Genomic DNA, 115343 nt, shown 5'->3' with positions numbered 1-115343 from the left:
CGTGGCGCGTTTTCTTGATCAGTCGCTGTTTGCCGAATTGGCCGAGAAAGCCGCCGCCAACCCCCGTGGCCGGCAGAACGTCAACTTCCACCAGATGGAAGAGCCGTGCCATCGCATGGCTGTCGGTTTGCAGCCACACACCTATGTGCAGCCCCATCGTCATCTCACCGCTGACAAGGCCGAGACCCTGCTGGTACTCAAGGGGCGCCTGGGTATTTTGATTTTCAGCGAGTCTGGCGCGGTTCTGGAGCGGCGCATCTTGCAGGCCGGTGGCGATTGCCAGGGCGTTGATCTGTCGCCAGGGGTTTTCCACGGTCTGGTGGTGCTTGAGCCAGACACGGTGATGTTCGAGTGCAAGGCAGGCCCTTATCGCCCGGTGGGCGAGGGCGAACTGGCGACCTGGGCACCCCGGGAAGGCGAAGCCGGCATGGCTGAGTATCATCGCTGGATGCTGGCCCAGTTCGATTGAACCTGGCAGCGGAAAAAAGGTGGGTGGGGTTTGTGTGGGAGCGGGCTTGCCCGCGATGGCGGAGTGGCAGGTTAGATATATTCGACTGACCCACCGCCATCGCGGGCAAGCCCGCTCCCACATTAGAGCTTCGTGGCTTCCGAACCTTGTGTCCCGCAGGTAGACTTCTACCCCCGTGTACATGTCTGCAGGCTGGAGTCGGCAATGCGTAAAGATAAGAAACAAGTGATTGGTGACGAGATCGGCGACGATCAGATCAAGCTGTTCCTGGATTTTGAACCGGTCGACGCCACTTCACCGTCCCTGCACAAGCTGATCAAAGCCTATCGCGGCCTGCGCATCGACGATTTCGAGCGGTTCCTGGGCTTTTTCAAGGAAGCCGGGCTGGACCTCGACGGTAAGGACGAGCATGGCCAGACCTTCGTCGATCTGATCAAGGACCAGCGCAACGCTGACGAGTACATCGAGCTGATCAAAATCGCTCGCGGCTGAATAGCCAGGACATAAAAAAACGCCCCGTTCTCAGCACGAGAGCGGGGCGATCGTTCCCACGCTCTGCGTGGGAATGCATCCGGTGACGCTACGCGTCACGACCTCAAGCGTAGCTTTCGGCCTCGCTTCCTTGCTCAACCAACTCCAGGCTGATGTTGTTCTGCACGCTGATCTTGCGATACAGCTCGGCATCGGTTTCCAGGACTTTTTCCCGGGCCGGGAAGATTTCCTGCAACTTGGCCGCCCATTCACCGGCCGCCTGGGCCGGGAAGCAGCGTTCGATCAGTTCCAGCATGATCGAAACAGTCACCGAAGCCCCTGGGGACGCACCTAGCAGCGCCGCCAGCGAACCGTCTTTGGCCGCGACCAACTCGGTACCGAATTGCAGCACGCCGCCTTTCTTCGGATCCTTCTTGATGATCTGCACCCGTTGACCAGCCACTTCCAGGCGCCAGTCCTCGGCTTTGGCTTCGGGATAGAAGCGGCGCAGGGACTCCAGGCGCTGCTCCATGGACTGCATCACTTCGCTGACCAGGTACTTGGTCAGGTCCATGTTGTCCCGGGCCACGGCCAGCATCGGGCCGATATTGCCGAGGCGAATCGACATGGGCAGGTCAAGGAACGAGCCGAACTTGAGGAACTTGGTGGTGAAGCCAGCGTATGGCCCGAACAGCAGGGATTTCTTGCCATCCACCACGCGGGTGTCCAGGTGCGGCACCGACATCGGCGGCGAACCCACGGCGGCCTGGCTGTAGACCTTGGCCTGGTGCAGCTTGACCACTTCCGGGTTGTCGCAACGCAGCCATTGGCCGCTGACCGGGAAGCCGCCGAAACCTTTGCTTTCTTCAATACCCGAGGCTTGCAGCAGCGGCAGGGCCGCGCCGCCGGCGCCGAGGAACACGAACTTGGCGTCGACATTGCGCGTGTTGCCGCTGTTGACGTCCTTGATGCTCACGGTCCAGCCGGCGCCATTGCGCTTGAGGCCGGTAACGCGCTTGCTGTACTTGACGTGGGCATCTGCCGAGCTGCTCAGGTGCGCGAGCAATTGGTTGGTCAGGGCGCCGAAGTTGACGTCGGTACCGTTCATCACGCGGGTCGCGGCGATTTTCTCGTCGGCCGGGCGGCCCGGCATCATCAGCGGCATCCACTCGGCCATTTCTGCACGGTCTTCGGTGTAGTGCATATCCGAGAACGCGTGGTGCTGGCTGAGGGTTTCAAAGCGTTTCTTGAGGAACGACACGCCTTTTTCGCCCTGCACGAAGCTCAGGTGCGGCACGGGGCTGATAAAGGACTTGGACGAGCCAAAGGTGCCTTTTTTGGTCAGATACGCCCAGAACTGCTTCGACACTTCAAACTGGGTGTTGATGTGCACGGCTTTCTTGATGTCGATGGAGCCGTCACCCGCCTGCGGGGTGTAGTTCAGCTCGCACAGCCCGGCGTGACCGGTACCGGCATTGTTCCACGGGTTGGAACTCTCCGCGGCACCCGAATCCATCAGCTCAACGACTTCCAGCTTGAGGCCGGGGTCGAGCTCCTTGAGCAGTACGGCGAGGGTGGCACTCATGATGCCCGCACCTACCAGTACTACGTCGACTGCTTCGTTATGCGCCATTTAACGCGTCTCCAAAATCTGCAGCACCAAATTGACGGCATGGCTGCCAGGAGTGACGGGGCGGTTCACGTAATGCCCCAGGTTACCCATGGCCAGGATCGCCATGTCCGATTCTTCGCAATTTTTTTGCAACTTCAGCGGACGCTGCCGACCAGGCCTTATCTGCATATGAACGCATTTAAGGGCCCCTGTGGCAATTCGACTTATGGTCAAGTACGTCCGATCGTGCAACCAAATCCGTAGCGGACAGGCTTCAAGCTCCGGTTTTTGAGGAGTACTCGGTCCTGTGTGGTTGGGCAGTGCCAGACGTTGATGGTGCTTGTACAAACGCAAAACTATTCATTTGCTCGCCACACTCTTGTGAAGTTGTGAAAACCCGTTTTTTTCACGCTCTTTTGAAGACGTGAACCTCAAAAAAGGGCTGCCCCAGCCTGGCACCTGGCCCGAAATCATTGCCGACAAGCGGCATAACGGGCAAACAACTCAAGTGGCCGAGCGCAATGGCAGCTCTGGCAGATTCGGTAAAGGCGCAGGTTTGCAGACAAAACAGCCAGCTCGCCAGCTTCACTCGATCTGTGTGGGCGGCTCTCTGTGGGCGGTGCGGGGGAGCTAATACCGGAGCATTAGCGATGCTGCGAGGCCCGATCAGGAGACGTCCTTATAATCGGGGGGAGATTGTAGCGAAGAACTGCAGGGAAATGGACGTGTTTTATGACTTTTATTAGCGCTTCGGTCAGGCGGTCAACGGCAGGCGGTGTGATGACCGTGCGCGGCGCGGGCTGATGCGGGCGCGGGCGGGCAGTGGCTGGTGCATCCAGCTCAAGCGGATCTCCTCGACTTCGACCCAGCCTTCACCCACCGGTGGCTGGCTGCAGTGCTTGAATGCCTGGCAACGACCTTGCGCGTCGAGCAGGGCAAAGTGTCGAAAGGCGGGCTTGCGTGCGAATAAGCGCCAGAGAAAGTCGAACATGGTGGGCCTCCTGATAATGGGGCCAAGCATGCCAGCCCAGCATGACATATCGGTGACACTGAACCGCCGCCGGCGGGCCTGTGTCTTAGGTTGTAACTGACGCTAGTTCCCGGCAGCGGCGCACCGCTATACTGCTCGGCTGTCGGTACCTGATTTCTGGAGAGAAAAGCATGTTGCAACGCCTGTTGTTCGGTTTGATCACTGTGACCAGCTTGACCCTGGTTGGCTGCGCCCACAGCCCGCAGCAACTCAGCCCGCAACCCAAGCTCACCACCCAGCTGGCGCCTGTAGGCCATGGCCAGCCGGTCTCGGTGCGGGTGGTTGACGGTCGTCCGTCGCCGACCCTGGGCACCCGCGGTGGCCTGTACCCGGAAACCAGCGCCATCACGGTGACTGGCGCCGACGTGCTGCCCAAGCTGCAAGCCCAGGCCGAAGCGGCTGTGCGCCTGCTGGGCTTCACCCCGACCAGCAACTCGCCTGGTGCGCCGCAACTGACCGTGACCCTGGCGGAGCTGAAGTATCAGTCGCCCAAGGAAGGCCTGTACGTGACCGAAGCCACCATCGGTGCGACCTTCCGCTCTGATGTGTCCGCCGGCAACCGTCGCTACAGCGGCCGTTACGGTGCGTCCCTGGACCAGCGCTTCGGCATGGCGCCGAACCAGGAAACCAACACCAAGCTGGTCAGCGACGTGTTGAGTGACGCCCTGACGCGTCTGTTCAAGGATCCAAGCATCGGCCAGATCCTTAGCTCGCAATAATCAGCTGTAAAAAAGCCGGGCCCCGTTACGGGCCCGGCTTTTTTGTGTCTGCGCTCTTCATGCCGCCGTTTCGACATAAAAGTCCAGCACACTCACGCCTGTCAGCAGGTCCAGCTCCGGCAGGTCGGCATGTTGGTGCCCGCCGAGGGCGCAATACACCAGCCAGTGCCGGTCCTGGACATTGAACGCCAGGCCGCCGACCAGCGCCTCTTGCTCATCGCTGGGGGCGATCAGATACAGCCGATCCTGGTTCTGCGCGTGCAACATGACAAGCTCCCTTGTGTGCGAAGGGCAACAGAGTGGCTTGTTAAGGTGACGTTCAGGTGACGCTGTAAATTACTCGATACATTAGTCGTCAATGGGGGAGGGAGCTGTGATGCGCAGGAGGGCGCAGTTCGTTCAGGTTTGTATCTGGATGGATACCCGGTCACTGTTACACCGAGGTTTTTGATGTCGCTGCCGGCATTACTGCTAAATACCGCTGCATTGTTGATTGCCTGCCCCGGCGCCGGGCTGCTGTTTGTGACCCGCCTGCGGGAGCAGCGGGCGATGGCCCAACTTGCCGCGCAAAGTGAAGAGCGGGCGATCGACCAGCCGATGCTGTTTCTGGATGTGCGTACCGAGCGCAGTCATCGCCTGGGCTACCGCCTCGGGTTTGCCTGTGTCGGGCTGGCGCTAGTGATCTCCTGGCTCAGCACTCAATTGTAAAAATACCCCAAAACCACTGTGGGAGCGGGCTTGCTCGCGATAGCGGTGTGTCAGTCAAATAGTTATCAACTGACCCACCACTATCGCGGGCAAGCCCGCTCCCACATTGTGTTGCGTGTTGTTCACGCTATTGGGTTACAGGACAATCCCTGCTTTAACCCGATACTGATTACGCACCGGCATCGCATATTGCAGCACCAGATACGGTCGGTGCTCCGCCGGGCAGGCATTCAAGCGTCGCTCCCACTCTGCTTTCGCCTTGGCCAACTCGTCCGCCGGGAACACCTCGGCAGCCGTCGGCACCTGCAATTGCGGGTCGGCGTCGCTCCATTGTGCGTAGGCCAGGTAATGCACGGGAAATAACCGGTAGCCCCCCAGAATCTGTCGGTCCATCTCGATGGCCAACTGTTTGGTGTCTTCAAAACGCTCGACAATCGGCGGCGCGAAGTTGACGTGGACCCGGCCCTTGTAGCCCGTGATGCCCAGGGCAATGCTCACGTCATCTTCACCTGGCGCTTTGGCGTAGGTGCCGGTGGTGGCGCGGATATACAGTTCGCGCGCCTTGGCCGCGTCGCACGGGTCGTATTCGTAGCTGATGGACACCGGCGTCAGGTTCAGCGACAGGATGACGTCAGCAAACGGCTCATCCTTGCGGCTCATATGGAACATCTTGAGGATCGCCGACTCAGTGCGATCATCCCCATCCTTGGCGCGGCCTTCGGCCTGGGCAATCCAGATCGACTGGCAGTCGTTGCGGATCGAATGGTTGATGTAGGCCGACAGCAGTTGGTACGCCGCCATCTTCTCGCGTCGCCCGGTAATGGAACGATGTACGATAAAACTCTTGTTCAGGCGCATCAGATCGCTGACGAACGGCTTCTGCAGCAGGTTGTCACCGATGGCAATGCGTGGTGTTGGCAGGCCGGCGTGGTACACCGCATAGTTGACGAAGGCCGGGTCCATCACGATATCGCGGTGGTTGGCCAGGAAAACATAGGCCGTACCGGACTTGAGCTGTTCGACCCCGGTGTAGGTGACGCCGTCGGTCGCCCGGTCGATGGTGTGGTCGACGTAAAACTCGACTTTGTCCTGCAAGGTGGCGACGGTGGTCACACCGGCGAACTCACGGCGCAGCTTCTGGGCGATCAGCGGCTTGAGCAGCCAGCCGAAGGCGCCGGCAAAGCGCGGGAAGCGAAAGTGGGTCAGGATGTCCAGAAAGGCCTTGTCACTGAACAGCCGGGCCAGTACTGCCGGGACTTCGCTGTCGTTGTAAGGTCGGATGGTATCGAATTCGCCCATCATGCTCTCTTGTTAGAAACGGCTAGGGTAAGTAAAGGTTTGGATCGATAAGTGACAGGGCAGGTCTGAACAAATGGCATCAAACGAAAAAGCCCTGCAAATAGACCGGCGATTATACGCACAAGTCACCTGGGAGAGACCGCGATGCTAGAACCTGCGCTGTACGATTGTCCTTATTGTGGTGAAGAGGTCGAGACATCTGTGGATTTGTCCGGCGGTGACCAGAACTATATAGAGGACTGCCAGGTGTGCTGTCGGCCGATCAATTTCTACCTGCAGGTCCACGGCGAGGAATGGATGCTCGAAGTGCGCAGCGAGAATGAATAAGGGGGGCGGCCATGCAACGAATCTACGAACCGGAAAACCTGATGGAGGGCGAGTTGCTGCAGCAAATGCTCGCCAGCGAAGGTATCGACGCCCATCTGGTGGGGCGCCATCTGCTGGGTGGTACGGGTGAACTGCCGATCTTCGGCCTGTTGGGCCTGGAAGTGGAGAACGACCAGGCTGGCGAAGCCCGCGAGTTGATTACCGCCTATATCGGCGCCCAACCGCTACCCGGCGATGAACCCGACAGCTACCCCGACGTGCTGGTCTGTTAGGCTGTCGTTCGGTTTACCCAAGAGTCGTGTTGCCCAATGTGTGGACGTTATGCCCTGTTTCGCTGGAACCCCGCCTTCGCTGCCTTGCCGGGGTTCCCGGCGGATCAACAGGCCCAGTGGAATATTTCTCCCAATGATTCGGTGCTGATCCAGCGCGCTACCGACGGCCAGCGCACCCTGGCGCGGGCCCGCTGGGGGCTGACACCACCCTGGTTGACTGACCTGTCCCGCACCCCGGCCCATGCCCGCGCCGAAACCCTGGCCGAACAACCGATGTTTCGCGAGGCCTTTCGCCTGCGCCGTTGCCTGCTGCCAGCCAATGGCTTTTATGAATGGCGTGGCACCCAGCGCAAGCGGCCGTACTGGCTTACGCCGGGGGAGGGCTCGACGCTGTTCTTTGCGGCGATCTGGGAGGCTTATCCGGTGCAGGAGCAGGTGTGGTTGAGCGCGGCAGTGGTGACCCAGGCCGCGCAGAGCCAGCGCCGGCCGCTGATTCTGGATGCGGCGGGGCAGGAAGCCTGGCTCGATCCCGAGACGCCGTTGCATGTGTTGCAGGGGTTGCTGGCCGGTGAGCCGGCGGCGTTGCGTGAGCGGGTGCTGGCTAACATGGTCAATGATCCGAAGCTCAATGGGCCGGAGTGTTTGACCCCGGGTTGAGGCTGGGGGCTGTGTGGGGGATTCGCTGGCGTCATCGCAGGCAAGCCAGCTCCCACATTTTGATGTGTGAATACCTTCAACTGTGGGCGCTGGCTTGCCTGCGATACGGCCCTGAAGGCCGCTGAAACCTTTATACCTTGAACTGATTGATCAACCGCCGCTGCTGCTCCGCCAACTGGGTCAGCCCCGCACTGGCAGCACTGGACTCATCGGCACCGCCCGCCACCTCATTGGCCACCTGGCCGATATTGATCACATTGCGGTTGATGTCCTCGGCCACCGCACTCTGTTCCTCTGCCGCACTGGCAATCTGCGTGTTCATGTCATTGATCACCGACACGGCCTGAGTGATGGTCTCCAGGGCCTGGGCCGCCTTGGCGGCGTGCTGCACGCTTTCATCGGTACGCTGCTGGCTGTCTTCCATGACCCGTACCACGTCCCGCGTGCCTTGCTGCAATTGCTGGATCATGGCCTGGATTTCTTCGGTGGCCTTCTGGGTTTTCTGCGCCAGGTTGCGCACTTCGTCGGCCACTACCGCAAAGCCCCGGCCCTGTTCGCCCGCGCGCGCGGCTTCGATGGCGGCGTTGAGGGCCAGCAGGTTGGTCTGCTCGGCAATGCCGCGGATGGCAATCAGGATGGCATTGATGTTCTCGCTGTCCTTGGCCAGGGTCTGGACCACGCCCACTGCCTTGCCGATCTCCAGGGCCAGGGCGCCGATGGATGTGGAGGTATCGCGCACAATCTGCATGCCCTGGCTCGCAGCCTGGTCGGCATGGGTGGCGGCTTGTGCGGCCTGGGTGGCATTGCGGGCCACGTCCTGGGCGGTGGCGGTCATCTCGTGCACGGCGGTGGCGACCTGGTCGATCTCGACCATTTGCTTGTGCACCCCGAGGTTGGTGCGGATGGCGATGTCGGCGGTGTGTTCCGACGAATCGCTGACTTTCTGCACCGAACTGACCACCTGGGTAATCATGCCCTGCAGCTTGATCAGAAAGGTATTGAAGCCGGCGGCAATCGCGCCCAGTTCGTCGGCGCGGTCACTGGTCAGGCGGCGTGTCAGATCGCCTTCGCCCTGGGCGATGTCATTGAGCATCGCCACCATCTGCTTGAGCGGCCGGGCAATGCCATGCCCCACCAGCCAGATCACCAGCAGGCCAATGCCGGCAATCACCAGACCAACCATGGTCATGCCGAAGATATCGGTTTTGCGCTGGGCGTCCAGGTCGCCCTGCAGTGCTTGCAAGTCGGCCATCACCGTGCCCAACGGCAGTTGCAGCATCAAGGTCCAGCGCGCATCGGTCTGGCCGATGTTGAAGGGCAGGAACAACTCGATCAGCCCCTGGGCCTGGTCGACGTCGTAGCGGACTTCGCCGACGTTCGGCTGGTTGAGGTGATCGATTGTATTTTTGTCGAAGAGGTCGCTGGCTTTCTCTCCCAGCTTGCTGGCGTCCTTGGTATAGGCGACCAGGCGGCCGTTGTTGGAAATCAGCGCCATTTCGCCGGCACCGTTGTAAAGCTTCTGGTCGGCAGCGGTCAGCATTTCCTGGATGAAGTTAACCGACAGATCGGCGCCGACGATGCCCTGGAACTTTGCGTCGATCATGATCGGCTCGATAAACGAGGCCAGCATCACCGTGGTATTGCCTACGCGATAGGGCGCGGGGTCGATGACACAGGGTTTTTGGGTTTCCTTGGAGCAGAGGTAGTACTCACTGGCGCGGATGCCGGTGGAGAGAATTTTCTGGTCGGTCAGGTCGGCGAGTTTTTCCAGGCCCAGGTTGCCGTCCTGGTTGCGGAACCACCAGGGCATAAAGCGCCCGTTTGTGGGCTCTATGCCAACCACGGCGGTGTTCAGGTAGTTGGCATCGTTGTGGTCGATGGCATTGGGTTCCCAGGCGATATAGGAGCCGAGTACTTTCGGGTTGCGCACCACGGTTTCGTGCAGCAGGTTGATCAGTTGTTCGCGGCTGACCTGCAATGGGGCGCCGCCGTTTGCGTCTTTCATGCCCATCAGTGCGTTGGTGGTGGCCAGGCCTTTGGCGGTCACCAGTGGCGCTTCCAGTTCGCGCTGGATCAGTGTGGCTTGGGTGTGGGCGAGTGCCGTGAGCCGTTGCTCGATGATCTGCTCGAATTGCGCCTGGGTGCGTGCCTGCACCATGTCCTGGGTCCGTGCACCGGCGAACAGCGCGTACAGCACCAGGGCCGCCACGACGCTCAGCACAATGGCCCCGGCCAATGCCGCAACAGAAAACTGAATCGACTTGAATTTCATGGAAGCTCCGGGCGCTTAGGGCATCATCTGTTTTCTTATATCGGCTACAGGCGCTGCAGACATGAGGTGCTGCCCTGTAAAAGAATCAGGGGTGTCGTTTATAGGATGGTTGTGGGCGTGGGGGATGTCTGAAATCAGCGGTTATGCGTCAGGTGTATCTGGCGCAGATACAAGGGAGGGCCTAGGATATGCGCCATAATTTCAGGGAGAAGGCGCATGAAAAAATATTTGGCGGTAACGGCATTGAGCGCAGCCTTGCTGCTCGCCGGTTGCCAGTCGGTCAACACCACCAGTGGCGGCGCCGTGGGTGTGGAGCGCAAGCAGTACATGTTCAGCATGCTGTCGAGCCAGGAAGTCGACCAGATGTACGCGCAGTCGTACCAGCAGACCCTCGGCGAAGCCAGTGGCAAGGGCCTGCTGGACAAGACCAGCACCAACGCCAAGCGTGTGCAGGCTATCGCCCAGCGCCTGATCGCCCAGGCTCCCACCTTCCGTCCGGATGCGGCGCAGTGGAAGTGGGAAGTGAACCTGATCAAAAGCGACGAGATGAACGCCAACTGCGGGCCTGGCGGCAAGATTTTTGTCTACAGCGGGCTGATCGACACCCTCAAGTTGACCGATGACGAGCTGGCGGCGGTCATGGGCCATGAAATTGCCCACGCCCTGCGTGAGCATGGCCGCGAAGCCATGTCCAAGGCCTACGGCATCGAGATGGCCAAGCAGGGCGCCGGCGCATTGTTGGGCCTGGGCCAGGACAGCATGGCGCTGGCCGATACCGTGGCCAACTACGGCATGACCTTGCCCAACAGCCGCAGCAACGAGAACGAAGCCGACCTGATCGGCCTGGAACTCTCGGCCCGCGCCGGTTACAACCCGAACGCGGCCATCACGCTCTGGAACAAAATGGCCAAGGCCTCCGAAGGCGCACCGCCTGAGTTCATGAGCACCCACCCGGCCTCCAGCAGCCGGATCGCCTCGTTGCAGGCGGCGATTCCCAAGGTGATGCCGTTGTACCAGCAGGCCAAGAAGTCCTGATAATCCAGGCCTTGTGAAGGTCCAAAGGTGGGAGCGGGCTTGCTCGCGTTAGCGGTGGTTCAGTTAATTAATCCGTGACTGATACAGCGCTATCGCAGGCAAGCCAGCTCCCACATTTGCAAAGGGTTACAACCAGCCGCTGCTTTGCATGGCCTTGTACACCGCCACCAGCGCCAGGATAAAGAACGCCGAGGCCGCCAGGCGCCGAATCAGGGTCAGCGGTAGTTTTTCCGCGGCGAAATTCCCCGCCAGAACCACCGGCACGTTGGCAATCAGCATGCCCAGGGTGGTACCGATAATCACCAGCCACAACTCCGGGTATTGCGCCGCCAGCATCACCGTGGCGATCTGCGTCTTGTCACCGATTTCTGCGATGAAGAACGCAATCAGCGTGGTCAGGAACGGCCCGAACTTGCGTGAAGTACTGGCCTCGTCATCGTCGAGCTTGTCCGGCACCAGGGTCCACAGGGCCGTGGCGCAGAAGCTCGCAGCGAGTATCCAGTGCAACACCGCATCCGAGAAGAAACTGCCAAACCAGGCACCCACGGCACCGGCGGCGGCGTGGTTGGCCAGGGTCGCGGCGATGATGCCGGCGATGATCGGCCAGGGTTTGCGAAAGCGTGCGGCGAGGATGAGCGCGAGCAATTGCGTCTTGTCGCCGATTTCGGCCAAGGCAACGATTGCGGTAGGAACGAGAAGTGAATCCAGCATCAGGTAGGTTTCCAGGGGCGGGTCGACACGGCTATGACACGTACAGCCTTCCCGCCCCGGGTAAGGTGTGCGTGTCATAGGTCTTGTCAAACCCCGGTCCGTCTGTGCGGACTCCTGGGTCGCATACGCCATGGTCTGCTGACCAAGTATGTTGACGTATGCCGGACGAGCATGTTGCTCGTGGGAGACTACTCCCCTAGGACGGAGCGGATTCTGCCTTGGCAAAATCCATTCGGCAAGCGTTCTTTTTCAAACGCCCGTCAGCCGCGCTTGGCGCGGTAGATGCGAAAACCCTGGCCCTCGGCCTTGACTGCGCACACGCCCAGATGCTCTTCGATCAGTGGTTGGTACTTCAGGAAGCTGTTGGCAACTAGCCGAAGTTCGCCACCGTTTTTCAGATGTTGGCGTGCTTTTCGCAGCAGGTTTTCCGTAGCGAAATAATCCGTATGCACCCCGACATGGAACGGCGGGTTGCTCAGAATCGCATCCAGGCCCATGGGCGCGGCGTCGATGCCATCACCGGTCAGCACTTCGCCTTCCAGGCCATTGGCCTCCAGGGTCAGGCGACTGCTGGCGGTGGCGAAGGCGTCCACGTCGAGCAGCGTCACGGTGTTGTGCGGATAGCGCCGCTTGACCGCCGCGCCGAGCACGCCGGCGCCACAGCCGAAGTCCAGCAGATGACCGCTGGGCAGCTTGTCCAGGTGTTCGAGCAAAAGCGCGGTGCCGCGATCCAGGCGGCCATGGCTGAACACGCCGGGCAAGCTGACGACCTTGAGCGGCCCGTCGGCCAGTGGCACTTCAAAGACCTCGGCCAGGCTTGCCAGGTCGGGGGCTGCCGGGGCGTCGGCCACGGTGGCCAGCCACAGCTGGCAGTGCCGCGCATTGTCGAGCTTGCGTGGTTTGCCGAAGGCGTTCAGTTGCTTGGCGGCGCTTTCGATGCCGCCGCGTTTTTCGCCCACCAGGTACAACTCGGCGCCCGGCAGCCGTGCCGCCACGGCCTTGAGGATGTAGTCGGCGAGGTCCTTGGACTTGGGCAGAAACACCACGGCTGTGTCGAATGCACGCTGCGGTACATTCACCCCGAAATGGCTGCGCTCGGCAAACCGCGCATCCAGCGCCGCCTGATCGCCCGCATGCCAGCACCAGCCATGGGCATTGGGCAGGCGGCCCAGCAGGTCGTCGGCGGGCAGGCCGGCCAGTAACACATTGCCTTGAAAAAGTTCGGCCTGACGAAGCAGTACTTCACTGCGCGGATCCATGGTCTGCTCCCTGAAAAAGGAGCGCAGTTTATCAACTGACGACGCGCTGCGGTGCTCCGCTGAAAAAGCCCCGGGCGTTTTCGGTCAATTGGCCGACGATCCGTTGCCGCGCTTCGCGACTGCCCCACGCACTGTGTGGGGTGATGATCAGCCGTGGGATGTCGCTCGCCAGCAGCGGGTTGCCGGCGGTCGGCGGTTCGACGCTCAGCACATCGGTGGCCGCGCCCCCCAGATGACCGCCACGCAGGGCGTCTGCCAAGGCCTGTTCATCAATCAGGCCACCGCGTGCGGTGTTGACCACGAACGCGCCCGGCTTGAGCAGTGCCAGTTCGCGGGCGCCGATAAAGTGCCGCGTATGTTCGTTGAGCGGGCAATGCAGGGTCAGGGCGTCGACCTGCGGCAGCAGTTCGTCCAGTGGCACCCGATCTGCGCGGGGCGGGCGACCGGGAATGGCGCCCAGCACTACGCGCATGCCAAAGGCTTCGGCCAGACGCGCGACGGCGCCGCCCAGTTCGCCATGGCCCAGCAAACCCAGGGTTTTGCCTTCCAGCTCGACAATCGGGTAGTCCAGCAGGCAGAACTGCTTGGCTTGCTGCCACAGCCCGGCATCGACGTCTTTTTGATAGTCCTTCAGGCGCGTGGCAAGGTTGAGCAGCAGCATGATCGTGTGTTGCGCCACTGACGGCGTGCCGTAACCCTGGCAGTTACTCACGGTAATGCCCTGGGCGCGGGCGGCGGCCAGGTCGACGTTGTTGGTGCCGGTGGCGGCGATCAGGATCAGTTTCAGGTCAGGGCAGGCGGCCATCGTCTGGGCGTTGATCAGGATCTTGTTACTGATCGCTACCTGGGCGCCTTGCAGGCGCTCGACCACTTGATCGGCCGAGGTCTGCTCGCACAGCTGCAAGTCGCTGAAGGTCTCCCGCAACCCGCTGAGGTCAAGGTCCCCCTGGTCCAGGGAAGGGTGATCAAGGAAGACGGCGCGGCGATTGTTCGTCATCAACTGTACCTTTTGCGACAGGGTTCGAAGGCGTAATCTGCCGAGCCTACCAGATGAAATAATCAGTTACTTCTTGGAGTGTGCATGTACCTCACCGAGTTTTTGACCGTGGCGTTGATTCACCTGCTGGCCGTGGCCAGCCCCGGGCCGGACTTTGCCGTGGTGGTACGCGAGAGCGTGACCCATGGCCGGCGTGCCGGCACTTGGACGGCGTTGGGCGTCGGTTCGGCGATTTTCCTTCACGTTGGCTACTCGTTGCTCGGTATCGGTTTGATCGTGTCCCAGTCCATCGTGCTGTTCAACGCCTTGAAATGGGCGGCGGCGGCCTACCTGTTGTATATCGGCTTCAAAGCCCTGCGGGCGCAGCCGGCCAAGCCTGCCAGTGAAGAAGACTTGCACCGCGAAGTGGGCGAGCGCAGTGCCCGCGGCGCCTTTACCTCGGGTTTTGTGACCAATGGCCTGAACCCCAAGGCCACGCTGTTTTTCCTGTCGCTGTTCACCGTGGTGATCAACCCCCACACGCCGCTGGCAATCCAGGCCGGTTATGGCCTGTACCTGGCCGTGGCTACCGCCCTGTGGTTCTGCATGGTGGCCATGTTGTTCAGCCAACAGCGCGTGCGCGCCGGGTTTGCGCGCATGGGCCATTGGTTTGATCGGAGCATGGGTGCGGTGCTGATTGCCATTGGTGTGAAAGTGGCCCTCACCGAGCGCTAAAGGCGCCGCTGGCTGAATGAATGCTGGCGCAAAGCTAGCATTCATCCGGCTCTGCAAATCATTCCTTCGGCTGATTTGGCCGGCGTGCAAGGTCTCTACAGTGCAAATCCTTTAGCCAAGACCGTGCAGTCATAAAAAGGGATTCGTATGTTGCAGACTCGTGTTATCCCGCCCGCCGAAGGCGCCTACCAATACCCGTTGTTGATCAAGCGCCTGTTGATGTCGGGTGCGCGCTACGAGAAAACCCGGGAAATCGTCTACCGCGACAAGCTGCGCTACACCTACCCCACCCTGATCGAACGCGTCGCCCGCCTGGCCAATGTGCTGACCGCAGCCGGGGTCAAGGCCGGTGATACCGTGGCCGTGATGGACTGGGACAGCCACCGTTACCTGGAATGCATGTTCGCCATTCCGATGATTGGTGCGGTGATTCACACCATTAACGTGCGCCTGTCGCCAGAGCAGATCCTCTACACGATGAACCACGCCGAGGACCGCTTTGTGCTGGTCAACAGCGAGTTCGTCGGCCTGTACCAGGCCATTGCCGGTCAATTGACCACCGTCGACAAGACCCTGCTGTTGACCGATGGCGACGAGAAAACCGCCGATCTGCCCAACCTGGTAGGCGAGTACGAAACGCTATTGGCCGCTGCCAGCACGCACTACACCTTCGAGGACTTCGACGAGCATTCGGTGGCCACCACCTTCTACACCACCGGTACCACCGGTAACCCCAAGGGTGTGTATTTCACCCACCGCCAACTGGTGCTGCACACCATCGGCGTGGCGACCATAATGGGCAGCGTCGACAGCGTGCGCCTGCTGGGCACCAACGATGTGTACATGCCCATCACGCCGATGTTCCACGTCCACGCCTGGGGCTTGCCGTATGTGGCGACCATGCTCGGTCTCAAGCAGGTCTACCCCGGCCGCTACGACCCGGAATACCTGGTGGAGTTGTGGCGCAAAGAGAAGGTCACGTTCTCCCACTGTGTGCCGACCATCCTGCAGATGCTGCTCAACGCCAAGGCCGCCCAGGGCGTGGATTTTGGCGGGTGGAAAATCGTGATTGGCGGCAGCGCCCTCAACCGCTCGCTGTATGAAGCAGCCAAGGCCCGTGGCATCCAGCTGACAGCGGCCTATGGGATGTCCGAGACCGGCCCGCTGGTGTCCTGTGCCCACCTCAACGAAGAACTGATGGCCGGCAGCGAAGACGAGCGCACCACCTACCGGATCAAGGCCGGTGTGCCGGGGCCGTTGGTGGAAGCCGCGATCATCGACGGGGACGGCAACTTCCTCCCGGCCGATGGCGAGTCCCAGGGCGAACTGGTGCTGCGCGCGCCATGGCTCAGCGAGGGGTATTTCAACGAGCCGCAGAAGGGCGCCGAACTCTGGGAAGGCGGCTGGATGCACACCGGCGACGTGGCCACCCTCGATGCCTTCGGTGTGATCGACATTCGCGACCGTATCAAGGACGTGATCAAGACCGGCGGCGAGTGGATTTCATCCCTGGCCCTTGAAGACCTGGTCAGCCGTCACCCGGCGGTACGCGAAGTAGCGGTGGTCGGGATTGCCGACCCGCAGTGGGGCGAGCGCCCGTTTGCCCTGTTGGTGGTCCGTGAAGGCCACGGGATTGGCGCCCGCGAACTCAAGGAACACCTCAAGCCGTATGTCGAGCAGGGCCACCTGAGCAAGTGGGCAATTCCAAGTCAGATTGCCATTGTTACGGAAATTCCCAAGACCAGCGTCGGTAAGCTGGACAAGAAACGTATCCGTATCGACATCATTGAATGGCAGGCCAATAACAGCACCTTCCTGTCCACGCTCTGACCCCTCGTGCCGTGCCCGTTCGGGCACGGCAATGCTCTATTACAAGCCTTCGCCTTGTCATTTGCCGAATTTCAGCCATCCTCTTTTGCGTCAGCCCTCGCTGACATGGCGAAAGGGCTGTCGCAGACGGGTTGGTGATGCAAATCACACTTTAGAGGGATCAAGCGATACCCCCTGCTGGCTATAGTCCCTCCCAGAGTTTTTCAAGGATGCGGCGCTGCGGTCCTGGGTGGTCCGGTGGCTGTCTGGCATTGGAATCGTTGTATTCCGGCCGTTACAAGCGTGTTTGAAAAGGCTCACTGCCATAACAATAAAATGCACATGGAGTAGCGTCGATGACCTCAGTAAATCAGTTCTGGCGCCGGGCGAGATTACCCCTGGCGGTCAGTCTTGCCTCGACCCTCGCCGGGCCCGCATTCGGCGTCAGTTTCAACATTGGTGAGGTCGAAGGCAGCTTCGACTCGTCCCTGTCGGTGGGGGCCAGCTGGAGCACGGCCAAGCCCGATCGCGACCTGATTGGTGTCAACAACGGTGGCAAGGGGCTGTCGCAAACCTCCGATGACGGTCACTTGAACTTCAAGCGTGGGGAGACGTTCTCGAAGATCTTCAAGGGCATCCATGACCTGGAACTGAAATACGGCGACACCGGCGTATTCGTGCGTGGCAAATACTGGTACGACTTCGAACTCAAGGATGAAGGCCGCGAGTTCAAGGACATCAGCGACCACAATCGCAAAGAGGGCGCCAAGTCTTCCGGCGGGCAGATTCTCGATGCGTTCATCTACCACAACTACTCCATTGCCGATGCGCCGGGTTCGGTGCGTTTTGGTAAGCAAGTAGTGAGCTGGGGTGAAAGTACTTTCATTGGCGGTGGTATCAACTCCGTCAACCCGATCGACGTGTCTGCGTTCCGTCGTCCGGGTGCCGAGATCAAGGAAGGCCTGATCCCGGTCAACATGTTCTACGTGTCGCAATCCTTGACCGATAACCTGTCGGCAGAAGCGTTCTACCAGTTGGAGTGGGATCAGACGATCACCGACAACTGCGGGACATTCTTCTCGCAGCCTGATGTGATTGCTGACGGCTGCAGCGATAACTTGCGCTTGCTCAGCAAGCGTTCAGTGATCGCGGCGGGCGGTGGTTTACCATTGATGAACGCGTTTGGCGTGAACATCAATGAGGAGGGTGTGCTGGTCAAGCGTGGCCCTGATCGCGACGCACGCGATAGCGGTCAGTTTGGCGTGGCGATGCACTACAACTTTGAGCCGTTGGACACTGAGTTCGGCGCTTATTTCATGAACTATCACAGCCGTGCGCCGATTTTCAGCGCCAGGGGCGCCTCCGCTGCGACCTACGCAGCAGCTAACGCATTGACGTTTACACCCGGCGCCAGCCAGTTGCGTCCTCTCATTGTGGCCGGTAACTCCAGCTACTTTGTCGAGTACCCGGAGGATATTCGGCTGTATGGCTTGAGCTTCTCCACCACGCTGGCGACAGGGACCGCATGGAGTGGTGAATTGAGCTATCGGCCGAATGCGCCAGTGCAACTCAATACCACCGATATTTTGTATGCGGGCGTAACGCCGCTGTTGGGCCTGGGGGCGGCTTCGCCACTTAAAGGCTCTGCTGACCAGGATCTGAACGGCTACCGGCGTAAGGAAGTTACCCAGTTCCAGACGACGTTTACGCACTTCTTCGATCAAGTGATGGGAGCAAGTCGCTTGACGTTGGTCGGTGAAGTGGGCGTGACCCACGTTGGTGGCCTGGAAAGCAGTAACAAAGCACGTTACGGGCGTGATCCGGTGTATGGCCCTGGGCGAGGCGCTCTTTGTGCAACGCTTAACGGCGGCACAATTGCCGGTGCCGGACCTGGCACCGATGCCAGCAACCTTACTGCCAATTGCAACAATGATGGCTTCACTACCGCCACTTCCTGGGGCTACCGTGGCCGGGCAATCTGGGAGTACCCGGATGTCTTCGCCGGCGTGAACCTCAAGCCTAACGTGGCGTGGTCCCATGATGTGAACGGTTACTCGCCAGGTCCTGGCGGCAACTTCGAAGAAGGTCGCAAAGCGGTGAGCCTGGGGCTGGACGCGGAATACCAGAACACCTACACGGCGAGCCTGGCCTACACCAACTTCTTTGGTGGCGACTACAACACCTCGGTTGACCGCGATTTCGTGGCCCTGAGTTTCGGCGCGAACTTCTAAGCACACTGCATTTCAGGAAGACCAGAACATGAAAATAACCAAAAGTCTGTTGCACGTGGGTGTGCTGGGACTGTCGATCATGGCCAGCAGCGTCATGGCGGCGGTCTCGGCGGATGAAGCCGCCAAGCTGGGCACCACGTTGACTCCGATGGGCGCGGAAATGGCCGGCAACGCTGCCGGCACCATTCCGGCCTGGAAAGCCCTGCCAACCAACGCCGGTGCTGTGGATGCCAAGGGCTTCCTGGCCAACCCGTATGCCAGCGAGCAGCCGCAGTTCACCATCACCGCGCAGAACGTCGAGCAGTACAAAGACAAGCTGGCGCCGGGGCAGTACGCGATGTTCAAGCGCTACCCTGAAACCTTCAAGATGCCGGTGTACACCACCCATCGCGGTGCCACCGTGCCGGCGCAAGTGTTCGCCTCCATCAAGAAAAACGCCACCAGCACCAACCTGGTAGGCGGTGGTAACGGCCTGGAAAACTTCGAAACCGCGATTCCGTTCCCAATCCCGAAAAGCGGGGTCGAGGTGATCTGGAACCACATCACCCGCTATCGCGGCGGCAGCGTGACACGCCTGGTGACCCAGGCCACGCCACAGGCCAACGGCTCGTACAGCCTGGTGTACTTCCAGGACCAGTTCGTGTTCCGCGACAAGATGAAGGATTACGATCCGGCAAATCCGGGCAATATCCTGTTCTACTTCAAGCAGAAAGTGACTGCACCTGCGCGTCTGGCCGGTGGTGTGTTGCTGGTGCACGAAACCCTGGACCAGGTAAAGGAACCGCGCGCCGCGTGGGTCTACAACGCCGGCCAGCGCCGTGTGCGCCGCGCGCCGCAAGTGTCCTACGACGGGCCGGGGACTGCCGCCGATGGCCTGCGGACTTCCGACAACCTCGACATGTACAACGGCGCCCCGGATCGCTACGACTGGAAGCTGGAAGGCAAGAAGGAAATGTACATCGCCTCCAACAGCTACAAGCTCGACGATCCGAAGCTCAAGTACGCCGACATCATCAAGGCCGGCCACATCAACCAGGACCTGGCGCGTTATGAACTGCGCCGCGTCTGGCACGTGGTCGCCACCTTGAAGGAAGGCCAGCGCCATATCTATGCCAAGCGTGACTTCTACATCGACGAAGACACCTGGCAAGCAGCGGTGATCGACCATTACGACGGTCGTGGCCAACTGTGGCGCGTAGCCGAAGCCCATGGCGAGAACTACTACGACAAGCAAGTGCCGTGGTACGCCCTCGAAACCCTCTACGACCTGCAGTCCGGCCGCTACCTGGCCCTGGGCATGAAGAACGAAGAGAAACAGGCCTATGACTTCGGCTTCACTGCCACCACCAGCGACTTCACCCCGGCGGCTCTGCGTCAGGATGGTGTTCGCTAAACCGCGGTAAACAAGTCCGCACCAGTGGGGGTGGGCTTGTGTGGGGGCGGGCAAGTCCGCTCCCACACAAGCCCATCCCCACATTTGTTTTGGGCATCCGGAAAATAGTTGGTTATTTCTTGTTGTAGTCTTTTTCAGACAAATGTTGCAAAGATCTACAAAGCGACGGCTTTTAACGCTAGTCTGCGGACATCTGCAATGCCGACCACAGCCTACTACAAGAGCCCGGCGATGACTGATCTGTCCCCAATCCAAGGGCCTGCCAGTGCGATAATCCCCACGCTGGAAGGGCGCTTCTACCGACCCCCGCTGCCCGATGGCTATGTGCTGCGCCCGCGTTTGTGCGAGCGCTTGAGCGCCGGCCTGGACGGGCGTCTATTACTGGTCAGCGCGCCGGCCGGGTTTGGCAAGAGCTCGCTGGCGGTGGAGTTCTGCCAAAGCCTGCCTGATCACTGGCAAAGCCTGTGGCTGGGTCTCAGTTCGCGGGACAGTGATCCGGGGCGCTTCCTGGAGCGCCTGCTGGAAGGTTTGCAGCAGTATTTCCCGCAAGTCGGCGCCCAGGCCCTGGGTTTGTTGAAAATGCGCCAGCGCCATCAGCCGTTTGCCTTTGAAGAGTGGCTCGATGGCCTGCTCGATGAATTGACCGTCCATCTGTCCACACGCACCCCGTTATTACTGGTACTGGATGACTACCACCTGGCCCAGGGTCCGGTGCTGGATCGTTGCCTGCAATTTTTTCTCAACCATTTGCCCGATGGCCTGTTGGTGCTGGTCACCAGCCGCCAGCGTCCCGACTGGCATTTGGCACGGTTGCGTTTGTCCCGGCATCTGCTGGAGTTGCATGAACAGGACCTGCGCCTGACCAACGACGAATCCCTGGCCTTGCTCGACCGGCATAGCAGTTCATTGCGCGGTGAAGCCCTGGACAACCTGATCCGTCGCAGCGAAGGCTGGGTGGCCGGCCTGCGCTTCTGGTTGTTGGCGGCCGCCGAAGCCGGCAACGAGGCCGACTTGCCCCAAGGCCTGCATGGTGGGGAAGGGCTGATACGTGACTATCTGCTGGAAGAGGTGATCGACTGCCTGCCGCCGGAAGTCCAGGCCTTCCTTTACGACACGGCCTCCCAGGAGCGTTTTTGCAGCGAGTTGTGCGACGCCGTGCGCGAGGCCCATGACAGCGCGGAAATCCTGCGCTACCTGCAAGCCCATCAGGTGTTCCTGGTGCCGCTGGACGAGCAGGGCCACTGGTACCGTTATCACCACCTGTTTTCCGATTTGCTGCGCACCCGGCGTTCGCCAAATGCGATGTTGCCGGCCGCCAGCCTGCACCTGCGCGCGTGCCGCTGGTTCAACGCCCAGGGCTTGCTCGATGAGGCCGTGGAGCAGGCCCTGCGTGCCGGGCATCCGGATGTGGCGGCGAATCTGGTGCAGAACCTGTCCGAAGAACAACTGCTGGCCGAGCAGAACGTCGGCATGCTCCTGCGCTGGAAGATGGACTTGCCCGACAGCCTGTTGATCAGTACGCCGCGCTTGATCGTGCTCTATAGCTGGGCGCTGGGGCTGGCCTGCCAGTTGGATGCGGCGGAAGAATTGTCCAGCCATCTCAGCCGCTTCCTGCCTGCACCGTCGGCCACTGCGCAGAAGTCGATGCTCGCCCAGTGGCTGGCCCTCAGCGGCATCATCGCCCGTGGGCGCGGCGACCGGGAACTGACCCACTTGTATTGCACAGAAGCCCTGGAAAGCCTGCCGCACAAGCGTTACGGCCAGCGCTTGATGTGCCTGTCGACCTTGTCGAACCTGGCCATCGTCGACGCCGACCTGTGGCGTGCGCGGGGCTTGAATCGAGAATCCCTGGAACTGGCGCAACGCGTCGGCAACCCGCTGTTCGAGGCCCTGGCCCATTACGACCGGGCACGGGTGCTGCAGGCGCGTGGGGAAATCCTGCGCTCCCTGGACGAGGTGCGCGAGGGCCTGCAACGCTTGCAGGGCCTGGCATCCCAGCGGCTGTATGCGGTGCGCGCACGCCTGTCGTTGTATGAAGGGTTCCTGCTGCTGATGCGTTGCCAGCCGGAGGCCGGCCTGTTGCGTTTGCGTACAGGGCTTGCCGAAGCCCGCGCCTGCCGGGATATCAGCGTGTTGATCGGCCACTGTGTCATCGCCAACCTTGAGGGGCGCCGTGGCGACTTTCCCAAGGCCTTTGCCGAGCTGGCCGAGGCCGAGCGGTTGATGCATATCTGGGACGTGCCGCCGATCTACTACCTGGCCATGATCACCCTGATCAAATGCGAGCTGTGGCTGGCCCAGGGCCGTACCGACCTGGCCGATGCCTGGCTGGTGCGCCTGGGGCAAACCTATAACGGCGAGCAGGCCGCCGCCGCCCCGGAGTTTCATCCGCACCTGGCGCAACATATCGAACTGCAACAGGCGGCCCTGGATGCTATTCGTGGCCAGTGCGAAAGCGCCCGGCGTCGACTCGATGGGTTGGCGCGGCAAGCCGAAGGCAAAGGCCAGCAGATGATCGCGGTGATGGCCCTGAACCAGCACGTGCTGTTGTTGCTGGATGACGGCCAGGCAATGTCAGCCCGGCCGCTGTTTGCCCGGGCCTTGCAAATGGCCAGCGGTGGCGCGTTGCAACCCTTCCAGCGTCTGTTGGAACGTTATCCCGACTGGGTACGCGAGCAACTGGGCCAGGCGCCGAACGATTTGATGCGGCAAAGCCTCTGGGCCCTGCTGCCGGCGGTTGCCCCGCGCGAGCCGGTCGAAACCAGCCATTCCAGCGAAACCTTGAGCGCCCGTGAGCTGGCAGTGCTGCAGTTGATCGCCCAAGGGTGCTCCAACCAGGAAATCAGCAACCAGTTGTTTATCTCGCTGCACACCGTCAAGACCCACGCCAGTCATATCAACAGCAAACTGGGGGTCGAGCGCCGCACCCAGGCAGTCGCGCGGGCGCAGGAGATGGGGTTATTGGGGTAAGGGGGAGACTTGCGCCGCAAAAGCCGGATAATGGCGGCCAATTCGTTTGCTCCGCTATTCTGGTAATCCCGCATGGAAATCAAGGTCAATTTTCTCGACAATCTCCGGCTTGAAGCCAAGTTCGATGACTTCACCGTGGTGGCCGACCAGCCGATTCGCTACAAGGGCGATGGCTCGGCCCCCGGTCCGTTCGACTACTTCCTGGCTTCGTCGGCGTTGTGTGCGGCTTACTTTGTGAAGTTGTACTGCAGCACGCGCAATATCCCCACGGACAATATCCGCCTGTCGCAGAACAATATTGTCGACCCGGAAAACCGCTACAACCAGATCTTCAAGATTCAGGTCGAGTTGCCGGCGGATATTTCCGACAAGGATCGCCAGGGCATCCTGCGCTCCATTGACCGCTGCACGGTCAAGAAAGTGGTACAGGCCGGGCCCGAGTTTGTTATCGAAGAGGTGGAAAACCTCGACGCCGACGCCCAGGCGTTGCTGATGCCGGCGGCTGCGTCAGACGCGGGCACCTTCATCGCGGGCAAGGACCTGCCGCTGGAGCAGACCATCGCCAACATGTCGGCCATTCTCGCGGGCCTGGGCATGAAGATTGAAATCGCCTCGTGGCGCAATATCGTGCCCAATGTCTGGTCGTTGCATATCCGCGATGCCCATTCGCCGATGTGCTTTACCAACGGCAAGGGCGCGACCAAGGAAGGCGCACTGGCGTCGGCCCTGGGCGAGTTTATCGAGCGCCTGAACTGCAACTTCTTCTACAACGACCAGTTCTGGGGCGAAGACATTGCCAACGCGGCGTTTGTGCATTACCCGGAGGAGCGCTGGTTCAAGCCCGGCCGTAAAGACGCGCTGCCGACGGAAATCCTCGACGAGTACTGCCTGAAGATCTACAACCGCGATGGCGAGTTGCGCGGCTCACACCTGATCGATACCAACTCCGGCAATGAAGAACGTGGCATCGTCTCACTGCCGTTTGTGCGCCAGTCTGACGGCGAGGTGGTGTATTTCCCCTCCAACCTCATCGAAAACCTCTACCTGAGCAACGGCATGAGTGCCGGTAACACCTTGGCTGAGGCCCAGGTGCAGTGTCTGTCGGAGATTTTCGAGCGTGCGGTGAAGCGCGAAATCATCGAAGGTGAATTCGCCTTGCCGGATGTCCCGGCCGAAGTGCTGGCCAAATACCCAAGCATCCTCGCCGGTATCCAGGCCCTGGAAGAGCAGGGTTTCCCGGTGCTGGTCAAGGATGCGTCCCTGGGCGGCGAGTTCCCGGTGATGTGCGTGACCCTGATGAACCCGCGCACCGGCGGCGTATTTGCCTCGTTTGGCGCCCACCCAAGCCTGGAAGTGGCGCTGGAGCGCAGCCTTACCGAGTTGCTTCAGGGCCGTAGCTTCGAAGGCCTGAACGACTTGCCGCAGCCGACCTTTGAAGGGCATGCGGTGACCGAGCCGAACAACTTTGTCGAGCACTTCATCGACTCCAGCGGCGTGGTGTCGTGGCGCTTCTTCAGTGCCAAGTCCGATTACGCGTTCGTGGAGTGGGACTTTTCCGGCCAGGGTGAGGATTCCAACGCCGAAGAGGCCGCGACTTTGTTCGGCATTCTCGAAGGCATGGGCAAGCAGGTCTACATGGCGGTGTACGAGCATATCGGCGCCAAGGCCTGCCGCATCCTGGTGCCGGACTATTCGGAAATCTATCCGGTTGACGACCTGATCTGGGATAACACCAACAAGGCGTTGTTCTTCCGCGCCGATATCCTCAACTTGCACAGCCTGGATGAAGACGGCCTGCAAGCGCTGGTCGAGCGCCTGGTGGAAAGTGAACTGGATGACTACACCGATATCACCACCCTGATCGGCATTGAATTTGACGACAACACGGCCTGGGGCCAGTTGACGATCCTTGAGTTGAAGCTGCTGATCTATCTCGCCTTGCAGCAGTATGAAGAGGCGAAGGAAGCGGTGGAGATGTTCCTGCAATACAACGACAACACCGTCGAACGCGGCCTGTTCTACCAGGCAGTGAATGCGGTGCTGGAGATGCAGTTGGACGAGGATTTGGAGCTGGAAGACTACGAGGCCAACTTCCGCCGGATGTTTGGCAACGAGCGCATGGACGCCGCCATCGGTTCGGTGGAGGGCAGCGTGCGGTTCCATGGTTTGACCCCGACCAGCATGAAGCTCGAAGGCCTGGATCGACACCTGCGGCTGATCGACAGCTACAAAAAACTGCACGCCGCACGGGCCAACAGCTAGAAGGGAGTCCTTATGCACGCCACAACCCCCCGACTGATCCGCGAAACCTTCCCCGTCGGCCCGTTGCAGTGCAACTGCACAATCATCGGCGACCCGGTCAGCAAGAAGGCCATCGTGGTCGATCCAGGTGGCAACCATGAGCTGATCCTGGCGCGGCTCGATGCGCTGGGCCTGAAGGTGGTGAGCATCATCCACACCCATGCGCACCTGGACCACTTCCTGGCTTCCGGCCAGTTGAAAGAGAAGACCGGCGCCACGCTGCACCTGCACAAGGAAGATCAGTTCCTGTGGGATAACCTGGAAATGCAGTGCCAGATGTTCGGTGTGCCCTACACCCCTGTGCCGTCACCGGATCGCTGGTTGGCCGATGATGAAGAGCTGGCCTGTGGCTGCGGGGTGGCCCTGCATACCCCTGGGCATACGCCGGGGTCGATGAGTTTCTGGTTTGCCGATGCCAAGTTGCTGATCGCCGGGGATACCTTGTTCCGGCGTGGGGTAGGGCGCACGGATTTGTGGGGTGGCGACCAGGCGACCATCGTGCGCTCGATCCAGCAGCGTCTGTACACCCTGGACGAAGAGGCGACCGTGGTGACAGGGCATGGCCCGGATACGCGCCTGGGGGATGAAATGCGCGAAAATCCGTTTGTCAGGGCCTGACAGGGCGAGGCTCTGCTAGGGTTGAGGTGAGCGTGCCGGTGTTTATCTTTTGTCACAGGTGCGCGGCGGAGCACGGAATTTTTGCCGTTTGTCGCGTTCCAAACTCGGCACAGGTCCATTGCCAATGTCCTCTGCATCACAGAATGCAAAAGTAGGAGCTTCCCTCATGTTCACTTCGCGTCGTCTGCTTGTTGTTGCTACCGCGGTAGCCCTATTGTCGGGCTGTGCTTCCCCTAACCCTTACGATGGCAGCCAGGGACAGGCGGACAACGGTTCACAAGGCATGAGCAAAACCGCCAAGTACGGCGGCCTCGGCGCGCTGGCGGGGGCCTTGGCCGGTGCAGCCATTGACCACAACAACCGTGGCAAGGGCGCGCTGATCGGCGCTGCCGTGGCCGGTATCGGCGCTGCCGGTTACGGCTATTACGCTGACCAGCAGGAAAAGAAACTGCGGGAAAGCATGGCCAACACCGGCGTCGAGGTGCAGCGCCAGGGTGACCAGATCAAGTTGATCATGCCGGGTAACATCACGTTTGCCACCAACTCCGATGCTATCGCCAGCAGCTTCTACACCCCCTTGAACAACCTGGCCGGGTCGCTCAAGCAGTTCAACCAGAACACCATCCAGATTGTCGGCTATACCGACAGCACCGGCAGCCGCCAGCTCAACATGGACCTGTCCCAACGGCGTGCGCAAAGCGTGGCCAACTACCTGACCTCCCAAGGTGTGAGCCCGACCAACCTGACCACCCGTGGTGCCGGCCCGGATAACCCGATTGCCAGCAACGCTGACGTCAACGGTCGTGCGCAGAACCGTCGTGTCGAGGTCAACCTCGGCCCGATCCCGGGTCAGCAGTACGGCCAGCCTGCGCAGCAACAGCAGCAGCAGAACAACCAGTTCCAGGGCAATCCGTACCAGCAGTACCAGTAACCGCCAGCCAATAAAAAGGGCGCCGTGCAGTCAATGCACGGCGCCCTTTTTTGTGGCTGGCGATTACATCAGTCGATGTATTCGAACAGCTTCACAATTTTCTGTACCCCGGACACACCCTGTACCAGGTTGGTGGCGCGGGTGGCTTCCTGCTGGGTCAGCAGGCCCATCAGGTAGACGATGCCGTTGTCAGTCACCACCTTGATCCGCGAGCCGGGGATCGCGCTGTCGGTGAGCATCTGCGCCTTGATCTTGGTGGTCAGCACAGCATCATTGCTGATTGCCAGCAGGGTGATGGGTTGTGCGACCTGCAATTCGTTATGGACTTTCTTGACCCGTTGCACGGTCGAAGCGGCTTGTTCGGCCTGGGTCTTGAGGTCGGCGCGCGGAGTTTGCCCGGCGAGGAGCACGATGCCGTTGAAGCTGGTCACGACGATGCGCGATGCGCCGTTGCCCAGGTCGGTGGCGGCCTTGGCGACGTTGACGCCGACCTTGGTCTCGATCAGCGAGTCATCGATCTTGCTGCCAAAGGTGCGCGTGCCGCGGTCGTCCTGGATAGGGGAGTCGCGGGTCGCGGTGATGGCCGAGGTGCAGCCGCTGATAGCGAGGCACAGCGTGATGGCCATAAGGCTGAGGCGGTTAACGGTCATTCTTCACTCCCGAACAGTTGGCTGTCGATCAGATCGCACAGGCAGTGGATCGTCAGCAGATGGACTTCCTGAATACGTGCAGTGACATGGGCCGGGACGCGGATCTCCACGTCTTCGGGCAGCAGCAGTGAGGCCATGCCGCCACCGTCGCGCCCGGTCAATGCTACGACAATCATTTCGCGATCATGTGCGGCCTGGATCGCTTGAATAATGTTTGCCGAGTTGCCGCTGGTGGAAATCGCCAGCAGCACATCGCCCGGTTGGCCGAGGGCACGGATTTGTTTGGAAAAGATTTCGTTGTAGCTGTAGTCGTTGGCGATCGAGGTAATCGTCGACGAATCGGTGGTCAAGGCGATAGCCGGCAGGCTCGGCCGCTCGCGCTCAAAGCGGTTGAGCAGCTCGGAGGAAAAGTGCTGGGCGTCGCCGGCCGAACCGCCGTTGCCGCACGAAAGCATTTTGCCTTCGTTGAGCAGGGCGTTGACCATGACCTGGCTGGCTTGCTCGATGTGCGGTGCAAGTACGTCCATCGCCTGTTGCTTGGTATCGATACTGGCCTGGAAAAGCTGGCGAATTCGGGATTGCATGTCCATCTGTGTGACCTTAAGTAGCGCGGCTGTATGGCACACGAATGTGCAGCCCGCAAAGCAAAGAGCAAAAGTGTGCGGTGAAGATGTCCGATCTGTGCCGGTGGCGCTCAGCCGTCGAAGGCGTTGCGCAGCCAGTTCAGACCAGCGGTTCCGTGGGGGCTGCTTTCTATGGCAACCACATCGAAACGGCAGGGGGAGTCGGCCCAGCGATGTTCACTGAGCAGGAAAAACTGCGCGGCGAGTATCAGCTTTTGACGTTTGCGCTCGTCGATACTGGCGAGCGCACCACCCCATTGTGCGTATTTTCTGTAGCGGACTTCGACAAATACTACTGTATCGCCGTCAAGCATGACCAGATCAAGCTCGCCGCGTTTACACAACCAGTTCTGCGCCAGCAGGCGCAGACCTTGTCGCTGCAAGTGTTCAAGTGCTTGTTGTTCGGCATCCTTGCCGGTTTCTGCGCTGGAGCGTGGGGGCATCAGCGCGGGGTATCGGGCAAGCGTTCGATCTGGCCACTGACAAACTTGGCCCACGGCATCTGGCGTTCGATCCGTTGGCTCGGGCTCATGCCCAGGTTGCCGGAAAGGCCGTCGATGCGCGTGTCGGGCAGCGCCTTGAGTTGACCCAGGCGTGGCGCCAGGCGGTAGGCGTCCACACCCATCGCATAGAGGCGGCCCAAGCTGCCATTGGCTTGTGGCCATTGTGTAGCAACCTGATTGCGCAGCGGGTCGGTGGTATTGAGCAGCCACGGCGTTTCGCAGAACATAATGCCGTTCATGTCGTTGTACTGGTTCTTGTCGCCACTGGCACTGAACACGTGGGAGGTGGCATATACCGGCACATCGCCCGCGTATTGGAAGTTCAGCGTCGGCTTGATCTGTTGAGCCTGTTGCGGCGTCACGGCGAGGAAGATGAACTCGATATCCTGGCGACGCGATGGCTGTGCCGCGATGTCAGTGCCGACTGTGCTTTGCAGGCTCTTGGCGCGGCCTTCGCTCTGGCGCAGCTTGAACAGATCGGCGATCTGCTGGGCCAGGGCCACAGGCTGGTCGACATGTTCGACACCGATCAGGGTGCCGCCGTTGGCTTCCCAGTCCTGGCGGAAGGCCTTGAGTACACGGTCGCCCCACTCGCCTTTCGGCACCATGGCGGCTGCGCGGTGCAGGCCGTCGGCGCGGGCACGGCGCGACACTTCACGGGCTTCGTCCTCGGCAGCCAGGCCGAACTGGAACAGTTGCGCAGGGGCTTGGTCGCCCTCGCTGTAGTTCAGGGCCAGGGTGGTGATGGGCAGTTGCGGGCGGGCGCTGAGTTGTTTGACCAGCGGCTTTTCCAGCGGGCCGATCACCAGTTGCACGCCATCAGCCTGGGCTTTTTTGTAGAACTCATCGATGGAGCTGACGCGCGAGCTGTCATAGAACTCGATGACAGGTGGCTTCTGCCCGGCCTGTTGCGCCTGGTAGTGCGCGGCCATGAAGCCTTCGCGCAGGGCCTTGGCTACGCTGGCCAGCGGGCCTTGCTGCGGCAATAGCAGGGCGATTTTATTCAGCGGTTGGCTGGCCAGTTCCTTGAGCTTGGTCAGCGGCGTCGGCAGTTGCACTGCCGCCGGGTGCGCAGGGTTCTGCACGCGCCAGGTATCGATGGCGGCTTGCTGCTGCTCCAGGGTGCCGGCGTTTTTCACGGCCTGGGCCAGGCTGATCCAGCCGTCGAGGACCGGATTGCCGCTGGCCTGCAACTGCTCGCCAGGTACGGCGGCAATCAGGCTCCAGATGGCTTCGTGGTTGCTGGCGGCAGCATCGCCTGTCAGCAACGGAGCCATGGCCACGCGTTCGCGGGCGGCGGCCAGGGTCTGACCGTCGGCTTCATAGGCGCGGGCATGCACGCTGCCAGTGCGGATCTGTTGTTCCGGCGGCAACTCCTTGAGGTTTTGCAGGCTCGGATGGCTCAGCGCGGTCAACGCAGCCTTGGGCTGGTTGCGGCCCATGGCCAGTTCTGCCGTCAAAGTGCTGGCGAAGACCTGGGCGGCCGGCTTGAGGCTGTCCAGCGGCACTTGCGCGAGGATCTGCGCGGAGCGCCCAGGATTGTTCTGGTGGAAGGCCATGTCCGCCGCGCTCAGGCGCAGCAGTGCAGCTTTTTCTGGAGTCTTGGCCGAAGTCGCCTGTTCGAGCAGTTGCTCGATGGTGGCATCCGGGGTCCGTGGGAGTTCGCCAAGGCTTGACGAGGGCGAGCTTGCGCAAGCCGCCAACAGGGCAGCCAGGCAAAGGGCAGAGAACAGCCGCAGGCAAGCGATCATGTAAGTGTTCCTGATACCGATCAAATTAGCGTGGAATTGTACCCAAGCACTGGCCCGGGCGCGATGTTAGTGGCGTGAAACCGTCTATTTAGATCGTTTAAATGTTGCAGGGCGTCAGTAACCGCCGCAAACAGACCCGATGGACACGACCCCGTTGGCGCATTTTCTTGACGTCTACGCGCTACAATATGGCTTTTGCCAATCTTTGAGGTGTGCGCTTTGACTGCTCCAGGTCCTTTGAATTCCACTGCTGGCTCGCTTTTTGTGGTGGCGACGCCCATTGGCAACCTGGACGACATCAGCGCGCGGGCGCTGAAAGTGTTGCGCGAAGCCAAGTTGATTGCGGCGGAAGACACCCGGCACTCGCTGCGCCTGATGCAGCACTTTGGTATCACCACGCCCCTGGCGGCCTGTCATGAGCATAATGAGCGTGACGAGGGCAGTCGTTTTATTACCCGTCTGCTTGCGGGCGATGACGTGGCGTTGATTTCCGATGCCGGTACGCCATTGATCTCCGACCCCGGTTACCACCTGGTCCGTCAGGCGCGGGCGGCGGGCATCAATGTAGTTCCGGTTCCCGGGGCGTGTGCGTTGATTGCCGCCTTGTCGGCGGCGGGCTTGCCGTCCGACCGCTTTATCTTCGAAGGTTTCCTGCCGGCCAAGGCCGTGGGGCGCCGGGCGCGCCTGGAACTGTTAAAGGAAGAGCCGCGCACCCTGATTTTCTACGAGGCGCCGCACCGTATCCTCGAGTGCCTGCAAGATATGGAGCTGGTCTTCGGTGGCGAACGCCTGGCCTTGCTGGCACGGGAGCTGACCAAGACCTTTGAAACCCTCAAGGGCCTGCCGCTGGAAGAGCTGCGCGCGTTTGTCGAGGGTGACAGCAATCAGCAGCGTGGCGAATGCGTCGTGCTGGTCGCGGGCTGGGCCGCGCCAGAGACTGAAGATGCCGTGGGCAGCGAAGCCATGCGCGTGCTGGACCTGCTGCTCAAGGAAATGCCACTCAAGCGCGCCGCAGCCCTGGCCGCCGAAATCACCGGTGTGCGCAAGAACGTGCTGTATCAGGCCGCGCTCGATAAGCAAAAGAGCGAATAGTTCCAGGGTTTAACGTGCACGGCGTCGGAACGTGATGGCAATGCTGTCTTTTAATACTTGTTCTAAGGCCGCCGTGCCGTTAACCTTCGCGGCGGAGAGTCGATTGGACAGTCGCTGCCCTCTATGAAAATTAGGGGGGGGAGGAAAGTCCGGGCTCCATAGGGCGAAGTGCCAGGTAATGCCTGGGGGGCGTGAGCCTACGGAAAGTGCCACAGAAAATAACCGCCTAAGCACTTCGGTGCCGGTAAGGGTGAAAAGGTGCGGTAAGAGCGCACCGCGCGACTGGCAACAGTTCGTGGCTAGGTAAACCCCACTTGGAGCAAGACCAAATAGGGTTCCAAGGCGTGGCCCGCGCTGGAACCGGGTAGGTTGCTAAAGATGTCCAGTGATGGCCATCGTAGACGAATGACTGTTCAAGACAGAACCCGGCTTATAGATCGACTCTCCACCTTTTTCCTTCTGCACGAGTCTCGGGCAGAAACCAGGTAGTAACGCAAGAATCCCTCCCTGCCAAATCATTGGCAGATGCGTCTTCGTAATACCGAAAAAATCTTACTCTTAATAAATTACTTTAAGTTCAAGCTCTAGCTCTTTGAGCTATTTGCGTTTGTTGAGTCAAAAACATCGCCGAACTCTCGTTTCTCCTCCTTTTACGCTCCTAAATCTCCGTTCTGTAAGGCTTTTCCTTTAATCCGCGCCTTGACGGTGTGGTGGGCGCATTCCTATAGTGTGCGCAAGTGGCGGAAAGTGGCACAAAGTGGGTTTTTTGAACGTAAAACGCTAAAATTTGGAGAAACGCACCTGTGTTTCGCGGAGCTAACGCTATCAGTCTCGATGCAAAAGGCCGTCTCGCCATGCCGAGCCGGTATCGTGACGAGCTCATTTCGCGAAGTTCCGGGCAGTTAATCATCACGATTGATGCCGTTGATCCTTGTTTGTGCGTTTACCCCCTCGATGAGTGGGAGTTGATTGAGACCAAGTTGCGCGCTCTGCCTTCGTTGCGTGAAGAAAACCGCCGTTTGCAGCGCCTGCTGATTGGTAATGCCGTCGACCTCGAACTCGATGGCAGTGGTCGTTTCCTGGTTCCACCGCGTCTGCGCGAATACGCCAAGCTTGATAAGCGCGCGATGCTGGTAGGCCAACTGAACAAGTTCCAATTGTGGGACGAAGATGCCTGGGATGCTGTGTCTGCAGCTGACCTGGCTGCTATTCAACAACCGGGCGCCATGCCTGATGAACTGCGTGATTTGATCCTGTGACTATTGATAGCGGCTTTAACCACATCACCGTGCTGCTTGACGAAGCCGTCGAGGCTCTCGCCGTGCGCCCTGATGGCTGCTATCTGGATGGCACGTTCGGGCGCGGCGGGCATAGCCGTTTGATCCTCAGCCAGCTCGGCCCGGAGGGCAAACTCCTCGGATTCGACAAGGATCCCCAGGCGATTGCCACCGGGCAAGCGCTAGCGGCCGAAGACGGCCGCTTTGTCGTTGTGCAGCGCAGCTTTGCCGAGCTGGGCGCGGAAGTCGCCGAGCGGGGCATGGCGGGCAAGGTGGCCGGGGTTTTGCTGGACCTGGGCGTGTCGTCGCCGCAGTTGGACGACCCTGAACGCGGTTTCAGTTTCATGAATGATGGTCCGCTGGACATGCGCATGGACCCGAGCCGTGGCATCAGCGCCGCGCAGTTCATCGCCACCGCGCCCCACGAAGAAATCACCCGCGTATTCAAGGAATACGGCGAAGAGCGTTTCGCCGGCCGCATGGCCCGTGCCGTGGTCGAGCGCCGGGAAATCCAGCCGTTCGAACGCACCGCCGACCTGGCCGAAGTACTGAAAGTCGCCAACCCGGCATGGGAAAAGGGCAAGAACCCGGCGACCCGTGCATTCCAGGGCCTGCGCATTCACGTCAACAACGAACTGGGCGACCTGGAGGCTGGCCTTGAGGCTGCCCTGGAGTCCCTGGAAGTGGGCGGTCGCCTGGTGGTGATCAGCTTCCACTCCCTGGAAGATCGCATCGTCAAATTGTTCATGCGTCGCCTGGTCAAGGGCGAAACCGACAACCTGCCGCGCAACCTGCCGGTACGTTTCGAAGCCTTTGTGCCGAAAATCAAAATTCATGGCAAAGCGCAGTTCGCTTCCGAAGCCGAACTCAAGGCCAACCCACGTGCTCGCAGCGCCGTCATGCGTGTTGCGGAGAAGTTGCGGTGAGCAAGCTCTTCGCCAAGCCCCTGCCGGGCGGCAGCTTCTTTATGATGCTGCTGTACGTCGGCGTACTGGTGTCTGCAATTGCGGTGTCCTACAGCGCCCACTGGAACCGTCAACTGCTCAATAGCCTGTACGGCGAATTGAGTGTGCGCGACAAGGCCCAGGCGGAGTGGGGCCGGCTGATTCTTGAACAAAGCACCTGGACGGCCCATAGCCGCATCGAAGTGCTGGCCTCCGAACAGCTGAAGATGCACATTCCTGGCGCGGCGGAAGTCCGCATGGTGGCGCCATGATGAAACTCGAAGGCGCACTCTACCCGTGGCGCTTCCGCGTCGTGCTGGGCTTGCTCGCGTTGATGGTGGGCGCGATTGCCTGGCGCATCGTCGACCTGCAAGTGGTGGATCGCGACTTCCTGATCGGCCAGGGCGATGCCCGCAGCCTGCGTCATATCCCGATTCCTGCGCACCGCGGGCTGATCACCGACCGTAACGGTGAACCCCTGGCTGTCAGTACCCCGGTGACCACGCTGTGGGCCAACGCCAAGGAACTGCAAGCGGTCAAGGACAAATGGACCGAGCTGGCCCACGCCCTCGGCCAGGATCCCAAGGCCCTTAAAGAGCGTCTTGAAGCCCAGGCCAACAAAGAATTCATCTATCTGGTTCGCGGCCTGACCCCGGAACAGGGCCAAGGCGTGCTCGACCTGAAAATCCCCGGTGTCTACGGCATCGAGGAATTCCGGCGTTTCTACCCGGCCGGCGAGACCACTGCCCACATGGTCGGCTTCACCGACATTGATGACCATGGCCGCGAAGGGGTGGAACTGGCCTACGACGAGTGGCTGGCCGGGGTTCCCGGCAAGCGGCAGGTCATCAAGGATCGGCGCGGCAGACTGATCAAGGATGTCCAAGTCACCAAAAACGCCAAGGCCGGTAAGCCCTTGGCGTTGTCGATTGACTTGCGCCTGCAGTACCTGGCCAACCGCGAGCTGCGCAACGCGATCATCGAGAACGGCGCAAAAGCCGGCAGCCTGGTGATCATGGACGTGAAGACCGGCGAGATCCTCGCCATGGTCAACCAGCCGACCTACAACCCGAACAACCGTCGCAACCTGCAACCGGCGATGATGCGCAACCGCGCGATGATCGACGTGTTCGAGCCGGGTTCGACCATGAAAGCCATCTCCATGAGTGCGGCCCTGGAATCCGGGCGCTGGAAGCCGACCGACAAAGTCGAGGTCTATCCGGGCACCCTGCAACTGGGCAAGTACACCATTCGCGACGTGTCCCGCAGCGAAGGCCCGGTGCTGGACCTGACCGGCATCCTGATCAACTCCAGTAACGTCGGCATGAGTAAAGTCGCCTTCGATATCGGCGGCGAAAACATCTACCACCTGGCGCAGAGGATCGGCCTGGGCCAGCCTACCGGCCTGGACTTCCCGGGCGAGCGCGTCGGCAACCTGCCCAACTACCGTGAGTGGCGCAAGGCCGAGACCGCGACCCTGTCCTATGGCTATGGCCTGTCGGTGACCGCGATCCAGCTGGCCCACGCCTTTTCCGTGCTGGCCAACAATGGCCGCATGACGCCGTTGAGCCTGATCCACCTGGACGAAGCGCCGAAATCCGAACAGGTCATCCCGGAAAACGTCGCCAAGACCATGCAGACCATGCTGCAACAAGTGATCGAGGCACCACGCGGCGTGTTCCGTGCCCAGGTCCCGGCCTATCACGTGGCCGGCAAGTCCGGTACCGCACGGAAGACGTCGGTGGGCACCAAAGGCTATGCCGAAAACTCCTACCGCTCGCTGTTCGCTGGCTTCGGCCCGATGAGCGATCCGCGTTACGCCATCGTCGTGGTCATTGATGAACCGAGCAAGGCCGGCTACTTCGGTGGCCTGGTCTCGGCACCCGTATTCAGCAAAGTCATGTCCGGCACCCTGCGTTTGATGAACATCACGCCGGACAACCTGCCGCCGACCCAACAAGCCAACGCCGGACCACCGGCCGCTGCTGTAAAAGCCAATGGAGGGCGCGGCTGATGTCTCTTAGCCTGAACAAGATTTTCGCCCACGCTGGCCGCGATCTGTTGATTCGCGAACTGAGTCTGGACAGCCGTAACGTACGTGCTGGCGACCTGTTCCTGGCTGTGCCAGGCGGCAAGTTCGACGGTCGTGCCCATATCGCCGACGCCCTGCAGCGCGGCGCGGCGGCGGTGGCCTACGAAGTCGAAGGTGCCACTGTATTACCGATTACCGATGTGCCGTTGATTCCGGTCAAGGGCCTGGCGGCGCAGTTGTCGGATATCGCCGGGCGTTTTTATGGCGACCCGAGCCGCCAGCTCAACCTGATTGGCGTCACCGGCACCAACGGCAAGACCAGTGTCACCCAGTTGGTGGCCCAGGCGCTGGACCTGCTGGGCCAGCACTGCGGCATCGTTGGCACCCTGGGCACCGGTTTCTATGGCGCGCTGCAAAGCGGCCTGCATACCACGCCGAACCCGATTGCCGTGCAGGCGACCCTGGCCGACTTGAAAAAGGCCGGGGCCAAGGCCGTGGCCATGGAAGTGTCGTCCCATGGCCTGGATCAGGGCCGGGTCACCGCCCTGGCATTCGACGTGGCAGTGATGACCAACCTGTCCCGTGACCACCTGGACTACCACGGCAGCATGGAGGCGTATGCCGCCGCCAAGGCCAAGCTGTTCGGCTGGACCGATCTGAAGTGCCGCGTCGTGAACCTCGATGATGCATTCGGGCGCCAACTGGCCGCAGAAAAAAGCGAAGCACGCCTGATCAGCTACAGCCTGGAAGACTCCAGCGCCTACCTGTATTGCCGCGAAGCCCAGTTCAATGACGAAGGTGTACTCGCGACGCTGGTCACGCCCCAGGGCGAGCACCACTTGCGCAGTGCCTTGCTCGGTCGCTTTAACCTGAGCAACGTCCTCGCGGCCATCGGCGCCTTGCTGGGCCTGGATTACGCCCTGGACGAAATCCTGCGTGTATTGCCCAGGCTTGAAGGCCCGGCCGGGCGTATGCAGCGCCTGGGTGGCGGGACGCAGCCGCTGGTGGTGGTCGATTATGCCCACACCCCGGATGCCCTGGAAAAAGTTCTCGAAGCCCTGCGCCCTCACGCCAAGGGCAAGTTGCTGTGCCTGTTCGGCTGCGGCGGCGACCGCGATCGCGGCAAACGCCCGCTGATGGCCGAGATCGTCGAGCGCCTGGCCGATGGTGTACTGGTGACTGACGACAACCCGCGTAGCGAAGCGCCAAGCCAGATTTTCGATGATATCCGCGCAGGCTTCCAGGACGCCTCTCGGGTGAGCTTCGTCGCCGGTCGCGGCGCAGCCATTGCCCAATTGATCGCCAGCGCCAGCGCTGACGATGTGGTGGTTCTGGCCGGTAAAGGCCATGAGGACTACCAGGAAATCAACGGCGAACGCCATGCCTTCTCCGATCTGGTCGAGGCCGATCGCGCCTTGACCGCGTGGGAGGTGGCCCATGCTTAAGGCCATGCAGTTCAGCGAACTGACCCAGGCCTTGTCGGCCCGTGTGTTGTCGAGCGATTGCAGCTTCGACGGCGTCAGTATCGACAGTCGCAACATCAAGCCGGGGCAACTGTTTGTCGCCCTGGCCGGCCCGCGCTTCGACGGGCATGACTATTTGAATGAGGTGGCCGCCAAAGGCGCGGTCGGTGCCTTGGTGCAGCGTGAAGTCACTGACTCGACACTGCCGCAGTTGCTGGTGGCCGACACCCGTCTGGCCCTGGGTCAATTGGGCGCGCTGAACCGCGCGGCGTTCACCAATCCGGTGGCGGCGATCACCGGCTCCAGTGGCAAAACCACGGTCAAGGAACTGCTTGCCGGTATCCTGCGCACGCGCGGGCCAGTGCTGGCGACCCGTGGCAACCTGAACAACGATTTCGGCGCACCGCTGACCCTGCTTGAACTGGCGCCGGAACACACCGCCGCCGTGATCGAGCTGGGCGCGTCGCGCATTGGCGAAATTGCCTACACCGTGGCCATGACCCGGCCGCACGTCGCCATTATCAATAACGCGGGCACTGCCCACGTTGGCGAGTTTGGTGGCCCCGAGAAGATCGTCCAGGCCAAGGGTGAAATCCTTGAGGGGCTGGACGCTTCCGGTACCGCAGTCCTGAACCTCGATGACAAGGCCTTCGAAACCTGGCGTGTACGTGCCGCCGGGCGCAAGGTCTTGAGCTTCGCCGTGCACAACGCCGCGGCGGACTTCCATGCCTCGAACATCACGCTCGATGCCCGTGGCTGCCCGGCTTTCACCCTGCACAGTCCGCAAGGTGATGAGCACGTGCAACTGAACCTGCTGGGCAACCACAACGTTGCCAACGCCCTGGCCGCCGCCGCCGCTGCCTACGCCCTGGGCGTGTCGCTGTTCGGCATTGCCACCGGCCTGGGCGCAGTGCAACCGGTCAAGGGTCGCACCGTGGCGCAACTGGCGAGCAACGGTATGCGCGTGATTGATGACACTTACAACGCCAACCAATCCTCGATCTGCGCGGCCATTGACCTGCTCAAAGGCTTTGACGGTCGCAAGGTGCTGGTGCTGGGTGATATCGCCGAACTGGGCGACTGGGCCGAACAGTCCCACCGCGAAGTGGGTGCCTACGCCAGTGGCAAAGTCGACGCCTTCTATGCCGTCGGCCCGAACATGGCCCACGCCGCCGCCGCGTTTGGTTTGGGCGCGCGGCACTTCGCGAGCCAGGCCGAGTTGATCCAGGCGCTGGGCGTAGCCGAACAAGACAAACACACAACCATTTTGATCAAGGGATCGCGCAGCGCGGTGATGGAAAACGTCGTCGCGGCCTTGTGTGGCTCAAGTACGGAGAAACATTAATGCTGCTGCTGCTGGCTGAGTATCTGCAACAGTTCCACAAAGGCTTCGCGGTCTTTCAGTACCTGACCCTGCGCGGGATCCTGGGTGTGCTGACCGCGCTGTGTTTGTCGCTGTTTCTGGGGCCATGGATGATCCGTACTCTGCAAAACCTGCAGATCGGCCAGTCCGTGCGCAATGACGGCCCGCAGTCGCACTTGTCCAAGTCCGGCACACCGACCATGGGCGGCGCGTTGATCCTGTCGTCCATCGGCATCAGCACCTTGCTCTGGGCCGACCTGGCCAACCGCTATGTCTGGGTGGTGTTGCTGGTGACCCTGCTGTTCGGCGCCATCGGCTGGGTCGATGACTACCGCAAGGTAATCGAGAAGAATTCCAAGGGGCTGCCAAGCCGCTGGAAGTACTTCTGGCAATCAGTGTTCGGCCTGGGCGCGGCGATCTTCCTTTATATGACTGCGCCGAGCGCGGTGGAAACCACGCTGATTTTCCCGATGCTCAAGGATGCCAGCATCCCGTTGGGCATTGGCTTCGTGGTGTTGACCTATTTCGTGATTGTCGGCTCCAGCAACGCGGTCAACCTGACCGATGGCCTCGACGGCCTGGCGATCATGCCGACGGTGATGGTGGGCGGCGCCCTGGGCATCTTCTGCTACCTGTCGGGTAACGTGAAATTCGCTGAATACCTGCTGATCCCGTATGTACCGGGCGCGGGTGAATTGATTGTGTTCTGCGGCGCGCTGATCGGTGCCGGACTGGGCTTCCTGTGGTTCAACACCTATCCGGCCCAAGTGTTCATGGGCGACGTCGGCGCCCTGGCGCTGGGCGCGGCCCTGGGCACCATTGCCGTGATCGTGCGCCAGGAAATCGTCCTGTTCATCATGGGCGGCGTGTTCGTGATGGAGACCCTGTCGGTGGTGATCCAGGTTGCGTCCTTCAAGTTGACCGGTCGCCGCGTGTTTCGCATGGCGCCGATTCATCACCACTTTGAACTCAAGGGCTGGCCGGAGCCACGGGTGATTGTCCGTTTCTGGATCATCACCGTGATTCTTGTGCTGGTTGGCCTTGCCACCCTGAAACTGAGGTAGAAACGAGTGTCCCTGATCGCTTCAGACCACTTCCGCATCGTTGTCGGCCTCGGCAAGAGCGGCATGTCCCTGGTTCGCTTCCTGGCGAACCGGGGCAAGTCGTTTGCCGTGGCCGATACGCGGGAAAATCCACCGGAGCTGGTCACGCTGCGCCGTGACTACCCGCACGTGGAAGTGCGTTGTGGCGAGTTGGATGTCGAGTTTCTGTGCCGTGCCGACGAGCTCTATGTGAGCCCCGGCCTGGCCCTGGCGACTCCGGCCCTGCAAGCGGCGGCGGCGCGTGGCGTGAAGTTGTCCGGCGATATCGAGCTGTTTGCGCGTAACGCCAAGGCGCCCATCGTTGCGATCAGCGGTTCCAACGCCAAGAGCACCGTCACCACCCTGGTCGGCGAAATGGCGGCTGCGGCCGGCAAGCGCGTGGCCGTGGGCGGTAACCTCGGTACGCCGGCGCTGGATTTGCTCAGCGACGATATCGAGCTGTATGTCATGGAGCTGTCGAGCTTCCAGCTGGAGACCACCGATCAACTCGGCGCTGAAGTGGCCACTGTGTTGAACGTCAGCGAAGACCATATGGACCGCTACAGCGGCCTGCCGGCTTATCACCTGGCCAAGCACCGGATCTTCCGTGGTGCGCGGCAAGTGGTGGTCAATCGCCAGGATGCCCTGAGCCGTCCGCTGATGGGTGAGGGCCTGCCATGCTGGACCTTCGGCCTGAGCAAACCCGATTTCAAGGCCTTTGGTATCCGTGAAGAGAATGGCGAGAAATACCTGGCCTTCGAATTCCAGAACCTGATGCCGGTTCGTGAACTGAAAATCCGTGGCGCCCACAACCAGTCCAATGCCCTGGCGGCCCTGGCGTTGGGGCATGCGGTCGGCTTGCCGTTCGACGCGATGCTGTCGAGCCTGCGCACCTTTGCCGGCCTGGAGCACCGCTGCCAGTGGGTGCGCGACCTGGATGGCGTGAGCTACTACAACGATTCCAAGGCCACCAATGTCGGCGCCGCGCTGGCCGCCATCGAAGGCCTGGGAGCCGATATCGACGGCAAACTCCTGCTGATCGCCGGTGGCGATGGCAAGGGTGCCGACTTCAAGGACCTCAAGGGCCCGGTGGCTGCTCATTGCCGTGCCGTGGTGCTGATGGGCCGTGACAGCGACTTGATCGCCGCCGCCCTGGGCAACGCGGTGCCGCAAGTGCGTGCCACCTCCCTGGACGATGCCATCGCTCAATGCCGCGCCCTGGCCCAGCCCGGCGATGCCGTGCTGCTGTCGCCGGCGTGCGCCAGTTTCGACATGTTCAAGAACTACGAAGAGCGCGGCCAGTTGTTCGCCCGTGCCGTGGAGGGCTTGGCATGAGTCTGGACCTGAAGAACATTATCAAGCCGTACCCGTCGCCGATCATTACCGGGCGCGGGATCGACCTCGACTTCCCGATGCTCGCCGGTTGCCTGGCGCTGCTGGGCCTGGGCCTGGTGATGATCACCTCGGCCTCCTCGGAAGTGGCTGCCGTACAGTCGGGTAACACCCTGTACCACATGATCCGCCACCTGATTTACCTGGTGATCGGCCTCGGTGCGTGCATCGTCACTATGATGATTCCTATCGCCACCTGGCAGCGCCTGGGTTGGCTGATGCTGCTCGGTGCCTTCGGCCTGCTGGTGATGGTAATCGTCCCCGGCATCGGCCGTGAGGTGAACGGTTCGATGCGCTGGATTGGCTTCGGTGCTTTCAACGTGCAGCCTTCGGAGATCGCCAAGGTGTTCGTGGTGATTTACCTCGCGGGCTACCTGGTGCGTCGTCAGAAAGAAGTGCGGGAAAGTTGGATGGGCTTCTTCAAGCCATTCATCGTGCTGCTGCCCATGGCCGGTCTGTTGCTGATGGAGCCGGACTTCGGCGCCACCGTGGTGATGATGGGCGCCGCCGCTGCGATGCTGTTCCTCGGCGGGGTGGGCTTGTTCCGCTTTGCCCTGATGGTTGGGCTCGCCGTGGCGGCCGTGACGATCCTGGTGCAGGCGCAACCCTATCGGATGGCGCGCCTGATCACCTTTACCGACCCCTGGTCCGACCAGTTCGGCTCCGGCTACCAACTGACCCAGGCGCTGATCGCCTTCGGTCGCGGCGAGTGGCTGGGCGTGGGCCTGGGCAACAGCGTGCAGAAGCAGTTCTACCTGCCGGAAGCCCATACCGACTTCGTGTTCTCGGTACTCGCCGAAGAGCTGGGCGTGGTCGGCTCCCTGGCCACCGTCGGGCTGTTCGTGTTCGTCTGCGTGCGGGCCATGTACATCGGCTTGTGGGCCGAAAAAGCCAAACAATTCTTTGCCGCCTATGTGGCTTACGGCCTGGCCTTCCTGTGGATCGGCCAGTTCCTGATCAACATCGGTGTGAACGTCGGCCTGCTGCCGACCAAGGGCCTGACCCTGCCGTTCCTCAGTTATGGCGGCAGCTCGTTGGTGATCTGCTGTGCCTGTCTCGGCTTGTTGCTGCGTATCGAGTGGGAGAGTCGAACCCATTTGGGCAGCGAAGAGATGGAATTCAGCGAGAGCGATTTTGCCGAGGAGCCGACCCATGGGCGCTAACGTGCTGATCATGGCGGGCGGCACCGGCGGCCACGTGTTCCCGGCGCTGGCCTGTGCCCGTGAGTTCCAGGCCCGCGGCTACACCGTGCATTGGCTGGGTACGCCCCGTGGCATCGAAAATGAATTGGTTCCGGCGGCCGGCTTGCCCCTGCACCTGATCAACGTCAGCGGCCTGCGCGGCAAAAGCAAATTGTCCCTGCTCAAGGCGCCGTTCGTGTTGCTAAAGGCGGTGTGGCAGGCGCGCAAGGTTATCCGTGAGTTGAAGCCGGTGTGTGTGCTGGGCTTTGGTGGCTATGTCACCGGTCCTGGCGGTGTGGCCGCGCGATTGGCCGGTGTGCCGGTGATCGTCCACGAGCAAAACGCTGTGGCCGGTACTGCCAACCGCCTGTTGGCGCCATTGGCGGCGCGGGTCTGCGAGGCATTCCCGAATACGTTTGCAGCCATGGACAAGCGCCGCACCACCGGTAACCCGGTGCGTACCGAACTGTTTATGGACATTGCCCGTCAGGCCCTGACCGGGCGCAAGGCGCACCTGCTGATCCTCGGCGGAAGCCTGGGCGCCGAACCGCTGAACAAGCTGCTGCCGGAGGCGCTGGCGCAACTGCCTGTGGAACTGCGTCCCGAGATTTTCCATCAGGCAGGCAAGAACCACGATGAAGTGACTGCCGCCCGCTATCGCGAGGCCGGTGTCGAGGCGACTGTAGAGCCTTTTATCAAAGACATGGCCCATGCCTATGGCTGGGCCGACCTGGTGGTCTGTCGCGCAGGTGCGTTGACCGTCAGTGAACTGGCTGCTGCCGGTCTGCCGTCCTTGCTGGTGCCTTTGCCCCATGCGATCGACGATCACCAGACCCGCAACGCCGAATATTTGGCCGGGGAGGGCGCTGCCTTCCTGCTGCCGCAAAGAACGACTGGCGCCGCCGATCTGGCCGCATGCCTGACTGAGGTTTTGATGCAACCCGAACGACTGAACAGCATGGCGAGCACCGCAAGCCGCCTGGCCAAACCCGACGCCACCCGTAGCGTGGTCGATATCTGCCTGGAGGTGGCCCATGGTTGAGAATCAAAAAGCCATGCCGCAACCGGAAATGCGCCGCATCCGTCGCATCCACTTCGTCGGTATCGGCGGCGTGGGCATGTGCGGGATCGCCGAAGTGTTGCTGAACCTGGGTTACCAGGTCTCCGGCTCCGACCTCAAGACCTCGCCGGTCACCGAGCGCCTGGAATCGTTTGGCGCGCAAATCTTTATCGGTCACCGTGCCGAGAACGCCGCGCAGGCCGATGTACTGGTGGTCTCCAGTGCCGTGAACACCTCCAACCCGGAAGTGGCCACCGCCCTTGAGCGCCGTATTCCCGTGGTGCCCCGCGCCGAGATGCTGGCCGAGCTGATGCGTTACCGCCATGGCATCGCCGTCGCCGGTACCCACGGCAAGACCACCACCACCAGCCTGATCGCCTCGGTATTTGCCGCCGGCGGCCTGGACCCGACCTTCGTGATCGGTGGCCGGCTGAATGCAGCAGGTACCAATGCACAACTGGGTACCAGCCGTTATCTGATTGCCGAAGCCGATGAAAGCGATGCCAGCTTCCTGCACCTGCAGCCGCTGGTGGCCGTGGTCACCAACATCGACGCCGACCATATGGCGACCTACGACGGCGACTTCAACAAGTTGAAGAAAACCTTCGTCGAGTTCCTGCATAACCTGCCGTTCTACGGTTTGGCTGTGGTGTGCCTGGACGATCCGGTAGTGCGCGAAATCCTGCCGCTGGTCAAGCGTCCGACCGTGACCTATGGCTTCAGCGAAGACGCCGACGTGCGTGCGATCAATGTACGTCAGCAAGGCATGCAGACCTTCTTTACCGTGTTGCGCCCTGATCGCGAGCCGCTGGACGTCTCGGTGAACATGCCGGGCAACCACAATGTGCTCAATTCCCTGGCGACCATCTGCATCGCCACCGATGAGGGCGTCAGCGATGAAGCCATCGTCGAAGGCCTGTCGGGTTTTGCCGGTGTGGGCCGGCGCTTCCAGGTCTACGGCCACCTGCCGGTAGACGGCGGCGACGTGATGCTGGTGGATGACTACGGTCACCACCCGACCGAAGTCGCGGCCGTGATCAAGGCCGTGCGTGGTGGCTGGCCGGAGCGTCGCCTGGTGATGGTCTACCAGCCGCACCGCTACAGCCGCACCCGTGACCTGTACGACGATTTCGTAAATGTATTGGCCGATGCCAACGTGCTGCTGTTGATGGAAGTCTACCCGGCCGGTGAAGAACCGATCCCCGGCGCCGACAGCCGCAAGCTGTGCAACAGCATCCGTCAGCGCGGGCAACTGGACCCGATCTATATCGAGCGTGGTGTGGACCTGGCGCCGATCGTCAAGCCGCTGCTGCGTGCCGGCGACATCCTGCTGTGCCAGGGTGCCGGTGATATCGGCGGCCTTGCCCCTAAATTGCTCGCGAGCCCGCTGTTTGCTGCCGCGCCTGCCCAGGGGAAGTCGAAATGACCACCAACTACGGCTCCCTGTTCTCCACCATCGCGCCTGCCGACTTCGGCCGCGTGGCGGTACTGTTCGGCGGCAAGAGCGCTGAGCGCGAAGTGTCGCTCAAGTCCGGCAATGCTGTGCTCCAAGCGCTGCAAAGTGCCGGTGTGAACGCCTTTGGTATCGACGTGGGCGATGACTTCCTCGCTCGCCTGCAGGCCGAGAAGATCGACCGCGCCTTCATCATTCTTCACGGCCGTGGCGGTGAAGACGGCAGCATGCAGGGCCTGCTGGAGTGCGCCGGGATCCCTTACACCGGCAGCGGCATCCTTGCCTCGGCACTGGCCATGGACAAGTTGCGCACCAAGCAGGTGTGGCACAGCCTGGGCATTCCGACGCCGCGTCACAGCGTTTTGTGCAGCGAAGACGATTGTATTTCTGCGGCCAAGGAACTGGGCCTGCCTTTGATCGTCAAACCAGCCCATGAAGGCTCCAGTATCGGCATGGCCAAAGTGAACTCGGCCGCCGAATTGATCGACGCATGGAAAGCGGCAAGTACCTACGATTCGCAAGTGTTGGTGGAACAGTGGATCTCCGGTCCCGAATTCACCATCGCGACCCTCCGTGACCAGGTATTGCCGCCTATCGCGCTGGGCACCCCCCATACCTTTTACGACTACGACGCCAAGTACCTGGCCTCCGATACCCAGTACCGGATCCCATGCGGCCTCGATGCAACCAAAGAGCAGGAATTGATGGACCTCACGGCGAAAGCCTGTGAGGCGTTGGGTATCGCCGGTTGGGCGCGGGCAGACGTGATGCAGGATGACCAGGGGAACTTCTGGTTCCTTGAAGTCAACACCGCACCGGGCATGACCGACCACAGCCTGGTGCCCATGGCTGCACGCGCAGCCGGCCTGGACTTCCAGCAGTTGGTGCTGGCGATCCTGGCCGCCAGTTATGTGGCCGGTAATGTGGCCGGTAATGAAGAGGCACGAGGTTAAGACCATGCAAGGCGCATCGCTTCGCCATCAGCCACCCGCTCCCGGCCGCAAGCCGGTGCCGCGTGGTGCCAGTCGAATGGTGGCTAAAGAGCCGATGTCGGCGCGCCTGCCGAAAGCCAACTTTGGTTTTCTCAAGGCCCTGTTCTGGCCGGTGCTGTTGGTGGCGTTGGGCTTTGGCACCTATGAAGGTGCGCAGCGCCTGTTGCCGTATGCCGACCGCCCGATCACCAAGATCAGCGTGCAGGGCGACTTGAGCTACATCAGCCAGCAAGCGGTGCAGCAGCGGATCGCGCCTTTTGTCGCGGCGAGCTTCTTCACCATCGACCTGGCAGGCATGCGTGCCGAACTGGAGCAGATGCCGTGGATTGCCCACGCCGAAGTACGGCGCGTGTGGCCGGATCAAGTGACGATCCGCCTGGAAGAACAACTGCCCGTGGCCCGTTGGGGTGACGAAGCGCTGTTGAACAACCAGGGCCAGGCATTCAACCCGCGTGAGCTGGCCAACTACGAGCATTTGCCGCAGTTGTTCGGGCCGCAACGGGCGCAACAACAAGTGATGCAGCAGTACCAGGCGTTGAGCCAGATGCTGCGGCCACTGGGCTTCTCCATTGCGCGCCTGGAATTGCGCGAGCGGGGCAGCTGGTTCCTGACCACCGGGGCAGGCAGTTCCGGCCCGGGCATCGAGTTGTTGCTGGGACGCGACCACTTGGTGGAGAAGATGCGCCGCTTTATCGCCATCTACGACAAAACCCTGAAAGAACAGATTACGAACATCGCGAGCATCGACCTGCGTTACGCCAACGGCCTGGCCGTTAGCTGGCGCGAACCGGCTGCGCCCACGGCAGCGCAACCCGCTGTCGCGAAGAATTAAGAAGAGGCAGGACCCATGGCAAACGTGCAAAGCGGCAAAATGATCGTCGGTCTCGATATCGGCACCTCCAAGGTGGTGGCGCTGGTAGGCGAGGTCGCGGACGACGGCACGCTGGAAATCGTCGGAATCGGCACGCATCCGTCCCGGGGCCTGAAGAAGGGCGTGGTGGTCAACATCGAATCCACCGTGCAGTCGATCCAGCGCGCTATCGAAGAAGCGCAACTGATGGCGGGCTGCCGGATTCACTCGGCATTCGTCGGCGTGGCGGGCAATCACATCCGCAGCCTGAACTCCCACGGCATCGTGGCGATCCGCGACCGTGAAGTCAGCTCGGCCGACCTTGAGCGCGTCCTCGACGCTGCCCAGGCCGTGGCGATCCCTGCTGACCAGCGTGTGCTGCACACCCTGCCGCAGGACTACGTGATTGATAACCAGGAAGGCGTACGTGAGCCCCTGGGCATGTCGGGCGTCCGCCTGGAAGCCAAGGTCCACGTGGTGACCTGCGCCGTGAATGCCGCACAGAACATTGAAAAATGCGTGCGTCGTTGCGGCCTGGAAATCGACGACATCATTCTTGAGCAGTTGGCCTCGGCCTACTCGGTCCTGACCGACGACGAAAAAGAACTGGGCGTATGCCTGGTGGACATCGGCGGCGGCACCACCGATATCGCGATCTTTACCGAAGGTGCGATCCGTCACACCGCGGTGATCCCGATTGCCGGCGACCAGGTGACCAACGACATTGCAATGGCCCTGCGGACACCGACCCAGTACGCCGAAGAAATCAAGATCCGCTACGCCTGCGCCCTGGCCAAGCTGGCCGGTGCCGGCGAGACCATCAAGGTACCGAGCGTGGGCGACCGTCCACCGCGTGAACTGTCGCGTCAGGCCCTGGCCGAAGTGGTCGAGCCGCGCTACGACGAACTGTTCACCCTGATCCAGGCTGAACTGCGTCGCAGCGGCTACGAAGATTTGATCCCGGCCGGCATCGTGCTGACCGGTGGCACCTCGAAGATGGAAGGCGCGGTCGAACTGGCCGAGGAAATCTTCCACATGCCGGTCCGCCTGGGCGTGCCCCATGGCGTCAAGGGCCTGGGCGACGTGGTGCGCAACCCGATTTATTCCACCGGTGTGGGCTTGCTGTTGTACGGCCTGCAAAAGCAGACCGACGGCATTTCCCTGTCGGGCATTGGCAGCCGCGAAAGCTATAGCAGTGACGAGCCCAAAGCGCCGTTGCTGGAGCGCCTGCAGGCTTGGGTGAAAGGCAATTTCTAAAGATTTACCGCAACACCGTTTCAAAGTAGTAGGCGAAAAAACTAGAGAAATGAAAGGAGAGGGAAAATGTTCGAACTCGTAGACAACATCCCCGCAAGCCCGGTTATTAAAGTAATCGGTGTCGGCGGTGGCGGCGGCAACGCTGTCAATCATATGGTCAAGAGCAACATTGAAGGCGTTGAATTCATCTGCGCCAACACTGATGCCCAGGCGCTGAAGAGCATCGGCGCGCGGACCATCCTGCAATTGGGCACAGCCGTGACCAAGGGCCTGGGCGCTGGCGCCAATCCGGAAGTCGGCCGTCAAGCCGCCCTGGAAGACCGCGAGCGTATTGCCGAAGTGCTGCAAGGCACCAACATGGTGTTCATCACCACTGGCATGGGCGGCGGTACCGGTACCGGTGCGGCGCCAATCATTGCTGAAGTAGCCAAGGAAATGGGGATCCTGACGGTCGCTGTCGTGACCCGTCCGTTCCCGTTCGAAGGCCGCAAGCGCATGCAGATCGCCGACGAAGGTATCCGTCTGCTGTCTGAAAGCGTTGACTCGTTGATCACCATCCCCAACGAGAAACTGCTGACCATCCTCGGTAAAGACGCCAGCCTGCTGTCGGCTTTCGCCAAGGCCGATGACGTACTGGCCGGTGCCGTTCGCGGTATCTCCGACATCATCAAGCGTCCGGGCATGATCAACGTCGACTTTGCCGACGTACGCACGGTCATGAGCGAAATGGGCATGGCAATGATGGGCACTGGCTGCGCCAGCGGTCCTAACCGTGCACGTGAAGCGACCGAAGCGGCCATCCGCAACCCGTTGCTCGAAGACGTGAACCTGCAAGGTGCACGCGGCATCCTGGTGAACATCACCGCCGGTCCTGACCTGTCCCTGGGTGAGTACTCCGACGTGGGTAGCATCATCGAAGCCTTCGCTTCCGAGCACGCGATGGTCAAGGTCGGTACCGTTATCGATCCAGATATGCGCGACGAGCTGCATGTGACCGTGGTTGCCACGGGTCTGGGCGCTAAAATCGAGAAACCGGTGAAGGTTATCGACAATACCGTGCACACCAGCCAGGCCTCGGCCGCCGCTCCAGCACCTGCTCGTCAGGAACTGCCGTCGGTGAACTACCGTGATCTGGATCGTCCGACCGTGATGCGCAACCAGGCCCAGGCTGGTGCTGCGGCGTCCCGTAGCCCGAATCCGCAAGATGATCTGGACTATCTGGACATCCCGGCTTTCCTGCGTCGTCAGGCCGATTAATGGAATGTATCAGGGCTATGAAGGTGATTGGTGTTCAGCAAAGATCTGGTCTGCTATTATCGCCAGCCTTTGTTGATACCAGTTCGCAATTTGCGCTGAAGCGGTCCAAGCCATGATTAAACAACGCACCCTGAAGAATATTATCCGTGCCACAGGTGTAGGTCTGCACTCCGGGGAGAAGGTATACCTGACTCTCAAGCCCGCACCTGTCGACACCGGCATCGTGTTTGTTCGTGCCGACCTGGACCCTGTGGTGCAGATTCCTGCTCGCGCGGAAAACGTTGGCGAAACCACCATGTCGACCACATTGGTCAACGGTGACGTCAAAGTGGACACGGTGGAGCACTTGCTCTCGGCCATGGCTGGCCTGGGCATCGATAACGCCTACGTCGAGCTCTCCGCGTCTGAAGTCCCGATCATGGATGGTAGCGCTGGACCTTTCGTATTCCTGATTCAATCTGCCGGCCTGGAAGAACAGGACGCAGCCAAGAAGTTCATTCGCATTCTGCGGGAAGTGACAGTAGAAGACGGCGACAAGCGCGCCACCTTCGTCCCGTTCGAAGGCTTTAAAGTGAGCTTTGAGATCGATTTCGATCACCCGGTATTCCGTGACCGCACCCAAAGTGCAAGCGTGGATTTTTCCAGCACTTCGTTCGTAAAAGAAGTCAGCCGCGCCCGTACCTTTGGTTTCATGAGTGACATCGAGTACCTGCGCAAGCACAACCTCGCACTCGGCGGCAGCGTTGAAAACGCCATCGTGGTCGACGCGGATGGTGTACTGAACGAAGACGGCCTTCGCTATGAAGACGAATTCGTGAAGCACAAGATCCTCGATGCAATTGGTGACCTCTACCTGCTGGGCAATAGCCTTATAGGCGAGTTCAAAGGCTTCAAGTCGGGCCATGCACTGAACAACCAGCTCCTGCGCAAGTTGATTGAGCAGAAAGATGCTTGGGAAGTCGTGACCTTCGAAGATGCCAGCACCGCACCGATCTCTTACATGCGTCCCGTTGCGGCGGTGTAAGTAACAACTCTCTTTCTTTAGTTTTTAAAGGCTGCCTTCGGGTGGCCTTTTTTTATGGCGGCGGTTTGTGGCTCCGCCAATGTTCAATCAAGGCGCGAGGCAGATCTGTGGTGACAAGCTCCCTCGCCACAATAGGTACGCAACCACTACCTCAACAGGGCCGCATCGACGACGCGGTTACGCCCGCTATTTTTCGCCTCATACAACGCCCGGTCAGCACTGAGCAGCAACTCCTCCAATGACGCGCTGCTGCGTTTGTCCCAGGCGCTCAGGCCGATACTCACCGTAATAGGCTCGCTATCACCCGCAACCGGCGGCAAGTGCTGGATCCCCTGGCGGATATGCTCGGCAATCGTCCTGGCACCGTTGGCATCGGTATGCGGCAGGATCACCGCAAACTCTTCGCCGCCGTAACGTGCCGCCAGATCGGCCGGGCGGCGGATTTGGCGGCCGATCACCTGCGCCACGCTGCGCAAGGCTTCATCACCCCCCTGATGGCCATGGCGGTCGTTGAAGGCCTTGAAGTGGTCGACGTCGATCATCAGCACAGACAAGGGCTCGGTCGAGCGGCGGGCGCGCTCCCATTCCAGAGCCAAGCGCTGGTCGAGGGTCCGGCGGTTGGCCAGGCCGGTCAGGCCGTCCGTGGCTGCCAGTTCTGACAGCACCTTCTCGGCGCGATAGCGGCGCCGCAGTTCCAGGCGCAACATCCAGCTCAGCCACAGCAGGCCCACACACAACACCCCGGTGGCCCCTGCCGTCAGCCACGCGGCGCGCTGCCAGGCGGCGAACACATCGTCGCTGGCCAACGCCACCACCACGATCAATGGCAACCGCCCCACATTGGTAAAGGTATACAGCCGGGGCGTACCGCTGATCGCAGAGATGGCCCGGAAGCTGCCGCTGCCTTCTTTCAGCATGCGCTTGAAGTTGGGGAGTGAACTCAGGTCCTTGTCGATCATGTCCTGTTCGAGCACGGGGTGCTGGGCCAGCAGGATGCCCTGGTTGTTCAGCAGGTTGATGGTGTTACCGTTGCCGATGGTCAGGCTGCTGAACAGTTGGTCGAAATACGCCAGGCGCATGGTCGCCACGGCCACCCCGGCAAACTCGCCGTCGGGCCCGGTCACGCGGCGGCTGAAGGCGATACGCCAGACCTGCTCGCACTGACAATGGATCTTGAACGGGCGGCTGATAAACAGTCCGGCCTCGGGGTTCTGTTGATGGACCTGGAAGTAGTCGCGGTTGGCGAAGTTACGTCGGGTTGGGGTCAGCGTCGACGAGTCGGCAAGCACCGCGCCCTGGGCGTCCAGCAGCAGGACTTCACCTTTATAGGGGGCTGCGGTGGACTGGTCGAATTGCAGTTGATGCCGCACATCCGCCGGCAGTCCCGACAAGTCCTTGCCGGCCGCCTCAATCAGGCCGTGCAGTGCCAAGTCATAGAGCTCGACGTTGCGCAGCACATCGGCATTGATCAGTTGGGTGATATTGCTGGTAGACCGTTGGGCGGTCTGCAGCGTGCTGGCATGTTCGCGGATCAGCAGCACGGCGACGATGATCAGGATCAGGGTGACGGTGAGGCCACTGCCCAGAATCAGCAAAAGCTCCGGGCGTGCAGGCAGGTTAAGGGCGCGGCGTTGACTCATCGGACGGACTTCGGCGGTGACGATGAGGGCAGTTTAGTTCCGCGCGCCTGAAATTAGCTCATCGGCAAAAAAGATAATTGGCCGTCAGAACACATTGATCGGGTAGTCGACGATCACCCGGTACTCATCCACATCGCGGTCCACCGCCGAGTAGCCATTGCTGCCCCGGTTGGTCGCCCATTGCAGGCGCACCGCCAGGTCCTTGGCCTTGCCGCCCTGCACCACGTACTTGAGGTCGATATCCCGCTCCCAGTGCTTGGCGTTCTTGCCGTCGGCGCTGTACCAGGCCGAGTAGCCGCGGCTGTTGGGGTCGACTTTGGTCAGGTCGGTCTTGCCGCTGATGTACGACACCGCTGACGTCAGGCCAGGGACGCCGAGCCCGGCGAAGTCATAGGCGTACTTGAGCTTCCACGAGCGCTCGTTGGGGCCGTTGAAGTCCGAGTATTGCTGGGAGTTGTCCAGGTACACGCTGTCGCCCTGGGCGATGTAGTCGAACGGCGTGTTGCCGTTGACCCGCTGGTAGGCGGCCATGACGCTGTGATTGCCCACGCCCACGGTGAAATGCAGGCTGTAGGTGTTGTTGTCGATATCCCCCAGCAAGGCATTGCCGGTGTCCTGGGTATGGTAGAAGTGCAGGCCCGGGTTGAGGCTGACCAGGTCATTGACCGCGTAGGTGTAGTCCAGGTCGTAGTAGTACTGGTTCCACACGTCCTTGAGTTCGGAGGCGTACAGGTTGCTGGTCAGCCCTGGCAGACCGCTCCAGGCCACGCCTGCCCAGTTCATATGCTGGCTGTCCTGGCCCTTGGGCAGCGCGCCATAGCTGGTGCCGATGCGCCCGTGGCCGCTCTGGTTGTAGAGCTTGGCAAAGCTGGCCTGGCCGCCTTCGAACATCCAGCCGTCGAGGCTGTGGTTGGTCAGGCTGACGCCACGAAAGGTCTCGGGCAGCATGCGGGTCATGCCGCCGGCAATTACCGGGTTGTTGAGGAACAGATCGCCGGCTTTGAATTCGGTATCCAGGGCGCGGATTTTCAGGGTGCCGCCACCGGTGGAAAACGAGCCCGGCGCTTTGCCGTTGCCGCTGCCGTACGGCAGGATGCTGGAGCCGTCGGTACCGCCGCCGCCGTCCAGTTTCAGGCCGAGCATGCCATGCACATCCAGGCCGAAACCCACGGTGCCCTGGGTGTAACCGGACTCGAAGACCCCGAGGAAGCCTTGGCCCCACTCTTTGCTGTCGTCGGTGTGAATGTCGCGGCGGTCGCGATTCATGTAGTAGTTGCGGGTGTTGATATTGAGGCTGGAGCCTTCGACGAATCCGTCGGTGGGAGGGGTGTCTGCGGCATGGGCGATAGGGGAGATAGTTGCTGCAATCGCGAGGAATAACGGGGTGAATGTCAGCGCGGTTTTCACCGGGGGAGCTCCTTTGGGTCAGTCTGAACGGCCAATGTTGTGGGGTGTTCCTGGCCTTTTTTACGGCAAAAAAAAGCCGCTGAAGTCAGCGGCTTTAAGACAGATTCCCAGTGTAGAGCCCTGGAAATAAGTCGAGGGAAATGGCAGGGCGGGTCGGCTGTCTTTGCCGTCTCGCTCGTCGATGCGACATATTGGCGCAGGCGAGCGGTACGGTACAGAGTGTAACAAGATAATGACTGTTGCCCAAATCGCAACAGTCAAGACGATGAAGACCCTCTATGGGAATGGGCTTATGTCGGAGTGGTTTTGAAAATCAGATCGGCAGGGTGATACCAAAGGTGTTGCCACCGTGTTCACTGCGCACAAACACGTCCCCACCATGCATCAAGGCAATCGCCTTGACGATGGCCAACCCCAAACCATGATTGGCCCCGCTGTTGCTGCGTGAGGCGTCGACGCGGTAGAAACGCTCGAACAACCGAGGCAAATGCTCGCTGGCGATCCGTTCTCCAGGGTTGGTCACGCCAATCAGCACCTGCTGCTCGTGCGCTTCAATCCGCACCTCGATCACCTGCCCCGGCGAGGTGTGCTGCACGGCATTGTTCAGCAGGTTGATCAGGGCCCGGCGCAAATGGGCCTTTTCGATCTTCACCTGGGCATCGCCGGCCACCGTGACCTGCACCTGGGCGTCTTCAAGGATAAAGTCCAGATAGTCGAGGGTGGTCGCCACCTCATCGGCCAGGGAGCTTTCAACCAGCTTGGTGGCTTTGCTGCCTTGGTCGGCGCTGGCCAGGAACAGCATGTCATTGATGATCGAACGCAGGCGCTCCAACTCCTCCAGGTTCGATTGCAGCACTTCAAAGTAATGCTCGGCCGAGCGGCCACGGGTCAGCGCCACCTGGGTCTGGCCGATCAGGTTGGTCAGTGGCGAGCGCAGTTCGTGGGCCACGTCGGCGTTGAACGACTCCAGGCGCGAGTAGGCGGTTTCCACCCGCTCCAGGGTGGAGTTGAAGGCATTGGCGAATTGCTTGAGCTCTGGGGGCAGCGGCGACAATTGCAAGCGCCCGGACAGTTTCGGCGGGGCCAGTTTTTGCGCTTCATCCGAGAGCCTGATCAGCGGCTTGAGGCCGATGCGCGCGACCCAGAAGCCCAGCAGCGAAGCCAGCACCACGCCGATAAACGCCAGGCTGATCAACGCCATCAGCAAATGATGCTGGGTGGCGCGGAAGTTGGCGGTGTCGATGGCGATCATAAAGCGCAGCGGCGGGCGCAGGTCCTTGGCCGGGAACTGGCTGACCAGCACCTTGAACGGATACGCATGCCCCGGCAGGTATAAATCACGCTTGCCCGTGGGGCCGGCGGCAAACTCGCGAAGGTGCGCGTCCGGGTTGCCGTACTCATAGGCCGGGTTGCTGCTCACTACCCAGAAGCGAATACGTGCATCCTCTTCGCCCAGCAGCTTGAGTTTGTTGGTCATTTTCACCCAGTGATCCGGCGTGCCGAAACGCGTGATCGACGACTCCAGCACACTGTAGCGCGCATCCAGTTCGGCCTCCGGCAACAGGCCCAGGCCACGGTCCACCTGCTGGTAGAGCGCGCCGCCGATCAGCAGGAAAATCACCAGCGCGACCAGGGTGAACATGCCGCTCAGGCGCAGGGCAATCGAGTTACTCGACACTGCGGTTCTCCAATACATAGCCCATGCCACGGATGGTGTGCAGCAGCTTGTGCTCGAAGGGCCCGTCGAGCTTGGCCCGCAGGCGCTTGATCGCCACTTCGACCACATTGGCGTCGCTGTCGAAATTGATGTCCCAGACCATTTCCGCAATCGCCGTCTTGGACAGGATCTCGCCCTGGCGCCGCGCCAGGACGCTGAGCAGCGAGAACTCCTTGGCCGTCAGGTCTAGGCGCAGGCCGGCGCGGCTGGCCTTGCGGCTGATCAGGTCGATCCACAGGTCGGCAACGGTCACCTGCACCGGTTCATGCCCGCCGCTACGGCGGGTCAGGGCTTGCAGGCGGGCGACCAGTTCGAGAAAGGAAAACGGCTTGCCCAGGTAATCGTCGGCGCCTTCGCGCAGGCCGCGAATGCGGTCTTCCACGCGCTCGCGGGCAGTCAGCATGATCACCGGGGTTTGTTTACGCGCCCGCAGTGCGCGCAGCACGCCAAACCCGTCGAGGCCGGGCAGCATTACATCGAGCACGATTACTGCGTAGTCGCTTTCCAGGGCCAGGTGCAGGCCCTCGATGCCGTCGCGGGCGACGTCCACCGTGTAGCCTTGTTCCGTCAGCCCGCGATGCAGGTAGTCGGCGGTTTTCTCTTCGTCTTCAATAATCAGGACACGCATGACCCCGCCTCAATGTGTGGTCGCCAGCCCGAGGGCCGGAGTGGGTCTGTGGAACAGCTTCTCAAGGTACAAGTATATGACCGGCGTGGTGAACAGCGTCAGCGCCTGGCTCACCAGCAACCCGCCGACCACCGCGATGCCCAGGGGTTGGCGCAGCTCCGCGCCGGGGCCTGCGCCGAGCATCAGCGGTACTGCGCCCAGCAGCGCGGCGAGGGTGGTCATGATGATCGGTCGAAAACGAGTGACACAGGCTTCATAAATCGCATCCGCCGGTGCCAGCCCACGAACCCGTTGCGCTTCGAGGGCAAAGTCGATCATCAGGATGCCGTTTTTCTTGACGATGCCGATCAACAGCACCAGGCCGATCAAGGCCATGATGGAAAAGTCCTGGCCCAGCAGCCACAGCATGATCAACGCACCCAGGCCGGCCGAGGGCAGGGTCGAGATGATGGTCAGCGGATGCACGAAGCTCTCATACAGCACGCCGAGGATGATATAGACCGCCACCAGCGCCGCGAGGATCAGCCACGGCTGGCTGGCCAATGAACTCTGGAACGCCTGGGCCGCGCCCTGGAAATTGCCAATGAGGGTGCTCGGCATGCCGATCTCGTTCTTGGCCTGGTCGAGCATGATCACGGCGTCGCCCAGGGCCACGCCCGGTGCGAGGTTGAACGACAGGTTGGCCGCCGGGAACATGCCGTCGTGGCTGATGGACAACGGCCCGACCGTCGGCGGGTCGACCTTGGCCAGTGCCGACAATGGCACCATTTCACCGCTGAGGGGCGAGCGCAGGTAGAAGTAGTTCAGGCTCTCGGCCTTGCCCCGTTGCTGGCTGTCCAGTTCCAGCACCACCTGGTACTGGTTGGTCTCGGTCTGGAATTCATTGACCTGGCGCTGGCCGAACGCATCGTACAGCGCCTGGTCGACATCGGTGGCGGTCAGGCCGAAACGCGCGGCGGCCTGGCGGTCGATGCTGATGTGGGTGATGCTGCCGCCCAGTTGCAGGTCGTTGGACAGATCGCGGAAGGCCGGGTTGGTGCGCAGTTTTTCGGTCAGGCGCTGGGTCCAGGTGTTCAGGGTCGCGCCGTCGTTGCTCTTGAGCACGTACTGGTACTGGCTGCGGCTGGGCCCGGAGCTGAGGTTGATGTCCTGGCCGGCGCGCAGGTACAGCACGATCCCCGGTACCCGGGCCAGTTTGGCGCGGATCCGGTCGATAAACTGGCTGGCCGACACATCGCGATCACCGCGATCCTTCAGGGCAATCCAGAAGCGGCCGTTGGCGATGGTCTGGTTACTGCCGGTCACACCCACCGAGTGGGAGAAGTTTTCCACCGCCGGGTCGGCCTTGATGATTTCGGCCAGGGCCTGGTGCTTGGCCACCATGTCCGGGTAGGACACATCGGCCGCTGCCTCGCTGGTGCCAAGAATAAAACCGGTGTCTTGTACCGGGAAAAAGCCCTTGGGGATAAACACGTAGCCGGCCACGGCCAGGCCCAGGGTCACAGTGAAGATGCCGAGCATCGTGCGCGGATGGGCCAGGGCCCGGCGCAGGTTCCTCGCGTAACCGGCCAGCAGGCGTTCGCCAAAGCCCGGTTTGTCGTGGGGAGGGTGGGCGGGGGCGCGCATAAACTGCCCGGCCAGCATCGGCGCCAGGGTCAGGGACACCACCACCGAAATCAGGATGGTCGAGGTCGCGGTCAGGGCAAATTCCTTGAACAGGCGCCCGACCACGCCGCCCATGAACAGCAGCGGGATAAACGCGGCCACCAGCGAAAAGCTGATCGACACCACGGTAAAACCTATCTCGCCGGCGCCCTTGATCGCCGCTTCGCGCTTGTCCAGGCCCGCCTCAAGGTGACGGTGGATGTTCTCCACCACCACAATCGCATCGTCCACCACAAAACCCACGGCAATCACGATGGCCACCAGGGTCAGGTTGTTCAAACTGAAGCCCATCACATACATCAGGGCAAAAGTGGCCACCAGCGACACCCCCAGCACACTGGAGACAATCAGGGTTGCCGACCACTGGCGCAGGAACAGCGCCATCACCGCCACCACCAGCAACACCGCGATCAACAGGGTGATTTCCACTTCATGCAGCGAGGCACGAATGGTCTTGGTGCGATCCGACAGCGAGCTGACTTCCACCGACGCCGGCAGCATCGCCTGCAAGCGCGGCAGCTCGGCCTGGATGCGGTCCACGGTGTCGACGATATTGGCCCCCGGCTGGCGGAAAATCACCAGGTTGACCCCCGGTGTATCACCGGACCAGGCCTGCACGTAGGCGTTTTCCGAACCGTTGATCACCCGTGCCACGTCGCGCAACTGCACCGGCGCGCCGTCCTTGTAGGAAACAATCAGCTCGCCGTATTCCTCAGGATGAAACAGCTGATCGTTGGTCGACAGCGTCGATACGCTGTCGCGCCCATACAGCGCGCCCTTGGCCAGGTTCAGGCTCGACTGCTGCAGCACCAGGCGGATATCGGCCAGGGTCAGGCCGATGGCGGCGAGTTTGTCCGGCGAGGCCTGTACCCGGATTGCCGGGCGTTGCTGGCCGGTGATGCTGATCTGGCCGACGCCGTCGATCTGGCTGATCTGCCGGGCCAGCAGGGTCTCCACGTAGTCGCTCAGTTCGGTGCCGGGCATATTGTTGGAGCTGATACTGAGGATCAGCACCGGGCTGTCCGCCGGGTTGACCTTGCGCCAGGTCGGCAGGTTGGGCATATCGCTGGGCAATTTGCCGGCCGCCGTGTTGATCGCCGCCTGCACTTCCTGGGCGGCGGTGTCGATGCTCTTGTCGAGGGTGAATTGCAGGGTCAACAGGCTGGAGCCCAGGGCGCTGCTGGAGGTCATCTGGGTCATGCCGGGGATGGCACTGAATTGCACTTCCAGGGGCGTGGCCACCGACGAGGCCATGGTGTCGGGGCTGGCGCCGGGCAGTTGGGCGGTGACCTGGATCGTCGGGAACTCCGCCTCCGGCAATGGCGCGACGGGCAGGCGCGGAAAGGCGATCAAGCCCAGCAGCACCAGGGCAAAGGTCAGCAGCAGGGTGGCGACCGGATGGTCGACGCACCAGGCCGATACTGAACCACGGCCCTTCATGGCCGGGCCTGCGCCTGGGCGGCCTGGATCACTTGCGGCGGCTCCTTGAGCACCTCCACCTGGGCACCGGCCTTGAGGCGCGACTGGCCGTCGCTGACCAGCACATCACCGGCCTGCACACCGGTGACAATTGTCAGGTCGCTGTTCTGGTAGGTCACATGTACCGGCACCACGTCCACCTTGTCGCCATTGACGCGGTACACGAAGTGCGAGTCCAGGCCGCGCTGGACCACGGTCGGCGGCACCACTAGGGCCGCCTTGTCGAGGGCGGTCTGGATCTTCACCGTGACCAGTTGCCCCGGCCACAGTTTTTGCGTGGCATTGCTGAATTCGGCCTTGGCGCGGATGGTGCCGGTGGTGGCGCTGATCTGGTTATCAATCAGGCTCAGGCGGCCTTCGCCGAGCAGGATGGCGGCCGGGCTGTCGGTGTCGGCGCCGAGGAACGCATCGACACTGGCCGGGTGTTGCGCGGCGATCAGGCCCTGCAGGGTCGGCAGCATCTGTTGCGGCAGGGAAAATTCCACGGCGATCGGGTCGATCTGCGTCACCGAGAACAGGCCCTGGGCATCGCTGGTACGCAGGAAGTTGCCTTTATCCACATTGCGAATCCCCACCCGACCGCTGACGGGGGAGCGAATCTGTGTGTAGGAAAGCTGCACCTGGGCCGCATCAATTGCCGCCTGGTTACCCAGGGCCGTGGCCTTGAGCTGGTTGACCAGGGCTTGCTGCTGGTCGTAAGTCTGCTTCGACACGCCGTCGTCGATGCTCAGCTCTTTGTAGCGCTTGAGATTGACCTGTGCCACCTGCAACTGCGCCTGGCTTTCGCCCAACTGGGCCTTGGCCTGGTCAAGGCTGGCGCGGATCGCCCGGTCATCAATGCTCGCCAGCAGGTCGCCGGCCTTGACCCGTTGTCCCTCCTTGACCATCAACTGGGTGAGAATGCCGTCGACCTGCGGGCGGATCACCACGCTATGCAGCGACAGTACCGAGCCGATACCGCTGACAAACCGTGGGATATCCTGCTGCGCGACACTGACCACCCTTACCGGGATTGCGCTGGAAGCCGACAGCTTGGTCTTGGCCGGCCGGGTCGCCACCCAGGCCACGACCGCCAGGGCTACGACGGCGAGCACAATCACGGTGGTTTTGCGTTGAATGGGCATGGTCTCGCGGCGTCCGGACAGGGAAAGGGAGGAGCGTAGGCTCTTTATAGCCTGCAAACCCGGTCAGCAAAGTGACCGGTAACTGACAGGGCTGTCAGCAAAGGTCGACCATTCGTACGGGCAGTGGTTAAAGAACCAGGGCGCGCAGGTATACTGCGCGCCAGCGTGGCCCGCAAGTCGGGCCCGCGTCATTTTTTGCACGCTCCGGAGCTTCCATGAATTCCCCGACACAACCGCCTGTTGAAAGCGCCGAACTCGCTGATCCAGACAGCCTCGACAGTGAAGCCAAGCCGGTGATCCCGGCGTTCAAATTCCCCTTCAAGCCGGGTGAGCTGGCCGGGGCGAAAGATAGCAATCAGCCGTGGTACAAAAACGGCGCGAAGAACGGCCACACCAAGACCCCCGGCATGGCGCCGCCCGGTACCCGTCGTTCGATGGGCAAGCGCTGACTGCCTACAGCCATTGCTGACTTTTCGCCTTGTCGGCCCATGACCTTTTCTTGAAAGCTTGCTCGATACCCCTTCGCCGCGCCTGGTTGGCAGCACGGGGTGAAGGAGTGGGATTTTCAAGAAAGGGATGTCTTCATGGCTTGGGCAAAGATCTTTGTTTTATCCATTGGGGCGCTACTGTCGGGCGCCTTTCTGATAGGGCCGGTGGCCGCCGCGGCGCCGCGCAGCGAGATCCGCTTCGCGATTTCCCCTCTGTTTCCTCCCTATGAAAGCCGCAACGCCCAAGGGCAGTTGGTCGGCTTGAACATCGAACTGGGCAATGCCTTGTGCGCGCAACTCGATGTTCGCTGCATCTGGGTCGATCAAGTCTTCACCCATAGCATCGCAGCCCTTGAAAGCCGGCGTTTCGACGCAATCATGGGCATGGCTTCTACCCCACAACGCCGGCAGTTGATCGACTTCACCGACGATTTGTATCCCCTGACCACGCACTTGGTGGCGCGCCGTTATTCCGGGCTGATGCCCACGGTACGCGCCCTCAAGGGCAAGCGCGTGGGGGTGTTGACCGGCAGCAATCGCGAAGCGTTCGCCCTGGCGCAATGGGCGCCGGCCGGGGTGATCATCAAGAGCTTCTGGCTCAATGACCAGTTGATCCGCAGCCTGGTGGCCGGTGATATTGACGCGACCCTGCAAGGTACAGCCGAAATTCGCCAGGAGCTGCTCGACACCGAGCAGGGGCAACCTTTCGATTTCGTCGGCCCGCCGATCACCGGCCAACAGATGGGCACTGCCGTGGCCATCGGCGTGCGCAAGTCCGATCGCGAATTGCGCAGTGACCTTAACCGGGCGCTGGAGCAGCTCAAGCAGAGCGGCGAGCACCAGCGCATTCTGCGTGGGTATCTGCAGGAGGAGCTCGACATTGCAGCGGCGCAACCGGGCGATGGGCCGCGCTTTTACCCCAGCGAGCTGACGCTGCCTTTTTCCGAGGCGGTGCGGGTCGGCGACACGTTGTACATCTCCAGTATCTCGGGGCTGGATATTCGCGGCAATCCGGTGAAAGGCGGGACGGGCGCGCAGATGAAGCAGGTGATGAAGAACCTGCACGACCTGTTGGAGCGTCATCATTCGTCGTTGGATCGGGTGGTCAAGTGCACCTTGATGCTGGCCGACCTGGATGACCTGGCCCTGGTCAATGAGGTGTACCTGGGCTACTTCGCCCGTAGCCGCTTGCCCGCCCGCAGCGTACTGGCCGTGCGCAGGTTGCCGCGCAGCGCACGGGTGGCGCTGGACTGTGTCGCCCTGATTGAGGAGTACCACGAGCCGCAGGCGCTGGCGCCGGGCAACTAAATGCGTGGAACATGAGCTGGATCAGTATTTGCTCAACCGGTGCGCTTAGAGTCGGTGCCCCTGCCGACTCCCCCAATAACCCCCGAGCGCGCTTTCCATGAAGATCAATCTCCCGGTCACGGGTCGAAATGTGGACATTGCCCAAGATGCCAACATTCTCTCGACCACCGACCTCGGCAGTTCGATTACCTACGCCAACCAGGACTTTATCGACGTCAGCGGCTACAGCCGCGAGGAGCTGCTGGGTGCGCCACATAATCTGCTGCGCCATCCGGACATGCCGTCGGCGGCCTTTGCCCATATGTGGCAGACCCTCAAAAGCGGTCGCTCGTGGATGGGCATGGTGAAGAATCGCTGCAAGAACGGCGATCACTACTGGGTCAGTGCCTATGCCTCGCCGGTCACCCGCGACGGCGTGGCGGTGGAGTACCAGTCGGTGCGGACCCGGCCCGATGCGCGGCGGGTGATGGCAGCTGAGCGCGTGTATGCCCGTCTGCGCACGGGCACTCGGCGCATGCGGCCGGTGCTGGAGATGCCCTTGAAGTTGTCGCTGGTCACCGGCGCGACATGCGCCTTGACCTGGGGGGCTGGGGTCGGCTTGGCGAGCTATCCGTGGGCGGTGCAAGTGCTGGGCCTGGCGGCGGTGGGCGCGGTGGGGATATTAGGCGTCAACCTGTTGTTGCGCCCCCTGCGGCAACTGAGCGAGCGGGCGCGGCGGATCGCCGATAACCCCGTCAGCCAGGCGATCTATACCGAGCGTGCGGATGAGCTGGGGCAAATCGAATTTGCCATGCAGATGCTTGAAGCCCAGGTGGGCGCGGTGGTCGGCCGGATTGGCGATGCATCGCAGCGTTTGTCCGGGCACGCCGCCGCCCTGGTCGAGCAACTGGACAGCAGCCACAGCAGCACCCTGGGCCAGCAGAGCCAGACCGACCAGGTGGCCACCGCCATCCATGAGATGGCGGCCAGCGTGGCGCAAGTCGCCAACCATGCCCAGCAGGCTTCGAAAGCCGCCGACCAGGCCGGCAGCGAGACCCGCGAAGGTCATCAGCGAGTGGACGAAAGCCGCGATGCGGTGCTGCGTCTGTCCCAGGAACTGGCCAGGGCCACCACGGTGATCCATCAACTGGAAAGCCATAGCGGTGATATTTCCGGTGTGCTGGAGGTGATCCGGGCGATTGCCGAGCAGACCAACCTGCTGGCCCTCAACGCGGCCATCGAGGCAGCGCGAGCGGGCGAACAGGGCCGTGGTTTTGCGGTGGTGGCCGACGAAGTGCGCGGCCTGGCACAACGTACCCAGCAATCGACCAATGAAATCCAGCGCATGATCAGCACCCTGCAGGGCGGCGCCCGGGATGCGGTGATGGCCATGGAACAGAGCAGCCAGCATGTCGAAGCCAGCGTCGATCACGCCCAGCGCGCCGCATCGGCCCTGGATGGCATCAGCCAGCGGGTCAACCAGATCACCGCCATGAGTGTGCAGATTGCCACTGCAGTGGAAGAACAGAGCGCGGTCAGCGAAGACATCAATCGCAATATTGTCGGCATCCGCAATGCCGGCGAAGCCACCGTCACTGCCGGCCAGCAGAGCCAGCTCAGCTCGGGCGACGTGGCGGCCCTGGCGGAAGATCTGCGGCGGCTGGCAGAAGAGTTCTGGGGCAAACGCCACTAGGTTGTGGCTGTGGCAAGCCCTGATGCCCTTCAGTTCAGAGAGGGTGCAGGGCAATCAATAACCTGTGGCGAGGGAGCTTGCTCCCGTTGGGGCGCGAAGCGGCCCTAAAATGGGACTGCTACCCAGTCCAACGGGAGCAAGCTCCCTCGCCACAGTACAGCCCCAACCCCATTTGACGCGCCTCAGGCAGCGCGCAGCGAGATAAACGCATAGTTGGCCGGCACCTCGGTGGCGATCTGTGCCCCGGCATCCAGCAATTGTTCGGCGATGTCCATACCGGACACATGAAACACCCACTCATTGGCCATGGCCGGTTGTTCCACCGCCAATTCAATGGCCTGGGCAAACGCGCCCATATCCGGCAGGTACGCGGTAAAGCCATCGCCCTTGAGCGCCGTGGTGCGAATCCCCAGCAGGGCGCAAACCGCCTCCTTGGTCTGCACGTCGTCACGGTCGGCCTGGCGTGAGCGGCGGATCAGCTCCGCCAGTTCAGGGTCCACCAGTTCACCCCCGACGATCAGCGCCGGGCCCTGTTCCCAGGAGTGCGGCGGGCAATCCTTGGCGGCCGGGTTCAGCGGGATATGCGGGTTGATCTCCATCGGGTAGATACGACAGACCAGTGGCCGCCGCTCATAGATGCCGCAGCGGTTGTCTTCGTCAAGATTCCGGCAGGGCCCCGCGTTGTAGGCGGCAAAAGTAATGGCCACAAACGCCTCGGTCGTGCCGCTGGGCACCACCACCGAACGCCGTTCGGCATGCTCGCGTTGTTGCAGCGGCAGGCCCAGGCCATTGCCCAGGAAGCCTTCCACCAGGACGATGACATTGCCGCCGTCCGCCGCCCACTGGCGGGCTTCGTCGAGTGTCAGGGGGACATGATGGTCGGTGCAGCATTTGCCGCAACCAACGCAGGAAAAATGGGTATTCATGGAAGATCTGCTACCAGGCCAGGTCAGAGGGCGCTCTTGGACGGTGACGGGTTTTTACCTCTATCCGCCGTTCAGAGACTCTGGAAGCAAGTTATGCGCCAGTGCCGGTCAGTCGTCGCTGACCACGTCGCGCAGCACAAACACCATGCCCGCACTTTCATACAGCTGGCGTGCGCGCAGATTGCTCTCCAGCACCTTGAGGTCCACATAGGGCTCGCCGCGTTGCTTGAACACCTGGAAGCTGTGCAGCAACAAGGCGCGACCCAGCCCCTGGCCCTGGGCACAGGGGTGAATGGCGAGATTCTTGATAAAGGCACTGGTCCAGCATTGGGCCACGCCAAGAATGCCTTCGGCGTTGCTGACCACCAGGCACAGCCTGGGGTCGAACTCTGCGTTGCTGATGAACTGCTGCTGCCAGGTGTCCAGGTTGGCGACATGGCCGCCGCCCTGTTCCTGGGTCATGCGTAACACCGCATGAATCGCCGGGGCCAGTTCGTCGCGGTAATGGTCCAGGCGGATGCCGGCCGGCCATTGCGGCGCGGGCAGGCTGGTGGTGAGGTCGCGGCGCAGCAGTTGGTAATACGCTGTCACGGTTTACAGGCCTTTTTGCGCCACGGTCTGGGCCGCAACCACCAGGCATTTGGTCAGCTCGGGTGACGAGAACTTGGTCAGCACCGAGTCGGCACCGGCCAGGCGGGCTTTTTCGCTGTTCATCGCGCTGTCCAGGGAGGTGTGCAACAGCACGTACAAATCCTGGAAATCCGGGGTTTCGCGCAGGGTGCGGGTGAGGGCGTAGCCGTCCATTTCCGACATTTCGATGTCAGACACCACCACATTGATCTGCCCGGCGCTGCCTTGCAGTTCCAGCAGCACGTCGATGGCCTCTTTGGCACTGCGAGCGGTGTGGCAGGTCAGGCCGAGGTTGCGCAGGGTGTGCACCGATTGCTGCAGGGCCACCTGGCTGTCGTCCACCACCAGGATGCGCGCATGGCCGAGCACTTCGGCTTCTTCCATGGTCAGGTCGGTCGGTGCCACTTCGATCTGCGCGGGGGCGATGGCGTGGATGACTTTTTCGATGTCCAGCACCTGCACCAGCACCCCGTCGACCTGGGTCACGCCGGTGATAAACGAGCGCGTGCCGCCGGAACCAAAGGGCGGCGGACGGATATCGGTGGTCAGGCAATGCACGATCCGGCTCACCGCCTGCACATGCAGGCCCTGCTTGGAGCGGCTGACATCAGTGACGATCAGGCAACCGCCGTCGGGGTCTTGCAGGGGCATTTCGCCCAGCGCCCGGCTGAGGTCGATCACTGACAAGGCCGCGCCACGCAGGGTGGCGATGCCTTTGACGTGCGGGTGGGACTCCGGCAGCTTGGTCAGCGGCGGGCAGGGAATGATTTCGCTGACTTTCAGCAGGTTGATGGCCATCAGCTTGCCGCTGCGCAAGGTAAAGAGCAGAAGCGAGAGTGAATCTGCGCGGGCTTTGGTGGTGGACATAAAAACCTTCTGTGGATCAGCGATAACAATCTATAGCGGGTTATCGACGTTCGCGCCAAAAACTGTAGGGGCTGGCTTGCCAGCTCCTACAATGCCGATCAGCCTTTCCACACCTGCGGGTTCACCAGATCCTGCGGGCGCTGGCCCAGCAGGGCGCTGCGCAGGTTGTCCAGGGCACGGTTGGCCATGGCTTCACGGGTTTCATGGGTGGCCGAACCGATATGCGGCAAGGTCACTGCATTGCTCAGTTGGAACAGCGGCGACTCGGCCAGGGGCTCGCGCTCATACACATCCAGCCCGGCGCCGCGAATGCGCTGGGTTTGCAGGGCTTCGATCAGTGCCGGCTCGTCCACCACCGGGCCTCGGGAAATGTTCACCAGGATCGCGCTGGATTTCATCAGGCCCAACTCGCGATGGCTGATCAGGTGCTGGGTCTTTTCACTCAACGGCACCACCAGGCACACAAAATCCGCCTCGGTCAGCAACTGGTCCAGGCTGCGCATCTGCGCGCCCAGTTCCTGTTCCAGCGCGGTCTTGCGGCTGTTGCCGCTGTAGATAATCGGCATATTGAAGCCCAGGCGCCCACGGCGGGCGATGGCCGCGCCGATATTGCCCATGCCGATGATACCCAGGGTCTTGCCGTGTACATCACAGCCAAACAACGGCGCGCCGACGCTGGCTTTCCACTGCCCGGCCTTGGTCCAGGCGTCCAGCTCGGCCACGCGGCGGGCGCTGCTCATCAGCAGGGCGAAGGCCAGGTCGGCGGTGCTTTCGGTCAGCACATCGGGGGTGTTGGTGAGCATGATCCCGCGTTCGTTGAAGTAGTCCACGTCGTAGTTGTCGTAACCCACGGAGACACTGGACACCACTTCCAGCTTGCTCGCCCCTTCGAGCTGCGCCCGCCCGAGCTTGCGGCCGACGCCGATCAGGCCGTGGGCGTGGGGCAGGGCTTCAGTGAACTGCGCGTTGATATCACCCTGCTTGGGGTTGGGGACGATGACCTCGAAGTCCTGTTGTAGGCGTTCGATCATCGCGGGGGTGACACGGCTGAAGGCGAGGACAGTCTTTTTCATCGCAAGTGAGGCTCATCGACAGGGAAGAATGCCAAGCACGCTAACATTCCTCGCTGCGAATGTCAGGACACCGCTAGACCTCTGTGGGCACAGGGCAAAATGTGGGAGGCTGGCTTGCCTGCGATGACGGCAGGTCAGCTACCCAGCCGCACCCCACCCAAACTGCCACTCAGTTCATACGCAACCAGTTCCGCCTGGTGCGCCGCGAGGATCTCCGGCAACGAGCCGCGCAGGTATTCCACCCAGGTTTTGATCTTCGCATCCAGGTACTGGCGCGACGGGTAGATGGCGTACAGGTTCAGCTCCTGGGAGCGGTAATTCGGCATCATCCGTACCAGGGTGCCGTTACGCAGGCCTTCGATGGCCGCGTACACCGGCAGCAGGCCGACGCCCATGCCGCTGATGATCGCGGTCTTCATCGCGTCGGCGGAGTTCACCAGGAACGGCGAGCTGTTGATGCTCACGCTTTCCTGGCCGTCCGGGCCGTTGAAGGCCCATTTGTCCAACTGGATCACCGGGCTGACCAGGCGCAGGCAGGCATGGTTGAGCAGGTCACTGGGCCGCTGCGCGCAGCCGTTGGCTTTGACGTAGGCCGGCGAGGCACAGACGATGCTGTAGGTGATCCCCAGGCGTTGGGAGACAAACCCCGAGTCCGGCAGCTCGCTGGCGAGCACGATGGACACGTCGTAGCCCTCGTCCAGCAGGTCGGGCACGCGGTTGGCCAGGGTCAGGTCGAAGGTCACGTCGGGGTGGGTGCGGCGGTAGCGGGCAATCGCGTCGATCACGAAATGCTGGCCGATGCCGGTCATGGTGTGCACTTTGAGCTGCCCGGCGGGGCGTGCATGGGCGTCGCTGGCTTCGGCCTCGGCCTCCTCGACATAGGCGAGAATTTGCTCACAGCGCAATAAATAGCGCTTGCCGGCTTCGGTCAGGGCGATGCGGCGGGTGGTGCGGTTGAGCAAGCGGGTTTGCAGATGGGCCTCCAGATTGGAGACCGCGCGCGAGACGTTGGCCGTGGTGGTGTCCAGTTGTACGGCGGCGGCGGTGAAGCTGCCGGCCTCGGCGACACAACTGAAGGCGCGCATGTTTTGCAAAGTGTCCATGGGGTGCTCTCAAGGGAGATGGCAAATTGTGACACGAAGTTACGGGGGCGAGTGAGCCCGACCAATGGATTATCGCCTGAACGGTAATAAAGATTCACAGGAATCCCACCTTATCGCCATTCCCCGTGCCCCCTAGAATTGCCGCACCGTCCCCGCAACACCACCTCAGGAATTCGCAGCAGTGCCGCGTCGCATCAGCAGAGAGCTGAAGACTCTCAGTGTTTGGGCTTTATCGTTAGCAATCAGCGGCTGCATCGGAACCGGAGGAATTGCCCCCCAAGGCAAGCACCTCGCCGCCAATACCCTGGCCACCGACGACGCGATCCAGAGCGCCGCCCGGGATGCCCACTGGCCGACCAGCCAGTGGTGGCAGGCCTATGGCGACCCGCAACTCAATCGGTGGATCGACCTCGCCGTACAAGGCAGCCCAAGCATGGCCGAAGCCGCCGCCCGGGTGCGTGAAGCGCGGGCCATGGCCGGGTTGGCCGAGTCGGCCGAGGCCGTGCAGATCAACGGGGATGCCACCCTCAAGCGCCACAACTGGCCCAGCGATCAGTTCTACGGCCCCGGCAAGCTGGACAATTCCACCACCTGGGACAACAACGCTGCCCTGGGCTTGAGCTACGCCCTCGACCTGTGGGGCCGCGAGCGCAATGCCAGCGAGCGCGCCGTCGACCTGGCGCATAGGCGTGTCGCCCAGGCACGCCAGGCCCAGTTGGAATTGCAGAACAACGTGGTGCGCGCCTATATCCAGCTGTCGCTGCATTACGCCCAGCGCGATATCGTCGCCGCCACCCTGGCCCAGCAAGAGCAGATCCTCGACCTGGCGCAAAAGCGCCTGGATGGCGGGATCGGCACGCACTTTGAAGTCAGCCAGGCCCAGACGCCGTTGCCGGAAACCCATCGGCAACTGGACGCCCTCGACGAAGAGATCGCCCTGACCCGCAACCAGCTGGCGGCTTTGGCCGGCAAGGGGCCGGGGGAGGGTGCAACCTTGCAGCGGCCGACCCTGGCCCTCGGTGCGCCGCTGAAATTGCCCTCGGCACTGCCCGCGCAATTGCTCGGCCAGCGCCCGGACGTGGTCGCCAGCCGCTGGCAAGTCGCGGCCCAGGCCCGGGGGATTGACGTGGCCCACGCCGGTTTCTACCCCAACGTCGACCTGGTGGGCAGCCTCGGCTACGTCGCCACCGGCGGCGGCATGCTGGAGTTCCTCACCGGCAAGAAACTCAACTACAGCGTCGGCCCGGCGATCACCCTGCCGATCTTCGACGGTGGCCGCCTGCGTGCGCAATTGGGCGAGGCCAGCGCCGGCTACGACATTGCCGTGGCCCGCTACAACCAGACCCTGGTCAATGCACTCAAGGGCATCAGCGACCAACTGATCCGCCGCGAATCCATGGCCAAGCAGCAAACCTTCGCCGCCGAATCGGTGGCCTCGGCGCAGAAAACCTATGACCTCGCGATGATCGCCTATCAGCGCGGGCTGACCGATTACCTCAATGTACTCAATGCCCAGACCCTGCTGTTTCGCCAGCAGCAGGTCGAGCAACAGGTCCAGGCCGCGCGCTTGAGCGCCCATGCCGAACTGGTGACAGCCCTGGGCGGTGGCCTGGGTGCTGGCAGCGATGCTCCGGCACCCGATAAGACACTCCCGAGCAAGACCCCGGCGGCTTTGGCCGTGTTCGATCACTGATCAGGTTCCCCATGACTCCCTTGCCTGCACCGCTGCGTTGGCTGCATTCCCTGGAATGGCGCCGTGGCTTTTTCGACTGGGCGCGCAGTGATGGCGTGACCTGGGTGTATATCTTCAAAGTACTGATCGCCGCGTTTCTCACCCTGTGGCTGGCCATGCGCCTGGAACTGCCGCAACCGCGTACCGCGATGATCACCGTGTTTATCGTGATGCAACCGCAAAGCGGCCAGGTGTTTGCCAAGAGCTTCTACCGCTTCCTCGGCACGCTGGCGGGGTCGGCGGTGATGGTGTTGTTGATCGCCTTGTTTGCGCAAAACACCGAGCTGTTCCTTGGCGCGCTGGCGATCTGGGTCGGCGTGTGCACGGCCGGTGCCACCCGTAACCGTAACTTTCGCGCCTATGGTTTTGTGCTGGCCGGGTATACGGCGGCGATGGTCGGCCTGCCGGCGCTCGCCCACCCGGACGGCGCCTTTATGGCGGCGGTCTGGCGGGTGCTGGAAATCTCCCTGGGGATTTTGTGTGCGACCCTGGTCAGTGCCGCGATCCTGCCGCAAACCAGCAGTGCGGCCATGCGCAACGCCTTGTACCAGCGTTTCGGCACCTTCGCGCTGTTCGTCACCGATGGCCTGCGCGGGCGCAGCCAGCGTGAAGGTTTTGAAAGCAGCAACGTGCGCTTTATCGCCGAAGCCGTGGGCCTGGAAGGGCTGCGCAGCGTCACCGTATTCGAAGACCCCCATATGCGCCGGCGCAATGGTCGCTTGAGTCGCTTGAACAGTGAGTTCATGGGCATCACCACGCGCTTCAACGCCCTGCACCAGTTGCTCGAGCGCCTGCGCAGCGATGCTGCCGACCATGTGGTGGCCGCGATCAAGCCTGGCCTGCAGGACTTGGCCGAGCTGCTCGATGGTTTCAGTGGGCGCGCCCTGACCAGCCCCGATGCTGCGCGCCTGGTGAGCCAACTGACGGCCTACAAGGAGAGCCTGCCGGCCAAGGTCCGCAGCCTGCGGGCGATGTTCCAGGAGAGCAGCCCGTGCGATGCCGAGCAGTTGGATTTCCACACTGCCTACGAGCTGCTGTACCGCTTTGTCGATGACCTGCACAACTACGCGCAGACCCATGCTTCCCTGGCCGAGCACAGCCACGCACGGGAGCACTGGGACGAGTCCTACACGCCGAAAACCAACTGGCTGGCCTGTGCCGCGTCGGGAATTCGCGCGTCATTCATTCTGCTGGTGCTGGGCAGTTACTGGGTGGCCACCGCCTGGCCCAGCGGCGCGACCATGACCCTGATCGCGGCAGCCACCGTGGGCCTGTCGGCCGCCACGCCGAACCCCAAGCGCATGGCCTTCCAAATGGCCTGCGGGACGCTGATCGGCGCCGTGGTGGGCTTTGTCGAAATGTTCTTCGTGTTTCCCTGGATCGACGGCTTTCCCTTGCTCTGCGTGATGCTCGCCCCGGTGATCGTGCTCGGTGCGTTCCTCTCGTCGCGCCCGCAATACGCCGGGGTCGGCCTGGGCCTGCTGATCTTTTTCAGTACCGGTTCGGTGCCGGACAACTTGACGATCTACAACCCCTACACCTTTATCAACGACTACATCGCCATGATCATCGGCATGCTGGTGTGCGCCGCGGCGGGGGCGATTATCCTGCCGCCCAACAGCCCCTGGCTGTGGCGCCGCCTGGAGCGCGACCTGCGTGAGCAAGTGGTATATGCCATCAGCGGCAAGCTCAAGGGCCTGGCCTCGGGTTTTGAAAGCCGCACCCGCGACCTGCTGCACCAGGCCTATGGCCTGGCCGCCGGCCAGCCACAGGTGCAACGCAACCTGTTGCGCTGGATGTTTGTGGTGCTTGAAGTCGGTCACGCGATCATTGAGTTGCGCAAGGAACAGGCGATTCTGCCGGTGCACCCGGCGTACGCTCAATCCCAGCCCTGGCGCCAGGCCATCCGGGTCATGGGGCGTTCGCTGGTGCGGCTGTTTTTGCAACCGAGCCAGAGCAACCTGGAGCGCGCCCTGGTGGCGGTCGATCACGCCATCAGCCGCGTGCAGGCCACCGACGAACCCTTCGCCCCGCACTTCGACACCTCGGCCCTGCGCCGGGTGAAAAGCTACCTGCACTTTATCCGCACCTCCCTGCTGGACCCGCAATCGCCCCTGGCTGCCTTCAAGCCTTCCGGAGTCGCCCATGCCTCGTGAAATCGCGTTCCACGGCATCTACATGCCGACCATGACCCTGATGTTTTTTATCGCCGCCGCACTGGCCTGGGCCCTGGATCGCTTCCTGGCGGGCTTTGAATTGTACCGTTTTTTCTGGCACCCGGCGCTGCTGCGCCTGAGCCTGTTCACCTGTCTTTTCGGCGCCATGGCGCTGACTGTCTACCGTTGAGAATGCCCCGATGAAAAAGTTTTTCAGCCTGCTCGCAACCCTGCTGGTTCTGGCCCTGGCGATCTGGATTGGCCGCACCTTGTGGGTCCATTACATGCAGACCCCATGGACTCGCGATGGCCGGGTGCGCGCCGACATCATCAACGTGGCCGCCGACGTCACCGGCGAAGTGGTGGATGTGCCGGTGCGTGACAACCAGTTGGTGAAAAAGGGCGACCTGCTGATGCAGATCGACCCCGAGCACTACCGCATCGCGGTCAAGCAGGCGCAATCTTTGGTCGCCTCACGCAAAGCCACCTGGGAGATGCGCAAGGTCAACGCCCACCGCCGCGCCGACCTCGACGCCCTGGTGATCTCCAAAGAGAACCGCGACGACGCCAGCAACATCGCCGACTCGGCCCTGGCCGACTACCAACATGCCCTGGCGCAACTGGAGGCCGCCGAACTGAACTTGAAACGCACGCAAGTCGTGTCAGCGGTCGACGGCTATGTCACCAACCTCAACGTGCATCGCGGCGACTATGCACGCATTGGCGAAGCCAAGATGGCCGTAGTCGATATGAACTCGTTCTGGGTTTACGGCTTTTTCGAAGAGACCAAGCTGCCCCATGTGAAAGTCGGTGATAAAGCCGATATGCAACTGATGAGCGGCGAGACCCTCAAGGGCCATGTGGAAAGCATCTCCCGCGGCATCTACGACCGCGACAACCCCGAGAGCCGCGAACTGATCGCCGACGTGAACCCGACCTTCAACTGGGTACGCCTGGCCCAACGGGTACCGGTGCGGATTCATATTGATGAAGTGCCGGAGGGGGTGTTGCTGGCGGCGGGGATTACTTGCACGGTGATCGTCAACCAGGCACAAAACTAAACACAGGGCATCAGGCACGTCGCCTGCCGGCTCCTGCAGGGGAGGGTTATTGGCCCTGGATATAGGTCTCATGCAGGTGCCGCCACAGCAGTGCGCCGCTGGCCTGTTTCTCGAACACCACGGTGGCCCGGCGATCCGTCTGGCTGGCGCTGTGATCAACCTGATGCTCACGGTAGGTCACCGTGGCACCCCGCGCATGGCGGTCGATGCCGGTCAGTTCACTCAAGGTGATTTTCAATCCGGGCCGCATGCCGCCCAGGCGAGTGAACAGGGCCTGGACCCCGGCGGCATTCACCCGTGCGCCGGTGGCGGGGGCGATCATGCTGAACTCGGGGGAGAAGCGCGCCAGCAGGTTCTGCAGGGTGCCTTCGGGGGCTGTGCCGGCAAACCATTGCTCGATCTCGATGTGGGTCTGGATCACTTCTTCAAAAAAGTCGCTGTAATCAATCATCACTGAGGCTCGCTGGCAGGGTGAAGCAGTGCGCGAACCCTGGAGGTATCCAGGCTCAGCACTGCGAAGAACGGCAGCAGTGTCAGGGCTGCCGCGATCAAGAAGGTCATGGTGAAGGAATCCGAGGCCGAAAGCACGGCGCTGAGTGCCGCTGCGCCGAGGCAAAAGCTCACTTGCCGATTGATATTCCACAGCGCGCTGGCGTGGCCCATGCGTTCGGCAGGAATATCCAGAAAGGCCAGGGTCTGCGCGGTGCTGCTGCACAGGCTGCCACCCAGGCCCATCAGGGCATAGGCGCCCACCAGCAGGGCGGGCTGGGCAGCATTGAGCAGCAGGATGCCGGCGCATTGCAAGGCCATGCCGGCCAGCAGCAATGGCTTGGGCCCGCACCGGCTGAACAACTGCTTGCTCAGGTAGATGGCCAGGGCCGAGGCCAGTGCCCACGGCAGCATCAAGGCCCCGGTGCGTGTCGCGTCGTATCCAAGGCCTCGCAGGTAGAGGATGGCGACCAGGCTGGTGCCGATAAAGACGCCGGGGATAAACAGATACACCAGCATCGCCACTCGCAGCATCGGGTGGCGGATCTGCTTGAACAGACTCCCCAAGGCCAGGGCCGGTCGCGAGGTTGCGGGCACATCGGGTTTTATCCACAGCAGTGCCAGCAGCAGGGTCAGGAGGGCCAATGGCAGGTTGGCATAGAAGATCCAGCGCCACGACACCGTGTCCACCAGCAAGCCGCCCAGCGCCGGGGAGAGTGCGGGCACCAGCAGCGCCACCGACATCACTCGGGCCGTCAGCTGGTGACGCTGCCCAGGGGCAAAGTGTCGGTACGCCAAGGCCTGGCCCACCGGTATCAGCAATCCACCCCCCAAGCCTTGCAACAGCCGCCAGCCGATCAGGGCCTGAATCGACTCGGCCTGGCCTACCAGCACCGATGCCATGCCAAACAGCCCCAGGCTCGCGGCGATCAAGCGCCGCTCGCCCAACACTGCGGCGAGCCAGACGCTCAGCGGAATAATCAGGGTCAGGCCGAGCAGGTATGCGTTGCTGATCCACGCCAATTGCGTGACCGAAGCCTGCAGTTCATGGGCGATATCCGGGTAGGCGACGGTGGCGACAAACATGTTTACCAGGTCCAGGGCGAAGCCCAGTAAAAAGATCCAGGCGACTTTCGAGCGGTAGGTCATAGGGGCGATCCAGCGTTTGAGGCTGGCAGGGTAGGCCGGTTGCAGAGCTTGGGATACACGGGTTTGCCTGTTAGTTTGTCAAAAATATTTTGACAAAGGGGGGCTGTGGCCATGGTCAGTCTGGACCGATTCGACACTTTCAAAGCCGTGGTCGAGGCCGGCTCGCTGACGGCCGCCGCCGATCTGCTGGGCCAGACCCGCGCGGTGGTCAGCTTCAATCTAAAACGTCTGGAAGCCGAACTGGGCGTCACCCTGCTCACCCGCAGTACCCGCCAACTGGCGCTCACCGATGCCGGCGAACGTTTCTACCTGCGCTGTACACGCATGCTCGAAGAAGCACGGCTGGCAGTGGAAGAGGCCCGTTCTGAGCACGCCCAGCTCAAGGGCACCCTGCGCATCACCACGACTGTTGAATATGCGTTGGCAGTGGTCGCGCCGGCCGTGGAGGGTTTTCGCCGCCTGCACCCGGACCTCAACATCCACTTATCCACATCCTCGACCCATGCCGACCTGATCTCCGAGCGGTTTGACGTGGCGATCCGGCTGGGGCGCCTGGTGGACTCCAATCATCGTGCGGTGCAGTTATCCACCTATCAGGTATTTGCCGTTGCGGCGCCTGGTTTGGGTAGTGCCCATACGTTGGATGAACTAGAACGACTGCCCAAGCTGGGGCATGGCCGCCTGCCTGAGTTGAGTGTGATCGACCCGGCAGGTGGCGAGCATCAGTATCGCTCTGGCCCCAGTGCACTGGTGGTCGACAGTGCCGCCGTGCTGCAAGCATTTGCCGTGCGCGGGCATGGCGTGGCGGTCCTACCACAGTGGCTGGTGCAGGAGGACCTGGACGCGGGGCGGCTGGTACGCCTGTTGCCGGATCATCGTTTCGCGCCTCAGGGGGTGTATGCGCTGTATCCGGACACGCGGCATTTACCGCTGAAGGTGCGGGCGTTTATTGACTTCATGAAATAGCGAAGACCCCGTGCAGAGGGCAAGTCCGCTCGCCACGGTGATCAAAGTGCTCCACCCAGCCCAAATCGCTTCTTCAACACCGTCTCCAACAGCCCCTTGGGCAGCAGCGCCGCCATCAACGGCAGCGCCCGGCTGCCATTCCCCGAACGCAGCAGGCGCGGTGGTTCACTCTGTTGCACGGCCTTGAGCACATCCGCCGCAAAGGTGCTGGCCGGGGTCGGTTTGTCCTGGGAGGCCTGGGAGCGGGCACGGATGCTTTCGCGCAGTGGCCACCACGGCGATTGTTCATTGATCAGCAATTCGGCCTGGGTGCCGGCGTTCTTGGCAAAGTGGGTGTTGATCGCCCCCGGCTGCACTTCCATGACTCGCACGCCAAACGGTGCGAGTTCCATGCGCAAGGCGTCGCTCAAGGCATGCACGGCGGCCTTGGAGGCGCAGTAGGCGCCGGCAAACGGCGTGACCAGCACTCCGGAAACGCTGCCGATATTCACCACCAGCCCCTTGCGCGCGCGCAGGGCGGGGAACAGCGCCTGGGTCACGCCGACGATGGCGAACACGTTGGTCTCGAACTGGCGCTGCAGGGCCTCGGTGCCACCATCGAGCAGCGGGCCCATGGCGCCGTAGCCGGCGTTGTTGATCAACACATCCAGCTCGCCCACCTGTCCGGCCAATTGCGCCAGGGCCGCGCCATCGTTGACGTCCAGTTGCACGGCCTTGAAACCGGCAGATGCGAGGGCCGCGACGTCTTCGGGACGGCGGGCGCTGGCCCATACGTCATAGCCGGCGACTTTGAAGGCATCGGCCAGGGCACGGCCGATGCCGCTGGAGCAACCGGTGATAAGCACGTTAGGCATGGGGCAATCCTTGGTAGTGGTTAGTCGGAGAAGCTGCCTTGCAGGTGTTCGGCGCGAAACTCCAGGGTTTGCGGGCGGTAGCCGGGGCGTAGGGGCGGCACCGGCAGACAGTCTTCCCAGGTGGCGCCGGCCTGCAGTTCGCCGGGGCCGCGATAACGCGGGGCAGCATAGACGTTGTCCGCCAGGTTCACCGTATCGCCTGGTGCGTAGGCGGCGACGCGCCAGCGCAGTTCGGTCAGGGGGACGTCGTTGCCGTTGTTGAGCTTGAGCTGCAAGGGGCGGTCGGCGGGGCACTGATCGGGGGCATAGTGGATGCGCAGCTCCAGGCGCGCCAGTTGCGAGGCCTCGCGGTTGTCCAGCCAGACCACCCATATTGCCACGAAGCCCAAACCCACTGCTGCGGCGAGGGAAACCGGCAATGCCTTGGCCGGGTAGCGCAGGAGTAGGACCAGCCAGGTGATGATGAGCAGAACGCCGAAGAACATGGGGGCAGCCTCGTGGGTAGATGAACCATCGTACCGTTGACAGCATGCGGTTGCCTATCGGGTTGCGGTCACCCCCAAACGGACACTCCACGTAACCTTCGCGCTGGAATCAAGGGGGTTGTTCGCTTCACACACCTATATACAGCCACAGACTGACGGTCGTTGTTCTGTGAGCTTTTTTTTATACGTGCCGAGAACAACGCCATGACCTTATCCGTACAAAATTTTGCTGTTCCAGCCTACCGCTCCTTCGCTTCTGACGATGAGAGCAGCCCAATGAAGTCGGCCTCCAATCCCCAAGCCACCACCGTTGCCGGCAACAGTGCCCTGGACAACCGTAACGCGCTGATACTGACCCTGGCAGGCCTGGAGCAAGGCCTTGCAACGGGCCGTATATCCAATGAGCATATTCTCCCGGCCTTGCAAACCGCCAAAATACAATTGGCTCCCGATGCGCAACACCCAGGCCCGACCATGGAAGTCAGCCTTGCGCAATACATCACCGCCAATGGCTGGAGCATTCCGCAAAACCGAGAGGGGCTCATCCAACTCAGGCAGACCGTGTCTGCCCTGGCACCGACAAGTCCCTCGAATGCCTACGCAGTCATTACCGAGCGAGCCGCCAAGGCCAATGTCGAAAAAACCAAATTCAAAAAGATTGTGTTGGACACGGCCGTGGCGTTTCCAGATGTGCGCAAAGAAGCCAAAAAGCGTGCAGAAGAAATTGTGTTCGGGTTGACCGGAATCCATGTAGACGCCGACAAGACTTATTTGAATCGGTTTAACAGTTCGCAATCAGGGCAAACCGCTACCGGTTGGGAACACATGAAGGAAGAACCCACGTCATCCATCAGTTTGACTGACGCCGTGTTGAAGAACTTTTCCGAGTACGACGGGATTCCCGGCACTCTGGACTCGGAAGCGGGCTTGTATAAAGACGGCCCCGGACAAAGCGCCAAAGCAGGCTATGGCGCCCACAACGAAATCCCCCTGGCGCCTTCGGCCTTTATGAAGGCCCTTTGGAAATCCGATTTCCAGACGACCATGTCGGCAAAAATCGACAGCTTCTGGAAAGACCACGCCGATGGCTACCGCACAGTCCAGAAAGGCATATTCATCTATAGGGCAGGCGAGCAACTCAAGGCCCAGGAGGCGAAGTTACCGGCCGAACGAGCGCTGCAGCCGCCCGAGCATCAGCTCACCAGGAGTGACTATAAACGGCTGATGAAGGCGGTTACCGGTGCAGAAATAGCCGAAGACCAGCCCATGACCGTGGAGAAACTGCAGGCAACTTCCCCGGTAACCGGCGATGTCCAGGTTCATGCATTTGATATCAATGGCTTTCAGTCCAGTGATATTTTGCGTTTTACCCTGCCCGCAGAGGGGCTCCAGAAGGATGCCAGCGGGCGCCTGGACGGCGTGCAAATTCTCTATATTCCTGACGCCAAGCCAGCCTTTCTGAAATTCGCCTCACTGGAAAAAATGGATCAATGGGTCAGCGATCAAGGCAAGACGCCCCAGACGCGCCAAGCCCTGGAGTCGCACTTCTCGTTGGCGGATCGGCAGAACAGTGAGTCCGGTGGTTTTGGGACCGCATTCTTTAATGCAATCGTGCCGCTGGGTTCCCTGATCTCTGAGATACGGCCAAAAAACGGCGTCGATTCATCCTTGGAATACCTCAGTACGGATAGCGTCAGCAACCAGGAGGGCAACGTCATTGACCGCAGCAATATCGCGATCAAGGGCGATGTGTTCAGTCACATGGCGGACAGTGGCCAGCAGCGTATGAGGAACGACGCAGACACCGCGATCAAATCCAACAGCGAGGTCACCCGTGACACCTGGCTCAACGACATTTCGGTCGGCGCAGAACTGCTGGTCAAACTGGCCCCGCTGGCGGCTCCGGTCGCCGCCGCTGCCGTCATCACAAGTCTCACGGAAGTGGTATTGGGCACCGAAAAAGAGATTTCGGGCGACACCCAGGCTGAACGTCATGACGGGGCGTCGAAGTCATTCGATGGCATGATCAACACCTTGTTCTCCTCTGCCGGTCTCAGCTCAAATGCCGCGGACCCCTTTGCGCTGCCCAAAGAAGAACCGCTAGCCCCTGAACCCTCCGTGGAGTCCGCGTCCGAACCGGCGCCTGACTCTCCAGGCGTTGAAGCCGATGTGCCCAATCGCCTGCAACCGTCACAAACGGACAACATCAGCGCCTACGCCATTGCCGATGGCGAATCGTTACTGGCCAAGAGCACAGTCAATGCTAGAGGGATTTATCAGTACAAGAACGAGGCGGGGCTAGATCGTTGGTTTATCCGTTACACCGATCAGTCCGGTATCGCCAAGACGTATGAGATTAAAGGTGATTTCAAACTCAGTGACGGCTATGTCCAGATTATTGATCCCCAGACCGGTAAACCCGTACTGACCGTTGAAACAGGTGCCGATAACCAATGGCGCGCGAGCAAGATGCTCGGGGGCAATAGAAAAGGCAAGGGGGTCAACGCTGCCCGCGAGCAGCCTGCCGGGCAAGGCCCGCTGGCATCAAGCTCAGCAACCAATCAACCCTTGGCCAATCATCAGGATTGGCAGTCGATAGTGGATTCGGGCACTTACAACGGCAAGCCGGTTTACATTCACTACACCAGCAAGGCCGGCGCAGAAGCGATCGCTCGCGAGCGAAGCATCAATGATCTGGCGCGTGGTGAAAGGCGTGCGGGTTCAAAGGGCGGTGTGTACGTTAACCCCCCAGGCCAGCAATTTAACAGCGAGAACGTTGAGAACCTGTTGTTTTTGGGGAATGAACGCTATGTGGGCAGTGGCGACTATATGGTGATCTTCAGCTCTGACCAGGTGCCCACGGATTTAGGCCCGGTCACGGCCGGCAGCCAGTTCGTCGAGCTCAAGATGGCCAAAGAAATCAAGCTGACGCCGTCGAACTTTCTGTATTTGGGGCCGAACAATTTCAAGGACTATTTCGAGTGAAGGGAACAACGCTGTGTGGGTGATCGCTGCCAATCTGCAAAGTGGCCCGATCAGAAAAAGCCCCCGCCCAGCCCACTGCGGATAGGGGACGCAACGGGCTGGGCGAGGGCTTTTTGTTTTGCGGTGTTACTGCGCGATGGTTTTCACTGACACACCACGCTCGACGGGAGTCGAGCGCCCGTAGATGTCTTCAAACCGCTCGATATCGTCTTCGCCCAGGTAGCTGCCCGATTGTACTTCGATGATCTCCAACGGGATCTTGCCCGGGTTGCGCAGGCGGTGCACCGAGGCAATCGGGATGTAGGTGGACTGGTTCTCGCAGAGCAGGAACACATTCTCGTCGCACGTCACTTCGGCGGTGCCGCTGACCACGATCCAGTGTTCGGCGCGGTGGTGGTGCATCTGCAGCGACAGGCACGCGCCCGGCTTGACCGAGATGTGCTTGACCTGGAAACGCCCGCCCATGTCCACCGAGTCGTAGGAGCCCCACGGACGGTAGACCTCGCAGTGGTTCTGGGTCTCGCTGCGCCCCTGTTCATTCAGGGTGTTGACCATCTGCTTGACGCCCTGGACCTTGTCCTTGTGGGCAATCATCATCGCGTCCTTGGTTTCCACGACCACGATGTTTTCCAGGCCGATCACCGACACTAGCTTGCCGTTGCCGTGGATCATGCAGTTCTTGCTGTCCTGGATCACCACGTCGCCCTTGGTCACGTTGCCGTTGGCGTCTTTGTCATTGACCGCCCACAACGAGGCCCAGCAACCCACGTCGCTCCAGCCGGCACTCAGCGGCACCACGCAGGCGCGCTGGGTTTTTTCCATCACCGCGTAGTCGATGGAATTGTCCGGGCAGCAGGCGAAGGTGGCTTCGTCGAAGGTCACGGTGTCGGCGGTGTGTTCGCTGCGTTCCAGGGTCAGCACGCAGGTGTCGTAGATGTCCGGATCGTGCTTTTTCAGCTCTTCAAGGAAGCGGCTGGCGCGGAACAGGAACATCCCACTGTTCCAGAAATAGCCGCCGCTTTTGACGAACTCGACGGCGCGTTTTTCATCCGGCTTCTCGACGAACTGCTGCACCCGGCTGACACCTTCGGGCAGCAGCGAATCGTTGGTGGACTTGATATAGCCGTAGCCGGTTTCCGGACGGGTGGCCGGTACACCGAACAGCACCATCTCGCCACGCTCGGCCGCCACGGTGGCCAGGGCCAGGGCGCGTTGCAGGGCTTTCTGGTCATCCAGCACATGGTCGGCCGGCAAGACCAGCATCAGTTCATCGCGTCCTTCATTGACCAGCATCATCGCGGTCAAGGCCACGGCCGGCGCGGTGTTGCGGCCAAACGGTTCCATCAGGATGCGCTGGCTGTCGAGCTTGCGAGTGCTCAGTTGCTCATTGACGATAAAACGGTGGTCTTTGTTGCAGACGATGATCGGTGCGTCCATGCCTTCGAACACCAGGCGCTCCAGAGTTTGCTGGAACAGCGTGTGCTCCCCGGTCAGGGCCAGGAACTGTTTAGGAAACTGTTTACGGGAAAGCGGCCAAAGACGTGAGCCGCTACCACCGGAAAGGATTACTGGGATCATGTGTTTCTCCTTGAATCGATTTGGGTCAGAGCTACGAAGGTTTGTCGTTTCACTCTTGTTTTTGTCTCGGTCCTGAGTCGACACGCGGACAGTGTGGGAGCAGGCAAACCAGCTCCCACAAGGGGGCGTCTCAACTCAGGGAAATCATCAACGGGTCGACACGGGGCGCTTGACCCACACTGGCGACAGGTTGCTGCCGGAGCCGGTGACATACAGCACCGCCGCCTCACCACGTTCCAGGGCCACCGGCTTCACATCGCCAACCTTCTTGTCGCCGTCGTACAGCGCCAGGCTGACCTTCACCGGGTTGATCTCGCGCTCGCCACGGCCCTTGGCGGCCACGGCCTTGACCACATCGGTCTTGCCGTCGGCGGTTTTCAGGGTCAGGGCCTTGTCGCTGAGGTTCTGCACGCGCACCAGGGATTTCTGCTTGTTCTTGAACGGCGGTTCTTCGATCAGTTGCGGCTGGCCGCTGGCGCTGTTGACCAGGGTGTAATAGTGATCGGCGGCCAGTTTGACCGTGACGTTCTGGCTACCGACCTTGGCGCTGTAGTCGCCGCCCGGCAGGAAGCTGAAGTCACTGCTGGCCAGCGGTGCCACATCGCTCAACGCCGTGTTGCCGACGCTGGCGCTGACTTCCTGGTTGCTGGCGTTGAACAGGCGCACGAAGCTCGAGCCTTTCGGTGCGACGGGGCCATAGAGGGCGGCGTCGCCTGCGAACGCGGACATGGATACGAAGCTCATGCCGGCGGCGAGGGCCAGAGTCTTGGCGAGACGACGCGGAGTAGTAGTGAAAGTCATGTGAGTTACCTCTCTTTCAGTTTTGCGCCCGGTCGGGCGTCTCGGATTTTTCGGTTTTAACTGGGGTGTTGCTTGCCATGTTCTGTTGGCGCGTACCGGCTTGTTTGAGCTGCGCGACCCACTCGGGGTCGGCTTCGCCGATTTCGTTGTTCACCGGCAGATAGCGTTCCGGAAACTCCCAGATCAGCACTTGCGGCGGGCTGTTCTTGAAGTCATCGCTTTTCAGGTAGCTGAGCATCGGCAGGATCGGGCCGTGGCCGTCTTCGGAGTAGTTCACCACTTCGCTGCCCAGGGCTTGCTTCAGGGCGCCGACGAAGTTCCAGTTGGGGTTGGCGCTGTAGCTGGTGCCCACCAGGGCCACCGGCATCTCGCTGTCGGCAAACAGCGCGTCGTCGCCTGCGGCCTGGGCCTGCACCGCGTGGGTCACGCGTTTTTGCAGGGGCTCCTTGGGCGGCATCAGGTTTTCGAACAATGGGTCCAGGGGCAGGAACAGGCGCAAGTCACCGCTGTGGGGGGCGATGCCCTCGGCGTCGGTGACAAAGCGCTGGGGCTCGCCGCTGAGCAGGGTCTTGGCGTTGATGGTCCTGGCCAGCTGCTTGGCGGCGACTTCGGCGCCATCCGGGGTCCAGTGGGTGTCGGTGCGCAGGAACACCTGCTGGCCGTGGAGCTTGGCCTGTTGCAGCGGGCCCAGCAGGTCGGGGGCGAGGATCTTGTCGGCGGCAACCCGCGCATGGAAGTCCTGATAAAGCCCGGCATGAATGCTCGCCGGTTGCACTTCACCCAGATGCTCCGGGTACAGGCGCACCTTGGCCGGGACAATCGCCATCACCAATTGCACGCCCTTGGCCTTGAGGGTCTGGCGCACGCCTTCGACCAGGGCGTAGTTGTCTTGCAGGTTCTGCTCTTCGTTGACGGCGGGGTTGAACTCCTCGTCGCTGTACAACCAGTGATCGCGACCCAGCACCACGCCGGGACGGCCTTCGTTGAACAGCTTGTAGTCCAGGGCGGCCCAGAGGTTGGTACCCAGGCGCTTGATCGGGAACTCGTCGTCGTAATGGGTCTCGACGGCCTTGGCCCAGCGCCCGTTGAGCACGGTGGCTTCGGCGTTGGTATTGAAACCGAAGAAACTGCGCACCGACCACGCGCCCAGGGCCATAAGCAGGGCCATGAACAGCGCGGCGTAGAGGATGCGGAATGAACGGGTCATGGTCGGCTCCCTCAGAACTGGAAGTAAAGGAACGGCGAGAAGCTTTGCGCCGAGAGTTTCAGAATCGAAGCCACAAACAGCAGCAGGATCACCGCGCGCATGGCATAGCGGGGCCAGTCAGCGGTCCAGTAGGCCGGTTGCACGGCGGCGTTGCTGCCGACGCTGAAACCGGGCTCCTGGATGCTGCCGGGGGTGTCGCCAGGCACTGCCTTGATCAGGCTCGGATCGGCCGGCTTGGCCTTGTCGGCCGGGCGATTGTTGTAGAAGTCGCGCAGGCCGAAGAACGCCAGCGTGGTGTAGGCCACCACCATGGTTGCCACTTGCAGGCCCGTCAGGTTGGCGCGGTTGAGTTCCGACAGCGACCACTCGCCAAAGCTGAACATCGCGCCGTACATGCGCCCGGCGACGTGCAGGTTTTCGGCACGGAAGATCACCCAGCCCATCACCACCAGCAGGAAGGTGAAGGCCCAGCGCACCGGGTTGAAGCTGCGTGGCGAGGTGTTGAGGCCGATGGCTTTTTCAATCGCCAGCCACATGCCGTGCCAGGCGCCCCAGACGATGTAGGTGATGTTCGCGCCGTGCCACAGGCCACCGAGCAGCATGGTCAGGAACAGGTTGCGATAAGTGGTCAGCGTGCCTTTGCGGTTGCCGCCCAGGGTGATGTACAGGTAGTCACGCAGCCAGGTGGACAGGCTGATATGCCAGCGCCGCCAGAACTCGGTGATCGACTGGCTGATATACGGCTGCTTGAAGTTTTCCATAAAGCGGAAGCCCATCATCAAGCCCAGACCGATCGCCATGTCGCTGTAGCCGGAGAAGTCGAAATACAGCTGCGCGGTATACGCCAGCGCGCCGAGCCAGGCGTCGCCGGTGGTGGGGTTTTGCAGGGCAAAGCAATGGTCGGCCACCACCGCCAGGGTGTCGGCGATAAACACCTTCTTGATAAAGCCCTGCATGAACCGCGTGCAGCCCTCGGAGAATTTATCCAGGGTGTGGGTGCGGTTGTTGAACTGGTCGGCCAGGTCGCGAAAGCGCAGCACCGGGCCGGCAATCAAGTGCGGGAAGATCGCCACGAACGCCGCAAAGTCGATGAGGTTACGGGTGGCCGGGGTGTCGCCGCGGTACACGTCGATGATGTAGCTGATGGACTCGAAGATGTAGAACGAGATCCCGATCGGCAGCAGCACGTGGGTCAGGATAAACGGCTCCAGGCCCGCCGATTTCATCATCAGATTGATGCTGTCGACGCCGAAGTTGGCGTACTTGAAGTAGCCGAGGATGCACAGGTCGACCGCCACGCCGAGCAGCAGCCAGCGCTGGGCCGGCTTGGTGCGCACGCCTGCGGCACCGACCTTGAGGCCGATCCAGTAGTTCCACAGGGTCACGGCGGCGAACAGCGCCAGGAAGTCTACTCGCCACCAGGCGTAGAACACATAACTGGCAATCAGCAGCAGCAGATTGCGATAGCGTTGCCCGCTCAAATAGTACAAGCCGAGAAAGATCGGCAAGAACAGAAACAGGAACACATTGGACGAGAAAACCATCCCGATCTCTCCATGTTTAACCAACAGTCAAGGGCCAACGGCCCCCCCAAACCCCCCACGAAAACCGGGGAGGGCGATCGTTCCCACGCTCTGCGTGGGAATGCCTCTTGTGACGCTCTGCGTCACGCTGTGGGACGCAGAGCGTCCCGTGCTGCATTCCCACGCGGAGCGTGGGAACGATCAGCGGCTAACTGCCTTTTTCATGCGCCGGGTCGTAGACCTTGGTCAGGTCGCCACCCAGGCGGAAGGTCTTGAATGGCTGCATCTCGTGCTTGCGCTCCAGTACCTCCGGGGCGCAGGTGTAGAGGGTGCAGAAGGGCTCCAGCCAGGCGAATTTCGAGTCCTGCTCCAGATCCTGCATGTCCTGCTCTTTGCCGTTCTTCTGCTCGAAGAGTTCCGGATCCTTGACCCCGGCCAGCACCTTGTCGCCCAGGCGCTTGAGTGCGCCGTTGTTTTCCGGGCGTACATCCACGCCATTGACCAGGGCGAAACTGGCGATCATCGCCAGCGGTGGCAGCGCATAGTTGTGGTAGGCCAAGGCCCGTTGCTGGCGCTTGAGTTCGTTGGGCAGGTAGCCCTGGGCGTCGACCTGATTGGCGCCGACCTTGTATTCCTTCACCGCCCAATCGAACAGGTCGCGACGGTTGGTGGCGACGGATGTGGCCATCACCGACCAGGCGGCCCAGTACGAATGGTTGTTGGTTTTTTCCAGGGGCAGGTTGTCCCAGTCGCTGACCACTTGCTCGGCCAGTTTGTTGAACCAGGCTTCGATCAACTGCGATTCCTGTGGGTGTCTGGCCAGCGGTTGCGACTCGGAGAACTTCAGGCGCACATAGGCCGACGCCATGCTGCCCAACGCCCATTTGCGCATCGACTTGCCGGTGTGGTTGAAGTCCTTGGACATCAACGCATCGGCCTTGGCCCAGCTCACCAGCCAGTTCAGCGTGCACTGCAATTGCTCCGGGCGACCGTCGCGCATGAACTGCATCACTCGCTTGCTGGTGTCTTTTTCCAGTTTGGTGATGTCGGCGGTGCTGTCGCGAAAGGCTTTTTCCGACTGCACATTCAGGGTCGAGCGGGCTTTGTCGGAGCCTTCGTATTTGCTGCGAAACTGCAGCGAGCCGGTGTAGGGCGTCGGCATGGCGTCGCAGTCATTCTTGAAGTCGCCGGTCTTGAACGCTTCAATCGGCGCGAAGTAGCCCTGGGGCGGACGCAGCGGCGCGGCGGCGTTGGCGTGGCCGGCAAACATCGCCAGGCCGAGCAACGTTGGAATCAATAACTTCTGCATAGGTAACCTCATTGCCCGGCGGAAGCAGTCTGCTGACCACTCGCCGGGAATACGTTGCGTGTGCAAATTTTCGCTTCGACTTTCTGCGCCGCAGCGCCCGCTTCGGGGCCCTGCACTTCCACGGCCAGCAGGTTCTGCGAGGCCCAGTCTTCATCGGTGCGCAGTTCAAAGGCGAAACGCCCGTCTGTCTCGGATGTTTCGGGTTTGTCGATCTTGATGTCCTCGTGGCGCCCGTTCATGTACCAGAGGGTGGCTTGCAGGGTTTTCACCGAGGGATCGGCGAAGCGAATGTCGACCTGATGACGGCTGTTGCGCAGGTCCATGTTCTTGCTGTTAACCATCAACTCGTTCTTGCCCGGCTTGAGGGTGGCGCTGGCGCTCATCTGCGCCGGCTTGCCCTCACAGCCGTTGTCGAGCAGGGCCATCATCTGGCGGTAGGTGGTTTCCTGGTCGAGGCGATACAGCGGTGAGAATTCCCAGATCAGAATCTTCGGTGGGGTCTTCTGGAATTCTTCGCTGCCCAGGTACTGGATCATCGAGCCTTCCAGGCCACCGCCGGGGAAGGCGACGTTAAGGATGTCGGCGCCGATTTCCTGTTCCAGGAAGCCGGCGAAGTTGTAGTTCTTGCCACTGTGGCTGGTGCCCACCAGGGTGATCTGCGGGTTGCCGGAGTCGCCGAACAGGTCGCCGTCCGCCGCTTCGCCCTTGGGCTCGGTGCTGAACTGGTCCATGTACTGGATCGCGTAGCTGGTGCCGCACAGCTGTCCGGCCATGTTGTGCAGGGTGCCGGTCTTGCCCATGCGCCCGGACTTCTTGGTCTCGAATTCACGCTGGGGGATCCCGGCGAACTCGGGCATGGCGCGCACCTTGGCCCCGACGATCTTTGCGGTGCGCTGGGCGCCATACGGGGTCCAGTGCTGGTCGCCACGGAAGTAGAAGTCGTGGGCCGGCTGTTCGTCCGGCAATTGCTCGTTGGTCAGCGGCGACAGGTCCGGCACCACATAGCCCATCTTGGCAAAACGCCCGAGCATGCTCTTGTAGTTGCCCAGGGCCTTGTCGAAATCGAAGCTGGCTTTCTCCTGCGGGTTGAGCTTGTTGCGGTTCACCAGGCCACGGGTCGGCTGGTAGACCACCACCAGTTCCACGCCCTTGCTCTTGAACGCATCGCGCAGTTGCTGCATGCGCTTGTAGCCGGCCGGGGTGGTGTCGAATTCGGTGCGCAGGTCTTCCTGGGTACGGAACAGCCAGTCGCCCTGGGCCTGTACCAGGGTGGTGAAGTTCTGCTGGTAGCGGGTGGTGTAGTTCTTTGCATCGTGTGCCTCGGGGCACAGGTTGCAGCACGGCTCGGCGGTAAAGCTCGGCGCCTGGGCTTCATCGGCGCGCACGCCGCTGCTGGCGGCCAGGATGCCGAGGGTCAAACCCGAGAGGCTGAGTAGCTTGATCATGTGTGGGTGCATAAAGGTCATCCTCAGTCCTGCAATGGGGTCTGGCGTTCGACAGGGTCGATCAGCACGGCTTTTTTCTGGCGTACCAGCAAGTCGAGAATCTCTTCCTGGCGCTCACCTAGAACGCCGGAGAAGCTGATGCCACTGGATTTGGTCGGCGCGAGCATCGACACGCGGTACAGCTCGATGCTCAACGGCGAGTCGATGGACAGCGGCCCGCTGCCATTGGCCGCCAGCTCGCCGCCAACCACGATCAGCGAGACCTTGGTGTCGAACGGGTCGAGCGCGATGTCGCGGTCGGTGTCGGTCAGGTCCTTGATATGGCCGTAGACCCCGGTCAGGCCGTTGGCCATGGCGAGGTTCTCGTACAGGCGGATGTTCACGCTGTTACGGATACGGATGCCGTGGCGACGGTTGCTGATCACCTTGTTGCCCCACAACAGGTTATCGCCGCTCTCATAGAGGGTGATGCCGTCGGTGTGGTTGCGGTAGATCTCGTTGTCGGCGATCAGGTTGTTCACGCTGTTACGGTCGATCACCAGGCCCGACAGCTTGTTGTCGTAGCTGCGGTTGTTGAAGATGAAGCTGTCGTTGACCTCACGGGAAATAATGATGCCGTGCTTCTTCTTGGTGCCGTACACGGTGTTGTCGGCAATGATCAGGCCGTGGGAGCGGTCGTGGGGGTCGATGCCGTAGACGATGTTGTCTTTGTAGGTGCTGCCCTTGATCACAAAACCGGTGGTTTCGTAGCAGTAGAAGCCGTACCACATGTCCGAGAATTCGGAATCGACAATCCAGCCGGTCGGCTCCGGGCGCTTGAGGACCTTGGCCATGTTCGGCGTGTACTGGGAAATACTCACGCCGTAGGACTTACTGTTGGCATAGCCGAAGCTGGCCATCTTGCTGTTGACGATATAGGTCTGGGTACCGCCCCAGGCCAGCAGGAACGGGCGGAATTCCGTGGGCGAGCGGAAGGTCGCCGGGCCGTTGGTTTTCTCGCGCCAGCCGGTGATCCTGGTGTCGCGCACAAACAGCTGGCCGTCGTTGACCAGAAACGAGCCGGCTTCCTGGGACAGGCGCAATTCCTGGGTCTGCCCGTCGATTTCGAGGATGCCTTTTTCGCCGACCACAATCGGCAGCCTGGCCAGGAACACGCCGGGCGAGGTTTCGCTCAGGTATTGCTTGGGCACCTTCTTGAGCAGGTCCTTGAGGTTCATGTAGCCGTCGTCGATAAAGATCGCCTGGGGAATGCCGTGCTGGCGCACCACCCATTCGGCCATCTTGTTGTCGCCGCCGATAAAGTCCTTGAGGGCGTTTTCCTGCATCATCCGGCGCACGCTGACCTTGCCGGCCTTGCTGCGCACGATTTTTTTCGCCACGGCTTCGGCGGTGTAGCCCGAGAGGTCCGGCAGCGGCGGCTTGGCCATCTCCAGCGGCGCCGTAGGCGGGCTGGTGATGGTGTAGGTCTTGGCCTGTTGCAGTTCCTTGGCGAGGGTGGGCGCCTTGACCTGCGGCTCGACATTGGCAAAGGCCGGGGCGCACGCCAGCAGCATTGCCGCAGCGAGCAGGGCCGAGCCTTTGAGGGCGTGAGGATTCATTGCGCAGGCTCCCATCAGAAACGCCAGATCACATCGACAAAGGCGCGGTGCATGTACGAGTCGACTTGCTTGCCATAGGCGTCGCCCGGTTTGAACACACCGCCACGAAAGCGCACCAGGGCCGACGGTTCGTCGATCGACTGGCTGAGGGCGGCGGGCAGCAGGCCCTTCTTGAAGTACTTGGTGACCACCAGGTCCATCTCCTGGCCAAGGTCTTTCTTACCGTCTTCCAGGGGCAGGGAGGCGCTGGACAGCACGGCGCCGGTGACGTCGTCGTAGTTGTTCTGCACCGCGTCGATACCATTGCTGCCCACTGGCTTGTTGCCGTCCACACGCCAGAACTTGTGGTAGACCAGGCTGGCGTCGTAGTCATCGCGCAACTGCCAGGAGCCGAACAGGCTCATGGACTGCATATTGTTCATCTCGCCGCGAAACGCCTCGCCAAAACGATGCATCCGCGATTGGGTGCCGGTGAAGTTCGAGCGGTTGCTTTGCAGGCCGTTCTGCTCGTAGTCGGCACTGGCGCGGGCATAGGCTGCACCCACTTGCCACTGCGGGTCGAGGCGCAGGCGCACCCCCAGGTCGGTGGCCCAGCCATCCACATCGGTATTGCGCTTGGCGTTGGCCGGGCGGCTACCGTCGGCGTTCAGCGCGTTGACGTTGCTACGGTCGCCCTGCATGCCGGTGACGCTGGCCCAGTAGTTGACGGTGTTGGTGTTGCGCCAGTTATAAGCGTCGCTGTTGGCCTCAATGCCGAGCCAGGTCAGGTCGCCGTTCTGGCGCTTGTCCAGCGAATCGGCGGCCACGCCCGGTTGCGGGTAGTCGAGCTTGCCGTCGTCATGGCTGTGATGACCGCGTACGCCAACCCAATGGCCCGGGGTCCACTGGTAGGCCGCGTCGGCGTAGAAGTGCTGGCGGTCCTTGTCTTCGGGGGACAGTTCCTTGAGGTCGGTGCGGTACTCGCTGAAGCGTTCGGCGGCGCCGACATTGGCCTTGAGCAGGGTGGTGTCGAAGGTCCAGTTCAGCGCTTCGATGTTGGTGTCGCGCCATTGCCCGTCATCATTGCGCAGGCGCTGGCGGCCCAGCTTGAGGATCTCGCCGGGGTAGGGGGTGAAGCCGCTGTAGCCGACCCAGAACTCACGCAGGGCCAGGTAGTTTTTCTTGGTCTTGCGGTCGTTGTTGCTCGATTGATCGGTGGTGTCGCCATCGGACTGTTGCAGGGTGTCGGTCTCGATGATGTCGCTGGACGCCACCGCCTGGCCCATGGCGTAGGCGCTCCAGGCGCCGCTTTCACCGTAGATCCACGGGCGCACATCCAGGCCGATGCCGTTGACGTCGCCGCCTTTTTGCGTGCCCAGGTCGCGGTCGTCTTCGGACTGGCCGGTGACTTTCACGTCCAGGCCGAAGTTCTTGTCTTCGGTCAGCGCGGCCAGGGTCGGGCACGACCACAGCAGGGCGAAGGTCAGGCCAATGCCGGCCTTGACGAATGGATTGAGTTTCATAGGGATTCCTCGCCGTCTTCTTCTTGCAGGGCGTGCAGTTGCAGCGTGCTTTGGCTCAAGGCACCACGGGCGGCCAGCTCTTGTTGCAGCAGGCGCTGGCCCTCGGCGCGCTGGGCGGGCGGCAGTTGTTGTTCGAGTTGCGCGGCCAGTTCATTGGCCTGCGGCGTGTCCTGGAGCTTCGCCAGTTGGCTGAACACATAGGCGTTGAGCGGGTCGGGCTGGGTGCCCTTGCCTTGGGAAAACAGCTGGGCGATAGCGAAGTCGGCGCTGTTCTGGCCGTTGCGCGCGGCCGTCAGCAAGTGATTCAGGGCTTTTTGCGGGTAGACCTGGCCCAGGTAGCCACGGCGATAGATCTGGCCGAGGTAGTAATCGGCGGCCACTTCCCGGCCCTGGGCATTCTGGAAGTGGGCTTCGGCGGCCTTGGCATCGGCCGGCACCCACTTGCCTTCGTAGTAGAGCTTGCCCAGCAGCAACTCGGCGCGGGGCTGGTCGGCAGCGCGGCCGTTGTCGAGGTACTTCATCATCTGCTCGACGTCGCCCAGTTCCGGGAAGTCGTAAAGCAGTTGCGCGAGGCTGACCCAGGACGCCGGGTAGCCAGGGGCGATTTTTTCCAGCAGGGCCTGGGCGCTTTTTTCATCGGTCTTGCCCAATGAGGCATCGCCCAGCACACGGGCCACACTGTCGACCCGCTGGGCGCTGACGGTGCCACGGCTGTAGCCGGCTTCCATCTGCTTGAGCAGTTCGGCCTGTTGCTCCGGTTGCTCGCGCTTCTGGTAGACAGTGGTCAGTTCGACGTAGCAGATATCGGTGCTGTTCAGCGCGGCCTTGCAGATTTTTTCGATGTCATCCAGGTGCTGATCGTAGGTGCCCTGGGTACGGTACAGCAGCACCTGCGCCAGGCCGGCTTCCGGGTAGCCGGCGGTGCGCCAGCTATCAATCTGCTGCTGCGCGTTGACGCTGGGGAAATCGTGGGGGTATTGCAGGTACAGCATGGCCAGCGGGATCAGGGTGTTGCCTTCGCCATTGGCAAAGGCTTTTTTCAGCAGGCCTTCGGCTTCGCGGTGCTCGGCTTCGGTGGCGCCGGGCTTGGCCACCAGCAGGCGACCGAGACGGGCCTGGGCGCGGGGCGAGATATCGGCCGCCGCGCGGTAGGTGGCTTCGGCTTGCTTGATCTGCGCCGGGTCACGGCTGCCGACCTGGATATCGGCCAGGCCGACCTGGGCTTCGCTGTAGCCCAGCTCTGCCAGTTGCTGGTAGTTCTGCGCGGCGGTGGCGGTGTCGCCACGCTTGAGGGCTTCATTGGCCAGGCGCTGGTCGGGCAGGCCGGCGCAACCGGCCAGTGTGACGGCCAATGCCAGCAGCGCCACAGGTCGCAAGGGGGAGCGAGCTTTTGTGGGAGCTGGCTTGCCTGCGATGGCATCGCCGCGGTGCATCTGCTGCACCGAGTCGATGCTATCGCGGGCAAGCCCGGCTCCCACAGAAGTGGGCTCCCACAAGGATTGTGTTGTTCTTGAAATAGGGTTCACAGGCAAATCCTCGCTTACAAACCAGCAGCCATGGCTTTATCAATCAGCCAGTTCAGGGACGGACCACGGTCGCTGGTCACTTCCACGGGGCGGCCGGCATAGGCGCTGTCCAGCGGGGCATCGGGCTTGATCTGCACGCGGATATCCGAGGACAGGTCGGCGCTGTTGAGGCTGGTGCTGCTGACGATGGTGCCGGTGCGGGTCTGTTCTTCATCGGCGACCTGGAAGCTCACCGGGGTGCCTGGGCGCACGTCGCCGAACTGGCGATAGGAGAAGCGCGCCTCGACATTCGCCTGACTGCCGCGCGGCACCAGTTGGAAGATCACATCACCCTTGCTCGCGTATTGACCATCAGCCACCAGTTGCTGGGCGACGATGCAGTCGCAAGGGGAGGTCAGGGTGCCGGTCATTTGCTTGCCGAACAGCTCTTCGACCTTGGCCGGTTGCAGCTGGTCTTCGTCCAGGTGGCCCTTGAGCACATCCAGCATGCTGGTGCTGAAGGTCGCCAGTGGCGCGCCTTTGGCGGCAACGCCGTTGTCTTTGATCAGGCTTTGCACGGTGCCGTCGCGGGGCATCGTGACGTTCATCCCTGGCACGCTGACCAGGCCGGCCTGGGCATGACTGACGAAGTACATGCCATACACCGACTTGAACACAAACCCGAATGCCGCCAGGCCCACCAGGAAGATCGCCAGGCTGAACGTCACGGCGCGCAGGCGACCAAAGGCGCTCATGCCGCTGCCGCTGTCCTTGACCTTGCGTGCCTTGGTGAAGTTGTCGCGCTGCAGGGTCGCCAGTACATCGCCCATGGTCACGATATCGCCGGACAGGTGCGAAGTGATCAGGTGCCGCAGGGTGGAAATATCCTGGGCATCCAGGTTCTGGAACTGGCAGCCGGTGCGGCCGGTCTGGCGGTCGTGGGAGCGGATCAACAGCTCCACGTCCATCGCCAGGCCGAGGTTGTCGATGACAAACTGCAGGCGCGCTTTGTGCACATCGCCGACCTTCAGCGGTTGCTGGGCGGCATTGAAGGCCAGGCCGCCGGCGGACAGGTCGATGACCCGTACTTCCATGGGCGTGCGGTCGGCACCGAAGAAGCGCAGCTTGGCGGGGATTTTCACCCGGGCGTGTTGGCGCTGGGCTTCGGATTCGTGGACAACGTTGGCGTTTACTTGACTGTTCATCAGGGCATTTCCTTAAGTTAATTCAGGCTTGGCAGGGTCAGACCATCATCAGCAACACGGCGACGAAAATGCTGCCGGCGGAGAAGGTCATGGTCCGAGACGACCAGGTGTTGAACCAACGTTGAAAGCTGGCCAAATCGCGGGTCAGTTTGGTGTCCTGGCGGGTCCAGGACTGTTGATCGAGGCGGAAGAACACGTAGATCTTCACCAGCGCGCCCATGATCTGGTTGTAATAGAGAATCACCGGGTAGGCGGGGCCGATCTTGTGCCCCGAGCACGACAGCAACAGGGTCAGAATCAGGCGGGTGATGCCGATCCACAAAAGGTAAGCGAGGATGAACGCACCGCCGTACTTGAAGGTGGCGATGATCGCCACGGTCAGGCCGAGCAGGGAGGTCCACATCGACACGCGCTGGTCGAACAGCACCACGCTGGTGAACAGACCCAGGCGGCCCATGCCCAGGCCCAGGGCCCGGGAGTTCTGGCGCAGGTTGTTGCCGTACCAGCGGAACATCAGCTTGCGGCTGGCCTTGATAAAGCTCTTTTCCGGCGGGTGTTCCACGGTGTTGATCGCCGCATCGGGCACGTAGAAGGTGTCGTAACCCAGGCGCATCAGGCTGAACCAGCTGGACTTGTCATCGCCGGTCAGGAATTTGAAGCGGCCCAGGCGCCAGTGTTGCAGCGAGTCGCTTTCCACGTCGGCGATAAAACCGGGGTCGGTGACGACGCTGGCACGGAACACCGACATGCGTCCGGTCATGGTCAGCACGCGCTTGGACAGGGCCATGGAGCACATGTTGATGTGGCGTTGGGCGAAGCGCAGTTTGTGCCACTCGCTCATGATGTAGCCGCCGCGCACTTCGCAGAACTCGTTGGTGGTCAGGCCGCCGACATTGCCGAACAGCTGGAACCACGGCACGGTCTTGCGCACTACGCCTTCGGCGAGCACGGTGTCGCCGTCGATCACCGCCACCACGGCGCGGTCGTCCGGCAGGTGGCGGGAGATCGCCCGAAAACCGAAGGCCAGGCCGTCGCGCTTGCCGGTGCCGGCGATACGCACGAAGTCGAGCTTGACGTGAGCCGGTGGGTTCATCTTTTCCCAGAGGCTCTTGACCAGCAGCTCATCGGACATTTCCACCAGGGAGCAGACCACGGTGGTGGGGAAACCGCACTCGATGGCCTCGCGGATCACCGAGCTGTAGACCTGGGCCGTGGTCAATGCGTCGATACGAAAGCTGGTAACCATCAGGAACACATGGGACGGGTCCGCCGCCTTGCCCAGCTTGCGCACTTTGCGCCGCAGGTGCGGGTAGACCACGTACAGGAACAGCATGCCGCGAAAGAAATGCGTAGCACCCATCGAGTAGCGCCAGATACCCACGGCGCCAATCAGGAAAATAAAATTCTTCGACTCGGAGTCGAACGTACTCGCCGGCAGCAGCAGGGCGAGTCCCATCAGCAGGCTCAGAAAGACCAGCCAGCCGGCGGATTGGAGCAGTACGTGTTTTAACTTGGACATAAGCGTCATCCGAAGGTGAAGAAGGCTTCAAGCTGCAAGCGCTGGGGATCAGGACACTTGCAGCTTGAAACTTGCCGTTGCTGTTACCAGCAAATGCCTTCGGTACGGCCACTGACGCTGGTGGCCTGGGACATAAAGCCCACCAGGTCGACCACTTGCTTGCCGTGCGGGGCTTGCTGGGCCAGGGCGCGGAATTTCTCGTCGCGGTTGCCGAGGATGATCACGTCGCTGTTGTTGATCACATCGTCGAAGTCCGAGTTGAGCAGGGACGACACGTGGGGAATCTTGCCTTCGATGTAGTCCTTGTTGGCCCCATGCACACGGGCGTATTCGACGTTGCTGTCGTAGATGCTCAGGTCGAAGCCCTTGCCGATAAGCATTTCCGCCAGTTCCACCAGTGGGCTTTCACGCAGGTCATCGGTGCCGGCCTTGAAGCTCAGGCCCAGCAGGGCGACCTTGCGCTTGTCGTGGCTGGAGACGATGTCGAAAGCGTTCTGCACCTGGGATTCGTTGCTGCGCATCAGCGAGTTGAGCAGCGGCGCCTCCACGTCCAGGGTGCTGGCGCGGTAGGTCAGGGCGCGCACATCTTTTGGCAGGCACGAGCCGCCGAAGGCAAAGCCGGGGCGCATGTAGTACTGGGACAGGTTGAGGGTCTTGTCCTGGCAGACCACTTCCATCACTTCGCGACCATCGACGCCTACGGCCTTGGCGATGTTGCCGATTTCGTTGGCGAAGGTGACTTTGGTGGCGTGCCACACGTTGCAGGTGTACTTGATCATCTCGGCAACGGCGATGTCCTTGCGGATGATCGGCGCATCGAGTTCTTCGTACAGCGATTGCAGGACATCACCGGAGGCTTTGTCCAGTTCACCGATCACGGTCATCGGTGGCAGGTCGTAGTCGGCGATGGCCGTGGATTCGCGCAGGAACTCCGGGTTGACCGCGACACCGAAGTCGACGCCGGCTTTTTTGCCGGAGCAGTCTTCGAGGATCGGGATCACCACGTTGGCCACGGTGCCGGGCAACACGGTGCTGCGCACCACGATGGTGTGGCGGGTGGTCTTGTCACGCAGGACAAAACCGATCTCGCGGCATACCGCCTCGATGTAGTTGAGTTCCAGGTCGCCGTTTTTCTTGCTCGGCGTGCCGACACAGATCATCGACAGGTCGGTATCGCGGATGGCGTCGGCGAAGTTGGTGGTACCGCGCAAGCGGCCGGTGGCAATGCCCTGGCTCAACAGTTCGCCCAGGCCGGGTTCAACGATGGGGGATTTGCCCGCGTTGATCAGGTCGATCTTATCCTTGGAAATGTCTACGCCGACCACTTCGTGGCCCCGTGCAGACAGGCAACCGGCACATACTGCGCCCACGTAACCCAAACCAAATATGCTGATGCGCATCGCATTTACCTCTATCTTTATCACGCCATTAGATGGCCGGAGTTCATGTTTTCAAGCGTCACTCATGCACTAGGTAATGCGGTGAATAGACACAGCATTGCCATGTACAGGCATGTTAAAAGTCGAGTGACTAACTAATGCACTCAAGTTGTGCGCAACTTGGCCTTATTGTTGGGGCTTGCCCTGAAATGCAGCCAGCCTTCGGTGAGAAGGGTCTGGCGTCAGTGCCGCAACGCCTTGATATGGACATAAAGCCCCTATCTATCAACGCATTGGGTTGTCTCACTGACCCATTTGGGTAGGCTCAGCCTTGGCCTTGTAGGGGATGGTCATGCAACCTTATCGCCCGCCCTCAACTAAACAGTTGTTAATTAGACCGAAGGGTCAAAGTTGAATATGACAACTTTGCTACTTCCGTTGGTCGCTGTGTAAGTCATATCGCACAAGAACAGAGATAATCGTTACCGGTGGTATGAGCGGCACTGAAGGACATAGTTCCTGGCCGCTCATCCTGTTTCTGGAAATTTCTTGAAATATTAGGAAAGATGGCACTAGTACTATATTGATAGCACTTGCGGATTGGGCTAGTGGTTATAGGGAGTTGGCGCGGGGATATAGTTTTGTGCCACTACTGTTTGAAAAAAGTGGTGCCACTACGAAAAATTCTGACGAATGTCGAGTGAAAGAAACGTTAGGAAATCTGAAGAAATGTTTTTGACGTCAAAGTAATGACGATTCCGCGTTTGAAATACGGAAAAAATGTGGGAGCAGGCTTGCCAGCTCCCACATCGGCTTTGCGCTGTACTGGCGACCTACTCCGGTGCGTGATCGCGCAAAAATACCAGGTTATCCGGCTTCGACTGCTCGGCACTGAAGCGATAACCCTGGACATCAAACTGCTTGAGCTGCGCCGGGTCGTTGATGCGCTCTTCGATGACAAAGCGGCTCATCATGCCCCGGGCCTTCTTGGCGTAGAAGCTGATGATCTTGTATTGGCCGTTCTTCAGGTCCTTGAACTCGGTATTGATGATCCGCGCGTTCAAGGCCGGGCGCTTGACCGCCGAGAAGTATTCGTTGGAGGCCAGGTTCAGCAGCACATCATCGCCCTGCTCAGCCAGGGCCTCGTTGAGCCATTCGCTGATCCGCGTGCCCCAGAAGGCGTACAGGTCCTTGCCACGGGCGTTGCCCAGCTTGGTGCCCATCTCCAGGCGGTACGGCATCATCAGGTCCAGGGGGCGCAGCAGGCCGTACAGGCCCGAGAGCATGCGCAGGTGGTCCTGGGCGTAAGCGAAGTCGGCGTCGTTGAAGGTCTGGGCATTGAGGCCGGTGTAGACGTCGCCCTTGAAGGCCAGCAGCGCCTGCTTGGCATTGGCCGGGGTGAAGGCCGGGGTCCAGCTGCCGAAACGTGCGGCGTTGAGGCCGCCGATCTTGTCGGAAACATGCATCAGTTCGCTGATCTGCGCCGGGCTCAGCTCGCGCAACTGCTCGATCAACTCCTGGGAGTGGTCGAGGTATTGCGGCTGGGTAAAGCGCTGGGTTACCGGCGGGGTCTCGAAATCGAGGGTTTTGGCGGGGGAAATCACCGTCAGCATGAAGTCGTCTCCTGTAATCGTCGGGGGATTCTAGGGGGTTGGGGCGTTGGACTCCACCTATCACGCCAATAGCTGCCATACGGTTATCCCTGTGGGAGGATAGTGATCGGCTATAGTGGCCGACGAATCAGGAGGGGGAGACCTGTTGTGCGAATTGCGCTTTTAGTGTGCGCCTGGCTGACGTGCCTGGGCGCCCAGGCGGCCAGTGTGGATGTCGCGACCCTGGACCGTGGCACCTGGCCGGAAAAACTCAGCAGCCCGGCGCTGTTTGATGTGGCATCACGCGCCGAAATCCTCATGTTCGCCAACGCGCTGCTGGCCAGCGAGGCCCTGGATGAACCGGCCCTCAAGCAGCGCCTGGGGCTGAAGATCGTCAACCAGGGCGCTATCGACGACCTGCGCCGCCACCTCTGGCAGCGGTTGCTGGAGAACTACATGTTCGCCCAGCAAAGCTGCGAACAGGACGCCTCATTCTGCTATCTGGTGGACAACCTCGACGACCTGCGCGATCAAGCCGGCAAGTTCGAGGTGAGCGAGCAATCTTTCTATATAGGCTGGGCCGGTCCCAGTCGCGCGTTTCACCAGCGCTACCTGGATGAGCTGCTGCGCAAGGCCGCGCTGTTCCCGCAGATCGGCAGCGAAGTGGCGCGTTTTGGGGATTTCGAGCGCAATGGCGATGAACTCAACGACCGCCTGTTTTTACTGACCTTCGATGGCGGCCCGTCACCGCCCGGCGGTCAGACCGACTGGCTGGCCGACTACCTGCGCAAGCAGAAAATGACAGCCACCTTCTTTGTCCTGGGCAACAGCCTGCAAACCCGCCTGGAGAAAACCTCGGCCGTCGATGTGCAGGGTTTGTACCAGGGTCAGTGCGTGGGTATCCAGGGCTGGCAATACCGTTCCCACAGCCATTGGGTCGACTGGCAAAGCTCGATCACCCGCAGTGCGTCGCTGACCCAGAACCTGCTGCCGGAAAACTACGTGCCGCTGTTCCGCCCACCCTATGGCCAGCGCCGGGCTGACAGCCAGGGCTTTTTCCAGGCCCAGGGCCTGCAAGTGGCATTGTGGGATATCGACTCCCAGGATGAACCGGGCCTGCTCAAGGCCGACGAGTCGGCCCAGCGGGTGCTGACGCTGATGTTGTTGTGGCGCAAAGGGGTGATTGTGTTCCACGACACCCAGGACAAGGCGCGGGTCGCATTGCCGCTGTTGCTACAGGCAACGGCGCAAAGTGGGCTGGGTTGGCAGGATTGTCGAGAAGCGTTTCGCTGAAAAAGGCAAAAGCCCGGCCCTGTTGGGGATGAGGGTTTTTTGGGGTGATTTGCTGCGACATTTCGATGCAGGCGGACTTCCGACTTTAGCGGGGTGCGTGGCGGCCCGCCAGTGCTATTCGTCATCCTGAAAAATAAACTTCAAAAAAGCGTCAAAGTGCTTTTTCCTGTCATGGGTTTTGCGGTATTACGAAGTCAGATCGCCGAAACCTGCACCACAGGTGGCGTCTTCCCAGACTCCCTTTGCGGTGTATTCGGCGCTCGAATCGAGGCGCAGCACTGTTGTGGTATTGCGTCGACTGGCTCCCACAAAGGTGACCGAGTATGGATGATCATGGACGTAACCCTTCTTCCGACCAGCCAATCCTTTATGTGCTTGATACCAATGTATTGATTCACGATCCAAACGCGTTGCTCAATTTCGAAGAACACCACGTCGCCATCCCGATGATCGTGCTTGAAGAGCTCGATAAACTCAAAAGCGGGCACCACAGCGTTGCCGCCGAATGCCGCCAGGCGATCCGCCTGATTGACAAGACCCTGGGCGAGGCCTCGCCCGATGATGTGGAAGTCGGCGTCCCGATCCAGCGTGGCAAGAGCGGGCCCAAGGGCTTGCTGTCGATCCTGATGAGCAAGCGCAGCGAGCCCAACAGCCTGCTGCCGGAAAACCTCAACGACAACAAGATCATCAACCAACTGATCGACCTGCACGCGCGCGACAAGGACCTGCGCCTAGTGCTGGTGACCAAAGACATCAACATGCGCCTCAAGGCACGAGCGTGTGGGATCGCTGCCGAGGACTACAGTACCGATCAACTGGTCGACGATGTGTCGATGCTGTCCCGTGGTTATCACACCATGACCGGCTCGTTCTGGGACCGCGTGAGCAAGGTCGAGACCCGCCAGGACCATGGCCGCACCTGGCACCAGGTGCAACTGACCGACAACCTGCCGGCGGTGCATATCAATGAATTCATCATCGACGAACAGGGCTTCGTGGGCTGGATCAAAGAGATTCAGGTCGACAAGCTGTTGATCCTCGATCTGCATCAGGAGCCCCTGTTGCACCAGGAAGCCTGGGGCCTGAAACCGCGTGATATCTACCAGAGCCTGGCGCTGTACGCGCTGCTCGACCCGGACATTCACCTGGTCAACCTGACCGGCGCGGCGGGGTCGGGCAAGACCATCCTCGCCCTGGCGGCTGCCATCGAGCAGACCATGGTCACCAAGCGTTATCGGCGCATCATCGCCACCCGTAGCGTGCAGGGCCTGGACCAGGAAATCGGCTTTTTGCCCGGCACCGAGGCGGAAAAAATGGAGCCGTGGCTGGGGGCGATCACCGACAACCTCGAAGCCTTGCACATGGATGACGAAAACACCCATGGCAGCGTCGACTACATCCTCAGCAAAGTGCCGTTGCAGTTCAAATCCCTCAACTACATTCGAGGTCGCAGCTTCCAGCAGAGCCTGATTCTGATTGACGAATGCCAGAACCTCACGCCGCACCAGATGAAAACCATCATCACCCGTGCCGGCGCCGGTTCCAAAGTGGTGTGCCTGGGCAACCTGGCACAGATCGACACTCCCTACCTGTCCGCGACCAGCTCCGGGCTGACCTACCTGACGGAACGCTTCAAGGATTTCCCGAACGGCGTGCACATCGCCTTGCAGGGTGTCCCTCGCTCGATTCTGGCCGAATACGCCGAATCCCACCTGTAATCCGAAACCGGGCGATACCTCCATCGCCCGGTTCACCTCAATTCCTGTGGGAGCCGGGCTTACCCGCGATGGCGTTGGTGACTGACACTGCGCTATCGCAGGCAAGCCTGCTCCCACCTTTTGATCTGCGTTGGGTTTACAATCGGGGCTTCTGATCAGGAGTATCCCCGTGCTGACTCATCTCGATTCCCAGGGCCGTGCCCATATGGTCGACGTCACCGATAAAACCGTGACGTTCCGCGAAGCCGTGGCCGAGGCGCGGGTGCGCATGCTGCCCCAGACCCTGCAAATGATTGTCGACGGCGCCCATCCCAAGGGCGACGTGTTCGCCGTGGCGCGCATCGCCGGGATCCAGGCGGCGAAAAAGACCAGCGACCTGATCCCCCTGTGCCATCCGCTGATGTTGACGGGCGTCAAGGTTGAGCTGGCAGCCGAAGGGGAAAATACCGTGCACATCATCGCCCGCTGCAAGCTGTCCGGGCAGACCGGCGTGGAAATGGAAGCACTGACTGCCGCCAGTGTTGCCGCGTTGACGATCTACGACATGTGCAAGGCGGTGGACCGTGGCATGACCATCGAGAACATCCGCCTGCTGGAAAAGCTCGGCGGCAAAAGCGGGCATTTCAAGGCGGACCAGGCATGAGCATCAACGTACTGTTTTTTGCACGCTACAGCGAGGCGATAGGCCTGGACTCCCTGGAGGTCGAAGGCGACTTCGCTACGGTCGATGCCGTGCGCCTGGCACTGGCGGCTGATGCGGGCTTCGAGGTGCTCAACGAGACCAGCCTGATGTGTGCGCGCAACCAGGAACTGTGCTCCCTCGACGAGCCTTTGCAGGCCGGTGACGAAGTCGCCTTCTTCCCGCCCGTGACCGGAGGCTGACCATGGCCATTCGTGTGCAAGCCCAGCCCTTTGACCCCGGCGCCGAAGTCAACGCCATGCACGCGGCCAACGTGGGTGTGGGTGCGGTGGTGAGCTTTGTCGGCTATGTACGCGATTTCAACGATGGCCTCGATGTGGCGGGGATGTTCCTTGAACACTACCCCGGCATGACCGAAAAAGCCCTGGCCAAGATCGCCGTCGAAGCCGAGCAGCGCTGGCCGCTGCTCAAGCTCGAAGTGCTGCACCGCATCGGCGCCCTGGAGCCCGGCGAACCCATCGTGTTCGTCGCGGCCGCCAGTGCCCACCGCCAGGCGGCGTTTGATGCCTGTGCGTTTGTGATGGACTACCTCAAGACCCGGGCGCCGTTCTGGAAGAAGGAGAACACCAGTGAGGGGGCGCGGTGGGTTGAGGGGCGAGAGAGTGATCATGCGGCGGCGGGTCGCTGGAAAGCCTGATTGTTTATCATTGGGTGGCGCTTGCAAGAACACGCAGTCATGGCTGTGGTTTATAGTTATAAAGGTTCATTAAGTTATTTCTATTTCAGCTAATTAACTGTCATTTTTAACAGTTACTTTCTCTTTTTTCCTGGTCTCTAATCTCCCTAAGTGTTCGATATCTAAGTTCGTGGAATTTCAGCTCGAATTTGGTTTCGAGAAAGTTCGCGCTACGGCGATGGATGTGGTTTTTGGAGAACGAGATGATCAGGCAATCACATAATATGCGGCTTGTGCATTTTAAGGTCAGGTTTGCTGATGGCACTGACTATACGGATGCACTTTATGCCAATGGGCATCATCAAGTTGAAGTTGTAGTTGAGGTTTTAAAGCAGGTTTTGGGGAAAAAAGGTGTCTGGAGTCAAGCCTCCTTAACCGATAGTGAGCGAGCGAGTGTAAAAATCGTACCTGTTTCTATCGCGGATAATGCCAGTGTAGGCAGCGGGTGGAGTTGCGATACGCAGAAGAACGAATATGATCCAGGACTCTGGAATCGTACTGGGGAAGAACTCGGCGAGAGTCTGCCAAACAATACGGTTGTTGACGCGGGGGTAGAGATTGTCAGGCGTTATATGCGCGTTGAGGAAAATGTCTCTCTCAAGGCTGTACAGTTCATGGCGACTATTGTGTTGGACGGAGAGACGGTTACTAACAGCTATTCCGAATATCCGACTGATTTTAAGTCGTCGGTATTTATCAAGCCCACGGTGCCCCCAGTATTGCTTTCTACAGAGCTTGATTTGATTGTTGATTATGATGCTTTAAATATTGCAGGGCTTCTTGATATTGATATGTACTATTGGGAAGGTGTTAATGGTTTGTGGTTTGTTCATAATTATGGGTTGAATGAGTCAGTGGAGGTGCCAAATGAAGGGACCTCCTTTCAGACGTCTTATGGACTTTCGGGTAATTATAAAGGAGGAGTTTTCTCTGGGTCTTCGAGCAGTACTTTACGGTTGAGTATGGTTCACCAGTATCTTCCAGTTGTAAATCCAGGTGAGGATCCAGTGATTCATCGGATAAGTAATCGTGTTATGTGCGCGGTTAAACTTACTACACAGATTCCGGACCTTCCGCATGAGGTTTTGAATAGCAAGTGGCGGTTGCGGGATAACTATGGGAATCTTCATGTATTTAAAATAGTTCCCTATGAAAGTGGCAATCGTCTGACGGTGGAGCCCGTTAAGTTAGCAAGGCGACCTCAGCACTTCCACATCGTCCTTGCTAATGGTCAGGATTCTACTGACGCGCTGTATGCCAATGGCCGGCATCAGTGCAAAGTTCTTATTGAAGTCACTATGGTGCAGGAAGGGATTAATGGTAATTGGGAGAGCACGCTCCTGCGGGAGGATGAAAAAGCCAGTGTAGCGGTCACATTATATTCTCCAAATGTGAACCAGCCTCTACCGGGGGGGTGGTCCTGCGATACCGTGAAAAATATATATGATACCGGACTTTGGATTCGAGAGATACAAGACGCAGAGGGGGGCGGAATTGGGGAGAACACTACGCAACAAAAGAGTGGGGCGCTGGATACTATAGAGATAGTTGAGCGATTTATGCGTTTGGAAACCGGCGCTTCAATGGAGAGTCGGAGGCTTATGGCTAAGATAATTATAGATGGTAAAGTTTATACCACGAATTTTAACGAAGGGGATTCAAAGTTTAATGCTTGGGTGAATATCTCGCCTCGGCAGCCTTATCGAGTGAGAGTTCGTGATCTTATACTTACTGTGGATCACGCTTATTGGAATCACAATACGAAGACCGATATTGATGTTTGGTATTGGTTGCCCCCGCCTGGGGTGAGGTTTATCTCCCAAATGGGGTTAGACGCACCCATGTGGGTCCCTTGGGAGGGGCGTTACTTTCAGACGTCTTTTGTTAATGGGTCCGGTGGAGTTGATAGAAAAGGCGGAGTTGTAGTGGGCCACGATAAGCCTGGGTCAAGCCCCTCTCTTGATGAGATACATGAAAACTTGTCAGATAATTATCATATTCTGAGATTTGATCGAGTAAATACGATTATGCGTGCGTTATGGGTTTCCATTGAGCTCCCCATGTTTGAAGGGGAGGGCAACACACCTTGGCGACTAGTCGATAATTATGGCTGCATGCATGTATATACTATGCGTGGAAGTAGGCAAAATATTGAGTTGTTGGATTATGAGAGCTGATTAGATTTGTGCGTCTCGTCTTCAGAACAGGTGCTTACCATGAATGTCTATTCCAACGCATTTAATTTTTCCTCGTACTTGAACGGTTCCGTCGATCCACGAACAGGTCAGTATGGTGCCCAAATCAATTTGGCTCAATTATCTCCTGAGGGGCCTCTCGAGGTCAGTCGCAGTATTGTTTTGTTATTTTCAATGTTTGAGCCTGGCCGTGTACCTTATGGGTTGGGGTGGCGCCTGAGTAATACGGAATTTGACCTTTCCAGTGCGCAACTCACGTTGATTAGCGGCGAGCGATTTAAGACGCAAGGTATGCCTTCTGTTGGCGGAACGATGGTTTTCAAGGATCGAAAACTTAAAGATCTAGTGGTAAGGCGAACGAATGAAACCACGCTGCATGTGATTTATCGGGATGGCACGATTGAAGTTTTGGAGCGTACCAGTAGTACGCTCCCTTATCGAATTACTTCCATAAGATTTGAAAATGGTGAGGTCTTCAGATTCGGCTATGCCCCAGGTGGTTCTCTTGAGCGTATCCTCAATCACAAACAGGAAGAGTTGCTGCTACTGACCTACGCGAGTGGGCGCCTGCAAACGGCTGATAGACGTGTCGAGGGGGGGCGTTATGCGCGTACGCGATTTACACAGATCAATGATCGCCTTACAGGTGTCACTGCGCCTTACGATCGTAGTGGTGCGCCGGGGGTTGCTGCCTATACGTTTGTATACAGGACGCCGTTTCGTAATGGCTTGGTTGCGATTGAGCGGGTGCAAACGCCGATGGGCGGAACTGAGCAGATCAACTATACCGAAAACGGTCATCAATATGGCAACAACCAATTCATCCCCCGTGTGTCCAGTTGGACGCAGACTCCAGGTGCCAATCAACCTCCAATGATCCGGACTTATGATTACAGTCCAGGGCAGAACTTCACGGGGTTCCCTTATGCGGGTGGTTTCAAAGAGGGTGAGGACAACCTGTATCTGATTAGCGGCGCCTATGACTATTGGACTGAGGAGAAAAGCATTGACGCGGCCAATAACAATACGGTCTTGAGCGTCACTCGTACCACCTACAATAAGTTTCACCTGTTGACCGAAAAGCAGGTCCTACGCGAGGGAACGCGCAGTAAAGTAAATATCACCTATAACACGCTCCCCGGTCTATTTCCCAGCCAGCCCGCGAACTTCCAACTGCCCAAAACCGTTACCAATCGCTATGAACTCGTAGCTGGTGGCACCTCGAGGGAAGAGATCCAGCAGATCGAAACCGATGATTATGGCAACGAACTCAGCCGCACCGAACCCTCTGGCATTCGCACCGAATACAGTTATTACCCGATTGCCGGCGAAAGCGGCAAATGCCCGGCGGACCCCCACAAATTGTTCCAGCGCTACCTCAAACAAGAGCGACTCGTACCTGTAGGAGGCACGCCTACCGCGCGACTCACGGAATATACCCATACGCGCGTCCCCCAGACGGGCAGTAGTTATTTTGTGCTACAGCAATCGAGCAGCCAGGCTGGTGTGCTAGTGATGCAGCAGACTTACTACGAAACCCCTGTGGCGCTGGCTGGCCGGTTGAAGAGCAGCACCAGTACGGTCGGCGGGCAGCTGTTGACCAGTGATTTCAGTTACGTCATTGAAGGCGATAACCTGATCGAAACCCGACGGTTGAAAGGGCGCGAAGAACAAGGAAATCAATGGCTTGAGGCAAAACGCACGCTTTCGATGGTCAGTCGACGCCTGTTGTCGTTAACGCGAGATGGCGGCAGCACGATGGGCCTGGCGTACGACGTCAATGGCCGGCTGACCGCAGAAACCGTAGCTCTTGGAGCGCCGCAGAAAGCGACCCGGCAATACGCTTACCATTTTGCCGAAGAGAATAAGCGTGCCCATCTGATTACCGCGGACGCGCAAGGTAACAAGACGATTACCTACTACGACGGTGCCGGACGCCAGGTGTCCGAAGCACAATTGATCGGCTCGAGCCAGGAGCGAGTCGCCTGCACTTGGCGTTATGACGCGCTTGGGCAAACTGTGGAAGTGGTCAAGAGCGACTACGTGACCAACGGGCAACGCTCGTTGCGCAGCGTCCACTCCTACAGTAAGTGGGGCAACGCCAGCCGCGTCACCCACGCCGATGGCCGTGTTGTCATCAACGAGTATGACCCGCGGCTCAATCTTACCGAGGAGGGCGTGGTTGGCGGTGAACGGCTGTTGACCTATTTCAATACGCATAACCAGCCAATGAAGGTGGAGCGCCTGGATGCCAACAATAATAAAGTGGAGCTGGCGTCGTATACCTACGATGGCCTGGGGCGCTGCGTGACGGCAGTGGATGTCAATAAAACGTCCACTGAGCTGACCTATGACGTGTTCGACCGGGTGCTGACGACCCTTCAAAAACCAATAGATGGCACTCCTCATCGGCTGCGTAAAACGGATTACGCCCCCGGCACCAGCAGTGAATTGGCCAGTGCTTTTACGGTCGACAACAAGCGGCTGGGGGCCCGTACCTACGATAGCCTCGGCAGAATGACCAGCCAGACGCGTGGGGCATTGGGGCAGGCCACGACCTGGGAGTACAAGGCCGGAGAGATGGAACCGTTCACCATGGTTTCCTCCCGTGGGGTTCGCCAGACCCTGACTTATGACACAGAGTTGGATGTGCCGACTCGGATTGAGATGTCGGGCCATCCGGCGAGCACCTACCGGCATGACCCGGTTACCGGTGCTATGACACGTTCCGAGACCAATGGCTTGATCCATGAGTTCGTTATGGATGCCAACGGCCGTCCTGAAAAGGATATCCAAACCGCCAACGGCAACGTCCTGACCTCGCAGTATGGCTATTCCCCTGGCGGGCGCCTGCTGCAGCAAACTTCCGCCGACGGCCAGTCCAGCCAGCTTGAGTACGATGTGTTCGGGCGGTTCTCCAAGATGACCACTGGCGCCATAGTCATTGAGCAAACCTACGATACATTGGGCCGGCCGCATGTCCTGAGCACCGCCTATGAAAGCACGCGAGTCGTTACCAAGCTGTCCTATGACTCGCTGGGTCGGGAAGCCGAGCGCCGCTTCGAGCAGAACGGTGCGCTGTTCCAGGTCATGACCAGCACGTATCACCTCAACAGTATGTTGGCGACACGGGAACTCAAGGACGCCGGCTCACGCCTGGTGATCGGCGAAACCTTCACCTACGATGCCTTTCTGCGGCTCAAGACCTATCGCTGCACGGGGCCCGAACACCCCAAGGATCATCTGGGGCGTGGCATTGTCGGGCAGGATTTCAGCTTTGACAGCCTCAATAACATTACTCGGGTTGTCACGACGTTTGCCGACAGCACGCAAGACACCTGCGAGCGTTATTTTACCGGTGCCGATCCCACTCAACTGACCCGGCTGACCCACACACGCCCGGCGCAGGATGTCACCCTGACGTATGACGCGGCGGGCAACTTGCAGGCACACCCGGCGGGCCAGGCCTATACCTACAATGGTTTTGAGCAGTTGACCACAGTGCAGGCCGGTCCCCTCAAGTACAGCTACCAATACGATGCCGAGGCCCGTCAGGTACTGGCGTCCCGGGGCAGTGAGCCGCCGGTGATGCTGGCATACGCCGGCGACCGGCTGGAGACTCTGGTTGAAGGCAATAAAAAGATCCGCTACGCCGACGGCGGGGATGAGGTGATGGCACGCAGCGGGGGCGTCGACGGGCTGCAACTGCATATGAACGATGCCAGCGGTAGCGTGCGCGGCGTATCGGCCCCAGGCCAGGCCCATGTGCGGCGACACTACACGCCCTACGGCGATACGAAAATCCCGCTGGATGACGGCAAGGTCCGTAGCATGGCTGATCTGCAACTGCCGGCGTTGAATGGTCAACGGCTGGATGCGGCGATCAACCTCTACTTTCTCGGCAACGGTCAACGGGTCTACGATCCTCACCTGATGATGTTCTTGCAGCCTGATCCGCTGAGCCCTTTTGACGAGGGGGGGATCAACAGCTATGCCTACTGTGCTGGTAATCCGGTCAACCTAATGGACCCCAGCGGGTTGTTGCCGAACTGGTTGAAGTGGGTATTGACCGGAGTTGCGCTGGTGTTGTCGATAGTGACGGTAGGTTTTGCGGCTCCCGGATTTGTTACCGCGGTAGCGGCATATGCGGCGGCAGCTGGAACGGCGGCGGCATCTGCGGCGGGGATGGTTGTTGCTTCCAAGGCGGCGCTGCTGGGGGCTGCATCGTTGGGGGTGGTTGGGGGAACGCTTAGTGTCGCAGCCTTGAGTATCGCTGAGGTCGACAGGGCGATGGGTTGGGACCGTTCGCACCACATCCAAAACCTGGGGTGGGCATCTTTCGGGTTCTCTGTGGCGTCATGGGTAGTTAGCTTTGCGGGGGCCTACACGTCGGCAAGTATGGCCTACACTGCGGCTCTCAAGGCCAGCACGGCCAAGGACTTTGTCAAGTACAGCAGCTTTTTTGACGCCCCACTGGGGGCCAGCTTTCTGGCGGCTGGCAAGCGGATGCTGGGCTTGAGCTATAAGTTCACCGATAAACAGGGAATCACTAGCTTCAGCAAGATTTACGGGGTCACCCGTTTCGTATTGAGAAGTACCAACTTTGGTCGCTCGGTAGAGGCCAGAACCACATCGGCAGGCTCGGGTGGTGGCGATCCTGCCCAACCCGTGCCAGGTGCTCCCGGTTCGGCCCATCCCCAGCCGCAAGCCACGGGCAGTCGCCTGGTGGATATGCCGGCCAGCAGTGCAGGCTATTACCAGGCATTCAGAGACGAGGCGTCGCGCATTCGCCAGCCCATCATTGCGCAGTTGTATCAAGGATGATCCAGCAGGGTACCGTGCCTGCAATCAACCCAGGCGCCGGGGCGATAACATCGCCTCCGTCAGGCCGGCACGCTGCAACGCCTCGGGTAACGCCAGGTGGCGAACCAATGCCGCACTGGCCTGGCCCATCGCCGGTGAGGTCTGGATGCCATAACCGCCCTGGGCCGCGACCCAGAATAAACCCTCGACCTGTGGATCGAACCCGCACACCAGGTCGCCATCGCTGACAAAGCTGCGCAACCCTGCCCAGGTGCGGGTCGGGCGGCGGATGCTCAGGGTGGTGGCTTGTTCGATGTGATAGATGCCCGTGGCAATGTCCAGCTCTTCGGGTTGCACGTCGTGGGGCGCCACCGGGTCGGCATTGGCCGGTGAGCCGAGGAACATGCCGGCGTCGGGCTTCATGTAGAACGAGCCGTCGAGGGCCGCCAGTTCCGGCCAGGTGTGGCTATTCACCTCGGCGGGGGGCGCGAAGATAAAGGCGCTGCGCCGCTTGGGTTGCAGGCCGATCTTCCGCGCTCCGGCCAGCTCGCCAATGGTGTCGGCCCAGGCGCCGGCGGCATTGAGGATCACCGGGGCGCTGAAGCGTTGTTGCGAAGTGCGCACGTGCCACTGGCCCTCGCCGTCGCGGGTCAGTTTCTGCACTTCATTGTCGGTGTGGATTTCTCCGCCATTGCGCCGGATACCACGTAGATAGCCTTGGTACAGCGCGTCGGTGTCGATGTCGCAGACCGTCGGGTCGTAGATCGCCCCGTGGACTTTTTCCGGGCGCAGGATCGGCAGCCTGTGCAGCGCCTCCTCGGCACTCAGCAGCTGCGTCTCGGGTACCAGGGCCTTGGCACTCAGGTATTGGCGCTGCAGTTCGTCAGGATCGCCCAGCAGGTCCACCAGCAGTTCGCCACGGGGCGTGAGCAACGGATGCTCGCTGAAACCAGCGGGCGGGTGATCGAAGAAGTCGCGGCTGCCCAGGGTCAAGGCGCGCACTTGCGGGGTACCGTAGGCGGCGATATACAGCGCGGCCGAGCGGCCAGTGGAGTGATAGCCCGGCATGGACTCACGCTCCAGCACGATGACGCGGGCGTGTCGGGACAGCCAGTAACCGGCGGAGGCACCGGCAATACCGCCGCCGATGATGATGTAGTCGGCCTGGTTCATGTGTTCCTCCTTGAATGTGAAAGCGCTGAAAGCAAATGTGGGAGCGGGCTTGCTCGCGAATGCGGTGTGTCAGTCTCTGGACATATTGACTGATTCACTGCGTTCGCGAGCAATCCCGCTCCCACATCTTTTACCGCATTCCAGCTTAAGGGCGTTTACGCTCTACGGGACGCAGCAAGTGCGTCGGCGGCGTTTCGCAGCTGATCTTGCGGCCCAGCAAGGTTTCGATCGACGGCAATTGATACGAGTCGTCTTCCCCGGCAAAGCTGATCGACACACCGGCAGCGCCTGCACGCCCGGTACGGCCGATACGGTGTACGTAGTCGTCCGGCACTTCCGGCAGGGTGAAGTTGATCACGTGGCTGATGCCGTCGATATGAATCCCGCGGCCTGCCACATCGGTGGCCACCAGCACGCGGATCTTGCCTTCGCGAAAGCCTTCCAGGGTCTTGATGCGTTTGTGCTGCGGCACGTCGCCGGACAGTTGCGCGGCATTGACGCCGTCGCGAACCAGGCGTTCTTCAATGCGCCGCACTTCGTCCTTGCGGTTGGCAAATACCATGACCCGCTCCCAACCGTTGTCGTTGACCAGGTTGTAGAGCAGCTTGTATTTGTCGGCACCGGCCACCGCATAGATATGCTGTTCGACGTTTTCGCTGGCGACGTTCAGCGCCTCGATCTCGACGATGGACGGGTCGGTGGTCCACTGCTTGGCGAGGTTCATCACGTCTTCGGTGAAGGTCGCGGAGAACAGCAGGGTCTGGCGTTCGTTTTTCGGTGGGGTCTGGCGAATGATCTGACGCACTTGTGGGATAAACCCCATGTCGAGCATCCGGTCGGCTTCGTCCAGCACCATCACTTCAACCATGTCCAGGTGCACGTCACCACGCTGGTTGAAGTCCAGCAAACGGCCCGGGGTGGCGACCAGGATGTCGCAGTGCCGCGCTTCCAGGTGCTTGAGCTGTTTGTCGAAGTCCATGCCGCCCACAAACGTCATGACGTTGAGGCCGGTGTACTTGGTCAGGTCGGCGGCATCCTTGGCGATCTGCACCACCAGCTCCCGGGTCGGGGCGATGATCAGTGCCCGTGGCTCGCCCATGTAGCGCTCTTTGGGCGGCGGGGTTTGCAGCAGCTGGGTAATGATCGAGATCAGGAACGCTGCGGTCTTGCCGGTACCGGTCTGGGCGCGGCCAATGGCGTCTTTGCCGGCCAGGGTGAAGCCTAGTACCTGGGCCTGGATCGGCGTGCAGTATGGAAAGCCCAGGTCCTGGATGGCATGCATCAGTTCCGGGGCCAGCTTGAAGTCGTGAAAGCGGGTCTTGCCCTCTTGGGGCTCAACCACGAAGTCTTCCAGTTTCCACGGCTTTACCACCGGTTTTGGCGCACGTTCGCGGCGCGGTTTTTCTACGCGCGGTGGTTCTTCTACGGGCTGGGCGGCTGGAGCCGGGGCGGCAGGCGTGGCAGGCGCTGGTTTTGGCGAGGCAACGGGCGCGGTTCGGCCAGGCTGTTTACCGTCATTGCGGCTGCCGGAAGTTTGGGCCGGGGCGCTGGGAACAGGGGCGAGTGGTTCAGCCTCGCTTTTACCGAACATCTTCTTGAGTGCTTTGAGCACGGTCATCTCATCAATTGGTTAAGGAATGTACGCCGGCCAGTGTAATGCAAGAATCGGGCGCGGCGTAGTGCGTTGGACACGCGGCTACACAATGGCGGTTTTTTAGCCAAGGCGCTGGCTTAGCCATTGACCGATATCGCGGATCTCTTCGGGTAACACTTCGTGACCCATTGGGTATTCTTGCCATGTCACGGTGACACCCTGCTGCTTTAAATGCTCATAGGCGCTGCGGCCCATGGCGTTCTGCACCACTTCATCGTACTGGCCGTGCAGGCACAGGGCCGGAATGCGCTGCTGGCTGGCGGACAGTTCCAGTTCATCGCTGAACGTCGGTGCATAAGTGGAGAGGGCAAGCACGCCACCCAAGGCTCCCTGCCATTTCATAAAGGCGGCGTGCAGGACCACCGCGCCGCCTTGGGAAAAGCCGGCAAGGAAAATGCGCGAGGCGTCTATTCCGCTGGCTTTTTGTTGGTCGATCAAATCAATGACCATTTTTGCCGACTCATCCAGCTGTTCACGGCTGATGGCCCGTGCCGGGGTCATGGCCAATATGTCGTACCAGCTTGGCATCTCGTAGCCGCCATTGATGCTCACCGCACGGGTCGGTGCCTGGGGCAATACAAAGCGCGTGGACAGCAAGCTTTCCTGCAACGCCTCCGCCACTGGCAAGAAGTCGTAGCGATCGGCACCCAAGCCATGCAACCAGATTACGCAGGCGTCTGCGGGCTTGGCGGGCTGAAGAATCAAGGGGTCGGTCATGTTTGCTCCATAAATGTGCGTGCGCGCCGAAGAGATGCGACAAGGCAGTTCGTGCAAGGCGGCTCAGTTAACAAGATGTCGCATGGTTGACTGTTTTGCGATTGATCCTGGGCTGAAACGACTCAGCTGACACTCTGGTACGGCGCTTGCTATGTGTAGGTCGATGTCAGAACTATCCGGGGACGGTAACACTATCAGTGACTACCGCCTCTGGGATAGCCGCTGCAATGACAGCGACAGCCTCTTGCTGCTTGACCCCAAAAAAAGCCAACACGGGTCGATATCGCCTCATAAGGGTGCGCAGAGGTTCGAGCTCCGACACAACAAGAGCAACTGGAGGTTTGAATGAAGGTATTGAAGTCCACCCTGGCCATCGTGACTGCGGCGACCGTATTGGGGATCAGTGGTCTGGCCCAGGCCGGTGCCACCCTGGATGCAGTGCAGAAGAAAGGGTTTGTGCAATGTGGCGTCAGCGACGGCCTGCCGGGTTTCTCGGTGCCGGATGCCAGCGGCAAGATCCTCGGGATTGACGCTGACTACTGCCGCGCTGTGGCCGCTGCGGTGTTCGGCGACGCGACCAAGGTCAAGTTCAGCCAATTGAATGCCAAGGAGCGTTTCACCGCGCTGCAGTCTGGCGAAGTCGACATCCTCTCGCGCAATACCACCATGACCAGCTCCCGCGATGCGGGCATGGGCCTGAAATTCCCGGGGTTCATCACCTACTACGACGGCATCGGCTTTTTGGTCAACAACAAGCTGGGCGTGAAAAGTGCCAAGGAACTGGACGGTGCAACCATCTGCATCCAGGCCGGTACCACCACCGAGCTGAACGTTTCCGACTACTTCCGTGGCAACAACCTCAAGTACACCCCGATCACCTTCGACACCTCCGATGAAAGCGCCAAGTCCCTGGAGTCCGGGCGCTGCGACGTGCTGACCTCCGACAAGTCGCAACTGTTCGCCCAGCGCAGCAAGCTGGCCGCGCCGAAAGACTACGTGGTCCTCCCGGAAACCATTTCCAAGGAGCCCCTGGGCCCGGTCGTGCGTAATGGCGACGACGAGTGGCTGGCCATCGTGCGCTGGGTGGGCTACGCCATGCTCAACGCTGAAGAAGCCGGTATCACCTCGAAAAACGTCGAGGCTGAAGCCAAGGCCACCAAGAACCCGGACGTTGCTCGTCTGCTGGGCGCTGACGGCGAATACGGCAAAGACTTGAAAGTGAAGAAGGATTGGGTGGTCCAGATCGTCAAGCAGGTCGGTAACTACGGTGAAGTGTTCGAGCGCAACCTGGGCAAGAGCACCCCGCTGGAAATCGACCGTGGCCTGAACGCGCTGTGGAACAACGGTGGCATTCAATACGCACCTCCTGTGCGCTGATCGCTGATGGTTCTATCACCCGGTGGGCCAACCGCCGGGTGATGTTCTGTTCCATTTTTTGCGGGGCACTTAATGCAAACTCAAATCGGCGCACCAAAACAGAAGCTCAGCTTCAGTGATCCAAAAGTGCGTGCGTGGCTGTTCCAGATCATCACCATCGTGGCGGTGGTCGCGTTGGGCTGGTACCTGTTCAACAACACGCAAACCAATCTTCAGCACCGGGGCATTACCTCCGGCTTCGACTTCCTCGAGCGCAGCGCCGGTTTCGGCATCGCTCAACATTTGATCGACTACACCGAATCGGACAGCTATGCCCGGGTCTTTGTGATCGGTCTGCTCAACACCTTGCTGGTCACCGTGATCGGTGTGGTCCTGGCCACCATCCTCGGGTTTATCATCGGCGTGGCCCGGCTGTCACCGAACTGGATCATCAGCAAACTGGCGACGGTGTATGTGGAGGTGTTTCGCAATATTCCGCCGCTGCTGCAAATCCTGTTCTGGTATTTCGCGGTGTTCCTGACCATGCCGGGGCCGCGCAACAGCCATAACTTCGGCGACACCTTCTTTGTCAGCAGCCGTGGCCTGAACATGCCGGCGGCCGTCGCGGCCGATGGGTTCTGGCCGTTTGTCGTCAGCGTGGTGGTGGCGATCATCGCCATTGTGTTGATGAGCCGTTGGGCCAATAAACGCTTTGAAGCCACCGGCGTACCGTTCCATAAATTCTGGGCAGGCCTGGCGCTGTTCCTGGTGATCCCGGCGTTGTGCACGTTGCTGTTTGGTGCGCCCGTGCATTGGCAAATGCCGGAACTCAAGGGCTTCAACTTCGTCGGCGGCTGGGTTCTGATCCCCGAGCTGCTGGCGCTGACCCTGGCGCTCACGGTTTACACAGCAGCGTTTATTGCCGAGATCGTACGTTCGGGCATCAAGTCGGTCAGCCACGGCCAGACCGAAGCTGCGCGCTCCCTGGGCCTGCGCCCAGGGCCCACGCTGCGCAAGGTCATCATCCCGCAAGCCCTGCGGGTGATCATCCCGCCGCTGACCAGCCAATACCTGAACCTGGCGAAAAACTCGTCCCTGGCCGCCGGTATCGGCTATCCGGAAATGGTTTCGCTGTTTGCCGGCACGGTGCTCAACCAGACCGGCCAGGCCATCGAGGTCATTGCCATCACCATGAGCGTGTACCTGGCAATCAGCATCAGCATTTCCCTGCTGATGAACG

Annotated in this window: 94 protein-coding genes, 1 other RNA gene and 1 riboswitch (1 of these 96 running past the window's edge); of the genes, 52 read left to right on the top strand and 43 right to left on the bottom strand. The window is 60.9% G+C overall.

The features are described from left to right. Nucleotide 1: 1 nt before the first annotated feature. Complete coding sequence (locus tag HBR93_RS02035) at nucleotides 2-469, top strand: WbuC family cupin fold metalloprotein (protein ID WP_057438127.1); 468 nt, start codon at nucleotides 2-4, stop codon at nucleotides 467-469. Nucleotides 470-673: 204 nt separating this feature from the next. Continuing rightward, nucleotides 674-961: a PA4642 family protein gene (locus HBR93_RS02030; RefSeq protein ID WP_038443313.1), complete on the top strand. Its 288-nt coding sequence runs from the start codon at nucleotides 674-676 to the stop codon at nucleotides 959-961. A gap of 103 nt (nucleotides 962-1064) precedes the next feature. Here the strand turns inward: HBR93_RS02030 and mqo are convergent, their stop codons facing one another. Next, nucleotides 1065-2573 (bottom strand): malate dehydrogenase (quinone), encoded by a 1509-nt coding sequence (gene mqo, locus HBR93_RS02025; RefSeq protein WP_057958467.1) that lies wholly within the window; start codon nucleotides 2571-2573, stop codon nucleotides 1065-1067. Between the two features lie 733 nt (nucleotides 2574-3306). Beyond that, the gene (locus HBR93_RS02020) at nucleotides 3307-3543 is read right to left on the bottom strand and encodes a hypothetical protein (protein WP_057438133.1); all 237 of its coding nucleotides are present in this window, start codon (nucleotides 3541-3543) and stop codon (nucleotides 3307-3309) included. 170 nt (nucleotides 3544-3713) lie between these two features. On the opposite strand from HBR93_RS02020, the gene HBR93_RS02015 reads away from it, so the two are divergent. Then, on the top strand, nucleotides 3714-4301 hold the full coding sequence (locus HBR93_RS02015) for a YajG family lipoprotein (RefSeq protein ID WP_029291738.1): 588 nt from the start codon (nucleotides 3714-3716) through the stop codon (nucleotides 4299-4301). A gap of 57 nt (nucleotides 4302-4358) precedes the next feature. On the opposite strand, the gene HBR93_RS02010 is transcribed toward HBR93_RS02015, so the two are convergent. Beyond that, nucleotides 4359-4568 carry a hypothetical protein gene (locus tag HBR93_RS02010; RefSeq protein WP_008434269.1) on the bottom strand — a complete coding sequence of 70 codons (210 nt, stop codon included), beginning with the start codon at nucleotides 4566-4568 and terminating at the stop codon, nucleotides 4359-4361. Nucleotides 4569-4751: 183 nt separating this feature from the next. On the opposite strand from HBR93_RS02010, the gene HBR93_RS02005 reads away from it, so the two are divergent. After that, a complete protein-coding gene (locus tag HBR93_RS02005) occupies nucleotides 4752-5009 on the top strand; it encodes a hypothetical protein (protein ID WP_169959756.1) in 258 nt (85 codons plus the stop codon). Between the two features lie 135 nt (nucleotides 5010-5144). Here the strand turns inward: HBR93_RS02005 and HBR93_RS02000 are convergent, their stop codons facing one another. After that, the gene (locus tag HBR93_RS02000) at nucleotides 5145-6308 is read right to left on the bottom strand and encodes a 1-acyl-sn-glycerol-3-phosphate acyltransferase (RefSeq protein WP_169959755.1); all 1164 of its coding nucleotides are present in this window, start codon (nucleotides 6306-6308) and stop codon (nucleotides 5145-5147) included. A 144-nt stretch (nucleotides 6309-6452) separates the two neighbouring features. Between HBR93_RS02000 and HBR93_RS01995 the strand changes: the two genes are divergently transcribed. From HBR93_RS01995 to HBR93_RS01985, 3 genes are read left to right on the top strand one after another with little or no spacing between them, the layout of a single operon-like run. Further along, nucleotides 6453-6635, top strand: a complete 183-nt coding sequence (locus tag HBR93_RS01995) for a CPXCG motif-containing cysteine-rich protein (RefSeq protein WP_057438139.1) — start codon at nucleotides 6453-6455, stop codon at nucleotides 6633-6635. Between the two features lie 11 nt (nucleotides 6636-6646). Beyond that, entirely contained in the window at nucleotides 6647-6907 is a 261-nt protein-coding gene (locus tag HBR93_RS01990) for a DUF2007 domain-containing protein (protein WP_057444473.1), read from the top strand. Nucleotides 6908-6943: 36 nt separating this feature from the next. Continuing rightward, entirely contained in the window at nucleotides 6944-7564 is a 621-nt protein-coding gene (locus tag HBR93_RS01985; RefSeq protein WP_057438144.1) for an SOS response-associated peptidase, read from the top strand. A gap of 130 nt (nucleotides 7565-7694) precedes the next feature. On the opposite strand, the gene HBR93_RS01980 is transcribed toward HBR93_RS01985, so the two are convergent. After that, nucleotides 7695-9836 (bottom strand): methyl-accepting chemotaxis protein, encoded by a 2142-nt coding sequence (locus HBR93_RS01980; protein ID WP_169959754.1) that lies wholly within the window; start codon nucleotides 9834-9836, stop codon nucleotides 7695-7697. Between the two features lie 216 nt (nucleotides 9837-10052). On the opposite strand from HBR93_RS01980, the gene HBR93_RS01975 reads away from it, so the two are divergent. Then, entirely contained in the window at nucleotides 10053-10871 is an 819-nt protein-coding gene (locus HBR93_RS01975) for a M48 family metallopeptidase (RefSeq protein ID WP_057438149.1), read from the top strand. A gap of 126 nt (nucleotides 10872-10997) precedes the next feature. Here the strand turns inward: HBR93_RS01975 and HBR93_RS01970 are convergent, their stop codons facing one another. From HBR93_RS01970 to HBR93_RS01960, 3 genes are all read right to left on the bottom strand, one after another. Beyond that, nucleotides 10998-11582: a TMEM165/GDT1 family protein gene (locus tag HBR93_RS01970; RefSeq protein ID WP_057438151.1), complete on the bottom strand. Its 585-nt coding sequence runs from the start codon at nucleotides 11580-11582 to the stop codon at nucleotides 10998-11000. Nucleotides 11583-11671: 89 nt separating this feature from the next. Further along, a riboswitch (yybP-ykoY riboswitch) is annotated at nucleotides 11672-11791 on the bottom strand. A 51-nt stretch (nucleotides 11792-11842) separates the two neighbouring features. Beyond that, entirely contained in the window at nucleotides 11843-12841 is a 999-nt protein-coding gene (locus HBR93_RS01965; protein ID WP_115128982.1) for a class I SAM-dependent methyltransferase, read from the bottom strand. Nucleotides 12842-12872: 31 nt separating this feature from the next. After that, nucleotides 12873-13838 (bottom strand): 2-hydroxyacid dehydrogenase, encoded by a 966-nt coding sequence (locus HBR93_RS01960; protein WP_169959753.1) that lies wholly within the window; start codon nucleotides 13836-13838, stop codon nucleotides 12873-12875. 84 nt (nucleotides 13839-13922) lie between these two features. Here HBR93_RS01960 and HBR93_RS01955 point away from each other — a divergent pair, with 84 nt between their 5' ends. The 8 genes from HBR93_RS01955 to HBR93_RS01920 all read left to right on the top strand — a co-directional run bounded on the left by HBR93_RS01955 (nucleotide 13923) and on the right by HBR93_RS01920 (nucleotide 26805). After that, nucleotides 13923-14552 carry a LysE family transporter gene (locus HBR93_RS01955; protein ID WP_057438156.1) on the top strand — a complete coding sequence of 210 codons (630 nt, stop codon included), beginning with the start codon at nucleotides 13923-13925 and terminating at the stop codon, nucleotides 14550-14552. Nucleotides 14553-14699: 147 nt separating this feature from the next. Continuing rightward, the gene (locus tag HBR93_RS01950; RefSeq protein WP_057438159.1) at nucleotides 14700-16382 is read left to right on the top strand and encodes a fatty acid--CoA ligase; all 1683 of its coding nucleotides are present in this window, start codon (nucleotides 14700-14702) and stop codon (nucleotides 16380-16382) included. 335 nt (nucleotides 16383-16717) lie between these two features. Continuing rightward, nucleotides 16718-18592, top strand: coding sequence for a DUF1302 domain-containing protein (locus HBR93_RS01945; RefSeq protein WP_169959752.1), 1875 nt, complete (start codon nucleotides 16718-16720; stop codon nucleotides 18590-18592). 28 nt (nucleotides 18593-18620) lie between these two features. Further along, complete coding sequence (locus tag HBR93_RS01940) at nucleotides 18621-19985, top strand: DUF1329 domain-containing protein (RefSeq protein ID WP_057438161.1); 1365 nt, start codon at nucleotides 18621-18623, stop codon at nucleotides 19983-19985. 231 nt (nucleotides 19986-20216) lie between these two features. Next, entirely contained in the window at nucleotides 20217-22955 is a 2739-nt protein-coding gene (locus tag HBR93_RS01935; RefSeq protein WP_169959751.1) for a LuxR C-terminal-related transcriptional regulator, read from the top strand. Nucleotides 22956-23027: 72 nt separating this feature from the next. Next, complete coding sequence (locus tag HBR93_RS01930) at nucleotides 23028-25217, top strand: OsmC domain/YcaO domain-containing protein (protein WP_120734133.1); 2190 nt, start codon at nucleotides 23028-23030, stop codon at nucleotides 25215-25217. Between the two features lie 12 nt (nucleotides 25218-25229). Beyond that, on the top strand, nucleotides 25230-25874 hold the full coding sequence (locus HBR93_RS01925) for an MBL fold metallo-hydrolase (RefSeq protein WP_115128977.1): 645 nt from the start codon (nucleotides 25230-25232) through the stop codon (nucleotides 25872-25874). A gap of 166 nt (nucleotides 25875-26040) precedes the next feature. Further along, entirely contained in the window at nucleotides 26041-26805 is a 765-nt protein-coding gene (locus HBR93_RS01920; RefSeq protein WP_169959750.1) for an OmpA family protein, read from the top strand. Nucleotides 26806-26873: 68 nt separating this feature from the next. Here HBR93_RS01920 and HBR93_RS01915 read toward each other — a convergent pair whose 3' ends face one another. From HBR93_RS01915 to HBR93_RS01900, 4 genes are all read right to left on the bottom strand, one after another. Then, nucleotides 26874-27455: a BON domain-containing protein gene (locus tag HBR93_RS01915; protein ID WP_057958495.1), complete on the bottom strand. Its 582-nt coding sequence runs from the start codon at nucleotides 27453-27455 to the stop codon at nucleotides 26874-26876. After that, nucleotides 27452-28045 carry a phosphoheptose isomerase gene (locus HBR93_RS01910; RefSeq protein WP_057438165.1) on the bottom strand — a complete coding sequence of 198 codons (594 nt, stop codon included), beginning with the start codon at nucleotides 28043-28045 and terminating at the stop codon, nucleotides 27452-27454. The genes HBR93_RS01915 and HBR93_RS01910 overlap by 4 nt, the downstream gene beginning before the upstream one ends. Nucleotides 28046-28149: 104 nt before the next feature. Then, nucleotides 28150-28521, bottom strand: a complete 372-nt coding sequence (locus HBR93_RS01905) for a YraN family protein (RefSeq protein WP_057438167.1) — start codon at nucleotides 28519-28521, stop codon at nucleotides 28150-28152. Then, nucleotides 28521-30332, bottom strand: a complete 1812-nt coding sequence (locus tag HBR93_RS01900; RefSeq protein WP_169959749.1) for a penicillin-binding protein activator — start codon at nucleotides 30330-30332, stop codon at nucleotides 28521-28523. Before HBR93_RS01900 ends, HBR93_RS01905 begins: the two co-directional genes overlap by 1 nt. Before the next feature lie 219 nt (nucleotides 30333-30551). Here HBR93_RS01900 and rsmI point away from each other — a divergent pair, with 219 nt between their 5' ends. The 18 genes from rsmI to lpxC all read left to right on the top strand — a co-directional run bounded on the left by rsmI (nucleotide 30552) and on the right by lpxC (nucleotide 50051). Beyond that, the gene (gene rsmI / locus HBR93_RS01895) at nucleotides 30552-31424 is read left to right on the top strand and encodes a 16S rRNA (cytidine(1402)-2'-O)-methyltransferase (protein ID WP_115128973.1); all 873 of its coding nucleotides are present in this window, start codon (nucleotides 30552-30554) and stop codon (nucleotides 31422-31424) included. 95 nt (nucleotides 31425-31519) lie between these two features. Then, an RNA gene (rnpB, locus tag HBR93_RS01890) (RNase P RNA component class A) lies at nucleotides 31520-31873 on the top strand. Nucleotides 31874-32227: 354 nt separating this feature from the next. Further along, nucleotides 32228-32683 (top strand): division/cell wall cluster transcriptional repressor MraZ, encoded by a 456-nt coding sequence (gene mraZ, locus HBR93_RS01885; protein ID WP_003171868.1) that lies wholly within the window; start codon nucleotides 32228-32230, stop codon nucleotides 32681-32683. Between the two features lie 2 nt (nucleotides 32684-32685). Further along, a complete protein-coding gene (gene rsmH, locus HBR93_RS01880) occupies nucleotides 32686-33627 on the top strand; it encodes a 16S rRNA (cytosine(1402)-N(4))-methyltransferase RsmH (RefSeq protein ID WP_092238453.1) in 942 nt (313 codons plus the stop codon). Next, on the top strand, nucleotides 33624-33917 hold the full coding sequence (ftsL, locus tag HBR93_RS01875; protein ID WP_057438173.1) for a cell division protein FtsL: 294 nt from the start codon (nucleotides 33624-33626) through the stop codon (nucleotides 33915-33917). Before rsmH ends, ftsL begins: the two co-directional genes overlap by 4 nt. Next, nucleotides 33917-35659 (top strand): penicillin-binding protein 2, encoded by a 1743-nt coding sequence (locus tag HBR93_RS01870; RefSeq protein WP_169959848.1) that lies wholly within the window; start codon nucleotides 33917-33919, stop codon nucleotides 35657-35659. The genes ftsL and HBR93_RS01870 overlap by 1 nt, the downstream gene beginning before the upstream one ends. Further along, nucleotides 35659-37122, top strand: a complete 1464-nt coding sequence (locus HBR93_RS01865) for a UDP-N-acetylmuramoyl-L-alanyl-D-glutamate--2,6-diaminopimelate ligase (RefSeq protein ID WP_169959748.1) — start codon at nucleotides 35659-35661, stop codon at nucleotides 37120-37122. The genes HBR93_RS01870 and HBR93_RS01865 overlap by 1 nt, the downstream gene beginning before the upstream one ends. Continuing rightward, a complete protein-coding gene (murF, locus tag HBR93_RS01860) occupies nucleotides 37115-38485 on the top strand; it encodes a UDP-N-acetylmuramoyl-tripeptide--D-alanyl-D-alanine ligase (protein WP_169959747.1) in 1371 nt (456 codons plus the stop codon). The genes HBR93_RS01865 and murF overlap by 8 nt, the downstream gene beginning before the upstream one ends. Next, the gene (gene mraY, locus HBR93_RS01855) at nucleotides 38485-39567 is read left to right on the top strand and encodes a phospho-N-acetylmuramoyl-pentapeptide-transferase (protein ID WP_029297824.1); all 1083 of its coding nucleotides are present in this window, start codon (nucleotides 38485-38487) and stop codon (nucleotides 39565-39567) included. The genes murF and mraY overlap by 1 nt, the downstream gene beginning before the upstream one ends. Before the next feature lie 6 nt (nucleotides 39568-39573). After that, nucleotides 39574-40920, top strand: coding sequence for a UDP-N-acetylmuramoyl-L-alanine--D-glutamate ligase (gene murD, locus HBR93_RS01850; RefSeq protein WP_169959746.1), 1347 nt, complete (start codon nucleotides 39574-39576; stop codon nucleotides 40918-40920). 8 nt (nucleotides 40921-40928) lie between these two features. After that, nucleotides 40929-42140, top strand: coding sequence for a putative lipid II flippase FtsW (ftsW, locus tag HBR93_RS01845; RefSeq protein ID WP_162493911.1), 1212 nt, complete (start codon nucleotides 40929-40931; stop codon nucleotides 42138-42140). Beyond that, a complete protein-coding gene (gene murG, locus HBR93_RS01840; RefSeq protein WP_169959745.1) occupies nucleotides 42130-43200 on the top strand; it encodes an undecaprenyldiphospho-muramoylpentapeptide beta-N-acetylglucosaminyltransferase in 1071 nt (356 codons plus the stop codon). The genes ftsW and murG overlap by 11 nt, the downstream gene beginning before the upstream one ends. Continuing rightward, nucleotides 43193-44644, top strand: coding sequence for a UDP-N-acetylmuramate--L-alanine ligase (gene murC, locus HBR93_RS01835; RefSeq protein ID WP_115128968.1), 1452 nt, complete (start codon nucleotides 43193-43195; stop codon nucleotides 44642-44644). The genes murG and murC overlap by 8 nt, the downstream gene beginning before the upstream one ends. Further along, entirely contained in the window at nucleotides 44641-45624 is a 984-nt protein-coding gene (locus HBR93_RS01830) for a D-alanine--D-alanine ligase (protein ID WP_057958506.1), read from the top strand. The genes murC and HBR93_RS01830 overlap by 4 nt, the downstream gene beginning before the upstream one ends. A gap of 4 nt (nucleotides 45625-45628) precedes the next feature. Continuing rightward, nucleotides 45629-46495 (top strand): cell division protein FtsQ/DivIB, encoded by an 867-nt coding sequence (locus HBR93_RS01825; RefSeq protein ID WP_115128967.1) that lies wholly within the window; start codon nucleotides 45629-45631, stop codon nucleotides 46493-46495. Between the two features lie 15 nt (nucleotides 46496-46510). After that, a complete protein-coding gene (gene ftsA / locus HBR93_RS01820; RefSeq protein ID WP_029297837.1) occupies nucleotides 46511-47770 on the top strand; it encodes a cell division protein FtsA in 1260 nt (419 codons plus the stop codon). A 66-nt stretch (nucleotides 47771-47836) separates the two neighbouring features. Next, the gene (gene ftsZ / locus HBR93_RS01815; protein ID WP_057444456.1) at nucleotides 47837-49027 is read left to right on the top strand and encodes a cell division protein FtsZ; all 1191 of its coding nucleotides are present in this window, start codon (nucleotides 47837-47839) and stop codon (nucleotides 49025-49027) included. Between the two features lie 112 nt (nucleotides 49028-49139). Further along, nucleotides 49140-50051 (top strand): UDP-3-O-acyl-N-acetylglucosamine deacetylase, encoded by a 912-nt coding sequence (gene lpxC, locus HBR93_RS01810; RefSeq protein ID WP_029297841.1) that lies wholly within the window; start codon nucleotides 49140-49142, stop codon nucleotides 50049-50051. Between the two features lie 146 nt (nucleotides 50052-50197). On the opposite strand, the gene HBR93_RS01805 is transcribed toward lpxC, so the two are convergent. From HBR93_RS01805 to HBR93_RS01780, 6 genes are all read right to left on the bottom strand, one after another. Beyond that, the gene (locus tag HBR93_RS01805; RefSeq protein ID WP_169959744.1) at nucleotides 50198-51691 is read right to left on the bottom strand and encodes a sensor domain-containing diguanylate cyclase; all 1494 of its coding nucleotides are present in this window, start codon (nucleotides 51689-51691) and stop codon (nucleotides 50198-50200) included. Nucleotides 51692-51775: 84 nt separating this feature from the next. Further along, nucleotides 51776-53098 carry an OprD family porin gene (locus tag HBR93_RS01800; protein ID WP_057958508.1) on the bottom strand — a complete coding sequence of 441 codons (1323 nt, stop codon included), beginning with the start codon at nucleotides 53096-53098 and terminating at the stop codon, nucleotides 51776-51778. A gap of 313 nt (nucleotides 53099-53411) precedes the next feature. Next, nucleotides 53412-54776, bottom strand: a complete 1365-nt coding sequence (locus HBR93_RS01795) for a heavy metal sensor histidine kinase (RefSeq protein WP_169959743.1) — start codon at nucleotides 54774-54776, stop codon at nucleotides 53412-53414. Continuing rightward, nucleotides 54766-55443: a heavy metal response regulator transcription factor gene (locus HBR93_RS01790; RefSeq protein WP_057958510.1), complete on the bottom strand. Its 678-nt coding sequence runs from the start codon at nucleotides 55441-55443 to the stop codon at nucleotides 54766-54768. Before HBR93_RS01790 ends, HBR93_RS01795 begins: the two co-directional genes overlap by 11 nt. Nucleotides 55444-55452: 9 nt before the next feature. Then, nucleotides 55453-58548: a multidrug efflux RND transporter permease subunit gene (locus HBR93_RS01785; RefSeq protein ID WP_057958511.1), complete on the bottom strand. Its 3096-nt coding sequence runs from the start codon at nucleotides 58546-58548 to the stop codon at nucleotides 55453-55455. Then, on the bottom strand, nucleotides 58545-59711 hold the full coding sequence (locus tag HBR93_RS01780) for an efflux RND transporter periplasmic adaptor subunit (protein WP_169959742.1): 1167 nt from the start codon (nucleotides 59709-59711) through the stop codon (nucleotides 58545-58547). Before HBR93_RS01780 ends, HBR93_RS01785 begins: the two co-directional genes overlap by 4 nt. A 215-nt stretch (nucleotides 59712-59926) precedes the next feature. Here HBR93_RS01780 and HBR93_RS01775 point away from each other — a divergent pair, with 215 nt between their 5' ends. The 3 genes from HBR93_RS01775 to HBR93_RS01765 all read left to right on the top strand — a co-directional run bounded on the left by HBR93_RS01775 (nucleotide 59927) and on the right by HBR93_RS01765 (nucleotide 63179). Then, the gene (locus HBR93_RS01775) at nucleotides 59927-60160 is read left to right on the top strand and encodes a hypothetical protein (RefSeq protein ID WP_057438192.1); all 234 of its coding nucleotides are present in this window, start codon (nucleotides 59927-59929) and stop codon (nucleotides 60158-60160) included. A gap of 135 nt (nucleotides 60161-60295) precedes the next feature. Then, the gene (locus tag HBR93_RS01770) at nucleotides 60296-61507 is read left to right on the top strand and encodes a transporter substrate-binding domain-containing protein (RefSeq protein WP_169959741.1); all 1212 of its coding nucleotides are present in this window, start codon (nucleotides 60296-60298) and stop codon (nucleotides 61505-61507) included. Between the two features lie 97 nt (nucleotides 61508-61604). Further along, entirely contained in the window at nucleotides 61605-63179 is a 1575-nt protein-coding gene (locus tag HBR93_RS01765) for a PAS domain-containing methyl-accepting chemotaxis protein (protein ID WP_169959740.1), read from the top strand. A 182-nt stretch (nucleotides 63180-63361) separates the two neighbouring features. Here the strand turns inward: HBR93_RS01765 and HBR93_RS01760 are convergent, their stop codons facing one another. The 5 genes from HBR93_RS01760 to HBR93_RS01740 all read right to left on the bottom strand — a co-directional run bounded on the left by HBR93_RS01760 (nucleotide 63362) and on the right by HBR93_RS01740 (nucleotide 67778). Continuing rightward, nucleotides 63362-64105, bottom strand: a complete 744-nt coding sequence (locus tag HBR93_RS01760; RefSeq protein ID WP_057958515.1) for a YkgJ family cysteine cluster protein — start codon at nucleotides 64103-64105, stop codon at nucleotides 63362-63364. A gap of 108 nt (nucleotides 64106-64213) precedes the next feature. Beyond that, nucleotides 64214-64696: a GNAT family N-acetyltransferase gene (locus HBR93_RS01755; RefSeq protein ID WP_057438199.1), complete on the bottom strand. Its 483-nt coding sequence runs from the start codon at nucleotides 64694-64696 to the stop codon at nucleotides 64214-64216. Nucleotides 64697-64699: 3 nt separating this feature from the next. Continuing rightward, the gene (locus HBR93_RS01750; protein ID WP_057438202.1) at nucleotides 64700-65602 is read right to left on the bottom strand and encodes a chemotaxis protein; all 903 of its coding nucleotides are present in this window, start codon (nucleotides 65600-65602) and stop codon (nucleotides 64700-64702) included. A 98-nt stretch (nucleotides 65603-65700) separates the two neighbouring features. Then, entirely contained in the window at nucleotides 65701-66675 is a 975-nt protein-coding gene (locus HBR93_RS01745) for a D-glycerate dehydrogenase (protein ID WP_057438204.1), read from the bottom strand. Nucleotides 66676-66809: 134 nt separating this feature from the next. Beyond that, the gene (locus HBR93_RS01740; protein ID WP_057958518.1) at nucleotides 66810-67778 is read right to left on the bottom strand and encodes a LysR family transcriptional regulator; all 969 of its coding nucleotides are present in this window, start codon (nucleotides 67776-67778) and stop codon (nucleotides 66810-66812) included. 181 nt (nucleotides 67779-67959) lie between these two features. Here HBR93_RS01740 and HBR93_RS01735 point away from each other — a divergent pair, with 181 nt between their 5' ends. The 4 genes from HBR93_RS01735 to HBR93_RS01720 are packed head-to-tail and all read left to right on the top strand — an operon-like array spanning nucleotide 67960 to nucleotide 72727. Then, nucleotides 67960-69471: an efflux transporter outer membrane subunit gene (locus tag HBR93_RS01735; RefSeq protein WP_169959739.1), complete on the top strand. Its 1512-nt coding sequence runs from the start codon at nucleotides 67960-67962 to the stop codon at nucleotides 69469-69471. Nucleotides 69472-69482: 11 nt separating this feature from the next. Continuing rightward, complete coding sequence (locus HBR93_RS01730; protein ID WP_169959738.1) at nucleotides 69483-71666, top strand: FUSC family protein; 2184 nt, start codon at nucleotides 69483-69485, stop codon at nucleotides 71664-71666. Then, nucleotides 71656-71856, top strand: a complete 201-nt coding sequence (locus HBR93_RS01725) for a DUF1656 domain-containing protein (RefSeq protein ID WP_169959737.1) — start codon at nucleotides 71656-71658, stop codon at nucleotides 71854-71856. The genes HBR93_RS01730 and HBR93_RS01725 overlap by 11 nt, the downstream gene beginning before the upstream one ends. 10 nt (nucleotides 71857-71866) lie before the next feature. After that, on the top strand, nucleotides 71867-72727 hold the full coding sequence (locus tag HBR93_RS01720) for an HlyD family secretion protein (RefSeq protein ID WP_057438208.1): 861 nt from the start codon (nucleotides 71867-71869) through the stop codon (nucleotides 72725-72727). 46 nt (nucleotides 72728-72773) lie between these two features. Here HBR93_RS01720 and HBR93_RS01715 read toward each other — a convergent pair whose 3' ends face one another. Both HBR93_RS01715 and HBR93_RS01710 read right to left on the bottom strand, forming a co-directional pair. Continuing rightward, nucleotides 72774-73178, bottom strand: a complete 405-nt coding sequence (locus HBR93_RS01715; RefSeq protein ID WP_057438390.1) for a hypothetical protein — start codon at nucleotides 73176-73178, stop codon at nucleotides 72774-72776. Then, the gene (locus HBR93_RS01710) at nucleotides 73178-74365 is read right to left on the bottom strand and encodes an MFS transporter (RefSeq protein ID WP_169959736.1); all 1188 of its coding nucleotides are present in this window, start codon (nucleotides 74363-74365) and stop codon (nucleotides 73178-73180) included. The genes HBR93_RS01715 and HBR93_RS01710 overlap by 1 nt, the downstream gene beginning before the upstream one ends. Nucleotides 74366-74476: 111 nt before the next feature. On the opposite strand from HBR93_RS01710, the gene HBR93_RS01705 reads away from it, so the two are divergent. Beyond that, nucleotides 74477-75331 carry a LysR family transcriptional regulator gene (locus HBR93_RS01705; protein WP_115128954.1) on the top strand — a complete coding sequence of 285 codons (855 nt, stop codon included), beginning with the start codon at nucleotides 74477-74479 and terminating at the stop codon, nucleotides 75329-75331. Between the two features lie 41 nt (nucleotides 75332-75372). Here HBR93_RS01705 and HBR93_RS01700 read toward each other — a convergent pair whose 3' ends face one another. Both HBR93_RS01700 and HBR93_RS01695 read right to left on the bottom strand, forming a co-directional pair. Beyond that, nucleotides 75373-76185, bottom strand: coding sequence for an SDR family oxidoreductase (locus HBR93_RS01700; RefSeq protein WP_057438210.1), 813 nt, complete (start codon nucleotides 76183-76185; stop codon nucleotides 75373-75375). 20 nt (nucleotides 76186-76205) lie between these two features. Next, entirely contained in the window at nucleotides 76206-76670 is a 465-nt protein-coding gene (locus HBR93_RS01695; protein WP_057438212.1) for a hypothetical protein, read from the bottom strand. Nucleotides 76671-76874: 204 nt separating this feature from the next. Between HBR93_RS01695 and HBR93_RS01690 the strand changes: the two genes are divergently transcribed. Then, a complete protein-coding gene (locus HBR93_RS01690; RefSeq protein WP_169959735.1) occupies nucleotides 76875-79655 on the top strand; it encodes a DUF6543 domain-containing protein in 2781 nt (926 codons plus the stop codon). Between the two features lie 126 nt (nucleotides 79656-79781). On the opposite strand, the gene HBR93_RS01685 is transcribed toward HBR93_RS01690, so the two are convergent. The 13 genes from HBR93_RS01685 to yaaA form a co-directional block, all read right to left on the bottom strand. Next, nucleotides 79782-81233, bottom strand: a complete 1452-nt coding sequence (locus tag HBR93_RS01685) for a mannose-1-phosphate guanylyltransferase/mannose-6-phosphate isomerase (protein ID WP_057438216.1) — start codon at nucleotides 81231-81233, stop codon at nucleotides 79782-79784. Between the two features lie 147 nt (nucleotides 81234-81380). After that, a complete protein-coding gene (locus tag HBR93_RS01680) occupies nucleotides 81381-82034 on the bottom strand; it encodes an alginate O-acetyltransferase AlgF (RefSeq protein ID WP_057438217.1) in 654 nt (217 codons plus the stop codon). Between the two features lie 16 nt (nucleotides 82035-82050). Then, complete coding sequence (locus tag HBR93_RS01675) at nucleotides 82051-83241, bottom strand: alginate O-acetyltransferase (protein ID WP_057958524.1); 1191 nt, start codon at nucleotides 83239-83241, stop codon at nucleotides 82051-82053. An 11-nt stretch (nucleotides 83242-83252) separates the two neighbouring features. Next, nucleotides 83253-84785, bottom strand: a complete 1533-nt coding sequence (locus tag HBR93_RS01670) for an MBOAT family protein (protein WP_169959734.1) — start codon at nucleotides 84783-84785, stop codon at nucleotides 83253-83255. Nucleotides 84786-84972: 187 nt separating this feature from the next. Beyond that, nucleotides 84973-86073 carry a mannuronate-specific alginate lyase gene (locus tag HBR93_RS01665; protein ID WP_169959733.1) on the bottom strand — a complete coding sequence of 367 codons (1101 nt, stop codon included), beginning with the start codon at nucleotides 86071-86073 and terminating at the stop codon, nucleotides 84973-84975. Nucleotides 86074-86081: 8 nt separating this feature from the next. Further along, the gene (locus tag HBR93_RS01660) at nucleotides 86082-87530 is read right to left on the bottom strand and encodes an alginate O-acetyltransferase (RefSeq protein ID WP_169959732.1); all 1449 of its coding nucleotides are present in this window, start codon (nucleotides 87528-87530) and stop codon (nucleotides 86082-86084) included. Nucleotides 87531-87541: 11 nt separating this feature from the next. Continuing rightward, the gene (algG, locus tag HBR93_RS01655) at nucleotides 87542-89131 is read right to left on the bottom strand and encodes a mannuronan 5-epimerase AlgG (RefSeq protein WP_115128949.1); all 1590 of its coding nucleotides are present in this window, start codon (nucleotides 89129-89131) and stop codon (nucleotides 87542-87544) included. After that, a complete protein-coding gene (locus HBR93_RS01650) occupies nucleotides 89131-90618 on the bottom strand; it encodes an alginate export family protein (RefSeq protein WP_169959731.1) in 1488 nt (495 codons plus the stop codon). Before HBR93_RS01650 ends, algG begins: the two co-directional genes overlap by 1 nt. Beyond that, nucleotides 90615-92051, bottom strand: a complete 1437-nt coding sequence (gene algK / locus HBR93_RS01645) for an alginate biosynthesis TPR repeat lipoprotein AlgK (protein WP_169959847.1) — start codon at nucleotides 92049-92051, stop codon at nucleotides 90615-90617. Before algK ends, HBR93_RS01650 begins: the two co-directional genes overlap by 4 nt. A gap of 107 nt (nucleotides 92052-92158) precedes the next feature. Then, nucleotides 92159-93328 (bottom strand): alginate biosynthesis protein Alg44, encoded by a 1170-nt coding sequence (locus HBR93_RS01640; protein ID WP_029297907.1) that lies wholly within the window; start codon nucleotides 93326-93328, stop codon nucleotides 92159-92161. A 37-nt stretch (nucleotides 93329-93365) separates the two neighbouring features. Next, complete coding sequence (alg8, locus tag HBR93_RS01635) at nucleotides 93366-94847, bottom strand: mannuronan synthase (RefSeq protein ID WP_162947770.1); 1482 nt, start codon at nucleotides 94845-94847, stop codon at nucleotides 93366-93368. An 83-nt stretch (nucleotides 94848-94930) separates the two neighbouring features. After that, entirely contained in the window at nucleotides 94931-96247 is a 1317-nt protein-coding gene (locus HBR93_RS01630) for a nucleotide sugar dehydrogenase (protein ID WP_057438225.1), read from the bottom strand. An 812-nt stretch (nucleotides 96248-97059) separates the two neighbouring features. Beyond that, entirely contained in the window at nucleotides 97060-97839 is a 780-nt protein-coding gene (gene yaaA / locus HBR93_RS01625; RefSeq protein ID WP_057438227.1) for a peroxide stress protein YaaA, read from the bottom strand. Between the two features lie 147 nt (nucleotides 97840-97986). Here yaaA and HBR93_RS01620 point away from each other — a divergent pair, with 147 nt between their 5' ends. The 7 genes from HBR93_RS01620 (at nucleotide 97987) to HBR93_RS01590 (ending at nucleotide 109224) form a co-directional block, all read left to right on the top strand. After that, on the top strand, nucleotides 97987-99111 hold the full coding sequence (locus tag HBR93_RS01620; protein WP_169959730.1) for a polysaccharide deacetylase family protein: 1125 nt from the start codon (nucleotides 97987-97989) through the stop codon (nucleotides 99109-99111). A gap of 323 nt (nucleotides 99112-99434) precedes the next feature. After that, complete coding sequence (locus tag HBR93_RS01615; RefSeq protein WP_057438231.1) at nucleotides 99435-100829, top strand: PhoH family protein; 1395 nt, start codon at nucleotides 99435-99437, stop codon at nucleotides 100827-100829. Nucleotides 100830-100998: 169 nt separating this feature from the next. Further along, complete coding sequence (gene moaC, locus HBR93_RS01610) at nucleotides 100999-101472, top strand: cyclic pyranopterin monophosphate synthase MoaC (protein ID WP_057438233.1); 474 nt, start codon at nucleotides 100999-101001, stop codon at nucleotides 101470-101472. Further along, complete coding sequence (gene moaD / locus HBR93_RS01605; RefSeq protein ID WP_115128946.1) at nucleotides 101469-101711, top strand: molybdopterin converting factor subunit 1; 243 nt, start codon at nucleotides 101469-101471, stop codon at nucleotides 101709-101711. The genes moaC and moaD overlap by 4 nt, the downstream gene beginning before the upstream one ends. 2 nt (nucleotides 101712-101713) lie before the next feature. Continuing rightward, on the top strand, nucleotides 101714-102166 hold the full coding sequence (gene moaE, locus HBR93_RS01600) for a molybdopterin synthase catalytic subunit MoaE (RefSeq protein ID WP_057958531.1): 453 nt from the start codon (nucleotides 101714-101716) through the stop codon (nucleotides 102164-102166). A gap of 230 nt (nucleotides 102167-102396) precedes the next feature. Continuing rightward, complete coding sequence (locus HBR93_RS01595) at nucleotides 102397-104382, top strand: hypothetical protein (protein ID WP_169959729.1); 1986 nt, start codon at nucleotides 102397-102399, stop codon at nucleotides 104380-104382. Nucleotides 104383-104421: 39 nt separating this feature from the next. Then, complete coding sequence (locus HBR93_RS01590) at nucleotides 104422-109224, top strand: RHS repeat-associated core domain-containing protein (RefSeq protein ID WP_169959728.1); 4803 nt, start codon at nucleotides 104422-104424, stop codon at nucleotides 109222-109224. A gap of 24 nt (nucleotides 109225-109248) precedes the next feature. Here HBR93_RS01590 and HBR93_RS01585 read toward each other — a convergent pair whose 3' ends face one another. The 3 genes from HBR93_RS01585 to HBR93_RS01575 form a co-directional block, all read right to left on the bottom strand. Next, nucleotides 109249-110376, bottom strand: a complete 1128-nt coding sequence (locus HBR93_RS01585) for an FAD-binding oxidoreductase (RefSeq protein ID WP_057958534.1) — start codon at nucleotides 110374-110376, stop codon at nucleotides 109249-109251. A gap of 145 nt (nucleotides 110377-110521) precedes the next feature. Further along, nucleotides 110522-111994 (bottom strand): ATP-dependent RNA helicase RhlB, encoded by a 1473-nt coding sequence (rhlB, locus tag HBR93_RS01580; RefSeq protein WP_115128943.1) that lies wholly within the window; start codon nucleotides 111992-111994, stop codon nucleotides 110522-110524. A 96-nt stretch (nucleotides 111995-112090) separates the two neighbouring features. Further along, nucleotides 112091-112747, bottom strand: coding sequence for an alpha/beta fold hydrolase (locus HBR93_RS01575; RefSeq protein ID WP_169959727.1), 657 nt, complete (start codon nucleotides 112745-112747; stop codon nucleotides 112091-112093). Nucleotides 112748-113092: 345 nt separating this feature from the next. On the opposite strand from HBR93_RS01575, the gene HBR93_RS01570 reads away from it, so the two are divergent. Both HBR93_RS01570 and HBR93_RS01565 read left to right on the top strand, forming a co-directional pair. After that, complete coding sequence (locus HBR93_RS01570) at nucleotides 113093-114124, top strand: amino acid ABC transporter substrate-binding protein (RefSeq protein ID WP_057438245.1); 1032 nt, start codon at nucleotides 113093-113095, stop codon at nucleotides 114122-114124. Nucleotides 114125-114196: 72 nt separating this feature from the next. Beyond that, nucleotides 114197-115343: the 5' portion of an amino acid ABC transporter permease gene (locus HBR93_RS01565; protein WP_115128941.1), read on the top strand. 35 nt of this gene lie beyond the right edge of the window; the window shows 1147 of its 1182 coding nt (coding positions 1-1147); it begins with the start codon at nucleotides 114197-114199; the stop codon falls past the right edge of the window.

It is taken from the genome of Pseudomonas sp. WS 5411 (assembly GCF_012985595.1).
GTDB lineage: Bacteria > Pseudomonadota > Gammaproteobacteria > Pseudomonadales > Pseudomonadaceae > Aquipseudomonas > Aquipseudomonas shahriarae.
The sequence above is the reverse complement of the archived record's forward strand: the minus strand, read 5'-3'. Positions and strand labels throughout refer to the sequence as shown.

Bases quoted from the DNA above. Each gene is read 5' to 3' on its own strand.
- HBR93_RS02030 (WP_038443313.1), top strand. From the start codon at position 674: ATGCGTAAAGATAAGAAACAAGTGATTGGTGACGAGATCGGCGACGAT.
- mqo (WP_057958467.1), bottom strand. From the start codon at position 2,573: ATGGCGCATAACGAAGCAGTCGACGTAGTACTGGTAGGTGCGGGCATC.
- HBR93_RS02020 (WP_057438133.1), bottom strand. From the start codon at position 3,543: ATGTTCGACTTTCTCTGGCGCTTATTCGCACGCAAGCCCGCCTTTCGA.
- HBR93_RS02015 (WP_029291738.1), top strand. From the start codon at position 3,714: ATGTTGCAACGCCTGTTGTTCGGTTTGATCACTGTGACCAGCTTGACC.
- HBR93_RS02010 (WP_008434269.1), bottom strand. From the start codon at position 4,568: ATGTTGCACGCGCAGAACCAGGATCGGCTGTATCTGATCGCCCCCAGC.
- HBR93_RS02005 (WP_169959756.1), top strand. From the start codon at position 4,752: ATGTCGCTGCCGGCATTACTGCTAAATACCGCTGCATTGTTGATTGCC.
- HBR93_RS02000 (WP_169959755.1), bottom strand. From the start codon at position 6,308: ATGGGCGAATTCGATACCATCCGACCTTACAACGACAGCGAAGTCCCG.
- HBR93_RS01995 (WP_057438139.1), top strand. From the start codon at position 6,453: ATGCTAGAACCTGCGCTGTACGATTGTCCTTATTGTGGTGAAGAGGTC.
- HBR93_RS01990 (WP_057444473.1), top strand. From the start codon at position 6,647: ATGCAACGAATCTACGAACCGGAAAACCTGATGGAGGGCGAGTTGCTG.
- HBR93_RS01985 (WP_057438144.1), top strand. From the start codon at position 6,944: ATGTGTGGACGTTATGCCCTGTTTCGCTGGAACCCCGCCTTCGCTGCC.
- HBR93_RS01980 (WP_169959754.1), bottom strand. From the start codon at position 9,836: ATGAAATTCAAGTCGATTCAGTTTTCTGTTGCGGCATTGGCCGGGGCC.
- HBR93_RS01975 (WP_057438149.1), top strand. From the start codon at position 10,053: ATGAAAAAATATTTGGCGGTAACGGCATTGAGCGCAGCCTTGCTGCTC.
- HBR93_RS01970 (WP_057438151.1), bottom strand. From the start codon at position 11,582: ATGCTGGATTCACTTCTCGTTCCTACCGCAATCGTTGCCTTGGCCGAA.
- HBR93_RS01965 (WP_115128982.1), bottom strand. From the start codon at position 12,841: ATGGATCCGCGCAGTGAAGTACTGCTTCGTCAGGCCGAACTTTTTCAA.
- HBR93_RS01960 (WP_169959753.1), bottom strand. From the start codon at position 13,838: ATGACGAACAATCGCCGCGCCGTCTTCCTTGATCACCCTTCCCTGGAC.
- HBR93_RS01955 (WP_057438156.1), top strand. From the start codon at position 13,923: ATGTACCTCACCGAGTTTTTGACCGTGGCGTTGATTCACCTGCTGGCC.
- HBR93_RS01950 (WP_057438159.1), top strand. From the start codon at position 14,700: ATGTTGCAGACTCGTGTTATCCCGCCCGCCGAAGGCGCCTACCAATAC.
- HBR93_RS01945 (WP_169959752.1), top strand. From the start codon at position 16,718: ATGACCTCAGTAAATCAGTTCTGGCGCCGGGCGAGATTACCCCTGGCG.
- HBR93_RS01940 (WP_057438161.1), top strand. From the start codon at position 18,621: ATGAAAATAACCAAAAGTCTGTTGCACGTGGGTGTGCTGGGACTGTCG.
- HBR93_RS01935 (WP_169959751.1), top strand. From the start codon at position 20,217: ATGACTGATCTGTCCCCAATCCAAGGGCCTGCCAGTGCGATAATCCCC.
- HBR93_RS01930 (WP_120734133.1), top strand. From the start codon at position 23,028: ATGGAAATCAAGGTCAATTTTCTCGACAATCTCCGGCTTGAAGCCAAG.
- HBR93_RS01925 (WP_115128977.1), top strand. From the start codon at position 25,230: ATGCACGCCACAACCCCCCGACTGATCCGCGAAACCTTCCCCGTCGGC.
- HBR93_RS01920 (WP_169959750.1), top strand. From the start codon at position 26,041: ATGTTCACTTCGCGTCGTCTGCTTGTTGTTGCTACCGCGGTAGCCCTA.
- HBR93_RS01915 (WP_057958495.1), bottom strand. From the start codon at position 27,455: ATGACCGTTAACCGCCTCAGCCTTATGGCCATCACGCTGTGCCTCGCT.
- HBR93_RS01910 (WP_057438165.1), bottom strand. From the start codon at position 28,045: ATGGACATGCAATCCCGAATTCGCCAGCTTTTCCAGGCCAGTATCGAT.
- HBR93_RS01905 (WP_057438167.1), bottom strand. From the start codon at position 28,521: ATGCCCCCACGCTCCAGCGCAGAAACCGGCAAGGATGCCGAACAACAA.
- HBR93_RS01900 (WP_169959749.1), bottom strand. From the start codon at position 30,332: ATGATCGCTTGCCTGCGGCTGTTCTCTGCCCTTTGCCTGGCTGCCCTG.
- HBR93_RS01870 (WP_169959848.1), top strand. From the start codon at position 33,917: ATGAAACTCGAAGGCGCACTCTACCCGTGGCGCTTCCGCGTCGTGCTG.
- HBR93_RS01865 (WP_169959748.1), top strand. From the start codon at position 35,659: ATGTCTCTTAGCCTGAACAAGATTTTCGCCCACGCTGGCCGCGATCTG.
- murF (WP_169959747.1), top strand. From the start codon at position 37,115: ATGCTTAAGGCCATGCAGTTCAGCGAACTGACCCAGGCCTTGTCGGCC.
- mraY (WP_029297824.1), top strand. From the start codon at position 38,485: ATGCTGCTGCTGCTGGCTGAGTATCTGCAACAGTTCCACAAAGGCTTC.
- murG (WP_169959745.1), top strand. From the start codon at position 42,130: ATGGGCGCTAACGTGCTGATCATGGCGGGCGGCACCGGCGGCCACGTG.
- murC (WP_115128968.1), top strand. From the start codon at position 43,193: ATGGTTGAGAATCAAAAAGCCATGCCGCAACCGGAAATGCGCCGCATC.
- HBR93_RS01830 (WP_057958506.1), top strand. From the start codon at position 44,641: ATGACCACCAACTACGGCTCCCTGTTCTCCACCATCGCGCCTGCCGAC.
- HBR93_RS01825 (WP_115128967.1), top strand. From the start codon at position 45,629: ATGCAAGGCGCATCGCTTCGCCATCAGCCACCCGCTCCCGGCCGCAAG.
- ftsA (WP_029297837.1), top strand. From the start codon at position 46,511: ATGGCAAACGTGCAAAGCGGCAAAATGATCGTCGGTCTCGATATCGGC.
- ftsZ (WP_057444456.1), top strand. From the start codon at position 47,837: ATGTTCGAACTCGTAGACAACATCCCCGCAAGCCCGGTTATTAAAGTA.
- lpxC (WP_029297841.1), top strand. From the start codon at position 49,140: ATGATTAAACAACGCACCCTGAAGAATATTATCCGTGCCACAGGTGTA.
- HBR93_RS01805 (WP_169959744.1), bottom strand. From the start codon at position 51,691: ATGAGTCAACGCCGCGCCCTTAACCTGCCTGCACGCCCGGAGCTTTTG.
- HBR93_RS01790 (WP_057958510.1), bottom strand. From the start codon at position 55,443: ATGCGTGTCCTGATTATTGAAGACGAAGAGAAAACCGCCGACTACCTG.
- HBR93_RS01785 (WP_057958511.1), bottom strand. From the start codon at position 58,548: ATGAAGGGCCGTGGTTCAGTATCGGCCTGGTGCGTCGACCATCCGGTC.
- HBR93_RS01780 (WP_169959742.1), bottom strand. From the start codon at position 59,711: ATGCCCATTCAACGCAAAACCACCGTGATTGTGCTCGCCGTCGTAGCC.
- HBR93_RS01775 (WP_057438192.1), top strand. From the start codon at position 59,927: ATGAATTCCCCGACACAACCGCCTGTTGAAAGCGCCGAACTCGCTGAT.
- HBR93_RS01770 (WP_169959741.1), top strand. From the start codon at position 60,296: ATGGCTTGGGCAAAGATCTTTGTTTTATCCATTGGGGCGCTACTGTCG.
- HBR93_RS01765 (WP_169959740.1), top strand. From the start codon at position 61,605: ATGAAGATCAATCTCCCGGTCACGGGTCGAAATGTGGACATTGCCCAA.
- HBR93_RS01760 (WP_057958515.1), bottom strand. From the start codon at position 64,105: ATGAATACCCATTTTTCCTGCGTTGGTTGCGGCAAATGCTGCACCGAC.
- HBR93_RS01750 (WP_057438202.1), bottom strand. From the start codon at position 65,602: ATGTCCACCACCAAAGCCCGCGCAGATTCACTCTCGCTTCTGCTCTTT.
- HBR93_RS01745 (WP_057438204.1), bottom strand. From the start codon at position 66,675: ATGAAAAAGACTGTCCTCGCCTTCAGCCGTGTCACCCCCGCGATGATC.
- HBR93_RS01740 (WP_057958518.1), bottom strand. From the start codon at position 67,778: ATGGACACTTTGCAAAACATGCGCGCCTTCAGTTGTGTCGCCGAGGCC.
- HBR93_RS01730 (WP_169959738.1), top strand. From the start codon at position 69,483: ATGACTCCCTTGCCTGCACCGCTGCGTTGGCTGCATTCCCTGGAATGG.
- HBR93_RS01725 (WP_169959737.1), top strand. From the start codon at position 71,656: ATGCCTCGTGAAATCGCGTTCCACGGCATCTACATGCCGACCATGACC.
- HBR93_RS01720 (WP_057438208.1), top strand. From the start codon at position 71,867: ATGAAAAAGTTTTTCAGCCTGCTCGCAACCCTGCTGGTTCTGGCCCTG.
- HBR93_RS01715 (WP_057438390.1), bottom strand. From the start codon at position 73,178: ATGATTGATTACAGCGACTTTTTTGAAGAAGTGATCCAGACCCACATC.
- HBR93_RS01710 (WP_169959736.1), bottom strand. From the start codon at position 74,365: ATGACCTACCGCTCGAAAGTCGCCTGGATCTTTTTACTGGGCTTCGCC.
- HBR93_RS01705 (WP_115128954.1), top strand. From the start codon at position 74,477: ATGGTCAGTCTGGACCGATTCGACACTTTCAAAGCCGTGGTCGAGGCC.
- HBR93_RS01700 (WP_057438210.1), bottom strand. From the start codon at position 76,185: ATGCCTAACGTGCTTATCACCGGTTGCTCCAGCGGCATCGGCCGTGCC.
- HBR93_RS01695 (WP_057438212.1), bottom strand. From the start codon at position 76,670: ATGTTCTTCGGCGTTCTGCTCATCATCACCTGGCTGGTCCTACTCCTG.
- HBR93_RS01690 (WP_169959735.1), top strand. From the start codon at position 76,875: ATGACCTTATCCGTACAAAATTTTGCTGTTCCAGCCTACCGCTCCTTC.
- HBR93_RS01685 (WP_057438216.1), bottom strand. From the start codon at position 81,233: ATGATCCCAGTAATCCTTTCCGGTGGTAGCGGCTCACGTCTTTGGCCG.
- HBR93_RS01680 (WP_057438217.1), bottom strand. From the start codon at position 82,034: ATGACTTTCACTACTACTCCGCGTCGTCTCGCCAAGACTCTGGCCCTC.
- HBR93_RS01675 (WP_057958524.1), bottom strand. From the start codon at position 83,241: ATGACCCGTTCATTCCGCATCCTCTACGCCGCGCTGTTCATGGCCCTG.
- HBR93_RS01670 (WP_169959734.1), bottom strand. From the start codon at position 84,785: ATGGTTTTCTCGTCCAATGTGTTCCTGTTTCTGTTCTTGCCGATCTTT.
- HBR93_RS01665 (WP_169959733.1), bottom strand. From the start codon at position 86,073: ATGCAGAAGTTATTGATTCCAACGTTGCTCGGCCTGGCGATGTTTGCC.
- HBR93_RS01660 (WP_169959732.1), bottom strand. From the start codon at position 87,530: ATGCACCCACACATGATCAAGCTACTCAGCCTCTCGGGTTTGACCCTC.
- algG (WP_115128949.1), bottom strand. From the start codon at position 89,131: ATGGGAGCCTGCGCAATGAATCCTCACGCCCTCAAAGGCTCGGCCCTG.
- HBR93_RS01650 (WP_169959731.1), bottom strand. From the start codon at position 90,618: ATGAAACTCAATCCATTCGTCAAGGCCGGCATTGGCCTGACCTTCGCC.
- algK (WP_169959847.1), bottom strand. From the start codon at position 92,051: ATGCACCGCGGCGATGCCATCGCAGGCAAGCCAGCTCCCACAAAAGCT.
- HBR93_RS01640 (WP_029297907.1), bottom strand. From the start codon at position 93,328: ATGAACAGTCAAGTAAACGCCAACGTTGTCCACGAATCCGAAGCCCAG.
- alg8 (WP_162947770.1), bottom strand. From the start codon at position 94,847: ATGTCCAAGTTAAAACACGTACTGCTCCAATCCGCCGGCTGGCTGGTC.
- HBR93_RS01630 (WP_057438225.1), bottom strand. From the start codon at position 96,247: ATGCGCATCAGCATATTTGGTTTGGGTTACGTGGGCGCAGTATGTGCC.
- yaaA (WP_057438227.1), bottom strand. From the start codon at position 97,839: ATGCTGACGGTGATTTCCCCCGCCAAAACCCTCGATTTCGAGACCCCG.
- HBR93_RS01615 (WP_057438231.1), top strand. From the start codon at position 99,435: ATGGATGATCATGGACGTAACCCTTCTTCCGACCAGCCAATCCTTTAT.
- moaD (WP_115128946.1), top strand. From the start codon at position 101,469: ATGAGCATCAACGTACTGTTTTTTGCACGCTACAGCGAGGCGATAGGC.
- moaE (WP_057958531.1), top strand. From the start codon at position 101,714: ATGGCCATTCGTGTGCAAGCCCAGCCCTTTGACCCCGGCGCCGAAGTC.
- HBR93_RS01590 (WP_169959728.1), top strand. From the start codon at position 104,422: ATGAATGTCTATTCCAACGCATTTAATTTTTCCTCGTACTTGAACGGT.
- HBR93_RS01585 (WP_057958534.1), bottom strand. From the start codon at position 110,376: ATGAACCAGGCCGACTACATCATCATCGGCGGCGGTATTGCCGGTGCC.
- rhlB (WP_115128943.1), bottom strand. From the start codon at position 111,994: ATGACCGTGCTCAAAGCACTCAAGAAGATGTTCGGTAAAAGCGAGGCT.
- HBR93_RS01575 (WP_169959727.1), bottom strand. From the start codon at position 112,747: ATGACCGACCCCTTGATTCTTCAGCCCGCCAAGCCCGCAGACGCCTGC.
- HBR93_RS01570 (WP_057438245.1), top strand. From the start codon at position 113,093: ATGAAGGTATTGAAGTCCACCCTGGCCATCGTGACTGCGGCGACCGTA.